The organism is Planctellipticum variicoloris (genome assembly GCF_030622045.1).
Lineage (GTDB): Bacteria > Planctomycetota > Planctomycetia > Planctomycetales > Planctomycetaceae > Planctellipticum > Planctellipticum variicoloris.
The window spans coordinates 3632386-3747369 of record NZ_CP130886.1 but is presented as its reverse complement, the minus strand read 5'-3'; the positions used below and the strand labels follow the sequence as shown (position 1 = coordinate 3747369).

101 protein-coding genes and 1 pseudogene (2 of these 102 cut by a window edge) are annotated in these 114984 nt (G+C 62.9%); 67 read left to right on the top strand and 35 right to left on the bottom strand.

What is annotated here, in order from left to right; translation table 11 throughout:
• From tkt to SH412_RS14505, 7 genes are all read left to right on the top strand, one after another.
• Nucleotides 1-1060: the 3' portion of a transketolase gene (gene tkt / locus SH412_RS14535; RefSeq protein WP_336518732.1), read on the top strand. 980 nt of this gene lie to the left of the window's left edge; only the last 1060 of its 2040 coding nucleotides appear in the window; the start codon falls outside the window, past its left edge; the stop codon is at nucleotides 1058-1060.
• Between the two features lie 698 nt (nucleotides 1061-1758).
• The gene (locus tag SH412_RS14530; RefSeq protein WP_336518731.1) at nucleotides 1759-3093 is read left to right on the top strand and encodes a tetratricopeptide repeat protein; all 1335 of its coding nucleotides are present in this window, start codon (nucleotides 1759-1761) and stop codon (nucleotides 3091-3093) included.
• 139 nt (nucleotides 3094-3232) lie between these two features.
• The gene (locus SH412_RS14525) at nucleotides 3233-4966 is read left to right on the top strand and encodes a CRTAC1 family protein (RefSeq protein ID WP_336518730.1); all 1734 of its coding nucleotides are present in this window, start codon (nucleotides 3233-3235) and stop codon (nucleotides 4964-4966) included.
• Nucleotides 4967-5595: 629 nt separating this feature from the next.
• Entirely contained in the window at nucleotides 5596-6630 is a 1035-nt protein-coding gene (locus SH412_RS14520) for a DUF1559 domain-containing protein (protein WP_336518729.1), read from the top strand.
• Between the two features lie 105 nt (nucleotides 6631-6735).
• Nucleotides 6736-8535, top strand: coding sequence for a CRTAC1 family protein (locus tag SH412_RS14515; protein WP_336518728.1), 1800 nt, complete (start codon nucleotides 6736-6738; stop codon nucleotides 8533-8535).
• A gap of 132 nt (nucleotides 8536-8667) precedes the next feature.
• Nucleotides 8668-9909, top strand: coding sequence for a tetratricopeptide repeat protein (locus tag SH412_RS14510; protein ID WP_336518727.1), 1242 nt, complete (start codon nucleotides 8668-8670; stop codon nucleotides 9907-9909).
• A gap of 106 nt (nucleotides 9910-10015) precedes the next feature.
• The gene (locus SH412_RS14505) at nucleotides 10016-10465 is read left to right on the top strand and encodes a hypothetical protein (protein WP_336518726.1); all 450 of its coding nucleotides are present in this window, start codon (nucleotides 10016-10018) and stop codon (nucleotides 10463-10465) included.
• A gap of 202 nt (nucleotides 10466-10667) precedes the next feature.
• Here the strand turns inward: SH412_RS14505 and SH412_RS14500 are convergent, their stop codons facing one another.
• Nucleotides 10668-11114, bottom strand: a complete 447-nt coding sequence (locus SH412_RS14500; protein WP_336518725.1) for a hypothetical protein — start codon at nucleotides 11112-11114, stop codon at nucleotides 10668-10670.
• Between the two features lie 202 nt (nucleotides 11115-11316).
• Nucleotides 11317-12465 carry a DUF1559 domain-containing protein gene (locus SH412_RS14495; protein WP_336518724.1) on the bottom strand — a complete coding sequence of 383 codons (1149 nt, stop codon included), beginning with the start codon at nucleotides 12463-12465 and terminating at the stop codon, nucleotides 11317-11319.
• A 561-nt stretch (nucleotides 12466-13026) separates the two neighbouring features.
• Here SH412_RS14495 and SH412_RS14490 point away from each other — a divergent pair.
• The 5 genes from SH412_RS14490 (at nucleotide 13027) to SH412_RS14470 (ending at nucleotide 17482) form a co-directional block, all read left to right on the top strand.
• On the top strand, nucleotides 13027-14073 hold the full coding sequence (locus SH412_RS14490) for a sulfate ABC transporter substrate-binding protein (RefSeq protein ID WP_336518723.1): 1047 nt from the start codon (nucleotides 13027-13029) through the stop codon (nucleotides 14071-14073).
• A 58-nt stretch (nucleotides 14074-14131) separates the two neighbouring features.
• Entirely contained in the window at nucleotides 14132-14950 is an 819-nt protein-coding gene (gene cysT / locus SH412_RS14485) for a sulfate ABC transporter permease subunit CysT (protein WP_336518722.1), read from the top strand.
• Nucleotides 14940-15857 (top strand): sulfate ABC transporter permease subunit CysW, encoded by a 918-nt coding sequence (gene cysW / locus SH412_RS14480; protein ID WP_336518721.1) that lies wholly within the window; start codon nucleotides 14940-14942, stop codon nucleotides 15855-15857. Before cysT ends, cysW begins: the two co-directional genes overlap by 11 nt.
• A complete protein-coding gene (locus tag SH412_RS14475) occupies nucleotides 15854-16915 on the top strand; it encodes a sulfate/molybdate ABC transporter ATP-binding protein (RefSeq protein ID WP_336518720.1) in 1062 nt (353 codons plus the stop codon). Before cysW ends, SH412_RS14475 begins: the two co-directional genes overlap by 4 nt.
• 102 nt (nucleotides 16916-17017) lie before the next feature.
• Complete coding sequence (locus SH412_RS14470; protein ID WP_336518719.1) at nucleotides 17018-17482, top strand: RrF2 family transcriptional regulator; 465 nt, start codon at nucleotides 17018-17020, stop codon at nucleotides 17480-17482.
• 107 nt (nucleotides 17483-17589) lie between these two features.
• On the opposite strand, the gene SH412_RS14465 is transcribed toward SH412_RS14470, so the two are convergent.
• Nucleotides 17590-18840: a hypothetical protein gene (locus SH412_RS14465; RefSeq protein WP_336518718.1), complete on the bottom strand. Its 1251-nt coding sequence runs from the start codon at nucleotides 18838-18840 to the stop codon at nucleotides 17590-17592.
• 88 nt (nucleotides 18841-18928) lie between these two features.
• Nucleotides 18929-19183 (bottom strand): hypothetical protein, encoded by a 255-nt coding sequence (locus SH412_RS14460; RefSeq protein WP_336518717.1) that lies wholly within the window; start codon nucleotides 19181-19183, stop codon nucleotides 18929-18931.
• 664 nt (nucleotides 19184-19847) lie between these two features.
• Here SH412_RS14460 and SH412_RS14455 point away from each other — a divergent pair.
• Nucleotides 19848-21149 (top strand): IS4 family transposase, encoded by a 1302-nt coding sequence (locus tag SH412_RS14455; protein WP_419555790.1) that lies wholly within the window; start codon nucleotides 19848-19850, stop codon nucleotides 21147-21149.
• A 288-nt stretch (nucleotides 21150-21437) separates the two neighbouring features.
• On the opposite strand, the gene SH412_RS14450 is transcribed toward SH412_RS14455, so the two are convergent.
• From SH412_RS14450 to SH412_RS14420, 7 genes are all read right to left on the bottom strand, one after another.
• Nucleotides 21438-22826, bottom strand: a complete 1389-nt coding sequence (locus tag SH412_RS14450; protein WP_336518715.1) for a DUF1501 domain-containing protein — start codon at nucleotides 22824-22826, stop codon at nucleotides 21438-21440.
• A 57-nt stretch (nucleotides 22827-22883) separates the two neighbouring features.
• Entirely contained in the window at nucleotides 22884-25532 is a 2649-nt protein-coding gene (locus tag SH412_RS14445; RefSeq protein WP_336518714.1) for a PSD1 and planctomycete cytochrome C domain-containing protein, read from the bottom strand.
• Between the two features lie 129 nt (nucleotides 25533-25661).
• The gene (locus SH412_RS14440) at nucleotides 25662-26105 is read right to left on the bottom strand and encodes a lipoprotein (RefSeq protein WP_336518713.1); all 444 of its coding nucleotides are present in this window, start codon (nucleotides 26103-26105) and stop codon (nucleotides 25662-25664) included.
• Nucleotides 26106-26199: 94 nt separating this feature from the next.
• Nucleotides 26200-27186 carry a DUF1559 domain-containing protein gene (locus tag SH412_RS14435; protein WP_336518712.1) on the bottom strand — a complete coding sequence of 329 codons (987 nt, stop codon included), beginning with the start codon at nucleotides 27184-27186 and terminating at the stop codon, nucleotides 26200-26202.
• A gap of 136 nt (nucleotides 27187-27322) precedes the next feature.
• Nucleotides 27323-27793, bottom strand: coding sequence for a hypothetical protein (locus tag SH412_RS14430; protein WP_336518711.1), 471 nt, complete (start codon nucleotides 27791-27793; stop codon nucleotides 27323-27325).
• 80 nt (nucleotides 27794-27873) lie between these two features.
• The gene (locus SH412_RS14425; protein WP_336518710.1) at nucleotides 27874-29229 is read right to left on the bottom strand and encodes a DUF1559 family PulG-like putative transporter; all 1356 of its coding nucleotides are present in this window, start codon (nucleotides 29227-29229) and stop codon (nucleotides 27874-27876) included.
• A gap of 628 nt (nucleotides 29230-29857) precedes the next feature.
• Nucleotides 29858-30316 carry a hypothetical protein gene (locus tag SH412_RS14420; RefSeq protein ID WP_336518709.1) on the bottom strand — a complete coding sequence of 153 codons (459 nt, stop codon included), beginning with the start codon at nucleotides 30314-30316 and terminating at the stop codon, nucleotides 29858-29860.
• Between the two features lie 420 nt (nucleotides 30317-30736).
• Here SH412_RS14420 and SH412_RS14415 point away from each other — a divergent pair, with 420 nt between their 5' ends.
• On the top strand, nucleotides 30737-30952 hold the full coding sequence (locus SH412_RS14415; protein WP_336518708.1) for a hypothetical protein: 216 nt from the start codon (nucleotides 30737-30739) through the stop codon (nucleotides 30950-30952).
• A gap of 137 nt (nucleotides 30953-31089) precedes the next feature.
• Here SH412_RS14415 and SH412_RS14410 read toward each other — a convergent pair whose 3' ends face one another.
• From SH412_RS14410 to SH412_RS14400, 3 genes are all read right to left on the bottom strand, one after another.
• A complete protein-coding gene (locus SH412_RS14410) occupies nucleotides 31090-31278 on the bottom strand; it encodes a YezD family protein (RefSeq protein WP_336518707.1) in 189 nt (62 codons plus the stop codon).
• A complete protein-coding gene (cysK, locus tag SH412_RS14405; RefSeq protein WP_336518706.1) occupies nucleotides 31278-32273 on the bottom strand; it encodes a cysteine synthase A in 996 nt (331 codons plus the stop codon). The genes SH412_RS14410 and cysK overlap by 1 nt, the downstream gene beginning before the upstream one ends.
• 64 nt (nucleotides 32274-32337) lie before the next feature.
• Entirely contained in the window at nucleotides 32338-32595 is a 258-nt protein-coding gene (locus tag SH412_RS14400) for a hypothetical protein (protein WP_336518705.1), read from the bottom strand.
• Nucleotides 32596-33935: 1340 nt separating this feature from the next.
• Between SH412_RS14400 and SH412_RS14395 the strand changes: the two genes are divergently transcribed.
• On the top strand, nucleotides 33936-38204 hold the full coding sequence (locus tag SH412_RS14395; RefSeq protein ID WP_336518704.1) for a DEAD/DEAH box helicase: 4269 nt from the start codon (nucleotides 33936-33938) through the stop codon (nucleotides 38202-38204).
• A gap of 151 nt (nucleotides 38205-38355) precedes the next feature.
• Here the strand turns inward: SH412_RS14395 and SH412_RS14390 are convergent, their stop codons facing one another.
• The 3 genes from SH412_RS14390 to SH412_RS14380 form a co-directional block, all read right to left on the bottom strand.
• Nucleotides 38356-38565, bottom strand: a complete 210-nt coding sequence (locus SH412_RS14390) for a hypothetical protein (RefSeq protein WP_336518703.1) — start codon at nucleotides 38563-38565, stop codon at nucleotides 38356-38358.
• A 100-nt stretch (nucleotides 38566-38665) separates the two neighbouring features.
• Nucleotides 38666-39106 (bottom strand): SRPBCC family protein, encoded by a 441-nt coding sequence (locus SH412_RS14385; RefSeq protein WP_336518702.1) that lies wholly within the window; start codon nucleotides 39104-39106, stop codon nucleotides 38666-38668.
• Nucleotides 39103-39435 (bottom strand): ArsR/SmtB family transcription factor, encoded by a 333-nt coding sequence (locus tag SH412_RS14380; protein ID WP_336524163.1) that lies wholly within the window; start codon nucleotides 39433-39435, stop codon nucleotides 39103-39105. Before SH412_RS14380 ends, SH412_RS14385 begins: the two co-directional genes overlap by 4 nt.
• 244 nt (nucleotides 39436-39679) lie before the next feature.
• Here SH412_RS14380 and SH412_RS14375 point away from each other — a divergent pair, with 244 nt between their 5' ends.
• The 5 genes from SH412_RS14375 to SH412_RS14355 all read left to right on the top strand — a co-directional run bounded on the left by SH412_RS14375 (nucleotide 39680) and on the right by SH412_RS14355 (nucleotide 42650).
• Entirely contained in the window at nucleotides 39680-40117 is a 438-nt protein-coding gene (locus SH412_RS14375) for a cupin domain-containing protein (RefSeq protein ID WP_336518701.1), read from the top strand.
• 80 nt (nucleotides 40118-40197) lie between these two features.
• The gene (locus SH412_RS14370; RefSeq protein WP_336518700.1) at nucleotides 40198-40383 is read left to right on the top strand and encodes a hypothetical protein; all 186 of its coding nucleotides are present in this window, start codon (nucleotides 40198-40200) and stop codon (nucleotides 40381-40383) included.
• 127 nt (nucleotides 40384-40510) lie between these two features.
• Entirely contained in the window at nucleotides 40511-40975 is a 465-nt protein-coding gene (locus SH412_RS14365) for a carboxymuconolactone decarboxylase family protein (protein ID WP_336518699.1), read from the top strand.
• Between the two features lie 113 nt (nucleotides 40976-41088).
• On the top strand, nucleotides 41089-41844 hold the full coding sequence (locus SH412_RS14360; protein ID WP_336518698.1) for an SDR family oxidoreductase: 756 nt from the start codon (nucleotides 41089-41091) through the stop codon (nucleotides 41842-41844).
• Nucleotides 41845-41909: 65 nt separating this feature from the next.
• Nucleotides 41910-42650 carry an SDR family NAD(P)-dependent oxidoreductase gene (locus SH412_RS14355; RefSeq protein WP_336518697.1) on the top strand — a complete coding sequence of 247 codons (741 nt, stop codon included), beginning with the start codon at nucleotides 41910-41912 and terminating at the stop codon, nucleotides 42648-42650.
• A gap of 237 nt (nucleotides 42651-42887) precedes the next feature.
• Here the strand turns inward: SH412_RS14355 and SH412_RS14350 are convergent, their stop codons facing one another.
• Both SH412_RS14350 and SH412_RS14345 read right to left on the bottom strand, forming a co-directional pair.
• Nucleotides 42888-43070, bottom strand: coding sequence for a hypothetical protein (locus SH412_RS14350; protein ID WP_336518696.1), 183 nt, complete (start codon nucleotides 43068-43070; stop codon nucleotides 42888-42890).
• A gap of 115 nt (nucleotides 43071-43185) precedes the next feature.
• Complete coding sequence (locus tag SH412_RS14345; protein ID WP_336518695.1) at nucleotides 43186-43572, bottom strand: hypothetical protein; 387 nt, start codon at nucleotides 43570-43572, stop codon at nucleotides 43186-43188.
• Here SH412_RS14345 and SH412_RS14340 point away from each other — a divergent pair.
• The 14 genes from SH412_RS14340 to SH412_RS14275 all read left to right on the top strand — a co-directional run bounded on the left by SH412_RS14340 (nucleotide 43559) and on the right by SH412_RS14275 (nucleotide 60624).
• Nucleotides 43559-45649, top strand: a complete 2091-nt coding sequence (locus SH412_RS14340; protein WP_336518694.1) for a protoglobin domain-containing protein — start codon at nucleotides 43559-43561, stop codon at nucleotides 45647-45649. The two genes, SH412_RS14345 and SH412_RS14340, sit on opposite strands and share 14 nt — an antisense overlap.
• Complete coding sequence (locus SH412_RS14335) at nucleotides 45618-45980, top strand: response regulator (protein WP_336518693.1); 363 nt, start codon at nucleotides 45618-45620, stop codon at nucleotides 45978-45980. The genes SH412_RS14340 and SH412_RS14335 overlap by 32 nt, the downstream gene beginning before the upstream one ends.
• Before the next feature lie 33 nt (nucleotides 45981-46013).
• On the top strand, nucleotides 46014-47366 hold the full coding sequence (locus SH412_RS14330) for a sigma-54-dependent transcriptional regulator (protein WP_336518692.1): 1353 nt from the start codon (nucleotides 46014-46016) through the stop codon (nucleotides 47364-47366).
• A gap of 302 nt (nucleotides 47367-47668) precedes the next feature.
• Nucleotides 47669-49963 carry a cytochrome-c oxidase, cbb3-type subunit I gene (gene ccoN / locus SH412_RS14325; RefSeq protein WP_336518691.1) on the top strand — a complete coding sequence of 765 codons (2295 nt, stop codon included), beginning with the start codon at nucleotides 47669-47671 and terminating at the stop codon, nucleotides 49961-49963.
• 30 nt (nucleotides 49964-49993) lie between these two features.
• Complete coding sequence (locus SH412_RS14320; RefSeq protein WP_336518690.1) at nucleotides 49994-50170, top strand: hypothetical protein; 177 nt, start codon at nucleotides 49994-49996, stop codon at nucleotides 50168-50170.
• Nucleotides 50167-50745, top strand: a complete 579-nt coding sequence (locus SH412_RS14315) for a cbb3-type cytochrome c oxidase N-terminal domain-containing protein (protein WP_336518689.1) — start codon at nucleotides 50167-50169, stop codon at nucleotides 50743-50745. The genes SH412_RS14320 and SH412_RS14315 overlap by 4 nt, the downstream gene beginning before the upstream one ends.
• A gap of 43 nt (nucleotides 50746-50788) precedes the next feature.
• Nucleotides 50789-52180 carry a cytochrome c oxidase accessory protein CcoG gene (gene ccoG, locus SH412_RS14310; protein WP_336518688.1) on the top strand — a complete coding sequence of 464 codons (1392 nt, stop codon included), beginning with the start codon at nucleotides 50789-50791 and terminating at the stop codon, nucleotides 52178-52180.
• Nucleotides 52159-52692 carry a FixH family protein gene (locus tag SH412_RS14305; RefSeq protein ID WP_336518687.1) on the top strand — a complete coding sequence of 178 codons (534 nt, stop codon included), beginning with the start codon at nucleotides 52159-52161 and terminating at the stop codon, nucleotides 52690-52692. The genes ccoG and SH412_RS14305 overlap by 22 nt, the downstream gene beginning before the upstream one ends.
• A gap of 42 nt (nucleotides 52693-52734) precedes the next feature.
• Nucleotides 52735-53502, top strand: a complete 768-nt coding sequence (locus tag SH412_RS14300) for a sulfite exporter TauE/SafE family protein (RefSeq protein WP_336518686.1) — start codon at nucleotides 52735-52737, stop codon at nucleotides 53500-53502.
• Nucleotides 53492-55975 carry a heavy metal translocating P-type ATPase gene (locus SH412_RS14295; protein ID WP_336518685.1) on the top strand — a complete coding sequence of 828 codons (2484 nt, stop codon included), beginning with the start codon at nucleotides 53492-53494 and terminating at the stop codon, nucleotides 55973-55975. The genes SH412_RS14300 and SH412_RS14295 overlap by 11 nt, the downstream gene beginning before the upstream one ends.
• Nucleotides 55972-56202, top strand: a complete 231-nt coding sequence (gene ccoS, locus SH412_RS14290) for a cbb3-type cytochrome oxidase assembly protein CcoS (RefSeq protein WP_336518684.1) — start codon at nucleotides 55972-55974, stop codon at nucleotides 56200-56202. The genes SH412_RS14295 and ccoS overlap by 4 nt, the downstream gene beginning before the upstream one ends.
• A 126-nt stretch (nucleotides 56203-56328) precedes the next feature.
• Complete coding sequence (locus SH412_RS14285; RefSeq protein WP_336518683.1) at nucleotides 56329-57390, top strand: linear amide C-N hydrolase; 1062 nt, start codon at nucleotides 56329-56331, stop codon at nucleotides 57388-57390.
• Between the two features lie 238 nt (nucleotides 57391-57628).
• Nucleotides 57629-58999, top strand: coding sequence for a Gfo/Idh/MocA family protein (locus SH412_RS14280; RefSeq protein ID WP_336518682.1), 1371 nt, complete (start codon nucleotides 57629-57631; stop codon nucleotides 58997-58999).
• 245 nt (nucleotides 59000-59244) lie between these two features.
• The gene (locus SH412_RS14275) at nucleotides 59245-60624 is read left to right on the top strand and encodes a DUF1501 domain-containing protein (protein WP_336518681.1); all 1380 of its coding nucleotides are present in this window, start codon (nucleotides 59245-59247) and stop codon (nucleotides 60622-60624) included.
• A gap of 145 nt (nucleotides 60625-60769) precedes the next feature.
• Here SH412_RS14275 and SH412_RS14270 read toward each other — a convergent pair whose 3' ends face one another.
• Nucleotides 60770-62995, bottom strand: a complete 2226-nt coding sequence (locus tag SH412_RS14270) for an RNA polymerase sigma factor (RefSeq protein ID WP_336518680.1) — start codon at nucleotides 62993-62995, stop codon at nucleotides 60770-60772.
• Nucleotides 62996-63634: 639 nt separating this feature from the next.
• On the bottom strand, nucleotides 63635-65335 hold the full coding sequence (locus SH412_RS14265; protein ID WP_336518679.1) for a hybrid sensor histidine kinase/response regulator: 1701 nt from the start codon (nucleotides 65333-65335) through the stop codon (nucleotides 63635-63637).
• An 830-nt stretch (nucleotides 65336-66165) separates the two neighbouring features.
• Between SH412_RS14265 and SH412_RS14260 the strand changes: the two genes are divergently transcribed.
• On the top strand, nucleotides 66166-67218 hold the full coding sequence (locus SH412_RS14260) for a helix-turn-helix transcriptional regulator (protein ID WP_336518678.1): 1053 nt from the start codon (nucleotides 66166-66168) through the stop codon (nucleotides 67216-67218).
• A 166-nt stretch (nucleotides 67219-67384) separates the two neighbouring features.
• On the opposite strand, the gene SH412_RS14255 is transcribed toward SH412_RS14260, so the two are convergent.
• Nucleotides 67385-67720, bottom strand: coding sequence for a hypothetical protein (locus SH412_RS14255; RefSeq protein ID WP_336518677.1), 336 nt, complete (start codon nucleotides 67718-67720; stop codon nucleotides 67385-67387).
• 48 nt (nucleotides 67721-67768) lie between these two features.
• Between SH412_RS14255 and SH412_RS14250 the strand changes: the two genes are divergently transcribed.
• The 9 genes and pseudogenes from SH412_RS14250 (at nucleotide 67769) to SH412_RS14210 (ending at nucleotide 77066) form a co-directional block, all read left to right on the top strand.
• Entirely contained in the window at nucleotides 67769-68188 is a 420-nt protein-coding gene (locus SH412_RS14250; RefSeq protein WP_336518676.1) for a hypothetical protein, read from the top strand.
• Nucleotides 68189-68311: 123 nt separating this feature from the next.
• Nucleotides 68312-70018, top strand: a pseudogene (locus tag SH412_RS14245) (chemotaxis protein CheA); the annotation flags it as partial.
• 218 nt (nucleotides 70019-70236) lie between these two features.
• Nucleotides 70237-70734 (top strand): chemotaxis protein CheW, encoded by a 498-nt coding sequence (locus SH412_RS14240; protein WP_336518674.1) that lies wholly within the window; start codon nucleotides 70237-70239, stop codon nucleotides 70732-70734.
• Nucleotides 70735-70837: 103 nt separating this feature from the next.
• Entirely contained in the window at nucleotides 70838-72631 is a 1794-nt protein-coding gene (locus SH412_RS14235) for a methyl-accepting chemotaxis protein (RefSeq protein WP_336518673.1), read from the top strand.
• A 104-nt stretch (nucleotides 72632-72735) separates the two neighbouring features.
• Complete coding sequence (locus SH412_RS14230; protein WP_336518672.1) at nucleotides 72736-74283, top strand: CheR family methyltransferase; 1548 nt, start codon at nucleotides 72736-72738, stop codon at nucleotides 74281-74283.
• A gap of 33 nt (nucleotides 74284-74316) precedes the next feature.
• Complete coding sequence (locus SH412_RS14225; RefSeq protein ID WP_336518671.1) at nucleotides 74317-75369, top strand: protein-glutamate methylesterase/protein-glutamine glutaminase; 1053 nt, start codon at nucleotides 74317-74319, stop codon at nucleotides 75367-75369.
• 93 nt (nucleotides 75370-75462) lie between these two features.
• Entirely contained in the window at nucleotides 75463-75954 is a 492-nt protein-coding gene (locus tag SH412_RS14220; RefSeq protein ID WP_336518670.1) for a chemotaxis protein CheX, read from the top strand.
• A gap of 54 nt (nucleotides 75955-76008) precedes the next feature.
• Nucleotides 76009-76371: a response regulator gene (locus SH412_RS14215; protein ID WP_336518669.1), complete on the top strand. Its 363-nt coding sequence runs from the start codon at nucleotides 76009-76011 to the stop codon at nucleotides 76369-76371.
• Nucleotides 76372-76661: 290 nt separating this feature from the next.
• The gene (locus SH412_RS14210) at nucleotides 76662-77066 is read left to right on the top strand and encodes a hypothetical protein (protein ID WP_336518668.1); all 405 of its coding nucleotides are present in this window, start codon (nucleotides 76662-76664) and stop codon (nucleotides 77064-77066) included.
• A 21-nt stretch (nucleotides 77067-77087) separates the two neighbouring features.
• On the opposite strand, the gene SH412_RS14205 is transcribed toward SH412_RS14210, so the two are convergent.
• Nucleotides 77088-77465, bottom strand: coding sequence for a recombinase family protein (locus tag SH412_RS14205; RefSeq protein WP_336518667.1), 378 nt, complete (start codon nucleotides 77463-77465; stop codon nucleotides 77088-77090).
• Between the two features lie 457 nt (nucleotides 77466-77922).
• Here SH412_RS14205 and SH412_RS14200 point away from each other — a divergent pair, with 457 nt between their 5' ends.
• From SH412_RS14200 to SH412_RS14180, 5 genes are all read left to right on the top strand, one after another.
• On the top strand, nucleotides 77923-78120 hold the full coding sequence (locus SH412_RS14200) for a hypothetical protein (RefSeq protein WP_336518666.1): 198 nt from the start codon (nucleotides 77923-77925) through the stop codon (nucleotides 78118-78120).
• Between the two features lie 487 nt (nucleotides 78121-78607).
• The gene (locus SH412_RS14195) at nucleotides 78608-79423 is read left to right on the top strand and encodes a hypothetical protein (RefSeq protein ID WP_336518665.1); all 816 of its coding nucleotides are present in this window, start codon (nucleotides 78608-78610) and stop codon (nucleotides 79421-79423) included.
• 114 nt (nucleotides 79424-79537) lie between these two features.
• Nucleotides 79538-79891: a hypothetical protein gene (locus tag SH412_RS14190; protein ID WP_336518664.1), complete on the top strand. Its 354-nt coding sequence runs from the start codon at nucleotides 79538-79540 to the stop codon at nucleotides 79889-79891.
• A gap of 912 nt (nucleotides 79892-80803) precedes the next feature.
• Nucleotides 80804-81037, top strand: a complete 234-nt coding sequence (locus SH412_RS14185) for a hypothetical protein (protein ID WP_336518663.1) — start codon at nucleotides 80804-80806, stop codon at nucleotides 81035-81037.
• 329 nt (nucleotides 81038-81366) lie between these two features.
• Nucleotides 81367-81570, top strand: coding sequence for a dodecin family protein (locus SH412_RS14180; RefSeq protein WP_336518662.1), 204 nt, complete (start codon nucleotides 81367-81369; stop codon nucleotides 81568-81570).
• A gap of 228 nt (nucleotides 81571-81798) precedes the next feature.
• Here the strand turns inward: SH412_RS14180 and SH412_RS14175 are convergent, their stop codons facing one another.
• Entirely contained in the window at nucleotides 81799-82248 is a 450-nt protein-coding gene (locus SH412_RS14175) for a Na-translocating system protein MpsC family protein (RefSeq protein WP_336518661.1), read from the bottom strand.
• 27 nt (nucleotides 82249-82275) lie between these two features.
• Nucleotides 82276-82692, bottom strand: coding sequence for a response regulator (locus SH412_RS14170; RefSeq protein ID WP_336518660.1), 417 nt, complete (start codon nucleotides 82690-82692; stop codon nucleotides 82276-82278).
• Nucleotides 82693-83486: 794 nt separating this feature from the next.
• Here SH412_RS14170 and SH412_RS14165 point away from each other — a divergent pair.
• From SH412_RS14165 to SH412_RS14105, 13 genes are all read left to right on the top strand, one after another.
• Nucleotides 83487-83750, top strand: coding sequence for a hypothetical protein (locus tag SH412_RS14165; protein WP_336518659.1), 264 nt, complete (start codon nucleotides 83487-83489; stop codon nucleotides 83748-83750).
• 742 nt (nucleotides 83751-84492) lie between these two features.
• The gene (locus tag SH412_RS14160) at nucleotides 84493-84648 is read left to right on the top strand and encodes a DUF3309 family protein (RefSeq protein WP_336518658.1); all 156 of its coding nucleotides are present in this window, start codon (nucleotides 84493-84495) and stop codon (nucleotides 84646-84648) included.
• A gap of 529 nt (nucleotides 84649-85177) precedes the next feature.
• Entirely contained in the window at nucleotides 85178-85366 is a 189-nt protein-coding gene (locus SH412_RS14155) for a hypothetical protein (RefSeq protein WP_336518657.1), read from the top strand.
• A 79-nt stretch (nucleotides 85367-85445) separates the two neighbouring features.
• Entirely contained in the window at nucleotides 85446-85871 is a 426-nt protein-coding gene (locus tag SH412_RS14150) for a hypothetical protein (protein WP_336518656.1), read from the top strand.
• A gap of 3 nt (nucleotides 85872-85874) precedes the next feature.
• Complete coding sequence (locus SH412_RS14145; RefSeq protein ID WP_336518655.1) at nucleotides 85875-86150, top strand: phage holin family protein; 276 nt, start codon at nucleotides 85875-85877, stop codon at nucleotides 86148-86150.
• Nucleotides 86151-86281: 131 nt separating this feature from the next.
• Entirely contained in the window at nucleotides 86282-86989 is a 708-nt protein-coding gene (locus SH412_RS14140) for a hypothetical protein (protein WP_336518654.1), read from the top strand.
• Between the two features lie 166 nt (nucleotides 86990-87155).
• A complete protein-coding gene (locus tag SH412_RS14135; protein WP_336518653.1) occupies nucleotides 87156-87548 on the top strand; it encodes a cupin domain-containing protein in 393 nt (130 codons plus the stop codon).
• A 38-nt stretch (nucleotides 87549-87586) separates the two neighbouring features.
• Nucleotides 87587-87970 carry a DUF302 domain-containing protein gene (locus SH412_RS14130; protein WP_336518652.1) on the top strand — a complete coding sequence of 128 codons (384 nt, stop codon included), beginning with the start codon at nucleotides 87587-87589 and terminating at the stop codon, nucleotides 87968-87970.
• A 130-nt stretch (nucleotides 87971-88100) separates the two neighbouring features.
• Entirely contained in the window at nucleotides 88101-89171 is a 1071-nt protein-coding gene (locus SH412_RS14125) for a catalase family protein (protein ID WP_336518651.1), read from the top strand.
• A 156-nt stretch (nucleotides 89172-89327) separates the two neighbouring features.
• Complete coding sequence (locus tag SH412_RS14120; protein ID WP_419555738.1) at nucleotides 89328-91877, top strand: cation-translocating P-type ATPase; 2550 nt, start codon at nucleotides 89328-89330, stop codon at nucleotides 91875-91877.
• A 271-nt stretch (nucleotides 91878-92148) separates the two neighbouring features.
• Entirely contained in the window at nucleotides 92149-93864 is a 1716-nt protein-coding gene (locus SH412_RS14115; RefSeq protein ID WP_336518649.1) for an ABC transporter ATP-binding protein/permease, read from the top strand.
• A 142-nt stretch (nucleotides 93865-94006) separates the two neighbouring features.
• On the top strand, nucleotides 94007-95038 hold the full coding sequence (locus SH412_RS14110; protein ID WP_336518647.1) for an IS630 family transposase: 1032 nt from the start codon (nucleotides 94007-94009) through the stop codon (nucleotides 95036-95038).
• A gap of 140 nt (nucleotides 95039-95178) precedes the next feature.
• Nucleotides 95179-96561 carry a transposase gene (locus SH412_RS14105; protein ID WP_336518648.1) on the top strand — a complete coding sequence of 461 codons (1383 nt, stop codon included), beginning with the start codon at nucleotides 95179-95181 and terminating at the stop codon, nucleotides 96559-96561.
• Nucleotides 96562-97328: 767 nt separating this feature from the next.
• Here SH412_RS14105 and SH412_RS14100 read toward each other — a convergent pair.
• Nucleotides 97329-98360 carry an IS630 family transposase gene (locus tag SH412_RS14100; RefSeq protein ID WP_336518647.1) on the bottom strand — a complete coding sequence of 344 codons (1032 nt, stop codon included), beginning with the start codon at nucleotides 98358-98360 and terminating at the stop codon, nucleotides 97329-97331.
• 583 nt (nucleotides 98361-98943) lie between these two features.
• Between SH412_RS14100 and SH412_RS14095 the strand changes: the two genes are divergently transcribed.
• From SH412_RS14095 to SH412_RS14080, 4 genes are all read left to right on the top strand, one after another.
• Nucleotides 98944-99219, top strand: coding sequence for a BON domain-containing protein (locus tag SH412_RS14095; RefSeq protein WP_336518646.1), 276 nt, complete (start codon nucleotides 98944-98946; stop codon nucleotides 99217-99219).
• A gap of 237 nt (nucleotides 99220-99456) precedes the next feature.
• Nucleotides 99457-99987 (top strand): hypothetical protein, encoded by a 531-nt coding sequence (locus tag SH412_RS14090; protein ID WP_336518645.1) that lies wholly within the window; start codon nucleotides 99457-99459, stop codon nucleotides 99985-99987.
• Nucleotides 99988-100130: 143 nt separating this feature from the next.
• Nucleotides 100131-100646, top strand: coding sequence for a ferritin-like domain-containing protein (locus SH412_RS14085; RefSeq protein ID WP_419555807.1), 516 nt, complete (start codon nucleotides 100131-100133; stop codon nucleotides 100644-100646).
• A 321-nt stretch (nucleotides 100647-100967) separates the two neighbouring features.
• Nucleotides 100968-101582, top strand: coding sequence for a YeeE/YedE thiosulfate transporter family protein (locus SH412_RS14080; protein WP_336518643.1), 615 nt, complete (start codon nucleotides 100968-100970; stop codon nucleotides 101580-101582).
• A 248-nt stretch (nucleotides 101583-101830) separates the two neighbouring features.
• On the opposite strand, the gene SH412_RS14075 is transcribed toward SH412_RS14080, so the two are convergent.
• On the bottom strand, nucleotides 101831-102040 hold the full coding sequence (locus SH412_RS14075) for a hypothetical protein (RefSeq protein ID WP_336518642.1): 210 nt from the start codon (nucleotides 102038-102040) through the stop codon (nucleotides 101831-101833).
• 235 nt (nucleotides 102041-102275) lie between these two features.
• Between SH412_RS14075 and SH412_RS14070 the strand changes: the two genes are divergently transcribed.
• Nucleotides 102276-103022, top strand: a complete 747-nt coding sequence (locus tag SH412_RS14070; RefSeq protein WP_336518641.1) for an SOS response-associated peptidase — start codon at nucleotides 102276-102278, stop codon at nucleotides 103020-103022.
• A 7-nt stretch (nucleotides 103023-103029) separates the two neighbouring features.
• Here SH412_RS14070 and SH412_RS14065 read toward each other — a convergent pair whose 3' ends face one another.
• The 8 genes from SH412_RS14065 to SH412_RS14030 all read right to left on the bottom strand — a co-directional run.
• Nucleotides 103030-106191, bottom strand: coding sequence for an error-prone DNA polymerase (locus SH412_RS14065; RefSeq protein ID WP_336518640.1), 3162 nt, complete (start codon nucleotides 106189-106191; stop codon nucleotides 103030-103032).
• 8 nt (nucleotides 106192-106199) lie between these two features.
• The gene (locus SH412_RS14060; RefSeq protein WP_336524162.1) at nucleotides 106200-107720 is read right to left on the bottom strand and encodes a DNA polymerase Y family protein; all 1521 of its coding nucleotides are present in this window, start codon (nucleotides 107718-107720) and stop codon (nucleotides 106200-106202) included.
• Entirely contained in the window at nucleotides 107659-108375 is a 717-nt protein-coding gene (locus tag SH412_RS14055) for an ImuA family protein (RefSeq protein ID WP_336518639.1), read from the bottom strand. Before SH412_RS14055 ends, SH412_RS14060 begins: the two co-directional genes overlap by 62 nt.
• A gap of 10 nt (nucleotides 108376-108385) precedes the next feature.
• Complete coding sequence (gene lexA, locus SH412_RS14050) at nucleotides 108386-109033, bottom strand: transcriptional repressor LexA (protein ID WP_336518638.1); 648 nt, start codon at nucleotides 109031-109033, stop codon at nucleotides 108386-108388.
• A 731-nt stretch (nucleotides 109034-109764) separates the two neighbouring features.
• A complete protein-coding gene (locus SH412_RS14045) occupies nucleotides 109765-111156 on the bottom strand; it encodes a neutral/alkaline non-lysosomal ceramidase N-terminal domain-containing protein (RefSeq protein ID WP_336524145.1) in 1392 nt (463 codons plus the stop codon).
• Between the two features lie 49 nt (nucleotides 111157-111205).
• Nucleotides 111206-112147 carry a sugar phosphate isomerase/epimerase family protein gene (locus tag SH412_RS14040; protein WP_336524144.1) on the bottom strand — a complete coding sequence of 314 codons (942 nt, stop codon included), beginning with the start codon at nucleotides 112145-112147 and terminating at the stop codon, nucleotides 111206-111208.
• A 191-nt stretch (nucleotides 112148-112338) separates the two neighbouring features.
• Complete coding sequence (locus tag SH412_RS14035) at nucleotides 112339-113880, bottom strand: family 16 glycoside hydrolase (protein WP_336524143.1); 1542 nt, start codon at nucleotides 113878-113880, stop codon at nucleotides 112339-112341.
• 595 nt (nucleotides 113881-114475) lie between these two features.
• A protein-coding gene (locus SH412_RS14030) for an IS4 family transposase (protein WP_419555790.1) crosses the window boundary here: on the bottom strand, nucleotides 114476-114984 show its 3' end. Its footprint extends 793 nt past the window's final position; only the last 509 of its 1302 coding nucleotides appear in the window; its start codon lies beyond the right edge, outside the window; the stop codon is at nucleotides 114476-114478.

The following is a 114984-nucleotide window of genomic DNA, read 5'->3' as shown; positions in this document are numbered from 1 at the left end:
CTACCCGGAACTGGCGGCGGAATTTGATCGTGTTATGAAGGGCGAGCGACCGGCCGACTGGGCCGCGGCTCTGCCGGTCTTCACGACCGATAAGGGGGCCTTGTCGACGCGCGCGGCTTCGGGGCGCTGCCTCAACGCTCTCGCGGGAAGCCTCCCCGAGCTCATCGGCGGATCGGCCGATCTGGCGCCCAGCACCTTCACGTTCATGGAGGGCGTGGGCAGCTTCCAGCCGGACACCCCGGCCGGCCGGAATATTCACTTCGGGATCCGCGAACATGCGATGGGGGCCGTTCTGAACGGGATGGTGCTGCACCGCGGACTTGTTTCGTTCGGTGCGACGTTCCTGGTCTTCAGCGATTACATGCGCCCGCCGATGCGTCTGGCGGCACTGAACAGCCTCCCCGCAATTTACGTCTTCACGCACGACAGCATTGCGATGGGCGAAGACGGTCCGACTCATCAGCCGGTCGAACAACTGATCGGCCTGCGGTCCGTCCCCGGCATGATGGTCCTCCGACCGGCCGACGCGAACGAGACCGCCGTCGCCTGGAAAATGGCGATCGAGCGCAAGTCCGGCCCGGTGGCGCTGGTGCTGACGCGACAGGGACTTCCGGTCCTCGACCTGGCGAGCTACCCGGGGCTTGCCGCGGGAACGCAGTGCGGCGGCTATGTGCTGCAGGACTCCCCGTCGAAGGAGCGGACCGATCTGCTGCTGATCGCCACCGGTTCCGAAGTTCATCTGGCAATGTCGGCGCGCGAGCGGCTGGCGTCGGAGGGGATCCAGGCCCGCGTCGTCAGCATGCCTTGCCGCGAGCTGTTTGCAGCGCAGCCGGAAGCCTACCGGCAGCAGGTCGTCACTCCCGGCGTTCCCCGGCTTGTGATCGAGGCCGGGATGCCGCTGGGCTGGCACTCCTGCCTCGGGGGGCAGGTCGCCGTGATCGGCATCGACCGCTTCGGGGCTTCGGCGCCGGGCAATCTCATGCTGGAAAACTACGGTTTCACCGTCGACAACGTCTGCGAACAGGCTCGCGCGCTGATCGGCCGGTCGAGCGGGCAATAGTCCCGGTTGCCGGCGGCTCCGGAGACCCAAGCTACGCCTGCGGACTCGCACGTTCTAAGAGTGCGAGTCCGCAGGTTGCGGTCTGTGCCGCATTCGCGGCGTCCCGGAGACGTGCGCTGCATTTCTGGCGGCCGAAGCCGTATCGAAGTCGCTTGTCCGCCGCGAGTGCGCCTCGCCAGCGTCTGACGCGACAGGACAGCCGAAAAATCGTCGTTGCGGCGCTGCTCAATGACTCCCTCCGAGGAGCATTTCCTGAGTGCTGCGGACCAGGAATTGTATTCACGCGCGCACTTGTCGATCTCGCCCCACGGTCTGCCTCTGAGACGACTGTCTGAACGGAAGAGCGGGTCAGTCCGGCGGTCGATCCACAAAGCAAAGATTTGCCTCTGGATCTGTCTCAAAAGTCGCGTAAGCTAGGCGTCTTCGACTTTCCTCGTTCCCAGGCTCCGCCTGAGAACGCCCTCTTGCGAGGCTCCGCCTCGTCTGGCATCTGACTGCCAACGAGGCGCCAGCCAGGAGGACGCTGAGCGTCCAAAGACGGCGTTCCCAGGCGGAGCCTGGGAACGAGGAGATGAATCCAGGAGCGCTGGCGGACGAGCCGCCAGTGGCGCCCAAATTCTTGGCGTTGACGCGGCGACTCGGACGTTTCTTAAAGGCTGAGACGCTGGGTGCTCGGGATTGTCCGGAAGGAATGCGGCGTGTTCGACTCGTGGCAGCTACGGACTGTTCTGAAGCGCTGGCGAGCGGCTGTCGCATTTGCTGCGGTTGCAGCCGCCCTGGCGGCGCTGGCCGGATGCTGGGGAGAGCTTTGCCTCGGGCGGGCCGAGGCGTGCCTGCTGCAGCGCAATTCCGGCGCGGCGGCGGACTGGATCGAGCGGAGTCTGTGGCTTGGCCGAAAAGCGGACGCCCGGACCTGTCTGCTGCAGATTCGAGTCGCGCGTCGGCTCGGCGACTTCGAGGACGTGGAACGCAAGCTGCAACAGGCCGCTCAACTGGGAGCGACCCCCGCGAAACTGGCGCGGGAACGACTGCTGGCCATGGCGCAGGCCAGTCAGTTTGCGGCGATGCAGTCCCAGTGGCCGGTGCTGTTGCGCGATCCCCGCGATGATGGGCCGGAAATCGCCCGCGCGTATTACACCTGGTCGATGCTGCGCCACAACCTGGACCAGGCTCGAAAGACTCTCGCCCTGTGGCATGCCGATTATCCCCGCGACCCGGAGCCGCTGATCCTGACGGGACGCCTGTTTCAGTCGCTGCTCAACTGGAAGGCCGCGGAGGACGCCTATCGTGAAGCACTGGCGCTGGCGCCCGATGACGATGACTGCCGTCTGGCGCTGGCGACGGCCCAGCTGGCGCGGCTGAAAACCGCCGAGGCGATTCCGCTCTACCAGGAGTACCTGCGCCGGCGCCCCGACGACCTCGCGGGAATTCAGGGACTGGCGCAATGTGCGGCGACGAACGGAGAGATGGACGAGGCGATCCGTCTGCTGCGGGAGACCTCGGATCGGAACCCCGATGATTTCGCCACGCAAATGGCCTATGGCGAAGTGCTGCTGTCGGCGGGAGACGCGACGGCGGCGGTGCCGATCCTCGAAAAAGCCCGGCGATCCGTCCCCGAGCATGCCAATCTCGCCAACTCGCTGGCCCGGGCGCTGAAAGCGTGCGGTCGCGCCGCCGAGGCTGAGCCGCTCTTCGCCTTCGTGGCGGAGTCGCGGCCGCAGCTCGATGAGCTGCTGAGCCTTGAGAAACAATTGCAGCTTCAGCCGGACAGTCTGGAACTGCGGATGAAGATCGCCGGAATCACGGCCAAATATGTTTCCCGCCGCGACGCCATCCGCTGGTATCAGCACCTGTTGCTCGTGGCGCCGGATTATCTTCCGGCGCACAGGGCACTGGCCGAATTGTACCGGCTGACAGGGGATGAAGTCCTGGCCGATCACCATGCGAATTGCGCGTCGGGGAATCCTCAGACTACGAAATCTTCCCCGGACCGATACCCAGGCACTTCTGTCACGACGACCGGCCCGCATTAGCATCCGATCGACAATTTCCGTTTCGGCGCACAACCCTCGTTTTGCCGCCTGTCCGAGACTCGCCCTTTTCCCATTTCATGACTTCGTTGAGCGACCGCCCCGTGCTGTCGCTGTCTCTCCCATTGTCTGGATGGTCGGCATGTTGAACATTTCTCCGAGCAGTCTGCGGAGCGGCTGGTGGGAGCTCGTCGCCGTTGTGGTGGTTGCAACCAGCGGTTGCTGGACGTCGCCCGCGGAGCCGGCCGCGGAGAAAGATGCACGCGCCCCTGCGGGTCCACGCGCCGGGGCTCCGACCGCGGATGCGAGAACGATTCATTTCGAGGATGTGGCTGAGTCGAGCGGAGTGGACTGGACCGGAAGAAACGGCGAGGAGGCGGGGCTGTTCGTCATCCTGGAAACATTCGGGACGGGCTGCGCAGTCGACGACTACGATCTCGACGACCAGCCGGATCTGTGGTTCGCGGGAGGGGGACATTTCGGTCCGGAGCGCCAGATACTGCCGCTGCCGATCGCCTTGTTTCGCCAGACCTCCGACTGGAGATTCGAGTCCGTCACCCACGCTGCAGGCCTGGCCCCGATCCGTCACTATCACCACGGAATGTGGACGGCCGACGCCGATGAAGACGGTTTTCCGGATCTGCTGATCACAGGCTGGGGAGGCCTGCAACTGTTCCGCAATCAGGGCGACGGCACGTTCATCGACTGGACGGTCGAGTCTGGTCTGGACGATTCGCTGTGGAGTCTGGCCGCCGGCTGGGCGGATCTGAACGGAGACCAGATTCTCGATCTGTTCGTGGGCCACTACGTCAACTGGTCCTTCCAGAACAATCCCGTCTGCGTCGACGCGAGAAGCCGGCAGCGACTGATCTGCGATCCCCACCGATTCCAGGGGTTGCCGTGCGCCGTTTACCTGAGCAACGGCGACGGAACATTTCGTGAAGCGGGCGCCGAACTTGGCTTTCGGGAAGTCGGCAAGACTCTGGGAGTCGTGATCGCCGACCTGAACTGCGATCGACGGCCTGAGATCTACGTCGCCAATGATACTCTTCCGAATCGTCTTTATGAGTCGCAGCCGACGGGACGATATCGCGAGGCCGCCATTGAGAACGGCGTGGCTCTGGGAGAGAAGGGGGAGTCGGACGGCAGCATGGGAGTCGCGATCGGCGACCTCGACGTCGATGGCAATCCCGATCTCTGGGTGGCCAATTTCGAGCACGAGAGCTTTGCCCTCTATCGCAATCTGGGAACCGGCATCTTCTCGCACTCCAGCCGCGCCTACGGCGTGACCGCGGTCGGTTCCGAGGCCGTCGGCTTCGGAACCGTCATTCAGGATCTGGACGGCGATGGCTACCCCGAAATCTTCTGCGCGAACGGGCATGTCCTTCCGCCGAATTCCGGCAAAGACCGTCAGCAACTCCCTTACCTCTTCTGGAATGATCGTGGACGGCGATTGCGAAACATCGCGTCGCAGGCGGGCGACTATTTCAGACGCCGGCATCTTGGCCGCGGCGTAGCCAGCGGCGATCTGGATGCCGATGGAGCAACGGATCTCGTCGTCACGCATACCAATGAGCCGGCGGCGCTGCTGCGAAACGAAACGGAACTTCCGAACTGGCTCTCGGTCCGTCTCGTCGGCCGCGACAGCCCGCGATCTGCCATCGGCGCCCGCGTGACCGTCGTCGCGGGACATCAGCGGCAAGTCAGAATTGTGACGGGAGGCGGCAGTTATCTCTCGACGAGCGATCGCACCTTGTCGTTCGGACTGGGGGCGGCCACGGTGGCGGAATCCGTGGAAGTTGCCTGGCCAACTGGTGCGACGACGTCCGTCGCGAACGTTCCGACCGGTCGAAAGCTGCTGCTGATCGAAGAATGAAATGCCATCGTGCGGAATCGGCGTCGTTTTTCACGCCTGAATTCCGGGGGGAACTCGAACTGCTCCTCGGGAGGCGCGTTTTGCCGCAAATTGGCGTCTCGGGACGGCCGCCGACACCGATTTGGCGGCGGAACCGAGGGCTCTGCGGCATTTTTCGACCCGCTTCACGGCTTGCTGGCGGAGTTTTTCGAAAAATTTGCTTTTGTCGCCAGACTTTGTGTTTGACCTGCTTGTCTGGAATCGATTAGTCTTCGTCGATTCGACGTCCAACTGCAATCTGCGAACGTCAGGTCGTCATCTCGACCGATCTCCACCAGCCTTCCTGAGTTGTAAGGCTGGAGGGGTTGGGTTTCTTTAAGATTCAGCGAATACTGGGTATCGTACGAGCTTATCAACGGCGATTTGCCGTGTTCAAAAATTCATTTTTGCTTTCCGGGTCGGGGCGAATCAAGCCTGTCGGTTTCAGGCATCCTAAGGTCGTGATCGACGGTTTCTGCATTCGGTTTCTCAGTCGAATTTTTCCGTTGGCGATTTTGCAAATCCTGCGGCAAGCCATCAGGCGGACTCTCGTCGGCGGCCCTTGCGGGGTGATCTTTCCTTCCATTTTTTGCTTTTGAGGATGCACCAAAATGACGAGATCGAAGTGGCGCGGCTTTACGTTGATTGAGCTGCTCGTCGTGATCGCCATCATCGCGATTCTGATCGCGCTGCTGCTGCCGGCTGTGCAGCAGGCCCGCGAAGCGGCTCGCCGGACTCAGTGCAAGAACAACCTGAAGCAGCTCGGCCTGGCCTGTCACAATTATCACGACACGTTCGGCCAGTTCCCTCAGAACTACGATGGCCGCCCTGTTTCGGAAATGACCGGCGGCAACTGGCAGCAGGGCTATGGCGCCTTCGGCTGGATCGTCATGGCCCTGCCATACCTCGATCAGGCCCCCCTTTACAACCAGTTCAATTTCAGCGATCGCTCGGGCAGTGGCGGGAGTTTTGGCTGGACGTCCCAGCAGAACACGACTGCGGCTTCCAACGTGATCACCGCCCTGATGTGTCCCAGCAATCCTCAGCCGAACAAGGTCAACGTCTCCGTAGCCGGGTGCAGCGGTGGCGGCGTTTACAACAACATGCAGGTCGGTCGGAGCGACTATAGCGGCAACTTGGGGTTCATCGCTGGTGACTGGCGATCCTGCCTGGTGCAGGATGGACGAGTTCCAGGCATTCCGCTGACGAAGACTGGGACGGAAACCATCGGGCAGCCGCTGGACGCCTGGGGAGAAGGCAACTCGCAGAACTACTTGCAGAGCATGAATGGCGTCTTCAGCTTCATGGGGACGGCGAAGATTCGGGACATCACCGATGGAACGTCCAATACGATCCTTGTCATGGAAGATCATCACTGGTCGGTTGGCAAACAGCAGCCTCAGAGTTACGCAGGGGACGTTGGCTGGGCCGGTTCGATGCAGGTCACAACCGCCGCAAACCTCGTGAACCAGAGTTACGGCTACGCCGATCCCAATCAGTGCCACGGGATCAGCAGCACGCATGTGGGCGGCGCTCACATTCTGATGGCGGACGGTGCCGTCCGGTTCCTCAGCGAGAACATCGGGATCAATACGCTGCAGGCCATCGCAACTCGCGGTGCTGGCGTCCCGGCCGGTGAGTTCTAAGAACTTCCGATCGCTGCGTCAGGATGCGTCTGAACGGGATCTCGCCGCCGACAGCCTTGTTGGCGGCGAGATCTTTGTCTTCATCTGCTGCAAACGCCAACGACAATGGTCGCAAAGTCCTCGGCATTCCGGGAAGTATTGCGTGGTGCGCTGCTGTTCGGCGTTCTGTCGGGGTGCGGGGCCGAGGACGCCTCGTCCATCGATGTCGTCGTAGCAGTTCCCCAGAAAGTCGTTGCTCCGGCTCCGCCCGTTGTTCTCCCGGTACGCTCCGTTAAGCCGGCCCCGGATCGCCTGACCACATTTCCCGAGTTTCAGGAAGTTGCGGCGGAGCTTGGGGTCGCGTTCACGTACGCCAACGGCGCTTCGGGACGCGTGCTGATGGTGGAAGCGACCGGGGGAGGCGCCGGCTGGCTGGACTACGATGGCGACGGCCTGCTCGATCTCTACCTGTGTCAGGGGGGGAATCCCGCGGCCGAGGACCGGAATGGCGAACCGCTGGACCAACTGTTTCGGCAGGTTCGCACCGGTCGCTTCGAACCGGTAGCCCTCTCGTCTGGAATCGTCGAAACCGGGTACGGTCAGGGAGTGTCGGTCGCCGACTTCGACGACGATGGCTTTGACGACATTTATGTGACCAACGTGGGACCCAATTCGCTGTTGCGGAATCAGGGAGACGGGACGTACCAGGACGTCAGCGTCGCAGCCGGTGTGGCCAACGCTCTGTGGAGCTCCAGTTCGGCCTGGGCCGACCTGGATGGAGACCGCGATCTCGATCTCTACGTCTGCAACTACGTGGACTACGATCCCTATCATCCGATTCCGTGCGGCACCGCCGACAAACCGGGAACGTGCCATCCGATGCATGTGGATGGGGTCCCGGACGAATGCTACTTCAACCAGGGAGACGGGACCTTCACTGCGGAGGCGCGTGCGCGCGGGCTGTTCGGGCCTGAGAACAAGGGCCTGGGGGTTGTGATCGCGGACTTGAACAACGACGGCTCTCCCGACGTCTATGTGGCCAACGACACCACGCCGAACTTTCTGTTCGTCAACGACGGGGCAGGGCGGTTTGCCGAGTCGGCCCATCTGCTGGGGTGCGCCGTGAGTCGAGACGGGCATGCACAGGCCAGTATGGGAGTCGCACTGGGGGATTACGACCGGAACGGGTGGCTCGATCTCTACTGCACGCATTTCACCAAAGAATCGAACACGCTTTACAAGAACCTCGGCCCAACGGGTTTCCAGGACATCACCGGGCTGGCGGGCCTCCATACGCCGACCCTGAAGAATCTGGGATTCGGGACGATCATGACTGACTTCAATCAGGACGGTCACGAAGACATTTTTGTCACGAACGGGCACGTCGACGACTGGCGGCAGAAGGGGGACGACTACGAAATGGCGCCGCAGCTCTTCAGCTTTGAAGGACCTCGCTTCGTCGAGTGTTCGTCCACGGCCGGCGCCTTCTTTGCGCAGAAACGAATCGGCCGCGGCGCGGCGCGAGGCGACTTCGATGGAGACGGGGACTGGGATCTGGCCGTAGTCCACCAGAACTCGCCGACGGCCATTCTCCGCAACGACTCGAAACGAGGAAACTGGCTGAAACTGCGTTGCATCGCGACCGGCAATCGCCGCGGAATCGGCGCCCGGGTCGTGCTGCGCCAGGGACAGGCGACGTTCACTCAGGAGCTGGCCGGAGGCGTCAGCTACTGCTCCGCGCACGAAGACTCGCTGATTTTCGGGTTGGGAGTCGATGCGTCGCCGGCGGACCTGGAAATTCGCTGGCCCGACGGTTCGCGGCAGACGCTCATGGCGCAGCCGGTCAATCGCGAACTGATACTGCGACAATCCCGCGGCGAGGAGGGACCGTTGCAGGGAGATCGACGGAGTGAGAGCGGAACGTAAGGATGGCGTCGTAGAATCGATCGAGCAGCGGTCTGATGGTGTTGTCCGTCTTCCGACCGTGCGACCCGCGTGGAAAGTCTTGAGGACGCCGGCAATCGTGTTCTGCAGCGGACGCGAGAACGAGTGATGTCGATGCAACAGTCCGTCGTAAAATCAGCTCGCGAGGAGGAGTTGCAGTCGCTTCGGCGACCGTGGCGGCGGGTTCGGCTGCGCTGGTTGTTGCTGCCATTGCTCGCGTTGATGGTCGGCGCGCCCGCCGGTCGATGGTTTTATTCGAGTTGGCGCGGCGTGTCCGTCGCTGACTTCAATCGCGAGTGCCGCGAGCTCAGCACCCGCCAGAAGTGGCGGGAGCTGTCGGAGCTGTCGGAAAAATGGTCGAACATTGAGCCGGCAAGGGCGGAACCGTGGTTGTATCGGGCCGGCGCGGCCGAAGGGCTCGAGGACTGGGCCGGCGTAGTGCAATATCTCGATCGCGTTCCGCGGGACGATCGCCGTGCGGTGGGTGCTCTGGTTCGCAAGGCTGTCGCGGAGTTCGAACAGTTGAATCGCCCTTGGGACGGCCTGCGGACCTGCGATGAAGTGCTGGAACTGGAGCCTCGCGTGCTGATCGCGCACAAACAGGTCATCTTCTTCGACGCGATGACCCTGCAGCGGGCGGAGATGGTTCGCCGGATCCGCCGGGCGATCGAGGTCCGTCGCGAGAGTCCGGAGTCCTACGTCTATCTGGTCAGTGCAAGCTGGTTCTACAGCGGTTCGCTCTATCGTCACAATACGCGCTGGCTCGAAGGCGATCCCGACGACGAGACTTTTCAGGTCGCGCAGGCGCTGCAGGTTTACACGTCGCAGGCCAAGTCGGACCTCGAACGGGCGGCGGATTTCGAGCACATTCCTCCGGCGGAAGAGCTGCTGCTGAAGTACCCGCACAATCTGGAACTGGTGGCGTATTTTCTGAATCGCAGCATCACCGACGGAGACCTGGAACGTGTGCAGATGCTGTTGCAGGCCGTTCCAAGCGACCGGGCCGATGCGGACGCGCGGTTCTGGAGGGCTCGCGCCTGGTGCGAAGATGCGCTTGGCGATCTGGAATCGGCCGAACGATCGTTGCGGCGGGCGTTTGCCCTCGATCCCTACTGGTGGCAGATACACTTTCAATTGCATGACCTGCTGCGACGGCTCGGCCGCCCCGACGAGTCCGCCAGATATCTGGAGATTTACAAAGTCTCCAAAGACCTGAGCACCGCCATCATGACCATGAATCGCTCGGAAGAGGGGTTCGACGACCCGGAATTCAGCCGGTCGCTGCTCAAACTGGCCGAACTGGTCGGCGACGACGAAGTCACCGTCGCGCTGCGGCAACGGGCGTCGCCGCGTTAGAATGAATCATAGAATGAAACCAATCCGAGGAGTCCGACCGCCGGCAGGACCTTTGGAAGAATCTGGCTCGACCATGTTCCACAACCCTGACATGAGGAGAAATCCAATGCGTCGTTCGATCGGTTTGCTGTTGCTGTGCGTGCTGGGGTGCTCGTCGCCGGGAATCGCCCCGCCGAAGCTGTATCCCGTCACCGGCAACCTGAAAGTCGATGGCAAGCCGCTCAAGGAAATCGTCGTGCAGCTCATGCCCGCCGATACGACTTCGAAGGCCCAGCCCTGCTCGGGCGTGACCGACGAGGAGGGCAATTTCAAGATCGCAACCAACGGCGACCGCGGCGCCACGGCGGGCAAGTTCAAGGTCGTGCTCGGCGGCGGCGCCATCAAGGAAGGTCCGATCTCGCTGGAGGAAGCCACCCGACTGTCGGGAGAAGGGAGGAAGTTTGGCGGGATGCCCCAGGTGAAGTATCCGTTCCCGAAGGAGTGGACCAGCCCGAAGACTTCTCCGAAGACGGTCGAAATCGTCGATCAGGGGATCACCGTGAATATCGACATCTAAGGCTTTGTTACACGCAAATGGAATCTGAATTGGGGTGGCTGGGGTCGGCCGCTTTGGGCCGCCCCCAGCGCGCTGGGCGAGATCGTTCAGAGTCCCGGGACTCGAAATCCGCCGCCCAGTCTCCCTGAATTCCGCCAGGCTGCAGTCAGCCGTTGGCTCGTCGTTCGGGGACGGAATTCTTCGTCGCGGGCGAACCCCGAATTCACTTCAACTCAAACGGCGGGAGCGTCGTTTCTCCCTCGGCGACGTCGATCACCAGGTCCGTGGAGTCTTTCGAGGCGTACTTCTTCGGGAGATCGTTCGGCTTCGAGCCCATCGATCCTCCGGAGATGACGATCTCATGGTGAATCACGGTCACTTTGTATCGCCCCGTCGGTGCGCCGTCGCCGTTGTTGTAGGTCGAAACGGCGAACTCGCCGTTCTCGCTCGTTTTGGCCCACGGACGAACCGACTCGGGAAAGCCTTCCTCCACAACCGGAAAAAAGGCCAGCTCCGCGTCTTTCACCGGCTTCCCCTTATAGGTCACCGCGCCTTTGACAGGGACGACTTTGTCCCAGGGCTTGCTCTTTCCGCAGCCGCAGACGAGCACGATCGACAGCAGGCCGCAAAGGGCCGACATTCCGCGGGATGAGAGACGTTCTGCAGACATGCTTCTGTGACCTTCCAGTCTCGAAATTCGTCACCCGGCCCGTCGGTCGCAGGCCATCGAGTCGGAGTTTTCCCCCGCGAATTTCCCTGTTCCGTACGAATCGGAGCCGAGCTGGCGCCCCGTTCGCCGGGGCGCCTCTCTGGCTTCGATGGAGAGCATTCCGGGAGAGTTGCGCTCCCGGAACGCGACGCGCGACGACTCTCTAGAACTCGCCCAGGACTTCTCCGCCGGAGGGGGTGCAGAGACCGACGAAGGTCCGGAAGTCCACGTTCTCGCTGACGAACCGGACGGCCCCGTCGCCCGTCGTGAAGTGGGCTCCGCCGGTGTGGAACGAGAATGGCGAGCCCGTACCGTGGGTGGCGATCGGCAGCCCGAGGATCGTTGAAGCGATTCCAGCGCTGCCGTAAGACTGCCCGCGGATGTTGTGACCGTTGGTCGCATTAATCGCGATCGCTCCCCCCAGCACGCCGGTCGCGGCGGGAGTCTCGCCAAAAATAATGATGTCGCTGGCGGGGCGCGACCAGCCCCCCGAGTTGAGCCGGTCGGTGCTGGACGACGCGGAATCCGTGTCGACCAGCGCGTTCCCCCCCGTCAATTTCTTGGGACCCCGCACATAGACGAAGGGGCGCCCGGCGGACTCCGCGATTGCGATGGTGTTGCTCAAACCGTCGGTGACGTCCCGGAATTTCCTGCCCTGTCGCGTTTTCAGGCCGGTGACGGGATCGATGGTCGCGTTCTTGGGGAAGAACCCCGCCACGTACGTGTAAGGAGCGGCCAGTCCCTGCGCCTGTTCGGCCGGGTCGACGAACGTGCCCGGGGCGGGAATCCCCAGGGTGATCGTGAAGACTCCGGGGGCGATTCCAAAGATCGGGGAGTAGCTGCTCGTCGACGCGATATTGGGAGTGAACGCACTTCCGGGCGGCGCCGTGTCGAGCACCCCCGCATCGACGTCGGACGGGCACTGAAAGGCCGCAATTCTCGTCTGCGAGATCGGAATGTTGGTCCCGACGCTCCAGTTAATCGTCTGGTTGTAATTGTTGAACAACGGGGCCTGTTCGATGTAGGGGAGCAATTCGGTGAGCAGGGCCAGTCGGACCGTGTTGGCGGTGGGCGGACGCAGGCTGGTCGGCAAGTAGGTGTAGGTGCTCTCGAAATTGTGGAAGGCCAGCCCGATCTGCTTGAGATTGTTACGGCATTGCGTGCGCCGCGCAGCTTCGCGGGCCTGCTGGACGGCGGGGAGGAGCAGCGCGATCAGGATCGCGATGATGGCGATCACGACGAGCAGCTCGATCAGGGTGAAGGCCGCCCGCAGCGGGCTCGGCTTCATCGGCGGGACAGACAGTTTCTTCACGGCGGATCTCCGAATCTTCTCGGTTGTGGTTGATGCACGAAAGCTGGCGGATGTCGAGGGGGAGGGAGGGGCTCAGCGACAACACAGCATGGTTTTCCCTTTCCGGCGATGGCCCTGATTTGACGGCCGGTGCGGCATTCCGAGTTTGCGGGTTGCAGGCGTCATTCCGATGGCAATGAAATCGACAATTCGATCACCAATTGAGTCGGGATTGTATTTGTGATCGCCGGATTGTCAAGAGTCCGCACTGAAGCAGTCGGAGATTTTTCCAGGCCAACCCAAACCGCCGCCACGCGAAATCCCATCTACGATTCATCCGGCTCAGTCCATTGCGCAATGTGCCTCAAATGTCTGTCACAAAACGATTAACGAAGAATTTCGTCAGGGATTCCTCCGTGCTTTGCGTTGTCGGGAGGCAGATTCCGCCGGTTATGGTTGCATCCGCCATTGCTCTCCGACAAACTACCACCAATAAAGTCATGGAATTATCGTGGGGTTGGCCGAACGGTCGATCTCTCTTCGCCGTGACATCTGTTTCCAGCCCGAAGTGATGGTGGCCCAATGCCCGCTCCCGAACGTTCGCTGACGCTGTTCTTCGCCCTGCTGCTGCTGCTGGCCGGTTGCAGTGGCCCAAGCCCGGAAAAGGCGGCCGGGGCGCCCGCCAGGCTCGAACTGCTCAACGTCTCTTACGATCCCACCCGGGAGCTCTGGCGGGATCTCAACGAGGCCTTCGTCCCGCTGTACAAAGCGGAGACCGGGGTGGACCTGGAGATCAAGCAGTCGCACGCCGCGTCGGGGAGTCAGGCCCGGGCCATTATCGACGGCCTGGAAGCCGATGTGGCGACGCTGTCGCTCTGGCCCGATACCGACGCCCTCCGCAAGCAGGGACTGCTCCGTGAAGGCTGGGACGACGGGCTGCCGAACCGCTCGCTCCCCTATACCTCCACCGTGGTGTTTGTGGTCCGCAAGGGAAACCCCAAGGCGATCAAGGACTGGGGCGACCTGGTTCGGCCCGGCACCGAGATCATCACCCCCAATCCCAAGACGTCCGGCAACGGCCGATTGAGCCTGCTGGCCGCCTGGGGTAGCGTCGTCCTGCGGGGCGGTTCCGAAGCGGATGCGCGGGAACTGCTCCGCAAACTCTACCTGCAGGTGCCGGTCCTCGACACCGGCGCCCGCGGGGCGACGACGACGTTCGCCCAGAAAGGGATCGGCGACGTCCATCTGGCGATGGAGAGCGAAGCCTACCTCGAAGTCCAGGAGTCGAAGGGCGCCGTCGAAATCGTTTATCCCTCGATCAGCATTCTGCACGAACCTCACATGACGGTCGTCGACAAGGTTGTCGATCAGAAGGGGACGCGGAACGCCGCCGAAGCCTATCTGAAGTTCCTCTACACGCCCGCCGGTCAGGAAATCATCGCGAAGCATTTCTTTCGGCCGACCGACCCGGACATCCTGGCGAAGCACGCCGGGCAGTTCCCGACGATCGAACTGTTTCCGCTGTCGAAGATCTCCGGAAGCTGGGACGAAGCGCAGAAGACGTTCTTCGCCGAAGGCGGAATCTTCGATCAGATTTACCACCCGGCCAGCCGCGGGGCCGACAAATAGCCCGCGGCCGTGAGCGACAACGCAGCGGCTGACGACGGTCTGACAAGGGGTGGAGAACATGGCGGCACGGCGGATTCTGCCGGGATTTCGACTGAGCGTGAGCTGGACGGTGCTGTATCTGGCGGCGCTGGTCCTCGTACCGCTCGCAGCGTGCGTTCTGAAGGCGAGTTCGCTGACGGCGGCGGAGTTCTTCCGGGCGGTCTGGACCGACCGGGCGCAGGCGGCCTACTGGCTGACGCTCCGCACGTCGCTGGCGGCCTCGGTCATCGACTGCTGGCTGGGGCTGCTGCTGGCCTGGGTGCTGGTGCGGTACGAGTTCCCGCTGAAGTCGGTCTTCGACGCCTTGGTCGATCTCCCCTTCGCCCTGCCGACGGCCGTGGCGGGGCTGGTCTACTCGAATCTGTACGTCGAAAAAGGTTGGCTGGGGCAGTTTCTGGTCCCGCTGGGGATCAAGGGGGCCTACTCCGAGCTGGCGATCGTGCTGGTGCTGTCGTTCATCGGCCTGCCGTTCGTCGTCCGGACGGTGCAACCGGTCCTCGAAAGCCTGGATGCCGAGGTCGAAGACGCCGCGGCGTGCCTCGGGGCTTCGCGCTGGTTCACCTTTCGCCGGGTGATTCTGCCGCCGCTCTATCCGGCTTTGTTGACGGGCTTCGCGCTGACGTTCGCGCGGGCGCTGGGGGAGTACGGGTCGGTGGTCTTCGTCTCGGGCAACATGCCCTTCAAGACCGAGATCGCTCCGGTGCTGATCGTCTCCCGGCTCGAAGAATTCGCCTACGCCGAAGCGACGGCGATCGCCGTGGTGCTGCTGGTGGCGTCGTTCGCGATGCTGGCCGTGATCAACTTGCTGGAACGGAGGGTGTCGCGCTATGGCGCTTAAACCGGGCGGGCTGGTCGCAGCGGCGGGGCACGCCACCGGCCGGCGGTCTCAGGAAGATCCGTGGTGGCTCCGCTGGACGCTGATCGCGCTGGCGATCGGCACGCTGGGGCTGCTGGTGGTGATCCCCGTGGCCAATGTGTTTTACGAGGCCTTCGCCGCGGGGGCCGGGACTTACTGGAAGAACCTGACCGCCGACAAAGACACGCGGCACGCCATCTGGTTGACGCTGCTGGTCGCTCCGGCCGCTGTGGTGATGAATGTGATCTTCGGCCTGGCGGCGGCCTGGGCGATCGCGCGGTTCCGCTTCGCGGGACGGACGCTGCTGACGACGCTGATCGATCTGCCGTTTGCGATTTCGCCGATCGTGGCGGGGCTGATGTTCATGCTGCTGTTCGGCCGCCAGGGCTATCTCGGTCCGTGGCTGAAGGATCACGGCATTCAGCTCATCTTCTCGCTGCCGGGGCTGATTCTTGTCACGGCTTTTGTGACGCTGCCCTTCGTGGCGCGGGAATTGATCCCCGTCATGGAGGCCCAGGGATCCGACGAAGAAGTCGCGGCGATCAGTCTGGGGGCCAACGGCTGGCAGATGTTCTGGCGAGTGACGCTCCCCAACATCAAGTGGGGCCTGTTCTACGGCATCATCCTCTGCAACGCGCGGGCGATGGGAGAATTCGGTGCGGTGTACGTAGTCTCCGGGCACATCGCCGGTCAGACCGACACCATGCCGCTGCGGGTCGAAAAACTGTTCCAGGAATACAACAACCCGGGATCGTACGCGGTCGCATCGCTGCTGACGTTGCTGGCGCTGGCCACGCTGACATTCAAACTCGTGCTGGAACGCCTGGCCCGCCAGGATCTGGCCAGCCGGGCCGACGAACAGGCCGCGGCCGAAGAGGAGTCCGTATGAGTATCGCCGTCCGAAATCTGAATAAGACCTACGGTTCCTTCACCGCGCTGAGCGACGTCAGCCTGGACGTTCCCGGCGGCGAACTGCTGGCGCTGCTGGGGCCTTCCGGATCGGGCAAGACGACGCTGCTGCGGATCATTGCCGGCCTGGAAACCGCCGACAGCGGCACGATCGGCTATGCCGACGAAGACGTGACGCATGCGGCGGCGCGCGATCGGCAGGTGGGGTTCGTGTTCCAGCACTACGCGCTGTTCCGGCACATGTCGGTTTTCGAGAACGTCGCGTTCGGGATGCGGGTCCGCAAGAAGCCCAAGGACGCGATCGGCAAGCGGGTGCGGGAACTGCTGCACCTGGTCCGCCTGGAAGGCCTCGAACAGCGATACCCGTCGCAGCTATCGGGGGGGCAGCGGCAGCGCGTGGCCCTGGCGCGGGCGCTGGCGGTCGAACCCCGTGTTCTGCTGCTGGACGAGCCGTTCGGCGCCCTCGACGCCAAGGTCCGCCAGGAGCTCCGGCAATGGCTGCGGCAGCTCCACGATGAGATCCATCTGACGACGGTGTTTGTGACTCACGATCAGGAGGAGGCGTTCGAAGTCGCCGACCGCGTGGTCGTGATGCGCGGCGGCCGGATTGAACAGGCCGGCACGCCGCAGGAAGTCTTCGACCATCCCGCCACGCCGTTCGTGATGGATTTTCTCGGAAACGTAAACGTGTTCCACGGTCGCGTCGAAAACGGCATGGCGCTGATGGGCCGGCTGCAGATCGCCTGCCCGGAATACCCGCAAGTGGGCAGCCGGAATGCGACGGCCTACGTCCGTCCGCACGAACTCGATCTCCACCGCCTGCCTGCCGGCACGAACTCGCTGGAGGTCAAGATTCAGCAGATCAACCCGGCCGGCTCAGTTGCCAAGCTGAGGGTCTGGTCGGAGGAGTTCGGCATCGCCCTCAACGTCGACCTCAATCAGGAGCGCTACAGCGATCTCCGACCGTCGATCGGCGAAACGGTGTATGTTTCGCCGCGGCGAATGCGGGTTTTCATGCCCGAGGACTTTGTGATCTGAGCTTCGAAAGCCCTGAACCGGCCGCGGGTTGCGTTCAATGCCGACGTTTCGTTACAACGCATGTTGAGAACGATCTCCAACCGGCTTGATGGGCAATCGGCGATGAAGCTGTCGCGAAAATCGGATTATGCACTGCGGGCTCTGTTTACGCTGGTCGAACGACGGGGGGAAGGGCCGATTTCCATTCGGGAGTTGGCCGAGCTGAACGATGTGCCGCGGCGGTTCCTCGAACAGATCATGCTCGAATTGAAGTCCGTCGGCATCGTCCGGAGCATTCCGGGACGGATCGGCGGGTTCGAACTCGGTCGCCCGCCCGAACAGATTACGATGGGGCAGGTGGTCCGGCACTTCGACGGCCAGCTCGCGCCGATTGCCTGTGTCTCCAGCACGCACTACGAAGCCTGTTCCCAGGAAGGGCACTGCCGCTTCCGCCGCGTGCTGCTCGACATCCGCAACTACACCGCCCGCCGGATGGACGAAGCCACGCTGGCGATCGTCTACGCCACGGCCCCGGTGACCCGCAAAGAAGTCTTCGACGTCGCGTTCACGGGCGGGGATGGGATCTGAAGCGCCGGCCTCGACGCCCCGCGCAAAAACCTGGAGCGTCCTGCCCCGCAACTCGAAACCCCACAGCACTCCTCGTTCCCAGGCTCCGCCTGGGCTGCGCGAAATCGTCAATTGTTGGCGGTCCCGGTTGATCCGGCTTTTGTTCCTGGAAGGACGGGGAGGGCCTGGCGGCGCTGGGCTGTCAGCGACTTGCCTAAGTGGTCGTCGATCCACGCGAGCAGGTCGCGATGCCGCACGGCGTTCAGGGCTTCGCAGATCTTTTCCTCGCTGATCCGCACGACCGACGCGGCCATCCCCAGAATCAGTTTCGTAAAGCCGCCGCGGCTGTGCTGGCCCTGCAAACGCTTGCCCTTGCCGATCAGCGATTCCAGCACTTCGCTGCTGGCCGGCAGACTCTGTCCGGGGAGCACGCCGCTCGACTGCTCGCTCACGAACTCCACCAGCCGCGCCGCCGCACGCTCACCGGCAGGCGTTCGGGCCACCGTCTCCAGTTGCCGGCGCAGCGTCTCGCCGGCGGCGGCGTGGTAGCCCGCCACGCGCAGGAACTCCAGCATGTGGTCCTTGACCGCCTGCAAGTCGTTCCAGTCCACGAGCGCCTCCCGGAAGTCGCGGATCCAGCCGAACTTCTCCTCGAGCCGCGTCAGGTCGAGACCCGCGGGACGTTCGGCCGCGGGCGTGTCGATCAGCCGCAGCATGCGGGCGCCCCAGCCGATCAGCGGCCCCAAGTTCAAGTAACGCCCTTTGACTTTCTGCGTGGGGGGAGCAAGGTGTCCGAGTTCCGTCTGCTTCACCCGTGGCTGCGTCTGCCCGCAGTGTTTGACGAACGCGATCCACCGCGGATCGGCGAGCAGTTCGTGCTTGAGCACGATCGCCGTCTTGTGGGCGATGTCGTGCAGCACCTGCGTCGTCGGGTGCTGTTCGCGGAAACGCTGAGCGCCGCCGAGAAGATCCGAACCCTCGTCGCTGAGGATGGCGGCCGGCACGCCGACCAGCCCGGCCGCAGCCGCGAGCTGCCGCTGGACGATCTCGCCGCTGGATTTTTCGACCGGCTGCAGCGCCAGCAGCGTCAGATCCTGGTGCGTCAGCGGCGCCGTCAGCGCTTTCCACGCCGACAATCGCAGCCCCGCGATGACCAGACACTTCCGCGACCCCAGTTGCAGCGTGTGGTCGACGAGGAACACCCAGTCGGCGGCGAATTCCTTGGGCCGCCGCAACTCGTGCAGTCCCAGCCGCAGCAGCCACGCTTCCGCAGTATTGGCCGCAGGAGCCCCCCGGAACTGGGGCAGGCTGTCCCGCAGCAGTTCGACCACCGCCCGGCAGCCGCGAAAGCTGACCGCTCCGGCCAGACAGAACTGCAACGTCAGGCCGATGGCCGCTGCCGAATACGCATGATGGGCCGGTCGGACGGCGTCCGGGAGGGGGCCAGGGGCTGCGTCGGCGACCCGGTCAGCGCCCGGATTTTAAGGCGGCGATCTCACGTTCCAGGTCCGCCGCGCGGCGTTCGGCCGCGGCGGCCCGCGTGCGCCACATCGCGCGGCTCTTCTCGACGGCGCGGGTCTGGTTCTGCAGGAGCTTGCAGGTTCGCTTCCACTGGCCGGACTTCGCCTTCCACCGATTGCGACTCCGCTCGAAGAACCGCACCAACTTGCCCGCCGGCGACGAATACCGGGCGACGGCTGTTTCGCTGGTTTCGCAGGTCATGACGTTCCTCCTTGAACAAAAAGCCCAGTGGAACAAAAACGCGACGATTCGCCGAGGCCAATTGCCCCTGAAAACGACGGATTTCGCGCAGCCCAGGCTCCGCCTGGGAACGCCTCTTCAGACGCTCCGCGTCCTCTTCGTCTTCCGGCTTCTCCACACGCACCACCTCTTCGCCCTCTCCTCCCCATCCACCATCCACGACCCACCAACCACTTCTTATGTGAATTCCGCGCAACAAACTCGCTATTTATGACGGGGACATAGGAGCATGCGCGTCGGCAGTCCGCTGCCGGCGTTCCGGACGATTCCCGTCAAACCGGGCCTGATCAGGGCCCAGCGACGGACCGTTCGCAAGAACGGTCCGAGGGGCGCACCCCGTGTGCGCACAGCCTCGACGTCGAGCTTTTCCCGTTCACCCGGCCGCAAAACCGGCGAACCTGATCAACGTGACTGAGCCGCCGGGACTTCCACCGGCGCAACATCACCGCCAGACGGACTCCGGCGGGACGGCCGTAAGAAAGCCGGCCCGCCGGAGCCGATCGCGGTACGTACGGCGGACGTCCTCGTCCGCCGCGTAGGGCAGGCTCCCGCCCAATCTCGTTCGGCACGCTTTTTGCGCAGGCCGATTGAGATTGTAGTCTTTCTCCCTGCGGAGGGAGTGGCGATGGCGGAGAAGGGGCTGACGGAGGAGGAGCGGCGGGAGCTGATTGGTCCTTTGGCCGGGACCGTCCTGCTGCGGCGCATCTTTCCGCTGCTGCAACGATTGGCTCCCTGCGGGACAGAACGCGACACCGCTCGCAACCGGCAGCTGTTCTACAGCCAGTATGCCGCGCTCCTCCTGATCGGCTTCTTCAACCCCGTTCTCAAGTCCGCCCGGGCGCTCGTCGCAGCCTCGGGACTGAAAAAGGTCCAACAGCTCGCCGGCGGGCAAAAGGTCTCGGCCGGGGCCTTCTCCGAGGCCTCGTCCGTCTTCGATCCCTCGCTCCTGGAAGGACTCGTTCACGAACTCCGCCGCCAGTTCGCCCGGCATCAGTTCCGCGTGAGCCGCAGCGGTCGGCTGGGACGCCTTCCCAACCCGATCGTCGAACGTCTCGTCGCCGTCGACGGGACCGTGCTGTCGGCCTTGCCGCAGATCGCCGCCCGGCTGGGACGCGGTTCTCAAGGCCAGTGGCGGCTGCACACCCAGCTTCGCATTCACGACCAGAGGGTCGTGGCCTCGACCCTCACCGAGGAGCCGGCCAAAGGGCCGCACTCCGAGCGCGCCGTCACGCTCCAGCAGATCCAGGCCCGCGAACCGCAACCCGCCGGTGCGCCGGGAGACCTTTATATTCTGGACCGGGGCTATCGCTCGGCCGTGGTGTTCAACGAACTGGTCGAAGCCCGCTGCGACTACGTCTGCCGGCTCAATCGCGGGGACGGTCGCGTGGTCGAGGGACCGGTCAACGACGCGAACGGTCATGCGGTTCAACTCCCCGCGCTCACCGAAGCCGATCGCGCCGCGGGGGTCGTGGCGGATGAACTGATCGCGCTGGGCGGCGGCAGCGGAGCCAGTCCCGCAAGAACCAATCACGTCGTGCGGCGGATCACCGTCGAGCCAGTGCCCGGTCGACCAAGTTCGGCAAGGCAGGGGCGGCTTCGCAGCGACCAGACCGGGCGGGAAGGCCTGATCCTGGCCACGACGCTGCTGGATCTCCCGGCCGAACAGGTGGTGCTAATCTATGAATGCCGGTGGCAGATCGAGCTGTTCTTCCGGTTTCTGAAGCAGGTGCTGGGCTGCCAGCAACTGCTCTCGGCGAAGACGCGGGGCGTGGAGATCCAGCTCTACTGTTCGCTGCTCGCCGGGCTGCTCCTGGCCCTGGCGACGGGAGGCAACCTGTCGCGTCGAGCGTATGAAATGGTCTGTCTCTACATGACCGGCTGGGCCGACGACGAAGAACTCCTCGCCGCCTTCCCCCAGCCGCCATAGATTATGCAAGCACCGTGCCGAACGAGATTGGGTGAATGCCTGCCGAATTGCGGCATCCACGGCAGCGTGACACTGCCTTCGCCAGAGTCTTCTCCCGATCCCCCCCCGCAGCCGGATCGACCCCAAGCTCCACCGGCATTCCCTCGTTCCCAGGCTCCGCCCGGGAATGCCTCTTCAGACGCTCCGCGTCCTCTTCTCCTCACTCGCCACGCACCACTCCTCACTCACCACCTCTCCAACTCCCCAAGTGGCCGTCCGAGGGCTCGGGCAAGTCGTGTGGCTGCCAAATTATGCAAAGATCTCCCGGACCACATGGCCGGCAACGTCCGTCAGGCGGAAGTCGCGGCCGGCATAGTTGTACGTGAGCTGCTCGTGGTCCAGGCCCATCAGCGCCAGCAGCGTGGCGTGCAGGTCGGTCGTGTGCATCCGGCCTTCCACCGCGTGCGTGCCGAATTCGTCCGTCGCTCCGTACGAGTAGCCCGGCTTGACACCCGCCCCTGCGAGCCACATCGGATAGCCGGTGATGTTGTGATCGCGGCCGTCCACTCCCTGTGCCGTCGGCAGCCGGCCGAACTCGCTGCCAAACAGGACCAGCGTCTCGTCCAGCAGACCGCGCTGTTCGAGGTCGGCCAGCAGGGCCGCCGTCGGCTGATCGGTCGCGGCTGAGTTCGCGATGAGCCCCTTGTGCAGATTGTTGTGGTGATCCCAGCCGGGCTGACGGATCTCGACGAAGCGGACCCCCGCCTCGCTCAGCCGGCGGGCCATCAGGCACTGCCGGGCAAAGCTCCCCGCCGGTCCCGGTTTGACGCCATAGGCCTCCAGGACTCCCTGCGGTTCCGTGGAGATATCGAGCAGCTCGGGGACTTTGTCCTGCATGCGGAAGGCAAGCTCGTACGACTGGATCACGCCGTCCAGCTCGGTCGGCGCCGCCGGGCTGGCCTGCAGGCCGCGATTGAGATCCTGCAGCAGATCGAGCTGCTTGCGCTGCAGCGAAGCGGCGGTGCTGGGGTTCAGATTCGGGAGCTGACCGAGATCGCTGATCTTCGTCCCCTGGTAGTGGGCCGGCAGGAACGCGCTGCCGTAGTTGATCGCCCCGCCGAAGTTGGGCGACGGGTTCACGGAGATGTAACCCGGCAGATCCTGATTCTCGGTCCCCAGCCCATACAGCAGCCACGCTCCGAGGGACGGCCGGACCAGCGAGGCGTTTGCCGCCCCGGTATGGAGCTGAATCACCGCCTGCGGATGGGCCGGCGTGTCGGTGTGCAGGCCGCGGATGAAGCAGAGCTTGTCGACCTGCTTAGCGACATGCGGATACAACTCCGAGACCCACGCGCCGGTCTCGCCATGCTGCTGGAACTGGAACTTCGAAGCGACCAGTTTTCCGCCGCCAGGACCGGTCTTGCCGTCGCTGGCCTGCAGCGTTGGCTTGTGTTCGAAGGTGTCGACGTGCGACATCGCTCCTTCCATGAACAGGAAGATGATCCGCTTGGCTTTGGCGGGAAACTGTTGCGGCCGGGGGGCCAGCGGGCCGGCGTTGGGACGCGCCCCGGCGCTGGCGGACTTCGCCTGCAGGCCCAGCAGTCCCGAGAGGGCGAGGAAGCCGAAGCCCGCGCTGGAGGTCTGCAGAGCCTGGCGACGCGAAACAAGGCGATCGAAAGCCGTCGGTGCAAATGACATGGTCAGACTCTTTCTGAGTGAAAGCCGGCGAGCGCGGCCGGCGGAATGGGGAGCGTTCTACTGGAGATAGCGGAACTCGGCGGAACCAAACAGGACCTGCACCAGACCGGCCCAGGCGGCCTGTCGAGCGTCGCGGGGGCGAGGTACGTCATCGGCAATCGCGGCCGACGTCTGTTCGACGTCGTCGGGATTCGCCACCGCGGCTGCGCCGCCGTTGGCCGCGGGCGCGGCCGCCAAAGCTTCGGGAGCCGAGGCGTCGGCGGGGGCGGACTCTGCGTTCGTTTCGACTGCGGCCAGAACTTCCCCCGCGGCCTCCTGATAGTCCCCCAGAAAGAAGCGGGCCCGACTCAGCTCGGATGCCGTCGCCGGTCGGCCGAGGATCGTCCGAAACGCCTGTTGCACCCGCCGGTCGTCGTCGAGCGACGCATCCGCCAGCAGCGTGTCCGCCAGCGAGAACGACTGCCGCAGCACGAACGGATCGTTGAGCAGATACAGGGCCTGCGGAGCCACCGTGGTCGTATCCCGCCGGCCCGTGACCATCCCCTGTTCGGCGAAGTCAAAGACTTCCAGCGAGCCCGGAACCAGCGTCCGCAGCAGCGGCAGGTAAATACTCCGCGAGCGGCTAGCCTTGGCGAACGACAGGATACCGGCGGCCTCGGGGCCGTTGTTCCGCAGTTCAATCACTTTCAACTCGCGAGATGGAGACTTCTCCGGGCGGGAGGGGTCGAGCTGGCCCGCCGCGGCGAGCATCCCGTCGCGAATTTCCTCGGCATCCAGCCGCCGGGGAGCATGTCGCCAGAGCAGGCGATTCTGCGGATCGACGGCCAGGTGCGCGTCGGTGGACTGAGCACTGAGCTGATAGGTGCGGGTCAGCAGCAGCCGCCGCACCAGACGCTTGGTCGACCAGCCGTCACGGACGAATTCCGCAGCGAGGTAATCGAGCAGTTCCGGATGGGACGGCGTATCGCCGGTGACGCCGAAGTTATCGACGGTGCTCACCAGACCGGCCCCGAACACGTGCTGCCAGATGCGGTTGACGATGACCCGCGAAGCCAGCGGGTTCTCCGGGCTGGCGATCCATTGAGCCAGCTCCAGCCGGCCGCTCTGGGCCGGGTTGATCGGCGCGGCATTCGGAACATGCACGGCCGTCAGAAAGCCGCGCGGCACGACCGGGCCCAGTTTCTCGGCCTCGCCGCGAACCCGGATCTCGGTATCGCCGACCGACTTGGCATCGCGTACGCCGTGGGCCACGTTCCCCCGGGCGGCCGGATCGGTGAGGGCATTCAGTTCGGCCTGCTTGCGGTTCATTTTCTGGCGGAGCTGCTGCTGCTTCGGCCGGCCGTTGGGTCCCGGGGCCAGGCCTTCCGGCGTCCCCTGGATTTTCTGAAAGTCCTTGCGGGCCGCTTCGAACTCGCCCTTGGCCTTGGCGATCTGGGCTTCCAGTTCGGGGCCGGCGGTCGTGGCTTCGCCGCCGAGCGTGACCAGCTGCGAGGTGTCATAGTAGTCGAGGCCGCCGCCCCCCATCTTGTTCCGCAGGCCCGAGCAGTTGTCGGTGCTGTGGAAGATGCCGGCGAGGGCGTAGTAGTCGGTCGCGGGGACCGGATCGAACTTGTGATCGTGGCAGCGGGCGCAGCTCACGGTCAGGCCCAGCGCGGCCCGCGTGACGGTATCGATCTGCTCATCGATGTTGTCCATGAGGAAGCGGACCTTGAATCGCTGATTGACGTCCTTGACCCCCAGCGCCAGGAAGCCGGTCGCGATCAGTTGCTCGTCCCGCTGCGCCGGTGCATCGGCGGGCAACAGGTCGCCGGCGATCTGCTCGCGGAGAAACTGGTCGTACGGCTTGTCCTTGTTGAATGCGTCGATGACGTAGTCGCGATACCGCCAGGCATGCGGGTAGGGGAGGTTGCGGGCCGAGCCGGTCGATTCGCCGAAGCGGGCCACGTCGAGCCAGTGCCGGCCCCAGCGTTCCCCGAAGGCAGGCGACGCCAGCAGGCGATCCACCACCGTTTCGAACGCCTGCGGGGAATCGTCCGCAACAAAGGCGTCGACCTCGGCGGGCGTCGGCAGCAGTCCGGTCAGATCGGCGGTCACCCGTCGCAACAGCGCCGCCTTGTCGGCATCGGAGACGGGCGACAGTTTTTCCCGTTCCAGTCGGGCCAGCACGAAACGGTCGAGGTCATCCCGCGGCCAGGCCGCATCGGCCACGGGCGGAACCGCAGCCTGCGTCAGCGGCTGGAAAGCCCAGTGCTCTTTGCGAAGCTTGTCGTAGTCGGCGTTCCAGCCCCCCTGGCCGTCGGAAAGCTTGACGGGCGGCCAGACGGCGCCTTCCACAATCCAGCGTTCGAGGTCGGCGATCTGCTCATCAGTCAGCCGGTTGTCCGGCGGCATCTTGAGCTTCTCGTCGGTGTGCCGGACGGCCTTGAGAATTACGCTCTTGTCCAGATCCCCCACGACAACGGCCGCCCCCCGATTGCCCCCCTGCAGCAATCCGTTGCGGTCATCGACCCGCAGCCCCCCGGCCGCCTTGTTGTCGGCTGAATGGCAGTTGTAGCAGTTTTCCGCCAGCAGCGGCCGGATCTTCTTCTCGAAGAACTCCAGCTTCGCCGGATCGGGAGCGGTAGCCTCGGCGGCGAGCAGCGACGACGAAGCAGCAATCGTGAGCGCCGCGAGGTACTGCGGCAGGAGTTGGCGTTTGAAAGACATGAGCGTGGCTTTCACATCGGGGACGGCAGGGGTCTGCCGGCGAAGTTCATGTTGAAATACGAAATCCAAAGTGTTCCAGGCGTTTCCGAGCGGCAATACCACACGAAGGACCTGGGATTCTTTGCACGGCTAACGCCGCCTGGTCGCCTTCTCGGCAATTTCCTGATCGAGGCGGATCTCGAAGTCGTGCGAGTTGGAACCGCTGGCGACTTCCACGCGGATCTCTGAGTTCCTGTTGTACTTGGCGGGAATCTTGAACGGCGGACGGGCATCGTCGGAGCCGGGGTCGTAGTCAAAGTCGAGTCGCACAACGTGCTTGCCGAGCATTGCGCCTCGGCGATCCCGCGAGAACTGCAGCGTGTACCGGCCGTCGCCGTCGGTGTAGCCGATCGACGGCGAACCGTTTTCTTCCGGCTGGAACTCGACCATCACGAAGGGCGTCGGCTCGCCATTCACCGTCACAACCCCGGAAACGGTCGCCAGTTTCGGCCCGGACTGGCCGCAACCGACGAGACTGCTGAGAACGAACAGAGCGACGAGCCTCGGTGCGGCGTAGCGAGAAAGTAATGGCATGAACGACACCTTACGTTGGTTCGCAACTGACGGATTCGGAAGGACGGATGATGTCGCGAACACTTGTCCGCGAGCCGCTGTGATCAGGCGTGGTTTAGTATTCACCGAGCACGCTCCCGTCATTCCGCATCCCCAGTCGCTGATAGGTCCCTTTCATCGTTCTCGGATCCCCAGCCGTCGCCAGGCTGTTGTCGAAGTGAATGCTGTCGCTGATGAACTGCACCCGGCCGTCGCCGAACAAGAAGTGCGCCCCACCGACGTGGTTGCTGTGGAAGGCCCGCGGGCTGTTGTTGCCCGGCAGGTTGATCTTCCAGTTCGTAATGCCGAGGTGCTGCCGCAGTCCGACATCGCCATTGCCCGTGTAGTTGCGGGTTCCGATCCAGATGGCGCTCAGGTTGTCCCAGTTCCGTTCTCCGACCAGAAACGTGTTGCTGGCGCCGTCTGTGATATCGCCAATCCGCACCTTGCTGCCTGGCCAGAAGACTCCAAACGGATCTTGCTGATTCAGGATCCACTCGTTGGCGTGAGTCCAGCGGGTGCCGTGCACGCCGACGTAATTCGAGGTGGCGACCGCCGTATCGCCAAAGATGGCATTGGTGAACCCTCGCTGATTGTTCAACTCGGGGGCGGTATCGGACGGGCAGACGTATGCCGTGATGCGCGTCTGCGCGAGCGGCCGCAACGGCGCCTGCTGCATCAGCCGGGCCAGTTCCAGGCCGTTGACGTTCAACTGGTTGAACAGCGGGGCCTGATCGATCTGCGGAAGAATAAACGTCGCCCAGCCGTAGCCGGCGGCTCGATTGGCCGTCGTCAGGTTCACTGCATACGGCGCCGTCGGCGACAGACTCGACAGCGCATTCCCCGGCGGCAGGACGTTGTAAACATCGTGATAGTTGTGCAACGCCAGGCCGATCTGCTTGAGATTGTTCCGGCACTGCGTTCGCCGAGCCGCCTCGCGAGCCTGCTGGACAGCGGGGAGCAGCAGTGCGATCAGAATCGCGATGATCGCGATCACGACCAGCAGTTCGATGAGGGTGAAGCCGCGGCTGCGATCGACGCGGAGCGACCATTTGCTATACATGTAAGCGTTCCTTCTCAAATTTCGGTATGCGAGCGGAGTGCTGCAGGGAATCCTCGGCAGGCGTCGTCACTCCCAGACGTGCAGTCCGCGGATTGACCTCGGCGGTCGAGAGGCGTTCTTCCTCAATCCAACGCCGCTAACGTCGTCGCAAACGGTTGTCGTCCTCGGCGACAAGTGCGGTGCCTGCTGCCAGTTCGAGGTCGATCTGATTGTCGCCGGACTTGACGACCTGCTCGAATTGAACTTGAACATTGGCCTTGTAGCCCTCCGGCAGTTTGGGAGTGACCATCAGGCCGGTGTTCTTATCCTCGACCTGGATCTCATCACGCTTTGCCGTTCGAACGAGAACATCGTGGCGGCCCACAGGAGCCCCATTGCGCGTCTGCGAAAACCGTAATGAGTAGTTCCCATTCTCGTCTGCGTATGCCGCGCCATAGGTTCCCGGTGGATCAACCGGCGTGAATTGCACATACGCAAACGGAATGGCAACGCCGTTCTGAATCACCTTGCCGTGCACGGTTCCCAGCTCAGGACCACGGCTGCAACCCGTTGACACGAGTGTCGCCAAAACAAAGCTGAGAGCCAGCGTGAACTTCATTGACCGCATAGTAGTGATTTCCTTTCAGACCAGTATCTGCTTCAACGGTTGGCTCTCTGCCCCATTCCAAGGCGCGGAGATCGCTCGACTTAGTACTCGCCAATCACGAGTCCGTCGTTGCGGCGTCCCAGTCGCTGAAAGATTCCCAGATTGTTGTTGGGCGACTGCTGAGCGGGCTGCACGTTGTTGAACTGGATGTTCTCGCTGAGGAACTGCACGCGACCGTCGCCAAACAGAAAATGCGCTCCGCCGGTGTGCCGACTGCTGAAAGCCCGCGAGACTGCAGGGTTGCCGTTCGGCTGTAGGAGCGGATCGTTAATCTTGACGTCCAGGATGGCGAGGTTCTGTCGCGACCCCCAGATGCCGGTCCCGACGTAGTTCCGCTGGCCCACCCAGTTGGCGGCCCAGCCGAGTTGCCAGTCCCGTTCGCCGATCACAAACGTGTTAGAAAGCCCGTCGGTGTAGTCGCGGAAGTTGATCTTGCTGTCGCCCCAGAACGAACCGAACGGGTCCTTACCTGCAACAACCCACTCCTCGGGGGTGGACCACCGGGAACCGGAGACAGCCACATAGTTGGAGGTCCCCAGATGCACCGGCAGACCATTGAAGAACGCGCTGTACGGGGCGTCCCACTCTCGCTTGGAATTCTGATCCGGCGCGGTATCAGACGGGCAGCGGTAAAACGGGAAACTCTTCTTAGGGAGCTCCTGCACTGCAGGATTCGCGGTATTGCGCAGCAGGGTGTCGAGGTCGACGCCGTTCGACTGCATCGCCTGAAACATCGTCGCCTGCTCCAGTTGCGGCAGTATAAAAGTCCCCCAGCCATACGACCCGAGTGCTGCAATGTTCTGATTGCCCGACTTGTGGACCACACCGGGCGGCAGTGTGTTGTACGTGTCGTGATAGTTATGAAGCGCCAGCCCGATCTGCTTCAAGTTGTTCCGGCACTGCGTTCGCCGGGCCGCTTCGCGGGCTTGCTGCACGGCCGGCAGAAGAAGCGAGATCAGAATGGCAATGATTGCAATCACTACGAGCAGCTCGATAAGGGTGAAGCCGCGGCTGCGAAGCGGCTTGTAGGAGGTAGGGGCGTTGATCGACGGAGACACTTGAGGCACGGGGGAAAGCTGATAAGCGGCAACTTGAGTCCGCGGTACAGGAGCATCGAGATAGACTGGGCCTAGCGGCCTGGACCGCAATGTCTGCGGCTCTTCGACCCGCAGGCCGTCGATGACCGTTTCGACGCCCGGAATATTGAGCGCCGCATGAAATCCGGCGGAGCGGGCGTCGGCCGACGCGACCGATCCCAGCAGCACCACGACGCCGCGGCGAGAACTGACCGAAACATGCCGGAAGCGAATCGGATCGGCAGACAGGAGACCGCTCAATACACGGCGTTCGAGCTGCTGATCTTCCGGAAGGTGACGCAAACTGCGAATGGCAACCATGATGCTAAAGCTCCAGCACAGGGCGCACGGCGACCGCGGCCGCAACGTGTGCGCAGGAATTTGAAGAAGCTGCACCGACCGCCAACGACAACGCGAGGATCAGATGACGATCCTCAGGCGGGCAGGCCGGGCAAGACGCGGATGAGGCAACCGACGCGGTCCGTCAACAACAACGGGCGACAGTGACGGCGGCACAGTTCCGCAGGCTGGCCGGACAACACAGAGTGTCCGCGGCAGTGCTGGAATGGATGCGGGGAGCGGGGCCGGGCTCAACGGCGAGAACCGGAGCGGCTTCAAGAGCGGCCAGAGCGAAACGTGTGACAGACATGGCGAGACCTTCCTGGGGTCTCTGCAGCCTCCGGACGACCAGTCAGCGTGCAGCGTTTCAGCAACAGACAGGCGGGGTCCAGTCCCCTCGCCATAACGATCACCAATTTGGTGATGGATTTATTATCGGAGCATCAGACAGAAATGTCAATCGATTTTATCGGATTTTCTGGCGCGACGAGTTCGTCTTGGCGCAACTCGCCGCACTGCAATCACTTGCAAAACAAAAAAGGGCTCCGCCAATCTGGCGGAGCCCCTGTCGATACCACTCTTTGCCGCAGCAACGCAGCCAATCAATCCCTTAGCAGCAACCACAGCAAACCGGAGTGCCACTGAAGCAGACGCAGCAATTGCACCCGGCCGCCAGGCACTGAGCCAGGCATTCGCAACACGCCTGAACCATCTGACAACAGGCCTCGTCGCCCGAGCAGCAGGTGATGCAGACGCCATCTGGCGTGCACTCGCACGTGCAATGGCACATCGCGAAATTGCACTGACAGACGCAGATTCCATTCATCAGGCAGTTCACGGAGCAGAGGCCGTCGCAGAGCGATTTGCAGAGATTCTGCAACGTGGCGCAAGCCAGCTCGTCATCGCAGACGCAGTGCAGCTTTGCGCCGCCGGCGCACTTTTCGACGCGAATCGTGCAGCGGGGCACCATCAGCGTATTGCCGGTCGTGGCTGCAGGGCTCGCCGCCGCTGACATTCCCGGCAGACACGCGGTTCCGACAGATCGCTCCAGCATCATCATTCCAGCCATCCCAGGACTCCTTTTCGGGGGCGGCGGCCCAGTCGGCGCGGACATTCCGCGTCGCGTGCCGCCGGTTGATCCGGACCTCCGCCGGGGAGGGGTCGGTACAGGATCGAATGCGAGAGAGGGCCGCCCGTGGACGGGTCGGAGCAAGAGAGTCGCCGAGCACTCTAAGCGAGTGCAAACCGCGGCTCAAGAGGGATTTGTGTGGAATTCGCGGATTGCGACGGCGTTTCGCGGATGGGCTGTGTCGGGACTCGGGAGTCCGTTTGTAACGGCGGGCGGTTTGCGTCGTCTGGGAAAATTTCGGATTCGTCTCGTCTGATTGGTTTGACAGTCTCCGGCTCGACGATAGAATATTCACGACTGGATTGGTGATGTATTTGGAGTGCCAGTCGAACCATTCTGTTTCCGTCTGAGGTGTTCAAGATGTCGCGCAACCGGATTTCGTCGATTCCAACCCGTCTTCGCGTTTCGAAGCCGCAGGTTGACTGTCGATGTCCGGCCGGCTTTACACTGGTGAACGTTGGCGGGCAGGGCGTCTCCGCGGCGTTTCAGACGGTCTACCAAGCCGCCTATGACGAGGCCCGGCGAGACCTTTCGCAGCGTGCACTGCTCGAAACCTGGAACTGGCGCAACAACTGATCTCCGCCGGCGGTGAGTTCAGGCACGAGAAAACGGTCCGGGAGAATGCTCTCCCGGACCGTTTTTGTTGTTTCTCCGCGACGAGTCACGACCAACGATCCCGGCGGGCCTGGCCGAGACCGCGTTTCCAATGCAAATTACTCTTGCTCCGCTTTCAGACGGCGACGATCGGTCCGGTCGATCTGCACCACGCGACCGTCCTGAACGACAACGGTGACTGTGCCGTAGCGCACGCCGCGGAGCGCTTCCGCGAGCGCTGCGAGTACGGTCTCAGTCAATGGGCCTGTGCGTAACTTCGACTGGTCCATGGAAGCAGGCTGATCCATCACACGTCTCCGACGTCATTCGGGTCGAAAGGAGTTGGCAGCGACGACGGAAACGTCGGCTCGGGGTCCCTGTAACCGTCGAACAACGCCGTCGACAGATATCGCTCCCCGGCATCGGGCAGAACGGTCACGACGGTTTTGCCAGCCAATTGCGGTCTGGCGGCCACGCGCAGCGCCACGGCCATCGCGGCGCCGCAACTGATGCCGCACGAAATCCCTTCGTACTGGGCGAGTCGACGGGCCGTGTCGAATGCCTCCTCGTCCGTGACCAGCAGGACTTCGTCGATGATGGAACGATCGAGAATGGCCGGGATGAATCCAGCGCCGATTCCCTGAATCTTATGCCGGCCAGGTTCGCCTCCCGACAGGACCGGGCTCGTGGCGGGCTCGACCGCGACGATATGCACGTCTGCGCCGCGATCCCGTTTGAGAAACTGTCCGACGCCGGTAATCGTTCCGCCGGTGCCCACTCCCGCGACGAACACGTCGAGCTTTCCTGCGGTTTCGGCCCAGAGCTCCGGCCCGGTTGTCCGGAAGTGGATCTGCGGATTGGCGGGGTTTTCGAACTGGCGGGGCATGAACCAGCCCGGCTGCATTGCGAGTTTTTCCGCCTTCTGAATTGCGCCGCGCATGCCGTCGGCGCCGGGCGTCAGGACGACGTGCGCTCCATACGAGCGAAGCATCGCCCGGCGTTCGATGGACATGGTTTCCGGCATGGTCAGCGTGAGGGAGTAACCACGGGCGGCGCAGGCGAAAGCCAGGGCGATTCCGGTGTTGCCGCTGGTCGCCTCGACAATGTGTCCGCCGGGTTGAAGGCTGCCGTCGGCCTCGGCCTGCCAGATCATGGCAGCGCCGATCCGGCATTTGACGCTGTAAGCGGGATTGCGGCCCTCGATTTTGGCGAGGACGGTCGCAGAGAGTTCAGCGGCGAGGCGATTGATGCGGACCAGCGGCGTGCGGCCGATGGAATGGAGATTGTCCTCGAAAATCCCCATGAGTTCAGGCTCCCGTGGAACGCCGGAGCCGCATGCTCCGGGATTTCTGCGATTGGCGAGGTCGTCATTCTTCCGCGAGGAATCGTATCGGAAGTCGGTCATCGTTCGCAATAGTATAAACGACAAAAAAGGTGATAGTTTGCGGTCGTCGGCACTTTCGCGTTGAAGCCGCGTGCAGAGCGGCCAGGTTGACGCAGCCCAGTCCGCCCGCAAACCGGAAACGCTCCGCATCCCGCTCGACACGAAGGCCAAGGTGAGGATCGGCGAGCTTTCGCGCGGTGGTCTGGCGCGCGGCGCTGCCGCCGTACAGGCCGCCGATCATGACGTGCCCCCCCGCCGACGCTGGCCTCGCTCCGGCCGGGATTCTGGAAGTGCCGGCGCAGCAGATGGACATCGCCTTCGGCACGTCCCGCGATACGAGTGACGTCAGCGCCGACGCGCTGGAGTGGCGGCGGACCAGCCGGCGCGACGGCCAAGGCCATGTGAGTCGCCTGCAAATCGATCTGGACAACGGTCTCGAAATCGCCAGTTTCTGCGCAATTTATGAAACGGCTGGTGGAATTTCCCGACCGTCACGACCTGACCGTCGAACTGGCGGACTCCCCGCCCTATCACAGCAAGTACAACACCCGTGGAGCGTTGCTGGGGAGTTCTGGAGAATCACTGGAACGGTACTCTGTTGAATACCGTGGAAGCCGCCGTGGCGTGAGCCAAAACCATGACCTGGCGCGGCGTGAAGCCGCTCGTGCATGGCCTCGGCCGGGTCTGCAACACCGGAGTGACCATCGGCAGAGCCGCCTTTCGGCCGATCGCCGACAGACTGCGACGCTCGCCAGCGCTGCCAAAATGGAGCCTCACCATCCACCTCCAGAGGAGGTAGAGTATTTCCCGCGGGCTGCCTCAGCGGCAAAGCGCTGACCACCTGCCGCAAGCTCGGCAAGGTCTACAGCTCGCCGATCGCCGTTGGCGACCGGATCTATCTCTTCGAGGACTCCGGCGCCTGCACGGTCATCGCCGCCGGCTCCGATTTCCAGGAACTCGCCCGTAACGAACTTGGCGAGATCGTTCAGACGACGCCGGCTGTGTCCGTCGGACAACTGTTCATCCGCGGCGATTCGCACCTGTTCTGCGTGGGCCAGCCGCCGGCGACGACAAAGAACATCCGGTGACGACGACACGTGCGGGACGGAGCGACGTGAAGAAAAGCGTCGGGACCGGCGGTCGATGGCGCGCCGCGATTCGTTTCTCCGCGGCGCTGAAATCCTCGTTGACCGGGGTCGGGCGTTCTGAGGCGGCAGTCTCCTGACGAACACGCCGATTTTGCGTTTGGAGAAATCCGTTGCCGGCGGGTGGCTGGGGGCGAGTCTTCGAGCCCCCAGAATTGAAGCCAGTTTGCATTCGCTGGAGGCGGTCGCAGACGCCCGACCCCAGCCACCCACTCTCCGCTGAGCCTGCGTTCCTTCCCGACGAGTGTCCCCGCGGGGGCGTGGCAACTTCCCTCTGTTGAATCTGTCGCCGAGCGAACACCTCCGCTCGCCCTACTTTTCTTACGGAACGACGAACGCCGTCCGTGTGCAGGCTGGATATAATGACAGGGTTGTCCTCGCCAGATGTCCGGGGACTGATCCGAGCATTCTTCCAGCAGGTCCACGGAAGCAGGCCTTGCCACTCGCGTCTTTTCATCCGCTGATCCAGAGCTGGTTTGCCAGTCGGTATGGCGAGCCCACCGTCACTCAACGGCAGGGCTGGCCCGAGATCCGCCTGCAGCGCGATACCCTCATTGCCGCCCCGACCGGGACCGGCAAGACGTTGACGGCGTTCCTGGCGAGTCTGGATCGGCTGCTGCGCCTGGCGTTGGCGGGGGAACTCGAAGACCGGACGTATGTCGTATACGTCTCGCCGTTGCGGGCGTTGTCCAATGATATTCAGCGAAATCTGCAGGAGCCGCTCGCTGAGATCCTGCGGCTGGCTCAGGAGACGTATCCGGAGTGTCCCGCCATTCGGGCGTTTGTGCGGACCGGGGATACGCCGCCCAGAGAACGTCAGCAGATGGTTCGCAAGCCGCCGCAGATTCTCGTTACGACGCCGGAATCGCTGTATTTGATTCTGACCGGCAACAAGAGCCGGGAGATGCTCCGGTCCGTGGAGACGGTCATCGTCGACGAGATCCACGCCGTCGCCCGGGACAAGCGGGGAAGCCATCTGGCTCTGTCGCTGGAACGACTGGAGGCATTGTGCGAGCGGCGACCAGTTCGGATCGGGCTGAGCGCTACTCAGAAACCGCTCGACGAGTTGGCTCAATACCTGTCCGGGAGCGGGCGACCGCGGACATCGGTCGTCGATATCGGCCACCTGCGGGATCTCGATCTGGGAGTGGAAACGCCCGCCAGCGATCTGCAGGCGGTCTGCAGCCACGAACAATGGGCGGAGGTCTACGAGCATCTGGTGCAGTTGATCGAGTCGCACCGCAGTACGCTGATCTTCGTCAATACCCGGAAGATGGCCGAGCGGGTCGCCCATCAACTGACCGAACGCCTGGGGGAAGATCACGTCCTTTCCCATCACGGCAGCCTGGCCCACAGCAGTCGGCAGCAGGTCGAGCAGCGGTTGAAGGACGGGAGCCTGAAGGCGGTTGTCGCGACGGCGTCGCTGGAACTGGGGATCGATGTGGGGCACATCGATCTGGTCTGCCAGGTGGGGAGCCCGCGGTCGATCGCCACGTTTCTGCAGCGGATCGGCCGGGCCGGGCACTCATTGCGGGCGGTTCCCAAAGGACGGCTGTTCGCGCTGACGCGGGATGAGCTCGTGGAATGCGCGGCCTTGATCCACGCGGTGCGGAACGGCCGGCTGGATCGTGTGGAGATTCCCGTCGCGCCGCTCGATATTCTCGCCCAGCAGATTGTGGCCGCTGTCGCGTGCGAAGACTGGGATGAAGAGGGCCTGTACCAGATGGTGCGGCAGGCGTATCCCTATCGGGACCTGCCGCGGACCGATTTTGACGCCGTCCTGGAGATGCTCGGCGAAGGGATCTCGCCGCAGCGGAGTCGCTGGGGAGCGTACCTGCATCGGGACCGCGTGAACGGTCGCTTGCGCGCCCGTAAGAGCGCCCGGTTGACGGCGATTACCTGCGGCGGAGCGATTCCGGAGATCGCCAGTTTCCGCGTGGTGACGGACGACGAAAACCGGACGACGGTCGGCACTCTCGACGAAGATTTTGCGATTGAAAGCAACGCCGGCGACATCTTTCTCCTGGGGAACAATTCCTGGCGGATTCGGTACGTGCGGGGCGGTGATGTCGTCGTCTCTGACGCTCATGGAGCGCCCCCCAGCATTCCGTTCTGGCTGGGAGAGGCCCCTGGGCGGACCTTTGAACTTTCCGCGGAAGTCGGCGTGCTCCGCGAGGAAATTCAGGCGCTGCTGGCAGACCGGACAGAGCGTGCAACGGCGTGCGATCGACTGATGACCGAATGCCGGCTGACGGAGCCCGCGGCTCAGCAGTTGCTGACGTACGTCGACGCCCAGCAGGCGGCGACGGGAATGGTTCCCACGCAACGAAAAATCCTGTTCGAGCGATTCTTCGATGAATCGGGCGGGATGCAACTGGTCCTGCACGCGCCGTTCGGGACGCGAATCAACCGGGCGTGGGGGCTGGCGATGCGCAAGCGGTTCTGCCGGTCGTTCGACTTCGAACTTCAGGCGGCCGCCGGAGACAACGGCATCGTCCTCTCACTGGGAGAACAGCACAGTTTTCCGCTCGAGCAGATGTTCAATCTGGTGCCTTCGCGCGTTGCCCGAGATGTCCTGGTGCAGGCGTTTCTGGCGGTGCCGTTCTTCAAGAACCGGTGGCGCTGGAACGTGACGCGGGCTTTGCAGCTCAAGCGGGCGATGCACGGAAAACGAGTGCCGCCCCACCTGCAACGGATGCGATCCGACGATCTGTTGTCCGCGGTGTTTCCCGCCCAGACCGCCTGCCAGGAACATGTCGTCGGGGACATCGAAGTGCCCGATCATCCTCTCGTCCGGCAGACGGTCGATGACTGCTTGCAGGAGGCCTCCGATCTGGCGGGGTTGATGACGGTTCTGCAGGATTTGGAAGCGGGGAGAATCGAAGTCGTCGGGCTCGATTCGCGCGAGCCGTCGCCGTTCTCGCACGAGCTCCTCAATGCGCAGCCCTACGCGTTCCTGGACGACGCCCCGCTGGAGGAACGTCGGGCCAGGGCCGTCGCAATGCGAAGAACGTTGCAGGTCGAAGCCCTCCGCGACCTGGCCCGACTCGATCCCGACGCCATTGCCCAGGTGAAGTCCGAAGCCTGGCCGCTGGTCCGGGACGCGGATGAGCTCCACGATGTCCTGCTGTCGCAAGGGGGGATCTTCGATCCGGATCGGTCCGAATGGCGGAAGTGGTTCAACGAGTTGCGTGACGCCGGTCGCGCGACGGTCGTGACCAGCGCCGCCCGATCCCAGCACGAACCGCGCAGCCGGACCCTCTGGGCGGCGACCGAGCGGATGCCGCTCATCCGGACGGTCTGGCCCGATGCCGAAACTCGCCCGGACGTCAACGTCCCTCCAGGAGTCCGCATCGACTGGTCGCGGGAAGAGGCGATCGTCAATCTCGTCCGGGGGCAGATGGAGTCCCTGGGACCGACGACGATCACCGCGTTGCGCCATCTTGTCGGGCTGTCTCCCGCCGAAATCGAAATCGCCCTGATCACGCTGGAAACGCAGGGGGCGGTGTTGCGAGGACGGTTCTGTGGAGCCGGCGAGCTGGAGTGGTGCGACCGCCGGTTGCTGTCGCGCATTCACCGGTTTACGCTCGAAGGGCTGCGACGCCAGATCGCTCCGGTTCCACCGGAGCAGTTTCTGCAGTTTCTGTTGCGGCACCATTGCATCCATCCATCGCTGAAGCTCCGCGAACAGGGGGGCCTTCTGACGGCGCTGCGCCAGTTGGAAGGATTTGAAGCCCCCGCCGGCCACTGGGAAAGATTCCTGTTGCCGGCGCGGATGGAATCGTTCAGCACGAGCTGGCTCGACAACGTCACCTTTTTCGGCCAGGCCATGTGGGGTCGGTTGCGTCCGCTGCCAGTTCAGGGAGCGATGGAGGGATCGACGAGCGGTCGGCCGATGAAATCGCTGACTCGCTCGACTCCCATCACTCTGATGCTGCGCGAGGATCTGCCCTGGTTGCTTCCCCCTGCGCCGGAACAGACCACGCTTCAGCTTACGGGACTCGGGAGCAATGCCCAAGCCGCTTACGAAGCCTTCGTCCGCTACGGAGCCTTGTTCCCGGCACAACTGGGAACGTTTCTGCAACTGCTCCCCAGCCAGGTGGAAGATGTTCTCGGCGAACTGGCCGCGGCGGGACTGGTGACCAGCGACGGCTTCCCGGCGCTGCGATCGCTCCTCGCCACCGACAATGAGCGCAAGTTGAAACGATCGCGTCTGCGCAGCGCCCGCTATGCCCGAGCCGGGCTGTCCGATCCGTCCGCAGGGCGGTGGACGCTGCTGCGGTCTCCACTGCTTCCGCAAGTCGAAGAGACGGAACGGACGGAAAACTGGTGCCGGCTCCTGCTCCGTCGATACGGCGTCATGTTCCGCGATCTCCTGGCGAACGAATCGGCGGCTCCTTCATGGCCGGAACTGGTCCGCACGTATCGTCGACTGGAGGCTCGTGGCGAAATCCGCGGCGGCCGGTTCGTTTCCGGCGTCTCCGGAGAACAGTACGCGTTGCCGGAAGTGATTGCTCCTCTCCGATCCGCGGGAGATGACAGCGATCAGCCGATCGTCCTTTCCGCGACAGATCCGTTGAACCTGACCGGGCGGATTGGCGGCACGCCGCGGGTCCCGGCTTCGCCAGGGTATTCGGTGCGGATTGTCTCTGGACGGCTGGAACGAGAAGACTTGCCCGTCGAGGCGGAAATGATCGCGTCGTGATTGCGTCGCGTCGAAACCGCCTGCGATGACTTCGCGCCGGACTGAAATTCCTCGTCTGGCAGCGAGGGACCCCGGCCTTCGAGTTCGCCTGGCTCTCAACCATCTATCCGCTCATTTCCTGAGCGGTTTTCCGGTCGCAGTCAGCACCTTGTCAGGCGGTGCGCTTTGCCATCAGTCGTCGAACGACATGGCCTTTCCACATCCAGAGACCGGACAGGACGAGGACCGGCAGGAACACAAACCGCGTCGGCGCGGCGTACTTGGGGATTTCTTCAAACGGACTGTATACGTAACCGATGATCGGAATGCTGAAGACGATGTGAATCCAGCGAACAATCGACCGTTTGGCGCCTTCTCGCATGTTGATGTGACCTTCGTTCTTGAGATTGATCGATAGTGATGCGTCGAGACGGATAGAGGACCTTGGGCGACGGTCTATTGGCCGTCTTTACAATGCGTTCTTACTTGCGGTTGGCTGTCTGGCCTGCGGCCACGACGACAAGCTGCTTGAGCATCTTCGCCCAGCCAAACTCTGCACCCCGAAAAGCCTGCTCGCCAAATTGGCGGGAAAGGTCGAAGCCCGCATGCTCGAAAAGAACGAGCGTTCCTTCGCCCTCCGACTCGAGCCGGAAACTCACCCGAGTATCGACCAGTTCTGCCGCCGACCACGAGAACACGAGCGTGGTCGGCGGTTCGCACTCCAGCACCTCGCAGCGCACGACCAGCCCCTCGAAACCGACCTTGGGGTTTGGCGGGACCTGGAACGTGAAGTGGTGTCCGACACGCGGTTCGAAGTCGTTGGGAAACATCCACTCGGCGAGGGTGGCGCGGTCTGTAATGGCCCGCCAGACCTGTTCCCGTGGTTGCGGAATCGCGATCTGTCTTTGTATCGATCTGGTCATTTCTGGCTCGATCTGGAGAGGAGCGACTGGAGACGCTGGAGGTGGTCGTCCCAGAACTGCTCGTAGTGCGCGATCCACTCCCGCACCGGGCCGAGCCCGGCGGGGACGAGGCGATAACGTCGCTCCCGGCCATGCCGCTGCTCCGTCACGAGCCCTGCCTCCAGCAGGATGCGGAGGTGCTGGGAAACCGCGGGGCGGCTCATCGGGAACTCGCTCGCAATTCCGTTCACGGAGCGGTCGGACTCGACAAGGAGATCCAGCATCCGGCGACGTGCGGGATGACTGATCGCCCCAAAGACATCCGGTTCTCGCGGGGAAGTCGCTTTCATGCCGCCAATATACGTAAGGAAAAGATTACGCGTCAAGGGGGGCGAACCTCGCCTGCTGGTGCAACGCGACTTCTTACGGTCCTGTGGCCTTGGCGACTCCGCGGGCAGATCACGGAATTCGAGAAAAACGGCTCGCGGTCTGTCACAGAAGCCGGAGGTCCATCGTCCTTGTTGCAGGATGGGAGAACTGAGCTGCGACGACATCCGCCGCAGCGGCCGCAAAATCGAACAGGAGTGGATCGTCATGAACCGTGGATTACAATGGGTTGCGACCGGGGCGATGTTCGCGGTCGGTGCGATGGCATTTGCTGACCACCATGAAGAGGGAGAGTCGGTCAAGGTCATTTCCTCTCAGGACATCCAGGAGAAGCTGGACGGCAAAGACGCGAAAGTCACGGTGGTCGAGGTGACTTTAGAGCCAGGGCAATCGGGCCTGCCTCACCGGCACCCGGGGCCGGGGTTCGTCTATGTGCTGGAAGGCAAGTATGAGCTCGGCATTGACGCCCAGCCGACGAAAGTGTTCAAGGCCGGCGAGTCGTTCTATGAGCCGACCGGATGTCTGCACCGGGTGTCGAAGAACCCCGCTGCGGAGGGGCGCACCCGCCTGATTGCCGTGGTGCTGCATCCTCGTGACGCCAAGGAAATCGCAATCCCGGAGGATGTGAAGGGGCGTCGCCATTGAGGAGACCACCCTCGCGCATGGCCGCCGGACGCCATGCCGGAAACGCGAATGTTGCCCGACTTTCGAAGGAGTCGGTCGGTATGAGCGAGAGCATCAGCGAATTGCGGCTGCGGATGATGTCTGTGGCCTACCGCATGCCGGGCGGCGTGGCCGTTGCCGAGGACGCCGTGCAGGACGCATTCCTGCGTCTCCAGGGGGCCAGCAAGGTGATTTCGCCCGAAGGTTGTCTGGTGAAGACGACCGCCCGGCGCTGCGGAGCTGCCTGAATTCGGAATCCCGAAGGTTTTTCACGCAGGGCGCGCTGCGACTCAAATTTCCGGCTTGTCATTCGGCCTATCGAATGCCAACCGCCGGCGAGCACCGGTCTTCGCACTTGAAACGGAGAACAGAACCATGGAAAGCCGCGTTAAAGTTGATAAGTCGAGCATGGACGCTTACCGCGCCCTGCTCGGCGTCGAAAAGTATCTGGCGCAGTGCAGCATCGAGAAGTCGTTGCGCGAGCTGATCAAGCTCCGCGTCTCCCAGATCAACGGCTGCGCCTATTGCATCGATATGCACTGGAAAGACGCCCGCGCTTCCGGAGAGACCGAACAGCGGCTCTATGGCCTCCCGGCCTGGCGGGAATCGCCCTATTACACCGAGCGGGAACGTGCGGGGCTGCTTCTCGCGGAAGAGTTGACCCGCATCGCAGATCGCCCGGTTCCGGACGTCGTCCACGAGCGGGTTCGCGAGCAGTTTCAGGACCGCGAGATTGCGGATCTGACCTGGGCGATCGCCGCAATCAATGCCTGGAATCGGGTCAATATCGGACTGGGGACTGTTCCAGGAGACTATCAGGCCCCCGGAGCGGCTCACTGAGCGATGTTGAGTTGTGTTTGCAGCACCTCGAATAACCATGCCGGAATTCCTGCGCCTTCCATGTCACCTGTCAAAGACCATTGTCTGACATCGCTTGAGAAAGGGACCAAACCATGAAGATCGTCGTCATTGGCGGCAGCGGACTGATCGGGTCAAAAGTCGTGAACAACCTTCGCCAGCGCGGCCACGAAGTCGTCGCCGCGTCCCCATCCTCGGGAGTCAACGCCGTCACCGGCGAGGGATTGAAGGAGGCCCTGGCAGGCGCTCAGGTCGTCGTCGACGTGGCGAATTCGCCCTCGTTCGAGGACAAAGTCGCGATGGAGTTCTTCGAGGCGTCGGGGCGGAATCTCCTGGCCGCGGAAACGGTCTCCGGCGTGCGGCATCACGTGGCGCTGTCGGTGGTCGGGACGGAACGACTGCTGGCGATGGGCTACTTTCGCGCCAAGCTGGTTCAGGAGAACCTGATCAAGGCTTCGGGCAGGCCGTTCACGATTGTTCGCGCGACGCAGTTCTTCGAATTCACGGGGGCCATCGCCCAGTCAGCGACGGTCGGGCAAACGGTTCGGCTGCCGGCGGCCATGATGCAGCCGATCGCATCGGACGACGTCGCCGCCGGGCTGGCCGATGTCGCCATTGCGCAGCCGTTGAATGAAACCATCGACCTTGCCGGTCCTGAACCCATTCGCATGGACGAACTCATACGACGCTTTCTGATCGCCAGTCACGACGCTCGGGAGGTCGTTACAGATCCCGCGGCCGGCTACTTCGGCATTTCCGTCGACGATCAAAGTCTCACGCCCGGCGATCGCCCGCGCATCGGTCCGACACGTTTCGCGGATTGGCTCGCGCGTTCCGTTCCGCAGAAATGAGCCGATTGCAGGCCGGAACCTGATCGGCGGAGGGGCCGATCCGAGTCGAATTGGAGGAACTGGAAATGCACGAACGCGTCGTCATCATCACGGGGGGAGGGACTGGCATCGGGCGTGCCACTGCGATCCAGTTTGCCGGGGCAGGGGCCAGGGTGGTGATTGCGGGACGGCGGGCCGCTCCTCTTGAAGAGACTGCCAGCGTTTCCGATCGGATCGTCCCGGTTCCCGCCGATCTCCTCCTTGAGGCCGACCTGGAACGCGTGATTCAGACGGCAATCCAGCGCTGGGGGCGTATTGACGTCCTGGTCAATAACGCCGGAAGCTTCGTTCAACGACCTCTGGCGGAGATCGACCAGCAGACGGTGACGGCTCTGTTCGCTACCAACGTGCTGGCTCCCAGTCTGCTGAGCCGGGCGGCTCTGCCCGCTCTGAAAGCGTCTCAAGGCTCCATCGTCAACATTTCCAGCACATTCGGGCACAAGGCCGCGCCGACGATTTCCCACTATGCGGCATCAAAAGCCGCCCTGGAACATCTTACTCGCTGCTGGGCGCTGGAGCTGGCGCCTTACCGAATTCGGGTCAATGCCGTCGCACCGGGGCCAACGGAGACGGAGATACTCACTTCCTCGGGTCTCCCTGCCGCCGTCATCGAACAGATCAAGCGGGAGGAGTCGGAGCGAATCCCCTTGGGACGTCGAGGGACATGCGAAGATGTCGCCGCGTGGATCGTGAGCCTGTCGAATCCTGCGGCCGCCTGGGTCACCGGTCAAATCGTGGCCGTCGATGGAGGACTGGGGGTGACCTGAACGCTGCAATGGCGATTCGATCTCTTCGGGAATGACGGCCTCCGCTCGACTTCGCGGAATTCCGAACTTGCCGCGATCGCCGATCTGGCGGAGAATCGACCTTCGTCGGCACGGCATTTTGAGTGGGACGGGCCCTCGGGAGTCGCCGATATCGACCATCCAACGAAAAGTCCCCTGCGCGGAGGGTTGAGGACCCTGCCGCGCGAGGGATCTCAAACACGAGGGGGATCGCAGCTCTCAGAAGCGGATGATGAGGTCGAGTGACAGCCGGTCCTGGAGAATGTCCCGCCGCTGGTTCCAGGGAATCTCGTAGGCCAGGCCGACTTCGAGGTGATCGCCCGGCTTGTACTTCAGCTCCCACGCCCCGGTGACAACGTCGTTCCCGGCAATTCCCGGCGCCCCGAAGTCGAACAGATCCATCCCCCCCCACGGCCAGCGGAAACTCGTCCGCAGACGACATGTCGTGGCGCCAGTTCGCTTCGGTGAAGAGATCGAACGGCGAGCAGCCCGGCCTATTGTCGATGTGGTTCGACCATTACGACATCGGATTTCGGCCGGATCGGTTGACCGGCAGCCGGAAGCCGCTTCCCGTGCCATCGTGCCGGCCGGGGAGGAATTCGGTCCCGCCGGTGGCGAACAGGTGGAATTCGTCGTCGCCGTTCCCCTGGATGGCCCGGTGACTGCCGACCGCACGTTCGTACGTCAGACCGGCGCTCAAGAGCGTCTGAGTCTCGGCGTTCTTGTAGAGGTTATACTTCAAGCCGGCGTTGACGTCGGCGAAGCCGTCGTCGAGAACCGCACTCTGCGACACGATGAAACCGTCTTTGGCGGCGATCATCGACAGCTTGTCGGTGATCGCCCGCCGAACGACTGCGTGCAGCCAGGACTCAGGAAGGAACTCGACACGCGTGTCATCCCCCATCCCCGAAACCGTGCTATCGCCGCAACGCTTCCTGGAGCTGCAGCAGTACTTAGGCTGGTCTGCAATCGACGATGCGAACGTCCCGGCCCTGCGAGCATGCCTGGCGCCCGAGGCTGCCGCCTTCGTCACTGACTTTTATGCCGAATTGGTGCGACACCCCGCCGCCAGCCGGGTCATGACCGGCGGCCAGCGCCAGATCGAACGCTTGAAAGCGAGCCTCGGAGTCTGGCTCGACGAGCTTCTGAGCGGCGACTACGACGAAGCCTACGTCCGCAAACGCTGGCAGGTCGGGTATCGCCATGTCCTCATCGGCCTGGACCAGATCTATGTCAGCGCCGCCCTGAGCCGCTTGCGGATGCAGATGCTGGCCGTGTTGCAACGCCAGCCGGGGAGCGAATCGGCTCGACTGCTGTCGCTGAGCGCCACTCTCAATCGGCTGCTCGATCTGGATCAGATCGTGATTCACGCGGCCTACGACGCCGAATTCCACGCCCGGCAGACTCCCATTCACTCGGCGCGCCTGCTGCAGCAGCGCTGGTTGACCCGGATCAGCGAGCGGGCACTGGGAGGGACCACGCTGGAAGAGCTTCTCGATGCCGGGCTGCTGGCGGTGGTTGAAAGCCTCAAACCGGAAGCCGCCGCCGTCCTGGTACCGGTCCCCGGGCTGGACTGCTGGCGCGTCGTCTCCGAGTCCGGGTGGCCCGCGGCGGCGCGGCAGCTCTGTGCGGAGCCGCAGGACTGGTTCGCCGCCGCCCTGCGCAGCACCGATCCGCTGATCAGCGAAGATCTCCGGGCCGATCCGCGCTTCACGCTCCCTCCCGTCCTGGTCGACGCTGGACTGATCAGCGGTCTCGTTGCCACGATTGGCGACGACGAAGAACCTTTTGGCGTGCTGACCGTCGGTTTCACGACCCGCATTCGACTGACAGACGCCGACGGAGATTTCATCAAGTCGTTAACGAACCTCCTCGCGGCCGCCCTGCAAAGAATGCGGCAGACGAGCCGCTGGCAGGCCAGCGAACGGCGCCTCAAGCGCCTCGTCGATCGCCTGCCTGCCGGCGCCGTCTACGTCGTCGACGAAGAATTGTTCATCAATGCGGCGGTCGAGGCCATCACGGGATTCAGCCGGACGGAGCTGACGCATCTGGGGCAATGGAAGTCCATGGTCCGCGACGTTGACGCGGTGCAGCTCCTTCCCGATCCAGGACTTCCGCTCTCATCCGAGGGGGCGGTGACTCGTCATCGAGAACTGCTCAAACGCCAGGACGGCGCCGAACGATTGATCGAAGTGGTGGCCTTCCGGTCGGCGACCGATGAAGTCTGGCTGGTCCACGACATTACTGATGCCGAGTCCCGTCGACAGCAGGCGCTGCAGGCCGAACGGCTCGCCGTCATCGGCCAGATGATCACCGGCCTGGCCCACGAAGCGCGGAACGCGCTGCAGCGCATGCGAGCCTCCACCGAGACGCTGGAACTGGACCTGGAAGATCGACCCGATGTGCTGCCGGTGCTCGAGCGTCTGGGAGCCGCCCAGGACGATCTTAAGACCCTCTTCGACGAAGTCCGCAACTATGCCGCCCCGATCGTCCTCGCCCGCGAAGCCGTGGACCTCCGCCGGCTCGTCGAAGCCGCCTGGGACAGCCTCTTTGAGATCCACCGGCGCCGGCGCGCGCATCTGCAGGTGGACATTTCGGACGAGCTGGCGATCGGCGACCTTGATCCCTTCCGGATCGAACAGGTCCTCCGCAATCTGTTTGAAAATTCGCTCGCGGCCTGTCCCGACCCGGTTGAAGTGGGAGTCGCGGCGATTACTGCGACGGTGGACGGAGAGCCCGCCGTCGAACTGATCGTCGCGGACAATGGTCCGGGGATGGCCGACGAGATCAGGCGGCGGGTTTTCGAGCCGTTCTTCACCACGAAAGCGAAAGGAACCGGTCTGGGCATGGCAATTGCGGAACGAATTCTCCTTGCTCACGGCGGCCGCATCGAGATCGGCGCCCCAGCGCAAGGCGCCGAGTTCCGCATCCTGCTTCCCCGAGTGCACCATGTCTCACCCGCTGAGGATCGCCATCGCTGACGACGAGGCCGAAATCCGCGATTATTTTCAGAAAGTGCTCGAACGCCTCGGCCACGACGTCGTCGCCGCCGTCGACAATGGTGCCGATCTCGTGACCGCCTGCAATTCGCTCCTGCCGGACCTGATCATCACGGACGTCCGGATGCCGCAACTCGATGGCGATCAAGCGGTTCGAGAAATCTGGAAGTGCCATCGCATTCCCGCAATCCTCATTTCGGCCTATAATCCGCCCGTCGATCCCGCCGGCGATGCTCCGACGTGGTCGTACCTGAACAAGCCGGTCCGGCGGACCGATCTCGAAGCGGCCATTCTGGCCGCCGTGCCGGACTGATCGGGCGGAACTCCGGGTGAGGCACTGCGGCGGATGACAGCAGCCGGGCAACGACGAGTCTGCGAGCTGCTGCTCGTTGACGACGATCGCGAACTGCGGACGCAGATGGCCCGCAACCTCTGTCGCCTCGGCTATCAGACCGTCGAAGCCGACAGCCTCCGTGCCGCCGTCGAAATCCTCCAGTCACACGAAATCCCCCTGGCGATCGTCGACCTCGTGCTGCCGGACGGTTCCGGCGTCGATCTGATCGATCAGTTGCGCGCCGCCGGGCAGGACGAATGCGCCGTCGTGATGCTGTCGGGGCAGGGGACGATCACCACCGCGGTTGAAGCCATGAAGCGCGGGGCGTCGGATTTTCTCACCAAGCCGGTCCGACTGCAGGAACTCGACGCCACTTTGCAGCGAGTCCTCGAAAATCAGCGACTCAAACGCGAGAATCAGCAGCTCAAAGAACTGCTGCGCCAGCAGCGTCCAGACCATCGGATCGTCGGCGAATCGGCTCCGATGCTGGAGGTCTTCCGACTGATCGGCAAAGTCGGGCCCACGGACAAGCCAGTGTTGATCCAGGGGGAGAGCGGCACCGGCAAAGAACTGGTGGCCCAGGCGCTCGCGGAAACCAGCCCGCTGCGCGACCATCCCTTCGTCACCATCAACTGCGCGGCGCTTCCCGAATCGCTGCTCGAGAGCGAACTGTTCGGTCATGAAAAAGGCGCGTTCACCGGGGCGCAGTCCGCGAAGCAGGGGCTGTTTGAAGTGGCCGACGGCGGGACGCTGTTCATCGACGAAATCGGGGAACTCGCTCCGGGCTTGCAGGCGAAACTGTTGCGAGTGCTTGAAGATGGATCGTTCCGGCGGGTCGGCTCTACCAAAGAACGCAAAGTCCGGGTCCGTCTGCTGGCGGCGACGAACCGCGATCTGGCGACCGAAGTGCGTGCCGGGCGATTCCGCGAGGACCTGTTCTACCGGATCAATGTTCTGACACTCACTCTGCCGCCGTTGCGGGAGCGGGGCGGAGATCTCCCGCGGTTGATCGAACACTTTGCCGGGCCGGACTGGGAGAGTGAAGCCGGGCTCCCCGACCAACTGGCCCGCTACAGTTGGCCTGGTAACGTGCGACAACTGCGAAACGCCATCGAGCGGGCGAAAATCCTGGCCACCGGCAACCTGATCGAACTGGCCAACTTTCCGCCCGAGGTTGTCGCGGGTTGTCAGTCCAGCGAAACCGCTCCGGAAGCGACGGCTGGCGAGGACCTCGAAGCCGCCAACCGCCGTCACATTCTGCACGCTTACCAGCAGGCGGGCGGAAATAAGGTTCGCGCCGCCCAGGCCCTCGGCGTGACTCGGCGAACGCTCTACCGGCTGCTTGAAAAGTACGGCATCGAGTAGCGACTTGTCCTGCTCGGCAGCAGTCTCGCGGTGTGCGGATTCGCTCGCCGATGTGCGGCATCGCACACTCGCGGCAGCACACGGTTCGTGAAAGCGTCACGGGAAACTGCGATCACTTCCCGCCGACTGGCAGATTTCCTGTCTTTGGAGGCGGGAATCTTCCCGACACCGGGAATCAGCGGCACATTCCGCAGCGAATTCTGCGACCTGCCTCCGGCGGTACGCCACTTGCGATTCTGCGTCGCCGACGAGGTCGCGAAGGTTTCGCGTCCCGACCAGTCCGGAGCAGGATCCCGCACGACATGACTGCCAACGGTCCTTCTGAAGAGCAGCCCGCCGGCCAGTGGCTTGAAGAGTTTCGCTACGACGACGCCATCGTTCGGGCTTTCGCCCTGGCGACGCTGGTCTGGGGCCTCGTCGCCATGCTGGTCGGACTGATCATCGCCCACCAGCTCACGGTCCCCGCCCTGAACTTCGGAATGGGCCTGACCTCCTTCGGTCGGCTCCGTCCGCTCCATACGAACGCGGCGATCTTCGCGTTCGCCGGCAACGCCATCTTCGCGGCGGTCTACTACTCGACGCAGCGGTTGTGCAAGGCCCGGATGTGGAGCGACCGGCTGAGCTGGGCTCACTTCTGGGGCTGGCAGGCGATCATCGTCTCGGCGGCCATCACGCTGCCGCTCGGCATTACGCAGAGCAAGGAATACGCCGAACTCGAATGGCCGATCGATCTGGCGATCGCGGTCGTGTGGGCCGGGTTCTTCGGCGTCAATTTCTTCATGACGCTCCTCAACCGCCGCGAGCGTCACCTGTACGTCGCCCTCTGGTTCTACATCGCCACCATCGTGACGGTCACCGTCCTGCACCTCTTTAACAATCTGGTCGTCCCCGTCGGCCTCTTCAAGAGCTACTCCGTCTACGCCGGCGTGCAGGACGCCTTCATGCAGTGGTGGTACGGTCACAATGCCGTGGCCTTCTTCCTGACCACGCCGTTCCTGGGCCTCATGTACTACTTCCTGCCCAAGGCGGCCGAGCGACCGGTTTTCTCCTACAAGCTGAGCATTCTCCACTTCTGGTCGCTCGTTTTTCTCTACATCTGGGCCGGCCCGCACCACCTGCACTATTCCCCGACGCCGGAATGGGCGTCGACGCTGGGCATGCTGTTTTCGATCATGCTCTGGATGCCCTCCTGGGGCGGCATGATCAATGGCCTGCTGACGCTGCGGGGCGCCTGGCGCAAGGTGACGGTCGATCCCGTGCTGAAGTTCTACGTCGTCGGCATCACGTTCTACGGCATGTCGACGTTCGAAGGCCCGCTCCTCTCGGTCAAAGCCGTCAACGCCCTGTCGCACTACACCGACTGGACCATCGCCCACGTCCACAGCGGCGCCCTCGGCTGGAACGGCATGATGACCTTCGGCATGCTCTACTGGCTCCTGCCGAGAATCTTCCAGACCAAACTCTGGAGCACTCGGCTGGCCGAATGGCACTTCTGGCTGGGAACCGTCGGCATCCTGCTCTACATCGTTCCGATCTACGTCGCCGGCCTCACCCAGGGGCTGATGTGGCGGGCGATTAACGAGCAGGGGCAGCTCATGTACCCCGACTTCGTCGAGACGGTCCGCGTCCTGATCCCGCTGTACTGGCTACGCATTCTTGGCGGATTCGCCTTTTTCTCCGGCGTCGTCCTGCTGGGCGTCAACTTCCTGATGACCTGGCGTTCGCGGCCTGCCGTCTACGACGACCCGGTCTATACCGCCTCCCCGCTGCGGAAAGAGTATGTCGATCCTCCGATCGCACCATCGAAACTGGGGGCCGTGCTCGACACAGCCAAGTCGCTCGATGTCTGGTCGCGGCTGGAATGGCACCGCCGCTGGGAACGTCTGCCGGTCCGGTTCACGGTCTGGGTGGTGATCGCAGTCGTCGTGGCCTCGCTGTTCGAAATCATTCCGACCTTCCTGATCCGGTCCAACGTCCCGACGATCGCCTCGGTCAAACCCTACACGCCGCTCGAACTGGCCGGTCGCGACCTCTACGTCGGCTACGGCTGCTACAACTGCCACTCGCAGATGATCCGACCGATGCTCGCCGAGACCAAGCGGTACGGCGAATACTCCAAGCCGGGCGAGTTCATCTACGACCGCCCGTTCCAGTGGGGCTCCCGCCGGATCGGGCCGGACTTGGCTCGCGAAGGAGGCCGGCAGTCGCATCTGTGGCATCTCATCCACTTCCGCAATCCCAAGCAGCTCATTCCCGGTTCGATCATGCCGGCCTTTCCGGAGTTAGAGAAGGACAAGTTGAACTTCCGAACGATCCAGGAACGCGTGCAGGCGGTCGCCTGGCTCGGAGCGCCCTACACGCGGGAGCTGACCGAAGCCGAAGCCATGGCCCATGAGCAGGCCGAATTGATCGCCGCGGAAATCGCGAAGCAGCAGGGGCCGGAAGGTCTGGCCGACAAGAAAGTGGTTGCGTTGATTGCCTACCTCCAGCGAATGGGCACGGACCTGACTACTCCCGCAGCAACCCCGGCGGGCGAACCCGCAAAATCCGGCGAGCAGCCTGCTGCAGCGCCGTCTGAAACGCCCGCAGCACCGTAGCCGCTGACCGCACGCCACAAGGAGCAGGTCATGATCAAAGACGTACTGCAGACTCTGAACTACGAAATCTGCGCGGAAGTCGCTCTGGTGCTGTTCGTCGGGAGTTTTCTCGTCGTCCTGCTGCAGACCTGGCTCACGCGTCCGGAAGAAGCTCGCCAGCAGGCTGATATTCCCCTGACGGACGGCACGAAGAAAGCGTTTCGATGAGCAACACTCCCGAAGAACTGACGAATCACTCCTACGACGGCATTCAGGAGTACGACAACCCGCTCCCGGGCTGGTGGGTCTGGCTCTTCGTCGGCTCGATCGCCTTCTGCCCGTTCTACTGGGCCTACTTCCATGCGGGCATCCCCGGACGCTCGATCCACGATCAGTACAACGACGCCGTCGCCCAGAACCTGCGGCAGCAATTCGCAGAGCTGGGAGAACTGCAGCCCGATCGCGCGACGCTCCTCAAGTATCTCGACGACAAACGCTGGCTCGCCGTCGGCGAGTCGGTCTTCAAAACCAACTGCGTCTCGTGCCACGGACCGAGTGCCGAGGGCAAGGTCGGACCGAATCTCTGCGACGACTCCTGGAAGAACGTCAAAACCATTGAAGACGTCGCGAAAGTGATTGCTCAGGGGGCCGGCGGACGGGCCATGCCCGCCTGGGGACAGCGGCTGCACCCCAACGAACTGGTTCTCGTCGCCTGTTATGTCGCTTCGCTCCGCGGCTCCAATCCCCCCAACGCCAAGGCCCCGGAACCGGAAGCCAAAGTCATTCCTCCCTGGCGCGGCTAGTCGCCGTCGGCCCGCCACCTGCGCGGGCTGAAGGAAGTGTCCCATGTCTGCCATGCTCGAACCCGAGGAACTTGTTCTCTCCACGCTGGAGAGCGACGGCTCCCGGCGCTGGCTGCTCCCGCGTCTGTCGAAGGGACGCTACTGGCATGCCCGCCGGTTGGTCGGCATCTGCCTGATCGTCGTGTTCGTCCTGCTTCCCCACCTCCGAATCGGCGGAAAGCCGGCCATCTTTCTGGACGTCATCACCCGCCACTTCACGTTCTTCGGGCTGACCTTCCTGCCGACCGACACGCTGCTGCTGGCGCTGTTCATGGTCAGCCTGTTCCTCACGATCTTCCTGCTCACCGCCATCTTCGGCCGGGTCTGGTGCGGCTGGGCCTGCCCGCAGACTGTCTACCTCGAATTTGTCTATCGGCCTATCGAGCGTCTGTTCGATGGCACCCTCGGCAAAGGCGGTCGCCCCGTGCGTCCTCCAGCCGCCTGGAAGCGGATTGCCAAGCTCGCAGTCTATCTCGTGATTTCGACGATCCTGGCCCACACGTTCCTGGCCTACTTCGTCGGCGTTGACCGCCTGTCTCACTGGTTCCGCCGCTCCCCGGTCGAACATATGGTCCCCTTTCTGGTCATGGCGGTGACGACCGGCCTGATGATGTTCGACTTCGCATACTTCCGCGAACAGCTCTGCCTGGTCGCCTGTCCCTACGGACGCTTCCAGTCGGTCCTGCTCGATCGCCGGTCGCTGATCGTGGCCTACGACCGACTCCGCGGCGAACCGCGCGGCAAACCGATCAAGGAACTCCCGGTCCTGCAGGACGCTCCGAAAGTCGGCGACTGCGTCGACTGCGGCCTTTGCGTGCGAACTTGCCCCACCGGCATCGACATCCGCAATGGCCTGCAGATGGAGTGCGTCCACTGCACACAATGCATCGACGCCTGCGACGAGATCATGGACCGTCTGCACCGTCCGCGCGGCCTGATCCGCTACGCCTGCCAGGACACCATCGACGGGGCCCCGACAAAGAAGTTCCGCATCCGCATGGTCCTCTATCCGCTGCTGCTCCTCGGGAGTTTCGGCGCATTTCTCACCGTGCTCGCAAACCGGCAGCCGGTCGACGTCACCGTCCTCCGCAACCTGGGCATGCCATTTGTCGTGACCGCCGACGGCGGCGTGCAGAACTCGCTCCGCATCAAGCTCGTCAATCGAACCGAAACGCCATTGACGCTTTCGATCACTCTCGGCGAGGAGGATCGCGATGTCACCCTCGACGCAGGGGAGGGCACACTGACGCTGCAGCCCGATCAGACCGTGACTCAGCCCCTGCTGCTCACAGCCCCCCGTCAGTCGTTCACCGTCGGCGCCCGCGACATTCAACTGATCCTCCGCGACGACAAACATCAGCCAAGGACCATTCCATGTCGGTTGCTGGGACCATAACCCGCACTCCCGAAGAGCTGGAGACCGTTGCCCGCTGGAAGTGGGCCGGACTGGTCGTCGGGCTCCTCGTGCTCCAGGTGCTGATGGGGGGCTTCGCAGCCCTGCTGGCCGTCAGCGATCCGGCTTTTGCCGTCATTCCCAATTACCACGAGCGCGCCATGCACTGGGACGACGTCGTCGCCGCCCGTCAGGCCAGCGCCGCTCTCGGCTGGAAGTCGCGGGTCGTCGCCGCCGACTCCGCGGATCTGTTCGGCAAGCGTCGCCTGACGATCAGCCTCCAGGATGATACGGGACAGCCGCTCGCCGACGCACAGGTGCGACTGCAGCTCTACCACCACGCCCGACCGCTCGAAATCCAGGAAGTCCCCCTTCTGCCCGACGCTGCTGCGCCGGGACAGTATGTCGGCGATGCCATCGTCCGCCGCCAGGGGCTCTGGGAAGTCGAACTGACCGCCGACCGCGACGGCCAGCACTACCTGGCGACGACCCGCGAAGAGTGGAAATTCCGCTGAGCCTCGCATCCGTCTCCGGTCGACCCACACGTTGAAGTCATCATGAATTTCCCTCTCGCCGCCACCGTGTTTGCCGCCAGCCTGCTGGGGAGCGCTCATTGCGCCGGCATGTGCGGCCCGTTTGTGATGCTGGCGACCGGGACCGATCGCAGCCGGTCGAACTTTCTGGGCGCATTGAGCGCTTACCATCTCGGGCGGTTGACCACTTACCTGGTCCTTGGACTCTTCGCCGGCCTGGCCGGTCTCGCGCTCAACCGCACCGGACAGCTCTGGGGACTGCAGCAGGTCGGCGCTTACGTCGCCGGCGCCGCCATGCTGCTGATGGGTGGCGTTTCGCTGCTCCGACTGCTGGGGGTGCCCTGGAGGCAGTTCCCGATGCCGCGCGGCTGGGTCCAGACGATTCACGCCGGCTTTCGCCGCGCCGCCCAATGGTCTCCCATCCCAAGGGCCTGGTGGATCGGCGCCCTGACGACCTGGCTCCCCTGCGGCTGGCTGTATGCGTTCCTGCTGATAGCCGCCGGCGCCGGTTCGCTGGCCAGTGCACTGACGCTGATGACCGCCTTCTGGCTCGGCAGCCTCCCCGTGCTGAGCCTGCTCGGCTGGGGCGCTGCCGCCCTGGCCCCCCGCTGGCGGACCGCCATGCCCTGGATCTCCGCCACCGTCATGCTGCTCGTCGGAACCTGGACCCTCGCCGCCCGCGCCAGCGCCGATCCGGCCCGACTCACGGCCGAAGTCTCCGCCTGTCCGACCGTCGTCGAACAGGTCCAGGCAGCGTCTCAAGCGAAACTCCCGTGCTGCCATGTCGACTGACACCCTGATGCCCCCCGTGGAATCTCGACGCGAACCGGCCGCAGAGCCGGTCCGGGTGGCCTGTACCCATTGCCGCCTGCCCGTTCCCGCCGGGCTGATCGATCGTTCGCGCGAGGAACAGTTCTGCTGCCACGGTTGCGCAGGAGCCTGGCAGATCATCCACGGGCATGGCCTCGACGGCTTCTACGACATCTGCGACCAGCTCGACACCCGCCCGCAGCCGGCCGGGCCGCGCGACGAACAGTTCGCCGAGTTCGACCACGAGGCCTTTCAACGGCAGTACGTCCGCCCCCTGGCCGGCAATCTTCGCGAAGTCACTCTGCTCATTGAGGGCCTGCATTGCGCCGCCTGCGTCTGGCTCCTCGAAAAACTCCCGCAACTGGTTCCGGGCCTGCTCGAAACCCGCATCAATCTGGCCCGCCGCTCCGCGTCCGTCCGCTGGAATCCGCAAACCGTCACGCTCTCGGAAATCGCTCGCCGCTTCGCTGACCTCGGGTATCTGGTCCACCCGGGCACCCTTGAAGCTCAGGCCGAACTCCGCATTCGAGAAAACCGCCGGCAGCTTCTGCGGCTGGCCGTTGCCGGTGTGTGCGCGGGAAACGCAATGCTTGTCGCCATTGCCCTCTACGCGGGCTGGTTTTCCGGCATCGCCGCTGAGCACGCCACCTTTTTCCGCTGGGTCAGCGCCGGCCTGGGCCTGGTTTCGCTCGCCTGGCCAGGCGCCACATTCTACCGCGGCGCCTGGCAGGCCCTCCGCAGCCGATCTCCGCACATGGACGTCTCGCTCGCCATCGGCCTGACGGCCGGCGGCGTGATGGGGCTCATCAACACCATCCGCGGGACCGGCGAGATCTACTTCGACTCCCTCTGCATGCTGATCTTCGTGCTGCTCGTCGGACGCTACTTTCAGTTCCGCCAGCAGCAGCGGGCCGCCGACAGCGTGGCGCTGCTGCGCAGCCTCACCCCTCGCACCGCCCGACGATTCGATTCGCTCGGCGTGCCGCAGACTGTGCCGGTCGAAGCCCTGCAGACCGGCGACGTCGTTGAAATCCGCGCTGGTGATCTCGTCCCCGCGGACGGCGTCGTCGAATCCGGTCGCTCCACCCTCGACCAGTCCCTCCTCACCGGCGAATCGGCGGGCATCCCGATCGCCGTCGGAGATGCCGTCACCGCCGGGGCGACCAACCTGACATCGCTGCTCCGGGTCCGCGTGACCGCAGTCGGTCGCGACAGTCGGATCGGGCGGATTTCCGAACTGGTGGAATCCGCTTCGCTCAGCCACGCCCCGATCGTCGAGCTGGCGAATCGAGTGTCGGGCGTTTTTCTGTTCGTCGTCCTCGGACTGGCGGTCGTCACGCTGACTCTCTGGCGGTCGGCGGGGATCGACATCGCCCTCGAACATACCATCGCCCTGCTGATCGTCGCCTGCCCGTGCGCGCTGGGGCTGGCGACGCCCCTGACGATCGCCGTGGCCCTCGGACGGGCCGCTCGCAGTTCCATCCTCATCCGCGGCGGCGAAGTCTTCGAACGATTAACGCGTCCGGGCATCCTCTGGCTCGACAAAACCGGTACGCTGACCACCGGTCGCATGACCCTCCGCAACTGGCTCGGCGATCAATCTTTGCAGCCCCACGTCCGCGCGCTGGAGCAGGGGGTTGTCCATCCGCTCGCCGAATGCCTCGTCCGGGATCTCCCACCCGCAGCCGAATCGCAGGACGTCTCGGTCGTTGATTCCGTCTACGAACCAGGTCGCGGCGTCAGAGGGATCGTCGGTGGTCGCCACCTGCTCGTTGGATCGCGGCGGTTCCTCACGGACCACAACGTCGATCTCGCCGCAGAAGCGCGATGGAAGACGCTGTTGCCGACCATCGGCGCCTCGCCGCTCTATGTGGCGGAGGGGGGGCGGCTCGTCGCACTGGCAGCCATCGGCGACGGCCTCCGCCCCGACTCGGCGGCGGCCGTGGGGCAACTTCAGAGGATGGGCTGGCAGGTCGGAATTCTATCGGGTGACCAGCCGGAAATCGTCCAGGCCGTGGCGAGCCAGCTCGGCATTCCGCCGGAACGGGCCATCGGCGGAGCGATCCCCGAGGACAAGCTCGCCATCGTGCAGCGGGATGCGCTGTCACACACGGTGGTCATGGTCGGCGACGGCGTGAATGACGCCGCCGCCCTGGCCGCGGCTGACGTCGGCGTGGCCGTCCACGGCGGCGCCGAGGCCAGTCTGCAGGCGGCTCCGGTCTACCTCGGACAGCCCGGCCTGAGATCGCTGATTGGGCTGCTCGAAGGGAGCCGGAAAACCGTGGCCGCCATCCGCTACGGTCTGCTCCTCTCGCTGGCGTATAATCTGACGGCGATCGGGCTGGCCGTGGCGGGCTGCATCACGCCGCTGCTGGCCGCCGTTCTGATGCCCTTGAGTTCCCTCTCCGTCACCACCCTGGCTCTGCTGCAGCGCACATTTCCGAGGCAACCATGAGCGTCCTCTATATCGCGGTGCCGGTCGCCATCGCTTTGGGAGCAGCCGCCCTGGCGGCGTTTGCCTGGACTTTGCGATCCGGGCAACTCGACGATCTGGAAACGCCGCCGTTCCGAGCCGTGTTCGACGATCCCCCGACCGTCCCGCGTTCGCGGTCCAAGGGGAGCGATCCCAAGGCCGCTGCGGACGGCAGAAACCCTTCAGCCGGCAGGCCGCAGCCGACTTGACGGTCAACGATGCCGAAAGGCAACACTTCTGCTTGCAGGCCGGGAGTCGCGCGGTAACCTGCGGGCTGACGTTTCCCGAGGGCTCGCCGATCAGCCCTTATCGATCTCTCGAAAAGGCGTCCCAGCATGCGCATGCTCCCGTCCGTGTCGCTCGTTCTCGCGTCTGTCTCCGTCGTTGCGCTGGCGGCCAGTCTGCCAGCGGCGAGCGCCTGTACTCGCGCCGTCTATCTCGGCAAGGACGGCATGGTCGTCACCGGACGATCGATGGACTGGAAGGAAGACCTGCACAGCAATCTCTGGATCTTCCCCCGCGGCATGCCGCGCGACGGCGGCCTGGGCGCTGCCTCACTCAAGTGGACCAGCCGCTACGGCAGCGTCGTCGCCTCGCTCTACGAGGGCGGGTCGGCGGACGGAATGAACGAGCAAGGGCTGGTCGCAAACCTGCTGTATCTCGCTGAATCCGAGTACCCTCCGGCCTCCGATACCCGCCCCGCCGTCGTGATCACCGCGTGGATGCAATATGTTCTCGACAACTTCAAAACGGTCGCCGAAACGGTCGCCGAACTGAAAAAGGAATCGTTCCGGGTCGTGCCGGTGGTCGCTCCCAACGGAGCCGCCGGGACCGTGCACCTCGCCATCTCCGACCCGTCGGGCGATTCGGCGATCTTCGAGTACGTCGGCGGAAAGCTCGTGATTCACCACGGTCGTCAGTTCCAGGTCATGACCAATTCCCCGGTCTTCGACGAGCAGATCGCCCTCGACAAATACTGGCAGCAGATCGGCGGAACGGTCATGCTGCCTGGCACGAATCGGGCCGCCGACCGGTTCGCGCGCGCGTCCTTCTACATCAACGCCTGCACCCAGACCTCGGAGCCGCGCGAAGCCGTCGCCAGCGTCTTCAGCGTGATGCGCAACGTCAGCGTTCCCCGCGGCATCAGCACGAAGGATCAACCGAATATTGCGTCGACCCTCTGGCGGACGGTTGCCGACCAGAGAAGCCGTGTCTATTACTTCGAGAACACCGCCAGTCCCAGCCTGATCTGGGTCAAGCTCCGTGAGATTGACTTTGCCGCGGGGACCGGCACCCGCAAGCTGACCCTGGTCGGCAATCCGGATCTCGGCGGCGACCAGACGAAGAGCTTCCTGCCGGCGGAGCCGTTCAAGTTCCTGGCCCCTGAAATCAAGTAGCGGACTGAGCAGTCGCTCCTCTTCCTCCTCCCGGAGTTCTGCAGGCCCGAATCCGCGTCGGCCCCTCTCCGACGATCGCCCTGCCGCTCGACGGACCGCTGAACCGACCGCTCTGCAGGTCCGTCATTCGCCGCGGACTCCGGCCGGAACTTTCAAGCGGCCGGCAATTTCCGGTATTGTGGCGGGAGCAAGCTCCCTGCGGACGCTTACGCTCGTTTTCTCCGGAAGGACACCACAGATGCCAGCATCGCACCAGATTTCCCGTCGCCAGTTTCTTCAAGGGGCTGCGGCCGCGGGAGCCGCCAGCGTTCTGCTCCCGTCGGCGAATCGTGCCTTCGGGAGGGAATCCTCCAACGCCCGCCCGGTTTTCGCGACAATCGGCCTGCGCAATCAAGGGTGGGCGATCACCAGCAAGTCGTTCAAGTTTGCCGATTTCGCGGCTCTGGCCGACGTCGATGCCAACGTGCTGGGCGACTACGTGGAAAAGGTGGAGAAAGCCCAGGGTAAGAAGCCCGACGCCTACAAGGACTACCGGAAGATCCTCGACCGGAAAGACATTGATGCGGTCATGATCGCGACGCCGGACCACTGGCACACCAAGATCGCCGTCGAAGCCATGTACGCCGGCAAAGACGTCTACTGCGAAAAGCCGCTGACGCTGACCATTGATGAGGGGAAGCTCATCGAAAAGGTCGTCAAGGAGACCGGCCGGGTGTTTCAGGTCGGCACGATGCAGCGGACCGAAATCGATCAGCGGTTCCTGCAGGCCATCGCCCTGATCCGGGACGGCCGCATCGGCACGGTGAAGAAGGTGACCTGCGGCATCAACGGCATGGAAGCTTCGCCGGTCATTCCGGAGGCACCGGTTCCCGAAGGACTGGACTGGGACTTCTGGCTCGGACCGGCCCAGCAGGTGGCCTATCGGGCGCTCCCGGAGCTGCGCGAAGGTTACGGCGGCGGCGTGCCGCTCTACAGCAATTGCCATTACTCATTCCGGAACTGGCACGAATACTCCGGCGGAAAGCTCACCGACTGGGGCGCCCACCACGTGGACATCGCCTGCTGGGCGCTCGGCGCCAGCGAAACGGGGCCGAGCAAAGTCACCCCCGTCGATTACACGTTGCCGGTCGAGTACAAGGACGGCAATCCCGTCGTCCACGATCAGTACAACGCGGCGACGAAGTTCAACATCCGCGTCGACATGCCGAACGACGTCGAAATGATCATCACCAGCGAAGGCGACAACGGAATTCTGTTCGAGGGGACGGAGGGCCGGTTCTTCGTCAACCGCGGCAAGATCGCCGGCAAACCGGTCGAGGATCTGAAGGACAAGCCTTTGCCGGAAGGGGCGATCGAAGCGGTTTACGGCGGCAAGGTGAGCGAGAACCATACGGCGAACTTCATTGAAGCGATGCATTCGCGGAAGCAGCCGATCTCCGACGTCTGGTCGCACAACCGGATGCTCGAGATCTGCCACCTCTCGAACATTGCGATGCGTCTGGGCCGGGAGCTGAAGTGGGATCCCGTCCAGCGGGAGATCATCGGCGACGCGCAAGCGAATTCCTTCCTGGCGCGCGAAAGCCGCAAGGGATTCGAAATCAACATGTAACGCTCCGTTCGACGTGAGCCCGGGGGCCGGGAGCGATTGGCAGCCAGCCCTTCCGCCCCCGGCGTTTCACTCAGTTCAGCGAAAAGCGCCTCGCAATCAGGCCACTTGCTCGGGCGATTCGCAATTCGCGACTCCCGATTCCCTTCCGGAATCTGATTGACCGCCCGTCTCAAACCCGATAGATTCATATCGGTTGATATGTTGATCCCGCCAAGTACCCCCGCCTGCCTCGTCGGAGTCCTGCCATGTTCCGCATTGAAGCTGGAACGTCCGGTCGCTATTGCGATGGCCTGAATCGCCGCAGTTTCGTCCAGCTTGGCATGGCCGGGATGGGCGCCCTTGGCCTGCCGCAACTCCTTCAGGCCAAAGAAGAATCGGCCAATCAGGGGCTTTCCCGCAAAGACACCTCCGTCATCCTCATCTGGCTGGACGGCGGCCCCGGGCACATGGATCTCTACGACCTCAAGCCCGAAGCCCCCGCCGAGTACCGCGGGATCTGGAACCCCATCCGCACGAACGTCGAGGGCATGGAGATCTCGGAACTGTTCCCGCTGCAGGCCCGCTGCGCGGATAAGTTTTCGATCGTCCGATCCCTGCACCACGACAACGGCGACCACTTCACCGCCGGGCACTTCATGCTCACCGGCCGGGGCGGCGCCAGCGGGGCAGATACCCCCGGCAAAGCCCCGTTCGTCGGCTCCGTCGCGACCAAAATGACCGGCCCCCGCCAGCCCGGCATGCCGCCGTATGTCGCCGTCCCCTACGGGATGAGCATCGGCCTCCGCCCAGGCTACTTCGGGGCGAACTACCTGGGCGTCGCCAACAACCCCTTCGAAACCGACGGGGATCCGAACAATGCCAGCTTCAAGGTCCAGAACATCGAAATGCCCGGCGGCATGTCGCTCGACCGCCTGGAAAACCGGACGGCTCTTGCCCGGCAGTTCGACCGGCTCCGCCGCGACGTCGACGCCCGCGGCACGCTCGAAGCCATGGACCGCTTCGATCAGCAGGCCTTCGAGCTGGTCGCCGGCGCGTCCGCCCGCAAGGCGTTCGATATCAGCCAGGAAGATCCCCGCATGCGGGATCGATACGGACGACACTCGTGGGGTCAGAGTACGCTCCTCGCCCGCCGGCTCGTCGAAGCGGGAACGACCTTCGTCACCGTTCATCTCGGCGGCTGGGATCACCATTGGGATCTCAAGTCGGGCATGGAACGCTACCTGCCGATGGTCGACAGCCTTGTATCAGCGTTGTTCGAAGACCTCGAACAGCGCGGCCTGTCCGAAAAGGTCATGGTCATGCTCTGCGGCGAGTTCAGCCGGACCCCCCGCATGAACAACGGCGGCAACGGCGGACCTCCCCTCAGCATGGGCACCCCCGGCCGCGACCACTGGGGGAACGCCATGTTCTGCCTGATGGGTGGCGGCGGCATCAGGGGCGGCCAGATCGTCGGTTCGACCAACCGCCTCGGCGAAGTCCCCCAGGACCGCCCGGTCACTCCCCCGGACATCCATCACACCATGTTCCGCGTCCTGGGAATCGACCCGCACGTGAACTTCCTGAATCACTCCGGCCGCCCCGTCCCGGCCCTGGAGCCGGGAACGGTGCTTGAGGAACTGCTGTAGACGGCGGAAAACTCGAAATCCGAAGCAATCGCCAAATCTTAAACACCAGACTCCAAACAGGACGATGCGACTGGGGTGGCTGGCTTCGGAGTCTTCGACGACCCAGTCCGCAGCGTGGGCTGTGCCCACCTTCTTCTTCGCCTCTTCACTCGACCTGTTTTGTAGCGTCCGTACGTCCCCGGCCTGCCGGCGGAACGGCCGCCTCGGCCGCGGGATTCATCGCTTCGAGGACCTCATCGGCCAGCCGTTCAAATTCTCGCAGGGTGCGAGGGTTTCCAACCACGACCACGACCCTCTCCTCGCTCCGCGTTCCGGTGACCTCCTTGATTTCGACGCTGGCGGTCTCGGCCAGCATCTTGATGGTCAGCCCATCCAGGCGGGAGCGAAACACGCGATTGATCGACCGCTCTTGGACCACTTCACCCGTCGTGATCTTCAGAACTTCGTCTTCGATCATGTAGTCCAGCCCCTGCGGCAGGAGCAGCAGATTCAGCAGACTGTGCAGCGCGACCCCGTGAATCTGGAGCGTGACCGGCGTATCGATTCCGATCCCGGCATCCTGCAGCTTGACCTCATCGGCCCAGATCTGAATGTCGTGGTGCTGCTTCAGGAAGTCGAGCGCTTCCTTCAGAGGCATATCGACGAAATCAACCTCTGAGGGCTCGCGCAAGGCTTTCTCGATTCTCCGTTCCAGATCGGTAGCACCCGCCCGCTGCAAGGCCGGCCCGGACGGACTGCCGCCCGCGATACCCGCCGGCATCGTGCCAGCGTCGAGGAGTATCATCCCGGATCCTCCCGCGCGTCCCATCACGAAGCCGGAGGCCCCTCCCATACCGGCCATCATCCCGGCTCCGCCAGGCATCCCCGGCATTGCTCCGACTCCTGGTCCGCCTCCCATCCCACCCATCACTGAGTCCGACCGCACGATCTTCAGATTGCCGTCAATTAGTTGCGTTTCCAGGCCATGCGGCTTCAGCAGCAGTCGCAGGGCCGTCTTTGTCGAAACTTTGCCGATGTTGAGATCCACCTTCTCCAGCGGATTCACGCCGAGTCGTGGCAGCTCCTTGACCAGGTCCAGTTCGATTGGCAGGCCGTTGAGCTGCAGCGTCGTCAGCATGGCGATCCAGTCGACCTGCTGGTAGGCGAGTTCGATTGGCCGTGCCAGCAGTTCGTCGAGCGTTTCCTGGTCGAGCGGCATCGAAAGCTTCGCGCCCGGAGACCCTCCACCTCCCAGGCCGCCGCCGGCGCCCGGGAATCCGCCGCCCGAGAATCCGGAAAGTCCTCCCGGGGCATCTCCGCCGCCAGTCCCGGCTCCAGCATTGAACGGTCCACCGCCCAGCGCACCACCGCCAAACGCTCCCGAAGCCCCTTCCGGGAATGCCCCGGCGGGCATCGGCGCACTTCCTGCCCCGCCACCTGCCGCGGGTGCTTCCACGGCGACCGGCGGCGGCTCTTCCGCCGCCGCCAGCACGATTTCACTCCTGACCGGCGTCAGTCCCGACGGCCCCTCCGCCGCGCCGACCGTCAGACCGTTCCCCAGCAGCGTCCAGCCCAGCAGCGTCACGGCCAGCGTACCGCCGGCGGCAATCGCCCCGCCCAATGTCAGTTTCTGCAGCCACATGATTTTCAGCTCCTGTTGAAAGAGTGTCTCCGCCCGCGGGGCGTTCGAGGCGTTTTCCCACACCTGTGGCGATTGCATCGTCGCCGCCTGAATCGTCGCTTCCACCAGCGGCGACCAGTCCGCCGCATAGACGGCCGTCTCCTGCACGGCGACCGCCGCCAGCGTCGTCGTCAGCACAACGCCCCGCCGGGCCAGCCGCGCCCGCAATTCCGTCCGGCCGCGCTTGAGCAACCCGTCCACGGCCGATTCCGTCGCCCCCATGACGCCGGCGATTTCCCGCTGCGTCAGGCCTTCGAGGTAATGCAGCACCAGCGGTTCGCGGTAGCGGTCCGGCAGCCGTGCCAGCTCGGCGTCGAAGACTTCCAGGTCGTGCCGGGCCGCGACTTGTTCGAAAGGGTTTTCAGTCTCATGTGGTTCCATGCCGGCCTCCATCGACTGCTGCCGGGCCAGCTTCGATCGCAAGCGGACAGCGATCCGCCACGCGGTGCCATACAACCAGGCCGACAGCGACCGGGGTTGCCGGAGGCGCAGTCCTCCCCGCAGCAGGACCAGAAACGTCGCCTGAAAGGCATCGTCGGCGTCGGCCGCCCGGCCCAGAATTCGCCGGCAGACACCCATGACCAGCCGGCCATGCCGACGAATCAGCTCCTCCGCAGCCTGACGGTCGTGCCCCTCGGTGAAACGCAGGAGCAGCTCGGCGTCAGTCCGGGAATCGGAGGCGGGATTCAATGGCAGCGGGGTGGCGGACATGAGCGACCAGTCGCGATGAGACAGGGATGTTCATCACTATAGTGCCGCGAGTCGCGGCGCGCGGGCGCAGAATTTCGAAAGAATTTCAGAATCGGTCGGGCAGCGAAAAGCGGCCCGGCAGACAGGGTGTCTGTCGGGGCTGGGAGTGATGTTGCTGATTGTCGGCGGGTGTTGTTGGAAGTTGTCGCTCCAACATCGGGGGCGTCTCCAACCAGTCCCACCAGATTGTTTTCGGCTCATCGCGACATGTCCGTCAACAGGCGAACGATCGCGTGCTGGGTGCAGTCGTCCCAACCCTGACGCAGAATACTGGCTCGACTCCAACTGACCGAACAATAGCCATCGATGGACTGAATCGTCGCGGCGTCGACAGCACGGTCGGTTATCGCTGCTCCAGCACAAGCCGTGATCACCAGGGTACAGGCAGCCAGAGGAATTCCAAGTGCGCTCATTGTGAATTCCTGCGAGCGTTCCTCAGCTCCAGTCGGATGAGCCGGAATGAGTCAGGGAAGTCGAGCGAATCTGTGATTCATTCCGTACAGCGATCTCAAATCGCCTCGGCAATTTCTGCTGCCAGCCATCAGTGGCGGCAGTCGTTGACGTGACCGAGAAAGGTTTGCGCGTGTTCGAAAACTGAAGTCATTCCCACATCAATTCCTGGTCAATGACGGCCCTGCGATGCTGCTTGAGGAGCAGGAACTGTTGCAGGAGATTGACGAGTTCGTGACGTTGAATCGGCTTGAACAGGCAGGCGTCGCAGCCGGCGGCGATGGTGTTGGCGCGAGCGCGATCCGTATTGTCCGCCGTGACGGCGATGATTGGCCCGGTATAACCGAGCTGGCGGATCTGCCGGGCCGCCGTGTAGCCGTCCATGACGGGCATCTGCATGTCGAGCAGGATGGCGTCGATCGGTTCGCGGCAGTTGATCGCAGCGTTCACAAGTTCGACGCCGGCCTGTCCGTTTGATGCATCTCGGACAGTTGCCCCGGCTTTGGTGACAATTCGAGAAAACAGGGCAAAATTCTCGGGACTGTCTTCCACGATCAGAATGAGGCGTCCCAGCAGGTCACCGGCAATCAGGGGCGTCGCGTCGGGAGTCGGCTGCTGAGCGGGAGCCATGTCGGCTGATTCGAGCGCGATCCAGAACGACGCGGTGGTCCCCCGGCCGACGATGCTGGCGAATTCGATGCGTCCTCCCAGCAGTTCGGCGTAATGCTTGCAGAGTGGGAGGCCGAGGCCGGCGCCGCCGTAAGTCCGCGAGGAGGAGGAGTCGGCCTGCATGAACGGCTCGTAGATTTCTTCGAGTCTCTCGATAGGGATGCCAATGCCGGAATCGACGACGTCGACGCGAAGTTGGGGAGGCTTTGGTGAGGGATCCACCATCATTCGCACGAGGATGCCGCCGGACTGCGTGAACTTGAGCGCATTCGAAACGAGATTGACGGCGATTTGTCGGAACTTGTCGGCGTCGGATTCGATCAGTTTCGGGATACCATGACCGATCTGCGTCTCCAGCAGGAGACCTCGGATGGCGGACTGGGAACGAAACTGTTGCACTACGTCGTTCAGGACGGTGATGGGCGAGAAAGTGTCGATGACGAGCGTTGCCGTTCCGGCTTCGGCTCGCGCCAGGCTGAGCAGGTCATCCAACAGGAGGAGCAGTTGGCGGCCGTTGGTGCGAATGCGGTCGGCGAACTCGGCCGTCTCGTCGGCCCCCGGGGCATCGCAGATCAGCTCTGCAAAACCCAGGATAGCGGTCAGGGGCGTGCGGAGTTCGTGACTCATGTTGGAAAGGAATTCAGACTTGGAGCGTCTGAGGCCGGCGACCTCGTCAGCGAGGAGCCGGCTCACGTTCTCAAGCCTCTTCCGTTCGAAAGCCCAGTCGTCCGCGCGACGGCTCTGAAGGTCGACCTCTGCTTCGAGTGCTTCGATTCGCTGCCGAGCGGCATTCTGTCCGTCGCAATTGGGGAGGAGCGTGATCGACCGACAGCCGCCCGTCGACGATGGTTCCCCGGCCACGAGCAGCCCTGTCAGAAGGGAACCGTCGCCACAACGCAGCGTGGTCGGGATGGTGTCGCGCGAAGAAATGCCGTCGGCGTCATCGAGGATCGCGCGGAGGGCGGCCTCGGCGAAGTCGTCGCTGCGCGGCTCCAGCAGGGCGGTCAGCGGGCGACCAACCAGGTCAGAGGCCGAATACCGAAGCAGATGCTCTGCAGCTCGATTGAGAGACAGGATCTTTCCGCAGGCAGTGATCTGGGCGACTGCCGACGACGACGCGGCGGAAAAACAATTCTCGTCGCACGGAGCGGTCGACTTCGGCAGAAGCATGGCAGTGGTCACGGGCAGGAGTTGCAGGAAGGTGCAGGCGCCGACGCTCTCGCACGACGTATACTGCCGGACGCAGTCAGTTCGACGCGTCTTGCGAATGTAATCTCGGGCACGTTGACGGCGACTAAGAAGAAATCGGCATTTGTGTCGGCGGTTTGCGCAAAATGTCGATCTGATCAAACGGGAGCCTGATGAGCCGACGTCCCGTGGGACATGCCTTTGATGACTTGGATTCCGCCCACGCAACTTCTGTGAATGTTTCCCGCTTCTGACGATCTGGGATCCATTGCCCATGACGTGCTCAAGAAACGCCCCGAAGTACCTTTGCCGGCGATGCCTGGGAGAGTTCGCCGAGCCAGCGCCACGCCTGCTGTCGTGGGACCGCCGCTGTTAGTGAATCATCCCGGCATTTGGATGAGGTTTATTGCCGTGCGAGCGTCACTTTCGCCTGGCATGCGAAAAAATTGGCCGCGAGCGATGGTGCAGTGTACGGATCCGGCTCCCCAAGACATCGGATGAGACCGGAAACGATCGAAAACGATGCCTTTTCTTGTAACCCTTGCAAGCTGAAGGGATAGTGGACAATCTAGTCGTCGGCAGCGTCGCGTCGGCATTGAGGAATCGCCGTTGAGACGGGACGGACCGCAGAACGGCGGCGGGTTTCCGCTAAGCGATATTCACTTTCAGTGGGACGCTTGCAGCACCAGGAATTCGAAAGTTAAAGTTCCGAATGCTTTCTGGCCGTTACTTCGCCGATAGATGTCACAATTGCGACCGTCAATTGTGTGATTGTCGCCGGGTCTTCTAAATTGCAGAAAGCACTCCTGCCAGATTTGCCCGCCATGACTTCGATTGCTGCTGCATATTCCATCCGTCTGCGACCTCTGATTGAGCACCTTCGGAAACTGGGGCATCCGGTCGAGCCCGAATTACGCCGCGTCGGGCTGCCGGAAGCTGTGCTGGAATCCGACTACCTGCCGATCTCTTCCTATCGGCTGTGGGAGTTCAAACAGTCGTTGAGTCTCCGTATGGGAAACTTTGCGCTGGTTGCGCAAGCGTTGGAAGAAACCAGTCTCGATAACCTGCTGATCGTCAGCGAACTTCTGCAGTCGCCGAATCTAGGCACGCTGCTGGAAAACCTGCGCCGGCTCCTGGCTTACGATGCCCCGAACGGGGAATTCTGGATCGAATCGCTGGGTGACGAACTGCAATTGCGAACTCGCTTCAAGCCACACTTGCTGCCGCACACCAACGTGTTCTGCGATCTGACCAAGCTGGTCTGGTTGCGGCGCATGGTTCGACTCGCCGATCCTGCGTTTACGCCTCACGAAGCTCTGATATGCGGCTCGTCGATCGGGACGCTCCCGCAGCAACTCGAACCTCTGGGGTGGCACAACCTGCGCTTTAACCAAGGGGTCAACGGCTTCTCGATTCCCCGAAGCATGCTTTCGCTGCCGATCCTGGCGGCGGAAGGCGGCGGGAATCGGGGTCTCGGACCGACGCGAGTTCATAATTTGATTTCGCTGCAGCGCCCGGAATCGTTCTCCGGGATCGTCCGCTGGGTGATCGACGCCTATCAACCGAAGCAATGGCTGACCTGTGCACAGGCGGCCGAGGCCATTTCCGTCAGTCCGCGCACGTTGCAACTGCGTCTGGAGGATGAACGGCTCTCCTATCGGCAGCTCATCGACGATTGCCGCATCCGACAGGCAAAGACGCGGTTGCTGTCGACCAGCATGACGATGGAAGAAATCAGCGACGAACTGGGTTATTCCTGCAAGTCGGCCTTCCTCCGTGCGTTCCGACGCTGGACCGGAGTCAATCCGACGGAGTATCGGCGAGAGCAGTTGCATCGAATCGCCGCAGCCAGGTCATCCAGCTTGCGATTGAATTGAGCCCTTTGCGCTGCGCCGTCGCTCTTCCGTGGCTGGCGCTCTCTCGGCGTGATCTACGCCGGCGCTGCAAACCGGCCTTTAACAGACGTCGTGCCTGTATCGCTCCGCGTACATGGCTTCGCACGGAGTGCACCAGAAGTTTCAACTCGAAACTGATGACGTAGCCTCACGTGTCGGCTGATTCCGAGATCTCGAAGCGGCACGCAGCACCGTCAACTGCCTGCACCTGCTCGGCGAGCTGATCCTTATGAGCGGCGTCGTCGTCATCGCCTGAGCCGGCAGCCTCCAGGGGATCGTGAAATGGGCGAAGGCGCACGAAGGGTGGTTGAAGCCGTCCCTCGAACTCCCTGGAAGCGTCCAACCGCAAGAGACCTTTGGCCGGCTGCTGGCGACGATCAAACCCGCCACGATTCAGCAATGATCTCAACAGCGGATCGCCGCTCAAGGCAAAGCGCTGCAACGCTCGCACGACCGCCAGCGGAAGCTCGGCCCGCTGTTCCACATGAGTGACTGGTCGGTGCGGAGCTGGACCAGCCTGGGACACCTTGCAATGGCCGAGGGACCCAATGAAATCGCGGCGATCCCCGAACCCCTCGAACGACTCGACGTGCGAGGATCGTTCGCTACGGTCGAAGCCGCCGGCCGCCTGAATGAGATCGCGGTGCAGATCGTTGCTGGCGAAGCGGCCGACTCGCCGGCGCTGAAGAGGAAATCAGGAGACGCTGCATCGGGAGGTGCAGGCACAGTCTTCGAGCACCTGGAGAAAGACTTTGCGGACGCGCCCGTCCGCCGTCACGTGGAACGGACTCAGGCTCACGGACGCACTACCAGTTGGCGCCAGCAGAGCCGAGCGGGTCTTTGCCGGGCCGACCATGGCATGAGTGACAATTCGCGCAATGACCTTGGGGGCGTTAGCGCGAGGTTCGCATGCCTGCGCGCCGTGGAGGATACAAAAGGCGCAAAGCGGTGACTGTTTCCCGAAAGCGACACGCGTTGAAAAAACGTGCCATACGGTTGCCTGCATAACACGACAGGCAAGTCAATGACGTGCGGGGTCAATCCAATGAATTGCGATATGTCCGAGTTTATGGAGGCATTCTTCGAAGATGCCCGCGAGCATCTGGCCATGATGGAGCAGGGCCTGCTCGGCCTCGAAGCGGACCCGCAGAACATTGAACTTGTGGACGGGATCTTTCGCGGCGCCCACACGATCAAGGGCAACAGTCTGATGTTGTCGCTCAACGAGATCGCCAACCTGACCCATGTTCTGGAAAGCCTGCTGGATCGCATGCGGGCGAAGACGATTGCCGTGCTCCCCGAGTATGTGAGCGTACTGCTGCACGCGACCGACGTTCTTGGTTCGCTGCTGCGGGCGGCCAAAGGGGAAGGAGAGCCGTCGACGGAGCTGGCAACTGTTACCGAACAGCTCCATCAGGTTCTCGAGGCCAATGGAGCCGATGCGGCTCCAGAGACTTTCGATGCCGCGGGATACTGCGCCGAGGCAACGGCAAAGTCTGGCAAATCGGTCGTGGAAGTTCCGGCGGACCGGGACGAAGTGCATGACGCTTCCGCCACAGTTTGCGAGCAGACGCCCGAGCCACCCAGGCCCACCGCCAGCGAATCCGCTCAGAAGAAGTCTGCCGCGAAGAGCGGGGGAGCCGCCCACACGGAGGCTTCGTCGATTCGCGTCTCAATCGACAAGGTCGACGAATTGATCAATCTGGTCGGCGAGCTGGCGATTGCTCAGTCGATGGTCAACCAGGCCATTCGCGACCTGCCGATCGAGATCGCGCCGATGCTGGAGGAAGCAATGGCGGCGATGGAGCGCAGTACGCGGGAGGTGCAGGAACGGGTGATGTCGGTGCGGATGCTTCCAGTCGGCACGATCTTCCGTCGCTTTCCCCGCGTGGTCCGGGACCTGTCTTCGAGCCTGGGAAAGAAGGTGGAGCTGGAGATCGTCGGCGAAGAGACTGAGCTGGACAAGCAGGTCATCGAACAGATCAGCGATCCTCTGACGCACCTGATCCGCAACGCGATCGACCACGGTATTGAGAGCCCCGAAGAACGTCTCGCGAGCGGTAAGCCGGAAGAAGGGACCCTGCGGCTCGTGGCGTTTCACGAAGGAGGCAACGTCATTATCGACGTGGCGGAGAACGGGAGGGGACTCGATGCAATCAAAATCCGCAACAAAGCGCTCTCGCTCGGGCTGATCGGACCCAATGAGACGCTGACCGAAGAAGAGTCGCAGTCGCTGATCTTCCGGCCGGGCTTCTCGACCGCATCCGCCGTCAGCGACGTCTCAGGCCGCGGCGTCGGCATGGATGTGGTCAAGCGCAATATCGAATCGCTCAACGGCTCGGTCAGCATCAAGAGCGAAGCCGGCCGCGGCACGCGGTTCCGCATCAAGCTGCCGTTGACCATGGCCATTCTGGATGGCCTGTCCGTCAGCATCGACGGCGAAGTCTACATTCTGCCCCTCCTGTCGGTCGTCGAATCCTTCCGGCCGAAACTCGGTGAACTCAGGAGCGTGCTCGGCGGAGGTGAGCTGCTCGTCGTACGTGGCGAAAGCGTCCCTCTGCTGCGACTGAATCAAACCTTCGGAATCAACGGCGGCGTCACCAACCCGTCCGAAGGCCTGGTGGTCATTGTCGAGAATCAGGGCCGCAAGGTCGGTCTGCTGGTGGACGAGTTGCTGGGGCAGTTGCAGGTCGTGATGAAGAGCGTCGAGGAACACTACGAAAAAGTCGACGGAATCTGCGGCGCCACAATCCTGGGGGATGGACGCGTCGCTCTGATCATCGATATCGGCGGCGTCGATCGACTGTCGCGCCTGACCTTCAACTCGACTGCGACATTCCGCGACGCCGACGACTGTCCGTCGGACCTCGCCCATATCGAAGCGCAGACGTCCCTGGCGACGGCCGACGGCGTTCTCTCCTGAATTTGAACTCTGCCGGTGCAGCTCCGGCCCGAACGAGCTGATGTCCTGTTTCACTTTCGTTCAGTGAGGTGTCATCTGTGAGTAACGATTCGCCGAGTCCCACGACGTCGGGGCAGGACGGAGAGCCCCGTCAGTTTCTGACGTTCACATTGCACGAGGAAGAGTACGCCATCGACATCCTGAAGGTCCAGGAAATCAAGGGGATGTCCAAGATCACGCCGATCCCCAACGCCCCGGCTCACGTCAAGGGCGTGATGAATCTGCGGGGAACGGTCGTCCCGGTGATCGATCTCCGTCGGCGGTTCTCCATGGCATCGGTGGAGGCCGACAACTTAACCGTCATCATCGTGGTCAACGTCGGCAAGCAGGTCGCCGGCCTGGTCGTCGACACGGTTTCGGACGTCCTGAATTTCTCCATGCAGGACGTCGAACCGACGCCCGAACTGGCCGGCGGGCTGGATACGTCTTTCATCACCGGGCTGGCCAAGGTGGAAGAACGCCTGGTGACGCTGCTCAACATCGACAAGCTGCTCACGAAAGCCGAACTGCCGGCAGCCGAGACGCTGGCAGCCTGATTCGCCAATCAATTCCGGACGTTCCTCAGGTGAGCTTCGCACGCACGCTTCGCCTTCAGCATGTTTGTCCTTCCTTGAGAAATCCACAACAAAGGGCCGCGCAATGAACTGGTTCCGCAATCTGAAAACGCAGAGCAAGCTGATGGTCAGCTTCGCCATCGTATGTGTCATCACCGGAACGATGGGCAGTCTGGGTATTCATTCTCTCAGCTCGCTCAGGGAGAATCTGCGAATCGTCTATGCGGACTACACGGTCGCCGCAACAGACGTCGCTAAAGCCGGCGCCGCGCTGGCCCAGTACCGCAATCTCGGCGTCATCGCCAGCGGGGCCAAGGACGAAGCGGAACATGATCGTGCGCTTCGCGAACAGATGGAATGTGCCAAAACTTTGTCCGAAAGCATGGAAGCTTACGCCGCGACAACTCTCCGAGTGTCCCGCGCCGGCCGCAACGAATCGAAGGATCTGGATGCGTTCCGAGCTGCCCTCAAGGAGTATTTCGCGGCGGCGGGCGAAGTCGGCAACACCAGCCGCCAGGCGTGGGGCGCCAATACTGACGAAGAACGCGTCACTTTGCAGAATCGCGCCAGAGAACTGTCGCTGACGAAGTCCGGCCCCGCGCTTGACAAGGCGCTGGCGGCACTCCGCGAGCTGGTGGCGACCATTACCGACGTCGCCGGTGATATGAACAACGACGGACAGGCGACCGCGACCGCGGGCTTCTGGACGCTCTCAGCCGGAACCGTAACTGCAATCGCACTGAGCCTGTTGCTTGGCGTGATGATTGCCCGCATCATCTCCCGCCCGCTCATCGCCACTGTGGAGATCCTCAACGCTGTCGCCGCCGGCGACTTCACGAAGTCGCTGGATGTGGGCACGAAGGACGAAATCGGCCAGATGGCCGCGGCGCTCAACAGCGCCGTCGGCGGCATGCGGAACGCTCTGACCGATGTTCGCCGGGTCGCCGATGCCCTGGCCACCGCGGCTCCGCAGTTGTCGGCCGCTTCGGAAGAAATCAGCTCGGGGGCTCAGGAGCAGGCCTCCAGCCTCGAGGAAACCGCTTCGAGCCTCGAAGAGATTACTTCGACCGTCAAGCAGAACGCCGACAACGCGCAGCAGGCCAACCAACTCGCCTGTCGTAGCCGCGAAGTCGCCGAAAAGGGGGGCCAGGTCGTCCACAACGCCGTCGAAGGCATGAACGAAATCAACAAAGCTTCCAAGAAGATCGCAGACATCATTACCGCCATCGACGAAATCGCCTTCCAGACCAACCTCCTGGCCCTCAACGCCGCGGTGGAAGCCGCCCGGGCCGGCGAACAGGGACGCGGCTTCGCCGTCGTCGCCGGGGAAGTCCGCAATCTCGCTCAACGCAGTGCGGCTGCGGCCAAGGAAATCAAGGGGCTGATTCAGGACTCGGTCCGCAAGGTCGAGACAGGAACGGAGCTTGTGAATCAGTCCGGCCAGACTCTCCAGGAAATCGTGACCTCGGTCAAGCGAGTCACCGACATCGTCGCCGAGATCGCCGCCGCCTCCCGCGAGCAGTCCACGGGCATCGACCAGGTCAGCCGGGCCGTCGCCCAGATGGACCAGGTGACCCAGGGCAACGCCTCACAGACCGAAGAACTTTCCGGGACGGCCGAATCGCTGGCCGGCCAGGCCCAGGAGCTTCAGCAGTTGGTCGCCCGGTTCGTGCTCGGCAACGAGCCGGCCGCGAAGGCGCCGGTGACCTTTGCCGCTCGTCCAGCCGCTCGCAAGCCTGCGGCTGCACCGAAGCGCGCCTCGGCTGCGAAAGCCTTCCGTCCGGAGCCGTCGGAATTCCGGAAGGTGACCGACGAACAACTGACGCACGAACTCGACCTGGTCGGGGCCTCCGTGAACAGTGCTTTCGAAGAGTTCTAACGAAGTGAGCAGTCCTTCTGCCGGGGTCGGCAATACCGGCCCCGGCGGCGGACGATGGTCGGCTATCTCGTTAACTTGTTTCATGGCAGGCCTGGGAAGTCACTATGTCGATCGCTGATGAGTACACAACACAGAGCAGCGTACCGACGGACATTTCCGATCGAGAGTTTCAAGCCTTCCGGGATCTGATCTACGAACTGACCGGAATCAATCTGAGCTCCGCCAAGAAAGCGCTGGTCTGCTCGCGACTCGCCAAACGACTGCGCGAACTGAAGATCCCGACGTTCGCGGAATACTATGCCTTTCTGTTGAGCGAAGGGACCGGCAGCGCAGAGTGCCAGTCGATGATCAACTGCATCACCACCAACAAAACCAACTTCTTCCGCGAGTCGCATCATTTCGATTATCTGAACAACCATGTCCTGCCGCAGGCGGAGCAGCGGTCTCTGGCAGGACAACCGCGGCGGCTGAGGATCTGGAGCGCCGGTTGTTCGACCGGAGAAGAACCCTACACGATTTCCATGTCGCTCCTGCAGCATTTCGGCGCCAAAGCGAGTTCCTGGGATCTGAGGATCCTGGCGTCCGATATCGATACCGAGGTCCTGGCGAAGGCCAAAGCCGGCGAGTACGCCTCCAGCCAACTGGTCGACATTCCCCTGGAGCTCCGTCGAAAGTACTTCGAGTCCAGCAGCGACGGCTCTCATGACCGTTTCCAGGCCCGGCCTGAACTTGGGCGGTTGATTGCCTTCCGCCAGATCAACCTTATCGCGGACGCGTGGCCCATTCACGCAAAGTTCGACCTGATCTTCTGCCGCAATGTTCTGATCTACTTCGACCGCGAGACGCAGATCCGTATCGTCAGCAAGATGGCCGATCTGCTGCCTCCCGACGGCGTACTGTTTCTCGGTCACTCCGAGAACGTCGATTGGGCAGCAAACCTGCTGACCTCGCTCGGCCACACAATGTTCTCCCGGAAGGCAGCGGGACTGTCCGCTCCCGTGACAACGCCTCACACTCCCGCCGCTCGACTGCAGTCGCCGCGAACGAATCCATCGCCAATACGTTCCGCCTTACGTTCCGGGCAGGCGCTTCAGTCGCGGCGAACGTCCGCACCGTTGAGAGCCGCCGGCCTCGGGCTGCAGCGAATTATCATCGGAGAGATTGCTGCCTCTGCAAAACCGGTGGAACTGGGGACGCTCCTGGGATCCTGCGTCGCCGTCTGTCTGTTCGATCCCGAAGCCGGCGTCGGCGGCATGAATCATTACATGCTGCCACGCGACGCGAACCAGTCAGAGAACTCCGCACGCTACGGTGAGAAAGCCATCGAGAAACTGGTGACCGAGGTTCTGAAGGCGGGGGGACGACGCGACCGCCTGCACGCCAAGATCTTTGGCGGCGGGCATGTGATTCCGACGGCGAAGAACGTGGATATCGGGGATATGAATGTCGAATTCGCCCGTGCATGCCTCCACGGGCTGGGGATTCCCATCGTCTCGGAACGCGTGGGCGGCGAATCGCCGCTGGACGTCCGGTTCCTTCCACATACAGGCCAGGCGTTCGTCCGCACGCTGCAGAATGTCCCCTCTGCGGCGATCGTCGAAGAGGAAATTCAGTTCCTGTGCAAAGCGGGCGCTGCTGGATTCGCTCAATAAGGCCGATCGTCGGGCTACGTTCACGAGGCACCCATGTCGCGCATCAAAGTCCTGATCGTCGATGATTCTGCACTCGTCCGGCAGATCCTGCAGGAAGTCCTGCGGCGCGATCCCGAGATCGAAATTGTCGGAACCGCGTCCGATCCATACAGCGCATGGGAAAAGATCAAAGTTCTTTCCCCGGACGTCCTGACGCTCGACGTCGAAATGCCGCGGATGGACGGCCTGATGTTTCTTCAGAAGCTGATGATCGCACGGCCGACCCCGGTCGTGATGATTTCGTCGCTGACCGAGAATGGCTGCGAAACGACGCTCCGGGCGCTGGAGCTGGGGGCCATCGACTTTATTACGAAGCCCAAGGTGGATGTCGGCGCCGGAACGGTAGAACTGGCCGACGAAATCGTCGCGAAGGTAAAAACCGCCGCACGGGCGCGAGTCCGCACCCGTGCGACGGCGGCCAGACCGACGACCGCGAACTCGCAGGTCTCTCAAGCCCCCAGAGAGTCGCTGATCAAGAGCACGCAGAAAGTCATCGCCATCGGTGCTTCAACGGGAGGCACCGAGGCGATTTATGAAGTCTTGAAGGATCTGCCCGCAGACGCTCCGGGAACAGTCATTGTATTGCATATGCCGACCGGCTTTACCCGCAGCTTTGCCAAGCGGCTCGACGGCTCATGCCGGATTCGCGTCAGCGAAGCCAGTGACGGCGATCGTATTCTGGACGGTCACGCGCTGCTGGCGCCCGGCGGCCAGCATATGACGGTCTTCCGTAGCGGGGCCAGCTACTCGGTCAAAGTCGCCCCGGGGCCGCCGGTGTCCCGGCACTGCCCTTCCGTTGACGTTCTGTTTCAATCGTGCGCCCGAGTCCTGGGGGCGAATGCGTGCGGCGCCATACTGACCGGCATGGGCGCCGACGGGGCCAAAGGTTTGCTCGAAATGCGTCAGGCCGGAGCCCGAACGATTGCGCAGGACGAACTGACTTGCGTCGTCTTCGGGATGCCGCGCGAAGCGATTGCGCTGAATTCCGCCGAATTCATACTGCCTCTTCAGTCGATTCCCATGCGCCTTCTCCAATGCACCCGCTGAATCGGTGGTAGGTTTCTAATGCAGAAACGCAACTGCGTAACATAAGTATCGCGACTTTGTAAGTCTTTTTCAGGTGATCTCTCGAGTACCAACATGACCGACACATACATCTCCGAGAAGGCCAGCTTCACGATTGCTGTCGTCAATCCGCTGATCACTGCGGTTGTCGAAACCTTCAACAGCATGGCCGGTTACCGGGTAGTGAGGAAGGACCTCCAGCAGGTCCGGGAGCACCATCCGTATCATCAGGTCACGGCGCTGATTCAATTGTCCGGCCGGGCGCGCGGTTCGATCTGCCTGAGCGTTTCGCAGCGGACCGCGATCGCGCTCGTCTACAAAATGACAGAGATCCATGAAACCGAGGTGACCAGCCTGGTCTGCGATACCGTTGCGGAGTTCGCCAACGTGATCGGCGGTATGGCCAAGGATCGCCTGACGGAACTCGGCCTCCAGCTTGGACTCCCCAACGTCGTGCACGGGTCGAAGCTGGAAATCTGGTATCCCGAAGACTCGACGCCAATGTGCGTCAACTTTTCGTCTGAAATCGGCCCGCTGATGGTCACATTCGGATTCAGCAAGAGCTGAACGTCATCCGCGGCAAAGTCAACTCCGCCCCAATTCAGAAAGCGAGACCGTCCCATGAAGCGCGTCCTGGCCGTTGATGATTCCACCATGATCCGGGTTGTCGTGAAGAAGACTCTGTCCACGATGGGAGTGCAGGATGTTGTTGAAGCCGAGGATGGCCTCAAGGCCCTGGAACTCTTCCGGACGCAGCAGTTCGATCTGGTGTTCAGCGATTGGAACATGCCGAATATGACAGGACTGGAACTGGTGCGGGAGATCCGCAAACTCAATCGCGAGGTTCCGATTATCATGATCACGACCGAGGGGTCACGAGAGAAGGTCGTCTCGGCGATTCAAGAAGGCGTGAATGACTACCTCGTAAAGCCCTTCACGCCCGTTTCTCTGCGTTCGAAGCTGGAAAAATGGGTGACGGAGTAGTGCGAACGCTCCGCGATGTCCGTGACCGGCCTGCTCCGGGCGCAGGCCGCCTCCGTCGCACCGGATCTCTGGCAGTACGATCGCGCGGATGGCGCCCCGTTCCGCCGTAAGTTCATGTTGCGGGCCGCCGGCAACGGCGGAGTGACCGGCCCGGAGGCCGAGGCGTCGTCAGTGCGGCGCATCCGGGCATTCGGTGGGCGCCTGCTTGCGCCGGGATGCGAGCGATTGAGGCGGCTGCCTTGTCAGGTTCCGCGTCATCGGAGCGATTTCCCGTGTACAGGAGCCCGAAGATGGCGCGAGCTGAGACCCAGGAGCCCAATCCGAAAGACAGGGAGTCTGCGCGTGCCATTGATTCGTATCGTCGCAAGGCCTGCCTGCAACGGCTCGGTCGGTTTGCCCGTCTCAGCGTGATCGCTGCTGCGGTCCTCGGGTTTCCCATCACCGCGACGCTGACCTACGTGATCAATGAGCGGGAGTGGGAAGAGGCCGCCGAGGAAGATCTGACGCTGCTGCGCGTCGCATCCGCAAAACTGACCTCCACCATCCAGGCCGATTTTTACGCGACCTGGGAACGCAGCCCCGCCGGCAGAGCCGACGCAACCGGGCGAGAACTGTTGTCGCACGACCTTGCCAATCACCTGGCCGGTCTCGGGGGGGGCGCGGAACAGGTCAATGGTCCACGCGATTCCGTCTGATCTGTCCACTCTGGTCAAGCTCTACTGGCGGATCAGGCCGGCCAGATCGTTGAAGCGGATCTCGCTTCGCTGGAAGTTCGCCAGCTTGACGCTGGCATCCCGGAACAGTCGCCAGTGCATCATGGCGTCGAGGGCGTCCTCCCGCGAGAAGCGAGACTGCTCGTACATCAGCACTGCCCGGAACTTGCCAGCGGCCGCGTCCTTGAGCAGCCGCTGGAACTCGGGACGATTCAGCGACTCGGTTCCCGTCAGGCCGTGATCCTCGTACCAGCAGAGAATGAGATAGCCGCCCTTGGCGGCCATCCGTTCGATCTCGCCCCACTGCCGCGCGGGCGAATCCTCCTGCTTTTCGGTCGACATCCAGATATAGCGGACCGCTGGAATCCTCAAGTCTCTCATCAGCCAGGCTCCTGGAAAACTACGCCACCACGCCCCCGGCTGCACGAGCCGGATCGGCCAGACGAGTGTTCAGTGACCGATCCTACCGACTGGCCCGGGACCAGCAACTCGACAGGCGAGGGTTTCCGCAGTTACCGGCAGCACCGGGAGAGAATTGAGATCGGCAGCGGGGGAAATGCCGATTCTACGGGGGAGAGATCTGCCCCAGGCGCGATTCCAGACGTGTCGCCTGCGCCATCAAGAGGCCGGGGAACTCGCGCGAAAGAAAGTGTCTCGCATGGCATGACTGTTCCCGTAGGCGTCGACGCTCGGATCGCCAGGAAGGCCCCGCGCCCCCTCGGAACGCAACGACATGTCAACTGGCGGTAGGCCGGGACGGACGATGTCGTGATGTGACAATGCGACGCCCGGTCTCATTGCCAGATCAGCCGGCCGGGGCAGTCCGCGCGCCCTACGTGTGCCCCAGAAGCTGCGTGAGGTCCTCGTCGAGGCAAACCGCCTGGTGCTCCTCCTTCGGCAAATCGAGCTTGAGCAGTATCGCGAAGAAGTCGGCAGCGCTGCAGCCACCAGGCAGTCCTGGCTCGCTGGAGTCGTTCTCGGGCTTTTGCTGGTTGATGAATTGCCGCAGGAAATTTCAGCGTCGCGCGGAGCCTGATCATCGAGCATCCCGCCATGCTGATGGCCGGCGGAGTTGCTGAGCATGTACGAAGTCGGAATTCATTGCTCGCAATTGTCGGGCTCCGACGCACGTGGCGCTTCAATTCGGGCGGATGATACTGACACCCCAACAGACGACGGCAGCGGTACCCGACGAAGTCACTGAAAGTAATTCTGCCAATTGTGCTTCAATCTCGGCTCGCGTTCGAATTGCTCATTGTGTTCCCGGCCCCGCGCTCTACACTCTTCCATGTCGAGGGACGTGTTTGCACGGCTCGACAACTTCGGAAGACTGAATGCAGCGCAACCCGGCCCGTGCCGCGGGAGCGAGGCGAGGTAAACCGACGTGACGAAACGCCTGCGGGTGTTTCATCGCGTCGGTTTTTTTTTGGCTGGGCGCTGGCTGCCGCATGGCAGAGGCGCTGGAATTCCCGTGGATTGTCCGCGGGGATTCGTCGAGACCTTGGCGGAAGGAGTCGATTACGATGAGGCGTATCATGACAAGTTGGTCGAGTTTGAAGTCCGGCATCTGGAACTCTCGGCATCACCGCACAATCCGCGGAGTGTTGAGCGTGATGGCAGTCGGCGGCGTCGTGGCTCTGGCTCCGGCTTATGCGAAGGATCCGGTCGAGCCGGAAGGCAAGCCTGCCGGGAAAGCTCAGCCGGTTCGCGCTGAATCGCAGTCTCGGGTCCAGAACGAAGCTCCGGCTCTTCCGGAATGCCTGACAAAGCTTGAACTCTCTGCCCAGCAGAGTCAGCAGATCACGGCAATCATCCAGGACTACGATCAATCGCTGGGCACCGTGTGGAACCAGTTCGGTCAACGGTACATGCAGGCGATCGTGATGGAGACCTCGCTGCTGGCAGCCATCGAGGACAACTTGAGCGATGACCAGCGCAAACAGGTGCGCGATCAGCGGCACAAGACTGCTCAGCATGAACGGGCGATGGCGGCGACAAACGCCAAACCCAATCAGGCGAAAGCGGATCCGGACGAGGCGACCACCAAGCCCGCCAACGCAGCCGAGGAGAGCCTGGAAGTCGTCAGCGTGTCGCTGACTGACGAGCAGGAGGCTGCTGCGGACAGGATTCAGGAGAAATATCGGACGCAACTGCGGTCCTTGAATCGTGACATTCAGGGATTGCACACCCGACTGGTGTCGCTGGAAGCCGACAAACTGGTGGAGATTGAGAAGGTTCTTACCAAGGACCAGCTCAAGCAACTGCGAGCCAGTCGCCAGAACGCGCCGGACGCACCGAAGATCGTCGCCGAGAAGGCTGAGGCGACGAAGTCGGAGTAATGCGTTTCGTTTGTGCGGCACGGGGCTGCCCACCAGGCGCCCCGTGCCGACACGGGCGGGTTTTGTTGATCCGAGTTAGAATCCATTCAAAAGGCTCATGTCATGAAGCGACGCATGCTGTTTTTCATTATGGCCCTGGGAATATCGAGCTTATCGATCCCGGATAGTTCTACTCAGGCCCAGACGCTGGTCATCGGGCGGGGCGGTGTCCGTTACAACGGATACGGCCAGGGCTACTACGGCGGCAACAACGGCTACTACGCAGGGAATAACGGCTACTCCGGCTACGGGAACGGCCCGTATGCGTACGGTCCACGATACGCGCGGAGGGTGCCGACGAGCTACCGCAGAAACTACTACGGAAATGCGCCCGTCTACAACGGCTATCAATACGCCGCTCCTTCGGGCTACTACGCTCCGTCTTACGGTCCATTCGGATCTGGGCCGATCATTTCTTTCGGCTGGTAGTTGCGCGACGCCAGTAGCGGCCGCACCGTTCCGAAACTTTCGCCGTCCGTCGCACCGGACGCGATTGCCGTTGACTGCCTGTGGGGCCAGCAGCGGCAGTCGGTACTGTGCTGCTCGTGAACGTCGGAGTCCGGGCGGTTTCGGCGATTCTTTATCAGCCGGCAAATGGCGACTCAAGCGACCGCGTGACTTACGACCGGCGCTTTATCACCGGCCACGATTTTGAGGCGAGCTGCGGTTCACGGCCGACGGGAACTAAGGACCTTTCCCCGTCAGGACTTCCAACAGGAAGTCGTCGTTCCAGGCACACAGCCGCAGCATTCGCCGATGTCGAGGCTCACGTCGGGATGCAAGCAGTAGACCTGATGTTCCTGGTTAGCCGCATGCATCCGAGCGAGGAAGGGGTACGGCCGGCGAATCCTTGCAGGCTGTGGCGTTTGTCTTCGCCGGCAACGAACGAACCCCGGCCTGGAACTGCGGGGGATGATTGGGGATCGGGTCGCAGGAGCCCAGGCCAGGGGGGGGAGGTCCGCTCGACACCAGGAGCTCCGGCTTGGGTTACAATGTTCCAAGGCTTCATCTGTGGCACTCGCTCTCCGCCGACTGCGGCTCTCGGGATCGACTTGCTCGGCAGTTGCCAGCTTTCTCCGGCCCTTGGAACTCAGACTGATCAGCAGGCGAAACACTGCAGTTACAATGAGAACCCTCGTCGGTCGCCCCGGATCGCCCAGGCTCCAACGTGCCCCAGAAGCGTATTCCCTTCCGGCCTCACGGCAGCGGAACTGCGCCATCGAGCAAGGATCGTTGAAAAAGCTGACTTCGTCAGGAATATTCTCGTCGTCGTCGGATCTCTCTTGATGGCGGCACTTGCCGCCATCAAGAGAGATCTGTTCCTTGTTTGGAGAACCAACTGTGAAGCATTCATTCCATTGGGCTGCTGTTTGCGTCGTCGGCATTGCTGCCATCGGCTGCCAGCCGCAAGCGGCGATCGAGAAGAAGTCTGAGTCGACCGTTACCACGCCGGGCGGCGAGACTAAGACGACCGTCGAACAAAAAGTCGAGACGACCCCGGACAGCGCGACGAAGACGACTACGGAAAAGGTCGAATCGACCGGTGACAATCCCCCTCCGGCCTCAAAGCCGTAGTCAGGGATGCGTCAACTCCGATCGGTCCGCAAAGGCCGCCTATGGGCGGCCTTTGGCTTTTGACAGTCAGCCCAATGCGCTCATCAGTCCTCAATGTTCGTGGCAATCGCCGTTTCGTGCGCATCCGCAGTTCCGCAGGCGGCTTGGATCGCCAGTTCAATGAGCGAGATTGGGAGAAATGTCAGGTCGCGCTGAAAATCATGCGAACACTCGCGCCACTGGCGGGTACAATGCGAAGTCTGGGAACCGATTTCCGGCGAGTCCGTGGGCACTCTTCGGCGGACAGGTCGCTCGCTACCAAGCAAAGCCTTCTTTATCGGAGACGCAACATGTCTATCGCCAAGATTTCAGAAATCAGTGCGACGTCGACGAAAAGTTTCGAGGACGCGATCCAACAAGGGATTGCGCGTGCGACCAGGACGCTGCGGAATGTCAAAAGCGCTTGGATCAAGGAGCAGCATATCCGCATTGAGAACGGGCTTCCGTCCGAGTACCAGGTCAACATGATGGTGACGTTCGTACTCGACGAATAGACTGGATCACCTGAGCGCGGTGAATCGCTCTGGGATGACGAGCACGCCATTGGATGGAAGCGCATCCGCAGCGTGCTGATAGTTCGGGCTCCGGCCGCGGACCAGGCGCTCGCCGTATTCGCCCCGCCCTCGCAGGTTGCAGCAGAGGCCGCGGCCTCTGCGATGCGGTTGCCACCAGAACTGGAAAGGGCCAGTTGCGCGGAAGTCACAAGACGTCACGGCAGCCCATCAACGCTCGCCTGGATCATCGGAACTGCATGGGAATGGTTTCGCTCGACCGCATGCAGTCGTGGCGCGAGCGGTCTCCGCCGGCCCCGCGTTGTTGAGACGCTCGGCGAGCACGAACAGCACGATTTCGTCTCCGGATACGGTGTTGATGTCATACTGCAGGCTCACGACTTTGTTTCCCGTGATCCTTTCGACCAGAGATTCCAGTGCGGGTCTCGCGGCCTTGATACGCCGCGTCCTGATCTCCTTGAGCAGGTTGCATTCAGTGTCTGGCGGCGTGGATTTCGCGAGGTACTGTTCGACCGCAGTCAGGACGTCGTGCATTCGGCACAGCAGGCAGTCATCGATCAGGCGGATGTCGATTCGCTTGGGACCGCGGCCCATATAGTTCTGTTCGAACTGCGTGAGTGCAATTCCAATCGCGGCCTCAATGTCGTATTGGGACTTCATCGTAAACTCCCAGTCAAGTGACTGGCCTCACCGTTCGGACGTCACCCGCTCATGCCGAGCGACCTGACTCGCGGTGTCAATCGTCAGCGGCTCGGCGGAATCCAGCGCCGTCGCAACGGTCCGGAGCAGCGTCGCCGTCCGGAACGGTCGTTGGACATACTGGATGCCGTTGTTGTCGTTCCCGCCGTGTCGACTGCTGGTCATCATTACTACAGGGATGGGACGAAGCATTTCGTCGCGGAGCCAGGCGGCAACTCCAGCGCCGCCCCCCCAGGGGAGGTCCTCGTCGATGAGGATTGCATCGGGACCGTATGTCTGAATCTTTGCCAGGCAGTCGAGTCCGTCTGTCGCCACCTCGATCTCGAAGCCGCGTTCGATAAAGAGCATCCGCAGGTGTTCGGCGACGAGTCTCCAACGGTCGGCGATCAGCAGACGTTGTGTCATGAAGTGCTTTTCTGACGGAAGGGAATGGGGACGACATCGTGGAGCCAGGGCGATTGTTGTCGGGCGGCGAACAGGGCGACTGCGCAACCCGATGCCCGACCCGGCAGGAGGCTGGGGATTGCGTCCTGCCGGGTCGCCAATTGATCATCTCCCGACCCTGACGTTGGGAACCGTCCACCTCGTATTTGGCTTCAACACCCGTCGCCGATATCGTTCGCCAATGGTCCATTCACGTTGAACCTCAGCGCATGCTTCGCGAATCTCGTCGAGGCTGGGTTCCCAGAGATGCACCGGTCCGAATCTCCACGGCAAACGATCATTCCCGTCGGATTCGTTGTCTTGCCGCATCACGGCAATTGGAAGCAAGTCTTCTGACGATCTCTGCGGCACGTCTGGAGGCAGTCCGACTTCTGGCTTGACTGCAAACATCATGTCCCCCTTTGGATTGGCCGACTCCGGCCGCTGAAAACGAAAAAAGCCGGCAGGGCCGGGCACCCCGTGGTGCTCAGCCAAGCCGGCTCACTCTTCGACAGACCTCCCGGAACGGCCGGGCTGTCCTTCGTTTAGTTTTCCGATTCGAAGTCAGGAGGTCACCAACGCAGTGAGCCGCCCGACAGACATCCTTATACGCCTCGGCCCGACACGCGGCAAGAGATCGTGACGTACAGCTCGTGATCTTCGGTGGAACGCCCCCGATACCGCGCAACCGCCTCAGTGGTCGACCGTTCTCCCGCTGAAACCCGGCAGGGGGTAGCGTCGGCCGTTCGCAGTCTATTCGCGAAGAATCGCAGCCTATGATCGTGGTGCTCGATTCGATGTGCTCTGCTCAGACAGTAGGGGTCACCATGAGTTGTACTGTCGGTGAGATCCGCGCGGACTCCAAGCTTCTGATCGAGAGGATTCGCGATGGGCAGACCAGCCCGACTGAAGCCTGCCAGATACTTACTGCCTCTATCGACGATATTTGCGGGCAGTTTGAAAGCCTCGCGGAAGAAGTCGCTCGGCTGAACGATCGAATGAGCCGCCCCGAACCGAGACCGGGATTCGGCCACCGGTAACTGTTTGAAGGCAGTCGCAAGGCAATGGCAGCTCTCGGTGCGCACCTCGCCGACAACCGTCGGACGCAGGGGGAGTTTCCGCTGGTGCCGCATCGCAGTGGCGGCCCTGGTTTCGCTTGGCGGAGACTAAAAACTGGTGTCGGTCGCTACCGCTTGCCGTCGGACACATGGTACGATGGGCTTTGTCGAGGCGGCGTTCCGTTGCGGAATTGCTGCTCGACCCAAGACGTATCGGATTTGCCGGAAGACTAGGTAAAGAGCAAGCTGGCGGCGCCAGCGGGCTCGTTAAACAGTAAGCCGACGTGACGGAGTGCTCAAATGGGCTCCGCCACGTCGGCTTTTTTTATGCGCGTGGAGAACTGCCGCTCGATCGTGTTCCTGATGAAGGAATTCAGAGGGGCTCGGCTCGCGGCGACTGCAGAGAAGTCTTATGCCTCAATCACTTCCAGTCGTCTACCTGAAGCCGGGAAGATTTGCGGCGAGCGGCTACATAGAGAGATTTCGCCGCCGATTCATGCCCAACAGCGCTGGTTCTCACGGTTGGAGCGTGAAGCTGGCGACTGTGGGCGGTACGTCCGCCGAGGTTTACGGCGTTGATGATTACGTCCGCACCGATCTGCGGAACTGCTTTCTGGTGAAGAAGAAAACGCAATGCTGGCTCCGGTCATCGCGCAAAGCTCTCTTGTCGTGATTCAGACGCCATCGCCGCTTGTTCCTCCATGCTCGCCAAGGGAGATCTGAAATGCTCGGCACGATTCTACTCGTCGTTTTAATTCTACTGCTGCTGGGAGCCCTCCCTGCGTGGCCTCACAGCCGAAGCTGGGGTTTTGCCCCGAGCGGCGGAATCGGCTTGATCGTGCTGATTCTGATCATACTTCTGCTTCTGGGCCGCATCTGATCGACAGGGATGCGACGCGACGATCCGTCGTATCGAAAGATACACGTATCAGATTTGAAGGAGTCAAGACCCCGGACTGCGTTCAGTTCCGAGGTGGCTGAAAACACTTCAGCGGCAATGCCCAGGAGGATCGGGGCCAGCTTCCGGGCGACAATGTGACAACCATCGCCGGGAGGCGAAATCGGCTCGCTGGCATTCTTCAACAGCGGGCCGATTATGCGGAGGACCAGGTTGAACGGGCCCTTGACGAATTCCTGAATGGATGGAGACCGCATGCATCCTCCGTTGGAACATCGCTTCCCCCGCAAGTCGCAACGTCGAATCGTGAGTTCGCCATTCGACTGACGCGGGTCTCGGAACGAAAGACGCGGCCACCTTCCGGCAGAACTGCGAGCTCATGTGATGCTGCGGGAAACGCCAAGTGCCCGTCGCAGACACGTCAACCGTTGCGAAGTGATCGCGGTTTAGAACCGGTTTCTTGTAGAAGCCGGTGAGACGGACCGCAGAATGTTCTCGAAAAGGTTTGAAAATGAAACGCGTGATTGCCCCCGCTCTGATTGCGAGTCTGGTTTCGATTGGCGCGGTCGGTTGTACTGAGACGACCAAGTCGTCGACCAAGCAGGAGACCGAGATCAAGACGCCTGGAGGAACGACGACCATCACCACGGAAAAGGAAATCAAGGAGACCGGCGACAAACCGCCGGCTTCCACACCCTGAAGTACGGCGAAGGGCGGACTGAAGCAGATTGCGCCACGTGGAGCGCCGGCACGAAACATTCATTGCGAGGAGTTCAGCGATGTCAAATCCAGCCATGACGCCAAGCGTCACGGAGAAAGAGTGGACACAGGCGGCCGGCAAGGCCCGGGATGCAGCAGCCAGTGCGGGCGAGGTGGCCAGTCACGCGGCCTCCGCCGTCGGCGCGATGGCAAGTCAGGCGGTCGGCGATGTCGGCAGACGTGCTGACAATCTGACGGCCAGGGCGGGCGTCGGCATCCAGGAACTGGGTGACGAACTCGGCAGAAATACGCCCCACACGGGTCTGTTGGGCAGCGCGTCCCAGGCCGTGGCCAGAACCGTCAGAGAAAGAGGCGAGTATGTCGAGAGCGCCAAGCTGAGCGGCATGACCGATGATGTGGCCCACGTAATTCGTCGGAACCCGATTCCCGCCGTATTGATCGCGCTCGGCGTGGGCTGGTTCGTGGGGCGCAGCTTGAGGAAATGAGCAATGTCCAGCGACATTGAGGATCCGCCCGAGCCGACGGCCGCGTCGCTGGTGAGTGGCATCCTCGGTGATCTGCAGCACCTCGTGGAACAGCAGTTCCGGTTGACGAGGCAGGAAATCGAGGACGAACTCCGCCAGCGCGCGGCAGCCGCGGCGATCTTCGCCGTCAGCATCGGAATTTGCCTGGTCGATGCCATCGTCCTCTGCCTCAGTCTGGCTCATCGATTGCATTGGGCGACGTCGCCGCCGGCTACCGACCCAGCATGGCTTCCATTGTGAGCGTGCTACGCCGTGCTGGCGGCGATGCTTACCTTCGTCGGCGGGATTCTGGCGCAGCTTGGCCGGACCCGCTTTCACTCCATCACCCCGAGCCCGAATCCGGCCAGCGAGATGCTGCAGGAGCATGCCCCGTGGAAGATACCGCCGAAATGATCCGGCAACAGATGGATGAAACGAAGCTGCAGCTCTCGGACAAGCTGGAGTCTCTGGAGCATCAGGTCTCCGACACCGTGCAATCCACCGGCACTGCCGTAAATGCCACGGTGGCGGCGGTTCAGGAAACAGTCGAGACCGTTACAGGAGCGGTTCAGGACGCGGTCCAGTCGGTCAGCAACGCATTGGACGTTCGGCGTCAGTTCGACCGCCATCCGTGGCTGTTTCTCGGCGGCGCGGCTGTCGCAGGGTATCTGGCCTACGAGTTTCTGGCGCGGCCTGCGAAGAAGCCCGTCCCACTGACACCAGAGGCTTTGCCGCGACCGGCACTGCCAGCCGACAACGTGGCCGACGATAACCGGCCGCCCGCCGTCGAGTCCGCTGCGACCTCCTCCGCCATTGCAGCCGCCTACAAGTCGGGTCTGGAGCAATCGTCCTGGCGCGAATTGAGAAGCGTGGCCATTGGCGCGCTGATCGGGATCGCGCAAGACGCGGCTGCACATGCCGTCCCCCAAGTGCTGGACTACCTCGCCGCCAGGCAAACAGGCCAACCGCCTCGCGGCGCTGAAGGGCTCGGCGACCGGCGGAGTACTCTCCCGACGAAAGAGCCCGCGGACATGGCACAACGATATCCGAGTCCGCCGGCGGAGAACCTCCGGCCATTCAGGCAGCCACGGCCAAAATAGACGGGAGTCACTTCCAGGGCGGCGGGATAGCGAGAAATGGCTCCCGGCGGCCAATGGCGGTGGCGGACGACAGCACTTTGACGGGAGAGTCGAGGACTCCTTGTTGACCAAAGCGACTTTCAGACAGGGGTTCTCTGAACGGCCACTTTTCTGAGGAGGTTTCGTAATGCATGGGTTTGTCAAGAACATCGAAGATCTGGCCATCGCGAATGACGACTTCCGGCGCGTGCTCTATACCGCAGAGCACTGCCAGCTCGTGGTTATGTCGCTGCGGCCGAACGAAGACATCGGCGCCGAAGTTCACCAGCTCGACCAGTTCTTTCGCGTGGAAGAAGGGACCGGCGAAGCGGTGCTCGACGGCGTTCGGACCGCGATCCGAGCTGGCTTTGCGATCGTCGTCCCGGCCGGGACGAACCACAACATCGTCAACACCGGCGCCGGAGCGATGAAGCTCTATACGCTGTATGCACCGCCGAACCATCGGGATGGGGTCGTCCATCGCACGCGCGAAGACGCGGTCGCAGACAGCGAGCAGTTCGACGGGAAGACAACCGAATAGAACGACTTCTTGCCGACGGCGGCATTGAGGGGGAGGCCATGTACTATATTGTTGAAACGCGGAAGTCCGTTGCGCAGGCATCCGCAGACCTGGAGTCGGCGGTTCAGCGCCATGGTTTCGGAATCCTGCATGTCCACGATCTCGGCGGTTCGCTGCGCAGCAAGGGGATCGCATTTGGCGAGGAATGCAGAATCTTTGAGATCTGCAATCCCGGGCAAGCTGCAGGGGTACTCGGAGTCGACATGCGTCTGAACATGGCGTTGCCGTGTCGCATCTCTGTATTTACAGAGAAGGGCAAAACGAAGGTTGGCATGATTCGTCCGGTGCAGATGCTTGCGGCGCTGTCGCAGGAGGCAGCGTTGCGTTTCTTTGCCGAAGAGGTCGAGGAGCAGGCCGTTCAGATGATCGACGAGGCCGTATGACGGCCGCGAAGGCGTTTGCCCGACTCGTTAGACGGTTCAAGCGGAGTCCGGCGTCGCAGCGGGCATGAGGATCCCGCGCGTTGAACGCGCGTAACGGCACAAGCATGAGCACTCATTTAGAAAGCCTGCGATGACCATCGCGAACCAGCCCCTTCCTTACGCGGCCGACACGGAAACGATTCCTGCGGATGAGGCGGCGGATATTCAGCGCGTCATTGAAGCGATCGAAACGATCCTGACCCGCAGCGCAGCGAAAAGCGGGCAGTTGCGCGCGGACGTGCATGTCAAGAGTCATGGCTACGCCCGGGGAGAACTCCGAATCCTGCCGAATCTGCCGAGCGAACTTGCGCAGGGCCTGTTCAAGCATGACGGAGTGTTTCCGGTCATCGCGCGCTTCTCGAATTCGGCAAGCCGGGTGCAAACCGATGCGATTCCGGACGGTCGCGGGATGGCGTTCAAAGTTCTGGGGGGTGATGGCGACTGGGAGCCGACCGACGAGCCAGGCGCCCGGTCGCAGGATTTTGTGATGATCAATCACCCGGTGTTTTTCGCACGGAATGTGAAGGATTATCTGCGATTGGAGCAAGTACTCGTCCAGGCCGATGACGACGCGCTCGCAACGCTTCAGGGGGCGCTGACTGGAGGCGATTGGAACCCGCTGCATTGGCACTGGCGGGAGATGCTGGCTCTTGCTCGAATCGCCGGGCAGATCCCGGCGCATCCGGCAAGCAATACCTACTACAGCATGGCCCCGATCCGGTTCGGAAGGTTTGTGGCCAAGTACAGAGCGAAACCTGCCGGGGATCGCCTCGATTCGTACCTGGATCTCATCACACGCCTGGGGTCGCAGGCGGATGCCATGCGATTGGCGCTTGAAGAGACGTTACGTACGCAGGAGGTGCTGTTCGAACTTCAGGTCCAACTGCGCACCTCCGAGCGAACGATGCCGATCGAAGATGCCACCGTCGAATGGCCGGAGTGCGACTCCCCGTATCGAACCGTCGCTCATCTGTTGCTCCCGCGACAGGAGATCGCAGAACTGCGGCAGGCGGCTGCATACACGTCGCTCTCATTCAGCGTCTGGCATGCGCTGGTGGCGCATCGGCCGCTGGGGGGAATCAACCGCGTTCGCCGCCGCGCCTACTCGCTCTCCGCCGCATGGCGTCGTCGGCAGCCGGAGAAGATCATTCCGGTTCTGTAGGGGGCCTGATTCGCGAGAAGGCCGCTCGACCGCCGCAGCAGCGGCGAGTTGGCGGGCGTCGCGACGATGCCGGCGCGACGCATCGGGAGTGCGAACGGGCGATAACAGCGAAATGGCGGCGTCTCTGCGGCCTGAATCGTGACGCGGGATGGAATGATGGAAAGCGTGTCCCCTGTCGACGCTTTGACGGGACTTTCTGATGCCGAAGTCGCCTTGCGCCGGCGGCAACATGGCTACAACGAGCTCCCCTCATCGGAGGGCCGTAGCGTTCTGGCGACCGCGTGGGATGTCGTCCGCGAGCCGATGTTTCTGCTGCTGCTGGCCTGCGGCACGATCTACCTGATTCTGGGCGACGTTCAAGAAGCCGCGATGCTTCTCGGATTCGTCTTCGTGGTGCTCGGTATCACGCTTTACCAGGAACGCAAAACGGAGCGGGCGCTGGAAGCGCTGCGCGACCTCTCCAGCCCCCGAGCCCTGGTTATTCGCGGCGGAAAGAGAATTCGCATTGCCGGCCGGGAGGTCGTACCCGATGACCTCCTGATCCTGGCCGAGGGCGACCGGGTCCCGGCCGATGCCGTGGTGCTTTCGTGCAACAGCCTTTCAACCGACGAGTCTCTGCTCACTGGCGAATCCGTTCCGGTTCGAAAGGTCGCCTGGGACGGGGAACGCGAGATGACACGGCCGGGAGGCGAAGACCTGCCCTTCGTTTTCTCGGGAACGTTGATTGTTCAGGGCCAGGGAATCGCTCAGGTGCGAACGACTGGCATCCACACTGAAATGGGCAGCATCGGCAAGGCACTGCAGACGCTGCCGACGGAAAAAACCCGGCTTCAGCAGGAAGTCGGGGTTCTCGTGAGGCGGGTGGCGATTCTGGGATTGGGCTTGTGCCTCATCGTGGTCGTGCTTTACGGCGTTACTCGCGGTAACTGGCTGCAAGGATTCCTGGCCGGGATCACACTGGCGATGGCAATGTTGCCCGAAGAGTTCCCCGTCGTCCTGACGATCTTCCTCGCCTTGGGAGCCTGGCGGCTGTCGAAGATGAACGTGCTGGCTCGTCGAGTGCCGGTGATCGAAACTCTCGGCTCGGCGACAGTCCTCTGCGTCGACAAGACCGGCACGCTCACCGAGAATCGCATGTCGATCCGCAAGCTGGCTGTCGAAGGGACGGTGCTTGATATCGAGCAACGGCCCGCTCGCAAATTGCCCGAGGAGTTCCACGAGATCGTCGAGTTCGGCATCCTGGCAAGCCAGCGCGACCCGTTCGATCCGATGGAAAGGGCCTTTCACGATCTCGGGAATGCCAGTCTTGCCCAGACCGAACACCTCCACGCGGATTGGACGCTGGAACGCGGATATGCCTTATCTCCCAGCCTGCTGGCGATGTCGCACGCTTGGAAGTCGCCAACTGGCCGAGATTTCGTCCTGGCGACGAAAGGTGCGCCGGAAGCCGTCGCTGACCTGTGCCATCTGAACACCGAACGCACCCAGGCCATCGATGAACAAGTTAAGGCGATGGCCCTGGAGGGGCTTCGAGTGCTGGGGGTCGCCAGGGGCGTGTTCGGGCCGCTGGCTCTGCCGGGCCAGCAGCACGACTTCAATTTCGAGTTCCTCGGGCTCGTGGGACTGGCCGACCCGGTACGTCCGACCGTCCCCGCTGCCGTCCAGGAATGTTACACGGCGGGGATCCGTGTCGTCATGATTACCGGCGATCATCCGACGACGGCTGGTTGCATTGCACGCCAGGCGGGAATCCGGCCCGTGGATGAGATTATCACCGGCCCCGAACTGGACCAGTTGGACGAAGCAGCACTGCAGCGGCGCATCGGGACCGTCAATGTGTTTGCCCGCATGGTCCCGGAGCAGAAGCTGCGGCTGGTCAATGCGCTCAAGGCGAATGGCGAGGTCGTCGCGATGACGGGCGACGGAGTGAACGACGCTCCTGCGCTCAAGGCGGCGCACATCGGCATTGCGATGGGGGGACGCGGTACGGACGTGGCCCGCGAAGCGGCTTCGCTGGTCCTGCTGGATGATGATTTCGCCTCGATCGTGCAGTCGGTGCGTATGGGCCGGCGGATTTTCGACCACTTGCAAAAGGCGATGACCTACATCGTGGCCGTGCATGTGCCGATTGCCGGAATGTCCCTCGTCCCGGTGCTGCTGGGCGGACCGCTGGCCCTTCTGCCCGTGCATATCCTGTTTCTCGAACTGATCATCGATCCGGCCTGTTCCATCGTCTTTGAAGCCGAACCGGAAGAATCTGACGTGATGTCCCGACCGCCCCGCGACTCGACGGCGCCCTTGTTCGGCGGACGCATTCTGGGACTCGGCCTGCTGCAGGGTGCGAGCGCCTTGCTGATCGTGCTGGCGGTCTATCTTTCGGCATTGAACGGGTGGCTCAACGCCTCCGACGCGATTGCATTGAGCTTCACGACGCTCGTCATCGCCAACCTGGGACTGATCTTCGCCAACCGTTCCTGGACGAGGACCATCTGGTCCACCCTGCGGACCCCCAATGCGGCCCTCTGGTGGATCATCGGTGGCACACTTGCGTTCCTCGGCCTGGCGCTCTACGTGCCGTTCTTAGGCGACCTGTTTCACTTTTCAACGCTTCATGTCGATGACCTGGCGTTCTGCCTGGCGGCAGGCACGGCCAGCGTACTCTGGTTCGAGACTCTGAAATTCTTCAAGCAAACGTGGTGGGCATGAACGGAATTCGTTCCGTTGTCCCTCGAAGCTGCGCCGTCACTCCCGATGAGCTGGAAATACCTGCGACCGAGGCTTACTCTACGCCGCACGCAGAGGTTGACCGCATATATCTGCTGGCTCCACGCCGAGATCCGTAGAGTCCATATGCATCGAGCACCGGTCGATCCGACGGACGCCTTGCGGCAAGAAGCGAAGACGGTCACCGGAAGAGCGGACCTGCCGGAGTCCGCAATGTCCAACAGCACCTGTTGCCAGCGATGAAAGTTCCTTCGTGTTCAAGCTGAAGCGGCTTGTGCTGCCGAGATTCGTCGTCCTCGCCAGACCCTACTGGTTCTCCGACGACAAATGGATCGCCCGCGGTCTGCTGGCGCTGCTGATCGTCCTGCTGCTGGGGAGCACCGCCTTCAGCGTGCTGTTGAATGAGCAGTCGGGGGAACTCACTTCGGGACTCGCTGCCCAGGACCCCGCCCGTTACTGGAAGTCGATTTACACGACCTTGCTGATCATCGCGGGGGCCGCCCCGGTCTACGTGTTTTACTACTACGTCCGCGATAGACTCGTCAACTACTGGCGGCGATGGCTGACACACAACTTTCTGGATACGTACTTCCGGAACAAGGCTTTCTATAAACTGGCCTTTAACGCGGAAATCGACAATCCAGATCAGCGGATCGCCGAAGACATCAACACCTTCACGCTCAGGGCGGTGTTCTACTTTCTGCTCGCCGTTGAAACGATCCTGCAGCTCGTCGCCTTCTGCGGCGTCTTGTGGTCGATCTCCCGGACGCTGGTGCTGTTTCTCGTCGCGTATGCGACCGTCGGCACGCTGGTCGCAACATTCGTCTTCGGACGGACGCTGGTCACGCTCAATCTGTTTCAACTCCGACGCGAAGCGGATTTTCGCTTCAGTCTGGTGCGCGTGCGTGAGAATGCCGAATCGATCGCGTTCTACCGCGGCGAACAGCCGGAAGCGCAGAACATCAAGCGACACTTCCATGACGCCTTCGCAAACTACAATCAGATTATCACGTGGCAGTGGCGGCTGAATCTGTTCCAGTACGTCTACAGTTCGATCACGCTCATCATGCCGGCGCTGATTCTCGCGCCGCAGGTCCTCGCCGGCACCCTGGAAGTCGGCCGGGTGGTTCAGGCTGCGGGCGCTTTCGCGGCCATTTTTGCGGCGCTGACGGTGATCGTAAACAACTTCGATACCCTGAGCCGGTTTGCGGCCGGAATCAGCCGGCTCGACAAGTTCGCACGGTCGCTCGAATCGTCGGCGCAGGTGGAGCTGCGGGGCCGTGATGTCATCAGAACCTTGGAAGAGAATCGCCTGGCGATCGACCGGCTGACTCTGCTGACTCCCGATTACCGGCGGACACTGATTCGAGACTTGTCGCTCGACGTGAAGGCCGGCGAGGGGCTGCTGATCGTCGGCGCCAGCGGCGGCGGCAAGAGCTCGCTGCTGCGGGCGGTCGCCGGGTTGTGGAACGCCGGCACAGGCGTCATCGTGCGGCCGGCACTCGAGCACGTGTTCTTTCTGCCGCAGCGACCTTACATGGTGATCGGCACACTGCGCGCCCAACTGCTCTATCCGGGTCACCGGGAAGACGTACCCGACGAAGAGCTTCGCGGCATTCTGAAACACGTCAATCTCGCCGATCTGCCGGAGCGCTTTGGCGGATTCGAGGTCGAAGCGGATTGGGGGAAGATCTTGTCACTGGGGGAACAGCAGCGAGTGGCCTTCGCACGGGTGCTGCTGTCGAAGCCAAGTTACGTGATTCTGGATGAGGCCACCAGCGCGCTGGACGCCCTGAATGAAGAGCGATTGTACCAGCATATTGTGGACACCGGGGCGACGCTGATCAGCGTCAGCCATCGGCTCAACCTTCTGAAATACCACCGGCACGTCCTGGAACTCGGCGGCGACGGAACCTGGCGGGTTGTCGCGGCTGCCGACTCAGAAGTCGGGAATGCGGGGAACTCGTAGGTCCGTCCCCTCACCGCTGACGGCCTAAATCACCGGCCACGAATGTGAGGCGCGCGGCAGAGCGGAGGGATTGCAGTGGAAACGAGATGGGGAACCCTTACCTTGGAGGTATCACAACTCCAAACCAAGGAAGGAGTTCCCCATGGAAGGCATTCTTTCACCCCGGGCGGAGCGCGCCAAGCAGCGGTTGTCCGAGCAGTTGAAGTTTCTGAAGGACGCCGGGCTGAGAACGCGGTATCTGATCGTGATCCATCGACTGGAAGGACGTTCTCCCACCTGGATTGCCCGCTCGCTCAAGGTCGGTCGCAGCACCGTGTATCGGACCGAGCAGCGTTACGGGAAGGACGGCGAGATCGGTTTGTTCGACCGGCGGGGCGGCAACGGGCCACGGAAACTGACCGAGGAGTACCTGACGCAGTTGCGGGAGGTCGTGGCCGGCGATCCGCTGCAGGACGGCTGGAAGCGGCCGACCTGGACGCGGGAGATGCTGATCACAACGCTCCGTCGACGGACGAGTGTGAAGATCAGCCTGTCGACGATGAGCCGGGCCTTGCGGCTGATCGGGGCGCGGCGCGGACGACCGAAGCCAACGGTCGAGTGTCCGTGGCCGGAGGCCGAAAAACAGCAGTGTCTGGAGCAGATCGAGGAACTGGTGGCGCATCTGCCGACGGGCGAAGTGGCGGTCTGGGAGGACGAGATCGACATCCATCTCAATCCGAAGATCGGCGAGGACTGGATGCTCCGCGGGCAGCAGAAACAGGTTCTCACGCCGGGGAAGAACGAGAAGCGTTACCTGGCGGGGGCTCAGGATGCGCGGACGAAGGAGTTGATCGCGATCGAAGGCGACCGGAAGGACACGGCGTTGTTCGTACTGCTGCTGTGGGAGCTGACGCAGCGCTATCCGCAGGCGAAGAAGATCCATGTCGTCCTGGACAACTACGCGATCCATACGACCCGACTGGTGCGGGAGAGTCTGGCGACGCCGCTGGGGCGCAGGCTGCGCCTGCACTTCCTGCCGCCGTACTGTCCGGATCACAACCGGATCGAACGAACGTGGGAGGACTTACACGCCAACGTGACACGGAACCACAAATGCTCGACGATGCCGCAACTGATGCGAAACGTCCGCTCCTACATCCGCCGACACAACCACCGGCGACCGGCGGCGCTGTAGGAACGACCATCGAAGTGTTTCAGAATCGTGGCCGGTGATTTAGCAGCGTGTTGAAGTATTCCCCCTGACGCTGCCACGATCGAACGCGGTTTGTTATCTTCTCGCGGTCGGTCAGGCGCGGCGGTCACGGAGGGTTCCCGATGGCGATGGGACGGCGGAAGGAATCGCGGCAGGAGCCGCTGTTTGTCACGGCGGAGCAGCTGCCCCGCTCGCAGGGACATCCCTTCTACAAAGCGCTCAACGCGCTGCTCGCCGAAGCCGGTTTCGACCGCTGGATCGAGAAGCGGTGCCAGGCGTTCTACGAGCAGGTCGAGACTCGCGGCCAACGCTCGATCCCGCCGGGCGTCTATTTCCGCATGCTGCTGGTGGGCTATTTCGAAGGGATCGACAGTCAGCGGGGGATCGCCTGGCGGTGCTCCGACAGCCTGTCGCTGCGGGAGTTCCTGGGGCTGACCCTGAACGAATCGAGTCCCGAGCACTCGACGCTGTCGCTGACCCGCCGGCGGCTGCCGGTGGAAGTGTTCGAGGAAGTCTTTCAGTTCGTGCTGAAGATCGCGTCCGAGAAGAAGCTGCTCTCAGGCAAGACGGTGGGGGTCGACTCGACGACGCTGGAAGCGGATGCGGCGATGAAGTCGATCGTCCGCCGCGACACGGGCGAAGGCTGGAAGGCGTACGTCGTCCGGCTGATGCGGGAAGAAGGCGTGATCGCTCCTGGCGAAGAGCCGAGTGACGAAGACGTCCGCCGGTTCGACAAGAACCGCAAGAACAAGAAAGTCTCGAACGAGGAGTGGGTCAGCGAGACCGATCCCGAGGCGAAGATCGCCCGCATGAAAGACGGGACAACGCATCTGGCGTACAAGGCCGAGCACGTGGTGGACCTGGAGAGCGACCTGATTCTGGCCGCCGAGATTCGCTCGGCCGATCATGCCGACCCGCACACGCTGGTCGACAGCGTGCTGAAAGCGGAAGAGAACCTGCAGGCCATTGGCTGTGCACAGAGCATCGAAGAAGTGGCGGCGGACAAGGGGTATCACTCGGTCGCCACGCTGGAGCAGTGCCAGTCGCTGGGCTTTCGGACATACATTCCGGAGCCGACACGCAAGAACGACTGGACGTGGACAGACAAGACGCCGGACGACCAGCGGGCGGTGATGGGGAACCGTCAGCGGGTCCGGCGGGCGAAGGGGAAGCAGTTGCAGAAACGGCGGAGCGAAGTCTGCGAACGGACCTTCGCTCACGTCTGCGAGACGGGCGGCATGCGTCGGAGCTGGCTCGAAGGGCTGACGGAGGTGACGAAGCGCTACCTGCTGGCGACGGCGGCGCACAATCTCGGGCGAGTGATGTGGAAGCTGCTGGGAGTTGGCAAGCCACGGAGACTGCAGGGGCGGAATGTGGCGGTTTGGGCGGCCTTCGCGGCGGTTTGGGCCGCGCTCGATTGGCTCCTGCGGAGCCAGACCGACCGAGCCGAGCAACCCGCCGGACTCGTCGCCCCCGCCCCAATCGTCGCCCGCCTGGCCGGGTGACGGAAAAGTGCTTTGTTCAACACGCTGCTAGCAGTCCACCGCGCTTGTTCGCGCTCGCGTCGACGGACGGCCGCGAGCCGGGTCGCCAAGGCTGACGATCTCGGGGTTGAGCACTCCTTGGTTTGTTGCCACCTCGCTGTATCGTGATTCCGCGGAGCGTCACGTTCAGCCGGCGCTCTGAGAACATGGCCGCGGGCGTTGAGAGGCTTCTTGAAGTCACCGCCGAGTTCTTTGGCTGTGGAGTTGGCGTTCTGAACGATGAGGGGCGTGACCCGCTCAGAATGAGCGGCGGTGAGCCCGTAGCCGATCGCCGGGCCGTAGCCCCGGACGTGGATTGCGAAACGCGGCAACGCCACTTTCCACAGCCTCATCCGACGCTTCTCGCGAGCATGCCGAAGTGTCAGCACACCTTTGGCGGGAGAGCATCGAGCTGTGGCCATAGCCGGCCTGATTCGAAGCAACGACGCAACCCTTGTCGCCCGCGTCGGCGATTGGGCTGCGACGCTCCCGAGACCTGGTCGGCCCCCGCCGCGTCGTCACACCCGCCTTAGCCGACTGATTCGAACACCGCGTCGATGACGCTGAATGATGCCACAGCGACCCGACAGTCGCCCGCCTTCATAAGTGACGCGTCTCGCGACAGACCCTCATCACTCAGCGGGCCGCCGAAGCTGTTCTGCAATTGGACAATCTCTCGAAAGTGTTCGGGATCCCGAGTTCGCTGCTAAATCACCGGCCACGATTCTGAAACACTTCGATGGTCGTTCCTACAGCGCCGCCGGTCGCCGGTGGTTGTGTCGGCGGATGTAGGAGCGGACGTTTCGCATCAGTTGCGGCATCGTCGAGCATTTGTGGTTCCGTGTCACGTTGGCGTGTAAGTCCTCCCACGTTCGTTCGATCCGGTTGTGATCCGGACAGTACGGCGGCAGGAAGTGCAGGCGCAGCCTGCGCCCCAGCGGCGTCGCCAGACTCTCCCGCACCAGTCGGGTCGTATGGATCGCGTAGTTGTCCAGGACGACATGGATCTTCTTCGCCTGCGGATAGCGCTGCGTCAGCTCCCACAGCAGCAGTACGAACAACGCCGTGTCCTTCCGGTCGCCTTCGATCGCGATCAACTCCTTCGTCCGCGCATCCTGAGCCCCCGCCAGGTAACGCTTCTCGTTCTTCCCCGGCGTGAGAACCTGTTTCTGCTGCCCGCGGAGCATCCAGTCCTCGCCGATCTTCGGATTGAGATGGATGTCGATCTCGTCCTCCCAGACCGCCACTTCGCCCGTCGGCAGATGCGCCACCAGTTCCTCGATCTGCTCCAGACACTGCTGTTTTTCGGCCTCCGGCCACGGACACTCGACCGTTGGCTTCGGTCGTCCGCGCCGCGCCCCGATCAGCCGCAAGGCCCGGCTCATCGTCGACAGGCTGATCTTCACACTCGTCCGTCGACGGAGCGTTGTGATCAGCATCTCCCGCGTCCAGGTCGGCCGCTTCCAGCCGTCCTGCAGCGGATCGCCGGCCACGACCTCCCGCAACTGCGTCAGGTACTCCTCGGTCAGTTTCCGTGGCCCGTTGCCGCCCCGCCGGTCGAACAAACCGATCTCGCCGTCCTTCCCGTAACGCTGCTCGGTCCGATACACGGTGCTGCGACCGACCTTGAGCGAGCGGGCAATCCAGGTGGGAGAACGTCCTTCCAGTCGATGGATCACGATCAGATACCGCGTTCTCAGCCCGGCGTCCTTCAGAAACTTCAACTGCTCGGACAACCGCTGCTTGGCGCGCTCCGCCCGGGGTGAAAGAATGCCTTCCATGGGGAACTCCTTCCTTGGTTTGGAGTTGTGATACCTCCAAGGTAAGGGTTCCCCATCTCGTTTCCACTGCAATCCCTCCGCTCTGCCGCGCGCCTCACATTCGTGGCCGGTGATTTAGCTATTCCGATTATCGCTGCTACCATCCTGTTGTCGAGCGGGAGAAGTGAGTCGCCCGTCTCGACCAACCATCGGAAGACATGACAAAGTGCGGTCCGGCAAGTTCCGGAAAGCAAGTTTCTCTGTAAGCCGACGTGATGGAATCACTCTTTCCGAGAGTGTTTCGCACGTCGGCTTTTTTCGTTGGTTCTCTGGAAGACTGCGGGGAGCCGCGGATGCGCTGTGCCTCCGCTGAGTTCCGTCGTGCTGTTGAACTAAGCGACTCCTCTCTCGAAAGGACTGTTTCATGAAAGTGCACGTATTTGGATTGTGTTGGTGCCTCGCTGCGGGATGCAGTACTGGCAGTTCACCGGTTTCCACGGCGAAGCCGTCTGCAGCGCCGCCTGTCACGGTCACGGCAAATCGGCCGGTACTCGTCGAACAACAACACACAGCGAACCAATCGCCCGCTCCGACGAATACTGGAGTGAATGTTCGTGATCGTGACAGTTCGGCGAAGACCTCGTTCGACCAGAATGAGAACCAGGCCGACATCAATGTCACGGCAAACATCCGCAAGCGTCTCGTCGACACGAAGATGTCCGTGAATGCCCAGAACGTGAAGATCGTCACACAGAACGGGAAAGTCACCTTGCGCGGCCCGGTCGAGACGGACGACGAGAAGCAGCGGATTGAGGAGCTCGCAACGGCAGTCGCCGGTCGCGGAAACGTCGAGAATCAACTCGAAGTCAATAACCCGTAACGCCTGGCCGTCATTTCGGGAGATCAGTCATGGAGATGACAGTACTCACTTTTGTTCCACTCCTTGCCGCTGCCGGGTACTCCCTGGTGTACTTGCTGGCCGGCGGAGGAGTGTTTGGGGCCATCGTCATTTTCGTCATCGCGAAGATGATTGGAAGATAGTCTGCTCTGGAAGCGCCATGAGCGTGATTCCGAGCAGGCTCCGCAAATCTCGTAACCGTATGTCAAGGAACGCAACATGTCCAATTCAGTGTTTTGTATCGCGACGCCCTCGCAGACAGAGATCATCATCCGCAATCTGAAGGCGGCCGGATTCTCGGCGAATGACATTTCCGTCTTGATGGCGGACAAGGGCGGAACGCGGGACCTCGCAGTCGAGCACAACACCAAGATGCCGGAAGGGGCGGCAACCGGAGTCGGATCCGGCGCCGTGCTGGGCGGTACTCTCGGCTGGCTGGCCGGTATCGGAGCGTTGGCCATTCCAGGTCTCGGCCCATTCATTGCCGCGGGTCCCATCATGGCCGCACTGGGCGGAGCAGCAGTCGGTGGTGCGCTTGGCGGAGTGTCCGGAGCCCTCATTGGCATGGGGATTCCAGAGTACGAGGCCAGGCAGTACGAAGGCAAGGTGAAAGCCGGCAGCACGCTGATCTCGGTTCACTCCGATGACGATCAGGAGACGGAGAGGGCGAAGGAGATCTTTGCCGACGCCGGAGCGACGGACATCAGTTGCGCTGGTGAAACGGCCGTCGCCGATAGCGCCCGTTCTTAAGCTCTGAAGCGTCTCGACGCATCCGTTCGGCAATCGGCAGCGATAAGCGTTGCGAGTGTCGACCATGAGATGCTTTGCCGTCAGGCGCGACGACGGTCGTTGCGCCTGACGGATCGTACTTAATGCAAACCGAGGAGAACGCTATGAAACTGGCCACCCTGAACGATCTGTATATCGACGAACTCAAGGATCTGTACAGTGCCGAGCATCAACTGCTCAAGGCGCTGCCCAAGATGGCGAAGGCCGCCGCGGCTCCCGAGCTGGCACAGGCATTCACCGACCATCTTGCAGAGACGAAGGGTCAGGTCGATCGGCTCGACAAAATCTTCAAGAAGCTCGACGTCAGCCCAAAGGGAAAGACCTGCAAGGCGATGGAAGGGTTGCTGGCAGAAGGTAAAGAGACAATGGCCGAAGACGCGGATCCGTCGGTCATGGACGCCGCCTTGATTGCAGCGGCGCAGCGGGTCGAGCACTACGAAATGGCCGGGTACGGCTGCGTGCGGACCTTTGCGCGGCTGCTCGGCGACAAGCAGGCAGCCGACCTGCTGCAGGCGACGTTGGATGAGGAAGGAGCCGCCGACAAAGCCCTGACGAAATTGGCGGAGACGATCATCAACATCGCGGCCGTGGCCCCCGACGGCCAGCAACTGACGGCTTGAGAGTCTCCCGAGATGACGGGCTCTGTCAAACAGGCCGTCGACCGCTGCGGCGCGGCGGTCGACGGCAATGGAATCAACGGCCCGGGCGGAATGTCGTCGTCGGATCAATCCCATCAGGCTCCAGATGATCCTCAACGCCGTCCAGACGTCCCTCGCCCCTTGCAGGCTTCGCTGTTTTCCGACTCCCGGCAGTTTGCACATCCCTCGGCCCCAGATCGGGCGCTAAGTCGTGACGTCGGCGCCGGCCGGGAATGCAAGCGTTTAGATTCAACAGTCGAGCGAGATTGATGTTTATCGGTATTCCCATTTTGGAGGGCAACCGTGACCAATCCGTTGACCATGAAGTCGTGGTCGCCCTGCGTCGTTGGTACTGGTATCGGCGTGCTGTGTTGGTTCGCGTTCGGCGTCGCTGACCACCCGCTGGGCATCTCGACGGCGTTCGAGCATACCGCCGCCCTGATCGAGCAAGCCGTGAAGCCACAGGCGGCGCAGACCAACGAGTATTTTGCGATGAAGGCCAAAGCGGGGAAGTCGCCGACGATTGGCCTCGGGGGGATGCTCGTCGTCGGCGTTTTCGTCGGGTCGCTGCTCAGTTCCTGGCTCTCGGGCGACCGCAGCAGTGAAATTATCCCTGCGATGTGGAGGGAACGGTTTGGCGGAAATGTTCCGCTTCGGCTCGCCGCCGCCTTCTTCGCGGGCGCGCTCATGCTGTTCGGGGCGAGGCTGGCCGACGGTTGTACCAGCGGCCACGGTATCAGCGGAAGTCTGCAACTGGCGGTGTCGAGTTGGGTGTTCACCGCCGTTGTTTTGGCTCATCCGACTAGGCCACACCCAAGCACAGTCGAGTTGCATTTGGGTCCAAAGGCCACGAGAACGCCCTGTTTCCCCGTGTCAAAGCTTCCTGGCACGAAAACGGGACATTCGCCTGAAACTTGATTGTCAAAACGCTTGTCGCGAGCGAAAACCCCGTAAAATGCCGTGTGAAATGAAACGGGCCAGGAAACATACGCTTGTTTAAGGCCTAGTCGCCGCTCATCACGCAAACGCATCGCAACAGGCGGCCTTCAGGTCGCCTGTTTTTGTTGACGGACGATCGCCAGAGGACGACAGATTAACGCCACTTCAGTCGATACCCATCTTTGTGCCAACGGACCAGTTCCTCGCCGTCAGTCAGAGCGACGCGATCACTCCCCCGCCATCCAAGCCGCCGCAGACGTGACCACCCGGTCGTTCTGGTCAGCCGGAAATACTCGATAGAGAGTCACCGCCTTGATGGTCTCCAGCTCGCCGCGGAGCCAGACCACGTCACCGGCCTGCGCCGTGAGCCAGGTCTTGTTCCGGTTCAGAACGCGGGCCGTATGGGGGGAGGGCTGTCTGAACTCGCTCGCATTCACGTCGTTCGCAGGATCGAAGGAGACCCACGTCAGAACGACGACTGTGCGGACCTGCGCATTAGCGAAGCGTCTTCACCGGCAGGAATCGCGTTGCTCGCTGTCAGAATGGTCGTCATTTCACTGGCGAAGTAGGGTCGAGGGCGATGTGACCTCCGTCTGATCAATGGTAACTGAGAGTGAGCGGCATATCGCAGTTCCGAGCAGTTGGACGTGCAAGGTATCATGGCTCGACATCGTGCCAGTGATCGCGGCCTCGATCTTCCATCCTCAACTCGGCATTCAGAGCCACGCGATGTGCGGACGAATCAACTTGCGGATGTCACCCGCCGAGCTGCAACAGGCGTTCGACCTGTTTCGCGAGCCGGAATGGTTGCCGCGTTACAATCTGGGGCCGATGCAGAGGGTGCTGGCGGTGCGATGGCGGCCGGGCGGGGTACGTGCGGCGGATCCGTTGCAGTGGGGGCTGGTGCCGAGTTGGGCGAAAGACCCCAAGGCCGGCCCTCCGCTGGTCAATGCGCGGGGAGAGACGGTCGCGTCAAAGACTGCGTTTCGGAGTGCGTTCAAGAGCCGGCGGTGTCTGATTCCGGCCAGCGGCTACTACGAATGGCAGGTGATCAACAGTAAGACGAAGCAGCCGTGGCACATTTTCCCCGCCGATGGCGGAGTGCTCGCCTGCGCCGGGTTGTGGGAGAGCTGGCAGTCTCCGGACGGTTCCGCGCTCGAATCGTGTGCGATCATCACCACGACGCCGAACCACTGTCTTTCCGAGATTCACGACCGGATGCCGGTGATCCTTGCCGAAGAACACTGGAGTCTTTGGCTCGATCCTGAGATGGAGGAGGTTTCGGCCCTGACCGAATTGCTTGTGCCGTGTCCGGAGGACGTACTGGAGAAGACGCCGGTCAGTTCGCTGGTCAACAGCGTGCGGAACGATTCGCCGGAGTGTCTGACACCGATCAAGCTGCCGCGCAATCTGTTCTGAGGCACGATCACCGGAAGTCGCGGGAACGGGTCGTGACTGCCCCCAGTACATCGGTCAGGTCGTCGAGGCGATCCACCAACAGATGACAGATCCCGTGCTGTCGCTGCAGGAGGCCGCGGGCCATGAGGGCAGAGGCGCCTCGGGCGACCGGACGAAACCGCTCCCAGGTATTCACGTGCACGATCAGGTTCGCGGTGCCCGTCTCATCTTCAATCGTCATAAAGGTAATCCCCTTGGCCGTCGCCGGTCGTTGCCGCAGCAGGACGACGCCCGCGATGCGGTAACGGCGATCGGATTCGACATGGGCGAGACGATTGTTCGGCGTCACGCCGCAGCGGTCAAGTTCGGCGCGGAGGAACTGGAACGGATGCCCCTGCAGCGACAGGCCGGTCGTCTGGTAGTCGGCCACCACTTCCTGGACGGCCGTCATTGCGGGAAGGGGGACTGATGGCTCGTCTCCGCTCAGCGGAGCGAACAGGGGCGAGTGATCGGGGGCGGGAAGAGCGTTCCACAATGCCGTGCGTCGGCCGGTGCGGAGCGAGCGAAAGACATCGCCCCTGGCGAGCAGCGCCAGTTCGCTCTGACCGAGTTCCGTCCGTTGCTCGAACTCAGCCTGCGAGGTGAACGGCGACATGGACCTGGCCGCAACAATACAATCTACGGTCGATCGCTGCAGGCCGGAGAGCATCCGAAAACCGAGCCGCAGGGCAGGGACCGTCCCTTCCCCGGCTTCGAGGGTGCAGTCCCAGTCGCTCGCATTGATATCGACCGGCCGCACTTCCACGCCTTGCCGGCGGGCCTCGGCCACGAGTTGCGCGGGGGCATAGAATCCGAGCGGTTGGCTGTTAAGAAGTCCCGCCGTGAACTCCGCCGGGTAGTGCCATTTGAGCCATGCGGACGCATAGACCAGCAGGGCAAAACTTGCCGCATGGCTCTCGGGGAAACCGTACTCGCCGAAGCCCTGGATCTGATCATAGACGCGATTGGCAAAGTCTTTGTCGTAACCGCGGGCCTGCATCCCGGCGAGCAGCTTTTCGCGGAAGGGTTGCATGATACCCCTTCGCCGCCAGGCTCCCATCGCCCGGCGAAGCTGATCGGCCTCCCCTGGCGTGAAGCCCCCGGCGACTACAGCCAATCGCATCGCCTGCTCCTGAAAGATCGGTACGCCGAGCGTTTTCTGCAGCACTTCTCGCACGGCTTCGCTGGGGAATGTCACCGGCTCTTCGCGATTGCGACGCCGCAGATACGGGTGCACCATTCCCCCCTGGATCGGCCCCGGTCTCACAATCGCGACCTCGATCACCAGATCGTAGAAGCCGCGCGGCCTGAGCCGGGGGAGCATCGACATCTGCGCCCGTGACTCGACCTGGAAAACGCCGATCGACTCGGCCCGGCAGAGCATGCTGTAGACGTTCCAGTCGTCGGCGGGGATCGTGGCCAGCGTCAGTGTGCGTCCCGCCCGGAGTCGGATCAGCTCGAACGATTTCCGGATCGCCGTCAGCATACCCAGCGCGAGGCAGTCCACCTTGAGGATGCCCAGCACGTCGAGATCGTCCTTATCCCATTCCAGGACAGTCCGCCCAGGCATGGCGGCATTTTCCAGCGGGGCGAGTTCATCGAGCCGCCCACGGGTGATAACCATGCCGCCAACATGCTGGCTGAGGTGACGCGGGAACCCGAGCAGCTCCTGCACCAGATGAATCAACTGCCGACCGAGTCGCGACGTGGGATCGAATCCCGTCTCGCGGAACCGGGCGGCGAGCGCATCGTCGTCGCGCCGCGAGTGCTCCACGGACTTGGCAAGCGCGTCGACGCGGTCCAGGGACAGACCGAGCGCTTTTCCGACATCTCTTACGGCCGACTTGGGGCGGTACGTAATCACTTCGGCCGTCATCGCAGCACGATCTCGCCCATACTTGGAGTAAAGGTACTGGAGGACTTCCTCTCGACGCTCATGCTCGAAATCGACGTCAATATCGGGAGCCTCGCCCCGCTCCCTGGAAATGAACCGCTCGAACAACACGTCGATCCGGTCGGGGTCGACCGACGTAACGCCCAGGCAGAAGCAGACGGCCGAATTCGCCGCGCTGCCCCGTCCCTGGCAGAGAATCCCCTGGCTGCGGGCGAACCGCACCAGATCCCACACGGTCAGGAAGTAGGCTTCGTAGTGCAGGTCGGCAATCAGGTTCAGTTCGTACTCGATAATCTGCCGGACCTTGTCGGGCAGGCCGTGCGGATAGCGTTCGCGCCCGCCGGCCCACGTCAGGTGCGTCAACCATCCCAGCGGAGTTTCGCCGGGCGGGCAAAGTTCCTCGGGATACTCGTATTTCAACTCGTCGAGACTGAACGAGCAGCGGTTCGCGACTTCCACCGTGCGTTCGACGGCCGCGGGACAGGCGGCGAACAGTCTTCGCATGGCGTCTGCCGACTTGAGATGCCGTTCGCCGTTCGTCAGTTGATGCTCGCCGAGGTCCGCCACAGTGACGCCCAGCCGCGTCGCCGTGAGGACATCGTGGAGATAACGCCGTTTGGCGATGTGGTAGCGAACGCCGTTGCTCGCGACGAGCGGGATGCGGGCTTGCTGTGCGATGTTCAGGTAGCGCTGCAGCAGCCAGTCGTCGTGCGGTCCACGGTGCAGCGAGGCCAGCGCGTAACAATGGTCGCCGAACGTCTCCCGCCAGCCGGCGAGTGCGTCTGCCTGGTCTTCCGGCTGATGCGCGTCGAGTAGCACGCAGGCCAGCAGGTCCGCGCTGAAATCCGCCACGTCGCCGAACGTCAGTTGACACTCTCCCTTCGGAGACCTCCGTTTACCGAGCGTCAGCAATCGTGACAGTCGGCCATATCCCGCTCGATTGGTGGCCAGCAACACCGCACGTTGTCCGCCAGCCAGCGTCACCTCGGCCCCGATCAGGAGTTTGAATCCCAGGGGCTTCGCGGCGGCATGGGCACGCACGACGCCCGCGAGGCTGTTCCGGTCGGTGATGGCCAGCGCCGCGTACTGCAGGTCGTTCGCCCGCTGCACGAGTTCGTCCGGATGCGAGGCGGCCCGCAGAAATGAGTAGTTCGTCTGACAGTGCAGTTCGGCATAGCCGGCATTCGGCATGATCCCCGAGGCGTCCACCTCGGGGATCACTCGCGGGCGAATTTTCGGGGAGGCGATTTCGGGCATGCGTCACCTCAGTCAAACAGGCCGTGCAGACACCAGCGGTCGCCGTTGAGGTCATAGAACACCCACAGGGAGGCGCCGTGGGCGAGGGTGAGCCGGTAATAGTCGCGCTCCGCGTCTACGCCGCGCCACCAGCCCGCTGCGATTCGCTCGGGGCCGCTGACGCGCACGACGGGCGAACGGTCCACCTGAGCCGGCCAACCGTCCGGTGAGAACCGGTCGATGCTCAGCGGCCGCGGCGCACGGAGCAGTCGCAGCGGGCGACACCGCAATTGTGACGGAATTGCGGTCGTGTCAGGGGTGGGCGGCCGCTGCTCCAGCCACGGCAGAGTCGCACACGAGAATTCGGGAAGCGGGTCAGGGTGGAGATGCGAACGCAGCACGGCCTCCCGTCCGAGCCGGCTGCTGAGTCGGTCGACCAGTTCGGCCAGCGCCCGCTGATGCTTCTCGCCTGTCTCATCTTCAAACAGCGTCGCCTGTCGAACGGGGGGTAGCCCCAGTTCGACGGCCTCCATCCGGACTCCCGTCACGCCGGCCGTAAAGGCGGCCCGCTCGCACCGCAACCGCAGCAATTCCAGCAGATGCCGACGCTCCGTGGTCGGCCGAAGCAATCGCAGCGAGAGCGGTTCGGCGTCGGTGCCGAGCCAGTGGCAGGTGAGATCCCGCAGGCCGGCCTGTCGCGCCTCCAGCATCACCAGCAGACGTTCGAGCAACACTGCACAGACATGATCGAGCGATTGGCGATCCGTCACCGGATCTTCGAACAGCCATTCCGCGGCAATGGGTTCGACCAACCGCTCCGACGTCAGCATTTCCGGCGCACGCCCCATCGCCTGATCAAGCCGCCGCCCCAGTTCTTTCCCGAACCGGGACGGCAGGCTCTCACGCGGCAGTCTCATTAACCGGCCGATCGTGGTGATATCCAGTCCCCGCAGTGAATCTGCGACGGAGCCGGGAACCCGCAGTGCTGCCACCGGGAGCGGCGCAAGGGCGGCGGTCTGTCCGGCGGCAGGGACAAGGGACACCACGGGTTCGGCATAGTGGCTGACCGCCCATGCGGCCCCCCACGTGTCGGCGATGGCGACGCGGACCTGAAGCCCCTGCTGAGCCAGATCGTCCCGCAGAGCCTTGGCCAGTCCCTCCTCGCCGCCGAACAGTACCTCGCTGCCGGTAATATCGATCCAGAGCGATTCGGGTTCCGCCCCGTCTTCGAGGCCGACGAGCGGACTGTAGCACTGGCAGTGAATCGCGAGGGCCTGCAACTGCGTGCGATCGCCGAGAGGATCGGCACGCTGACAGACCGGCTTTGAACCATCTTGCCGCCGACGGCGCGAAGTGGCGTTCGGCAGCAGGGATCGAGCTTCGCCGAGCGGCATCCCCACGTGGATGCCGAATCGCACGGCCTCGGGAGAACACGCCGATACGGACAAACCGCGGCGGCCTTCCGCAAAGAGGATCAGCGGGCGTCCGTTAAGCTCCGGCTGCCCAGACAGCCGTCGTTGCACCGGCCACAGCGGAACCCAGACGCACATCACCCGTCGCATCATTCACGTCCAGATCGACAGAGCCACCCGCGAACGCACCCCGACACGACACCAGTTCCACCCGCAGCGTCCGGCCAGAGGTCTTCACGGTCGTCCGCGGCTGCACCCGCCACCGCACATCCGCCCCTGGGGCGCGCCGGACTGCATCGGGACGGAACAACACGCCAATGCCGCCCCCGATTTCCGCCGCCAGCTTCCAGCGGCGGGCCACCTGGTCGGGCAGATGAGCGGCCCAGCACCAGGTGATGCCGACCGCCGGACACCGCAGGCATTGTTCGACCGTCCACACGGCGTCCGCGGCCAACGGTCGGAGCAGCAGCAGGGACTCCAGCGGAATGCCCCAGCCGCAAGCGGCGGGCGGATGGAACTCGGCCGTGGCATCGACGACCGCCCAGACCAGGTGCTGTGCGAGGGCGCATCGCACCCCCTGCAGCGCCAGCGTCGCAGCCCCGCACCCCTCCACCGGTGCGAGCCATTCCACCAGCGAACCCCGCTCCAGTCCCCGACCGGGCAGCAGGGCATCCAGCGCCGGGATACCGAGCGACAGGCGGGGCTCCTGCTCTGCCTCAGGGGAGCGGGCGACTTTCCCGCAGAGTCGGCGCAGCGCGTGCAGGGTCTCGGCACGATGTTCGTCTCTCACCATGACGTGTAGCCTATGTCCCGGCCGAACGCCGGATGGCGACAACTTTCCCCAGGATCCGCAGGTCGTCGTCGGGACCGACCACAACCGGCTTGAAACGGGAATTCTCCGGGCGTAGTTCGATCACCCCGTCGCCGTAATGCAGGCGTTTGAGCGTCGCCTCATCGTTAAGCAGGGCGACCACGATATCCCGGTTCTCGGCAAGCTGCTGCTGCCGCACGATCACAATGTCGCCCGGCTGAATCCCTGCGTCGATCATGCTCCGGCCGCTGGCCTGCAGAGCGAAATAGCTCCCCGCCCGCACGACCGACTCCTCGACCAGCACTTCCCCGCAGATGTTCTCGCTCGCAAGCACGGGGTAGCCAGCCGCCACCGTGCCCACAATCGGCACGGCCACGAGCCGGGATACGCTCTCACGCGGGGGCTCCGCAGATCGCAGCACAATCAGACTGCGGACTTTTCGCGGCTGCCGCTGGATGTACCCATTCCGTTCCATTCGCTGAAGCTGCTCGCTCACACTCTGTGCCGCCATCCCCAGCCGTTCCGCCAGCTCCCCCGTCGTCGGCGAATAGGAATGCTCCCGAATGAACGCTTCGACCTCGCGCAGAATGCGAGCCTGCGAGTCGGTGAGCGTGCTGACGGGGGGACGGCCGGGAGGCATGACCAGTTCCAATGCGCGGACTCTCTCCAGGCAACCGAGCTGAAGGGCTGCCCGCAATGTGCCTGACCGGCAATTATTATGCCTGCTGTGTCGCAGGTCAAATCATCGGCCGGGAATTGGGGGAACTTGAGCGGCGAGAGGAGAATCGCCTCAAGAGCTGCCATTCGGTCGATCTTGCCGGTCGGCGAAGCGACTACGGGCGTCCTTTCCAGCGCCGGAACGGGAATGATCGGGCGGCTCTACAGATTCGCTGCTCTCGGCGGAGTATCGATCCAGACTGTGCCGTGCAGAATGCTGATCGGCCCGGCTCGGAACAACGGCGGAGTACCGGCGGGAAATTGCCACCGGATTGAGGAAGCATCAATCCGCGATAATAGACAGTCGGCATGCGATTAGTTTCGGACCATGTCAGCTTCACCTCCCGCAGTCGAAGCTGGCCCGCGGGTCGGCTGCGGCCTTGGTTGCCGCTGCCCCGCTGATCGGTTCCGCGTCCCGTCAACCAGGAACGACGCGTTGCCGCCTTCGTGCAACTTCTCTTCTCCCTGTTTCTTCGCAACTTCCAGTCAATAGGACACAAAGAGGACGAATCGGCGGGACTGCTGCCGCGACTCGTCCTCTTCGTCACAGGGCGGCAGATCTCTCGCCGACTTTGGCTGGTCCGCGACCGACGGAATCCGGACAGGCTCTACGAACGTGGCGTGAAGAACTGCACCTGCACGCCCACCGTGCATCTAATCTTTCACCCGCTTCACCTGCCGCTCCACGGCCGCCGCAATCCGATCCTCGATATCCCCCGCCCATCGAAACGCCGGGCGGCCGTATTCGTACAAATTCGAGCCCCCCTCGTAGCCCCCTTCGTCCCACACTCGACGGGAGGGAATGTACGAAATCATGTCGTCGGCATATCCGCAGACCCAGGTCCCCGGTCCGTACTCCGACTTGAAGCGAAGGGCATAGTCCACCACCGTTTCCGCCCCCATCCCGATCACCAGCATCTCGCCGCCGAGTTGCCAGGCGTGGATTGGATAGGGGTAGGCCGCCTCGAACGTTGCTCCACCGTCCAGTTTCTTCAGCAGCCGGCCCGCCCAGCGTGCGCGAATCGCGTTCGTGTCGGTGCGCAGCCCTTCCAGCTCCTCCCGGCTGACCACCTTCAGATACGGCAAATCAACCAGTTCGAACGCCAGCTTCAGTCCCGGCGTAACAGGCGCGAGCGGCTGTTGCAGCGTCTCCTCCACCGCGGTGGCGAGCTGATGACCGTACCTCTCGCACAGCTCAACCTTCCGGCGGGGCAGGGGGTTCTGGTCCCCCCCGCATGTATTGACGAACATCGCCGTCGCCCCGGGATGGGCCTGCTCCAGCTCCTGCTGTGCAAAACCGGGATAGTCGCCGCACCAGGTCTGAAAGCTCAGCGTCGTCGGATGGCAGGCATATCCGAACAGGATCGCCGACAGCCGGCCGTCCGGACGGGTCACCGTCAGCACCGGCACGCTGTGGTCCACCGGCCCGGCGAGCGGCTTCCCCGCAGCAATCAGATCGGCCACCTCGGCCTCGCGATTGTTCCGACGGTTCACGGCGAATGTCGCCCGCCCGACGCCCTGCTGAAGGTTCGCCGGCGCCAGATCGGCAAGGGCGTTGCCAACCAATTCGACGCAACGGATCACCATCCGATCCGTGTAATCCGCAACGAGCTGTTCCTGCCCCGCTTCGACCGGGTAGTAGTCGATCAGGTCATCGCCCAGACGCGGACCGCAATGATTGTGCGAGAACGTGAACATCACCTGCGCACGATCGAGCTGATAGCGTTCCTTCAGTCGCGCGAAGACGCGGTCGCTCATGCTCCGCGGCACTCCCTGAAAATCGCTCGTGATCAGGACCGCTCGCTGACCTCGCTGATCCTCCAGGGCGAGGGCCTTCATCCACAGTTCATGCAGCTTGCCGTCTGGCGGACGCTTCGTCCCGTACCCCGCCAGCCATACGTCGGTCTCCGGCGTGATGACGGCGCGCGAGATTCCAGCTTTCCATCCCGATTCCGCCGCGCATCCTTCCCGGCACGGTACAATCCAAGCTGCAGCGACGGTCGCCGTCAGCAGCCAGCCTCGCAATGTCCGGTCAGTCAACGTCATACCGGGATCTCCTGGTCGGGATGTGAGAACTGGGAAAGGCCGCGATGACTTACTGGAATTCAGAATCCGACGCTGCTGCGGCATAGCCTTGCAGGTGCATCCATTCCAGATACTTTCGGGCGCAGCGGTCGAGGTTTTCAATCCCCCCTCCGCCCCGGACCGGGGAGCAGATTTCGTACGTCGCCAGACCACGAAATCCTCCGTCGGTCAGACCGCTGAAAAACGCCGCGTAATCGATGAAGCCCTCTCCAAAGGGGACTGCTCGCACCATCGGCGGCGACCGGCGTTCGTAATTCACCAGTTCGGGGCGGTACGCAAAACGTTCAAAGCGGACATAGTCGGCGTTCGTTGTAATGACCGCATGCGGGGCCGCAACACGGGCGGCTTCATACAGACTCTCGCCCCGCAGCGCCGGCGACCACGCATCGAACCCCAGCCCGCAGTTGGGACGATCGACGTCAGACAGCAGTTCCAGCAGCGCATCCGTTCCCAGGGCAATGTCGTGGTGATTCTGCACGGCGAGAGTCTGTTTCAGCGGCGCCAGCCGATCGCACATTTCCTGCAGCATCCGTACGGTGACGTTCCACAACGCCGCCGCCTGGCCGTCGACTCGCTCGTAACTGGTGAATACTCGCACGATCCGGCCGCCCAACTGCGCCCCCAGTCGGGCCAGTTGTTCCACGTAGCCGATCTGCATTTCCAGGTAAGGGACTTCAGCGGCCGAGCCTCCTGCCGCATCGACATACGCGCCGATCACCGTTGCGGCAACGTTCGCCTCCTGCAAAGCCTTTCGGAATTCCCCGAGTCGTTCCTCGGTCGTGTCGAGAATCGACAGATGCGGCCGCTTGCCGGCGAGCATGACATGCCGATAGCCGAGCCGCCCGGCATGTCGGATGAACTCCGGAACGTCGAGCGCAGCCTGCCCCCAGAACCCGGCATAGCTGACGGAGAACAGGCAGGTCGGCAGTGGGGGGCGAGACGATTCGGTCATTGGCGACTCAGGCTATGTTTGACGTCTGGGGGAGAGCTGCAGAACAAGTGGGGGGCGGCCTGCCGCGCCCTTCCGCCACCAGCCAGTCTGCCTGATGGTTGTTGATGATGGAGTTTCTCACGTCGAATCGTTTGCAACGAAGCCCGCCGCGGTTCTGGAAACCTCCCGTGCCATCGACAGTTGGCGTCCGTCTATCTCAGCTCGCCCACGCCTTGCTTCAATTCGTACAGGTACTGCACTTCACGGTCGGAGAGCGCTCGGTTGAACACGGCGAGGTCGTCGAGGTAACCGACATAAGCGGCGCCCAGGACCAGTCGCACGCTCTCCGGATCCCAGCCAAACGCGAGATCCCAGTTTTCGATCGTTCCCTGCAGCTTGCCATTCAGGTACAGACGCCCGCGCTGCGGCTGGCTCTTGTCGTTAATGTTGTCCAGCGTGAAGACCGCGTGCGTCCACGCATCACGCGAGAAGGGCGCCCGTTCGACCTGCACCATCGGCCGCTTGTCGAATGGAATCTGGTCCCACTGGACGTTGTCCGGGTTCCAGATGTGAAACAGCGGTCGGATGGCGTAGCGGAAGTACCGCGGCGTCTCATCCTTCGACCATTCCAGGAAGACAAAGCCCTTCTTGCCATCATCCCCCACGATCTGCACGGGGTCGCAGTAGCCCGGCTCCAGATCTTCGTCCGGGGTCAGGCGGAGCCAGACGGAAACGGATGCATTCCATCTCTCGGAGCTGTATCCCAGTGCGCCCGCGTCCTTGAACAACGGACGGAAGCTGTTCTTCTTCGCGAAGTGCAACGCGCCGCCAAAGCGGCCCGCGCCCGGCGACAGACGGACGTCTTCCGTCAACGCGGCCGGGGCGAGTTCTTTGCCCTGCGCGACGTAACACTTCTGGTCGCCGCGGGCAAAGTCCGCGTCCAGCCCCTGGTCGAAGGACGCATGCAGGGTCAGCGCCTGCGCGAGGACCGCTTTCGTGGCCGCCTCATGCTCGCTGAGAAGTTTCGCCGCTTCATCAGCACCGATCTCGCGGACGAAGACGTTGCGCCAGCGAATTTCGCCGCCGTGGGTCTGCAGCATGATCGGCCCCTGATCCGGCAGCCGCTGCCCGCGGTCGACGTAGTTCTCCATGACGGCGCCGTCGACGACGAGTTTGTCATTCAGCCAGACCCAGGTGCGGTCGCGGACCTGGCGGATGCGAAAGTGGTTCCATTCGCCGAAGGGGCGGTCGGCCAGCACCAGCGGATCGCGCCCGGGAGCCCCCGGCGTGTTGTTGAACAGGCCGCCTGAACCCAGATGCGGTCTGCGCGTGGGGACTTTGGGATCGAAGACCTGATTCCAGTCCCAGATCTGCACTTGGGGCATGCCCCGCAGATAGATGCCGCTGTCGGCTCCGGGGACGGTCTTGTAGTCGATCAGCAGCTCAATGTCGCCCAGCATGGCGTCGGTGGTCGCATAAGGACCGTGGCCGTCGTTAACGAGCTCGCCGTTTTCGACGGACCAGTGCTTCGGGAAGTCGGCTCGCTGCTGCGCGAGGCTCGCCTCCTTCTTCTCGCCCGTCAAATTCGCCACGCTGTGCGGATTCAGGCCATACCAGCCGGTGAGATCCCGTCCGTTGAAAATCGCGCGAAAGCCGGAGGGCGGATTCGTCTCCTCAGCACGCCCGGCGACCTGCATGGCAGTCATGAATATGGCTGCGGCGGAAAACAGGACTTGCCGGTTGATGCTGTTCATGGCTTGGCTCCAATGCATCTTTGCAATGTTCGCCGCGAAGGCACTGACGCTCGCGGCCCAATGGACAAGTATCCTAACGAGCCGGCGCCGGTTGTGGCATCGCACTGGATGCTCCTCGCGGCATCCGCGGCGGACGAGTGTGCACGTCGAACCGGCTTTCGTCAGGACGTCAGAGTTTTCGAGTCACTGATGGCGGCCCGTTCGGACGCGGCTCCTCATTGAATGGGAACCCGGTCTCGCGAATCCAGACCTGAACGTCGACTCAACCGGGATGACATCGGTAAATCATCCCCGGAAGGGACGGCAAGCTGGATGGCATCATCGTCGAAACGGATGGCCCGTGGCCTTGTGGCTCGTAGGGCGAGTTGGTTGCAAAAGGGGCAGGGAAGCGGCATACCAATGACGACACGGGCGACTGCATGTGTTGTCTCGCCCGAGATCGCCGGGCGGTCGGGTGTGGGGATGCGGGTTGTTGGTGAGCGGACGGCGACTCTGGGGGGCAGCCGCAGTCACAATCTGTCGCTCATCGGCACGCAGCCCAAGCGGGAGGGGGCGACGCAACCCCCAATCTCGTTCGGCACGGTGCTTGCATAATCTATGGCGGCTGGGGGAAGGCGGCGAGGAGTTCTTCGTCGTCGGCCCAGCCGGTCATGTAGAGACAGACCATTTCATACGCTCGACGCGACAGGTTGCCTCCCGTCGCCAGGGCCAGGAGCAGCCCGGCGAGCAGCGAACAGTAGAGCTGGATCTCCACGCCCCGCGTCTTCGCCGAGAGCAGTTGCTGGCAGCCCAGCACCTGCTTCAGAAACCGGAAGAACAGCTCGATCTGCCACCGGCATTCATAGATTAGCACCACCTGTTCGGCCGGGAGATCCAGCAGCGTCGTGGCCAGGATCAGGCCTTCCCGCCCGGTCTGGTCGCTGCGAAGCCGCCCCTGCCTTGCCGAACTCGGTCGACCGGGCACTGGCTCGACGGTGATCCGCCGCACGACGTGATTGGTTCTTGCGGGACTGGCTCCGCTGCCGCCGCCCAGCGCGATCAGTTCATCCGCCACGACCCCCGCGGCGCGATCGGCTTCGGTGAGCGCGGGGAGTTGAACCGCAT

What these genes read in the sequence shown, in the direction of transcription:
- SH412_RS14110 (WP_336518647.1), top strand. Translation starts at nt 94,007, where the DNA reads ATGGAAGGCATTCTTTCACCCCGGGCGGAGCGCGCCAAGCAGCGGTTG.
- cysW (WP_336518721.1), top strand. Translation starts at nt 14,940, where the DNA reads ATGGCGCTTAAACCGGGCGGGCTGGTCGCAGCGGCGGGGCACGCCACC.
- SH412_RS14280 (WP_336518682.1), top strand. Translation starts at nt 57,629, where the DNA reads ATGCCAGCATCGCACCAGATTTCCCGTCGCCAGTTTCTTCAAGGGGCT.
- SH412_RS14475 (WP_336518720.1), top strand. Translation starts at nt 15,854, where the DNA reads ATGAGTATCGCCGTCCGAAATCTGAATAAGACCTACGGTTCCTTCACC.
- SH412_RS14370 (WP_336518700.1), top strand. Translation starts at nt 40,198, where the DNA reads ATGAGCGAGAGCATCAGCGAATTGCGGCTGCGGATGATGTCTGTGGCC.
- SH412_RS14085 (WP_419555807.1), top strand. Translation starts at nt 100,131, where the DNA reads ATGAAACTGGCCACCCTGAACGATCTGTATATCGACGAACTCAAGGAT.
- SH412_RS14460 (WP_336518717.1), bottom strand. Translation starts at nt 19,183, where the DNA reads ATGACCTGCGAAACCAGCGAAACAGCCGTCGCCCGGTATTCGTCGCCG.
- SH412_RS14390 (WP_336518703.1), bottom strand. Translation starts at nt 38,565, where the DNA reads ATGCGAGAAGGCGCCAAACGGTCGATTGTTCGCTGGATTCACATCGTC.
- SH412_RS14215 (WP_336518669.1), top strand. Translation starts at nt 76,009, where the DNA reads ATGAAGCGCGTCCTGGCCGTTGATGATTCCACCATGATCCGGGTTGTC.
- SH412_RS14055 (WP_336518639.1), bottom strand. Translation starts at nt 108,375, where the DNA reads ATGGTGAGAGACGAACATCGTGCCGAGACCCTGCACGCGCTGCGCCGA.
- SH412_RS14490 (WP_336518723.1), top strand. Translation starts at nt 13,027, where the DNA reads ATGCCCGCTCCCGAACGTTCGCTGACGCTGTTCTTCGCCCTGCTGCTG.
- SH412_RS14060 (WP_336524162.1), bottom strand. Translation starts at nt 107,720, where the DNA reads ATGTGCGTCTGGGTTCCGCTGTGGCCGGTGCAACGACGGCTGTCTGGG.
- SH412_RS14285 (WP_336518683.1), top strand. Translation starts at nt 56,329, where the DNA reads ATGCGCATGCTCCCGTCCGTGTCGCTCGTTCTCGCGTCTGTCTCCGTC.
- SH412_RS14375 (WP_336518701.1), top strand. Translation starts at nt 39,680, where the DNA reads ATGAACCGTGGATTACAATGGGTTGCGACCGGGGCGATGTTCGCGGTC.
- SH412_RS14090 (WP_336518645.1), top strand. Translation starts at nt 99,457, where the DNA reads ATGTCCAATTCAGTGTTTTGTATCGCGACGCCCTCGCAGACAGAGATC.
- SH412_RS14150 (WP_336518656.1), top strand. Translation starts at nt 85,446, where the DNA reads ATGTCAAATCCAGCCATGACGCCAAGCGTCACGGAGAAAGAGTGGACA.
- SH412_RS14045 (WP_336524145.1), bottom strand. Translation starts at nt 111,156, where the DNA reads ATGACGTTGACTGACCGGACATTGCGAGGCTGGCTGCTGACGGCGACC.
- SH412_RS14155 (WP_336518657.1), top strand. Translation starts at nt 85,178, where the DNA reads ATGAAACGCGTGATTGCCCCCGCTCTGATTGCGAGTCTGGTTTCGATT.
- SH412_RS14500 (WP_336518725.1), bottom strand. Translation starts at nt 11,114, where the DNA reads ATGTCTGCAGAACGTCTCTCATCCCGCGGAATGTCGGCCCTTTGCGGC.
- SH412_RS14190 (WP_336518664.1), top strand. Translation starts at nt 79,538, where the DNA reads ATGCTGTTTTTCATTATGGCCCTGGGAATATCGAGCTTATCGATCCCG.
- SH412_RS14400 (WP_336518705.1), bottom strand. Translation starts at nt 32,595, where the DNA reads ATGATCGGCGGCCTGTACGGCGGCAGCGCCGCGCGCCAGACCACCGCG.
- SH412_RS14125 (WP_336518651.1), top strand. Translation starts at nt 88,101, where the DNA reads ATGACCATCGCGAACCAGCCCCTTCCTTACGCGGCCGACACGGAAACG.
- SH412_RS14345 (WP_336518695.1), bottom strand. Translation starts at nt 43,572, where the DNA reads ATGGGGGATGACACGCGTGTCGAGTTCCTTCCTGAGTCCTGGCTGCAC.
- SH412_RS14295 (WP_336518685.1), top strand. Translation starts at nt 53,492, where the DNA reads ATGTCGACTGACACCCTGATGCCCCCCGTGGAATCTCGACGCGAACCG.
- SH412_RS14275 (WP_336518681.1), top strand. Translation starts at nt 59,245, where the DNA reads ATGTTCCGCATTGAAGCTGGAACGTCCGGTCGCTATTGCGATGGCCTG.
- SH412_RS14260 (WP_336518678.1), top strand. Translation starts at nt 66,166, where the DNA reads ATGACTTCGATTGCTGCTGCATATTCCATCCGTCTGCGACCTCTGATT.
- SH412_RS14510 (WP_336518727.1), top strand. Translation starts at nt 8,668, where the DNA reads ATGCAACAGTCCGTCGTAAAATCAGCTCGCGAGGAGGAGTTGCAGTCG.
- SH412_RS14445 (WP_336518714.1), bottom strand. Translation starts at nt 25,532, where the DNA reads ATGTCTTTCAAACGCCAACTCCTGCCGCAGTACCTCGCGGCGCTCACG.
- SH412_RS14160 (WP_336518658.1), top strand. Translation starts at nt 84,493, where the DNA reads ATGCTCGGCACGATTCTACTCGTCGTTTTAATTCTACTGCTGCTGGGA.
- SH412_RS14165 (WP_336518659.1), top strand. Translation starts at nt 83,487, where the DNA reads ATGATCGTGGTGCTCGATTCGATGTGCTCTGCTCAGACAGTAGGGGTC.
- SH412_RS14435 (WP_336518712.1), bottom strand. Translation starts at nt 27,186, where the DNA reads ATGTATAGCAAATGGTCGCTCCGCGTCGATCGCAGCCGCGGCTTCACC.
- SH412_RS14210 (WP_336518668.1), top strand. Translation starts at nt 76,662, where the DNA reads ATGGCGCGAGCTGAGACCCAGGAGCCCAATCCGAAAGACAGGGAGTCT.
- SH412_RS14220 (WP_336518670.1), top strand. Translation starts at nt 75,463, where the DNA reads ATGACCGACACATACATCTCCGAGAAGGCCAGCTTCACGATTGCTGTC.
- SH412_RS14100 (WP_336518647.1), bottom strand. Translation starts at nt 98,360, where the DNA reads ATGGAAGGCATTCTTTCACCCCGGGCGGAGCGCGCCAAGCAGCGGTTG.
- SH412_RS14330 (WP_336518692.1), top strand. Translation starts at nt 46,014, where the DNA reads ATGACAGCAGCCGGGCAACGACGAGTCTGCGAGCTGCTGCTCGTTGAC.
- SH412_RS14355 (WP_336518697.1), top strand. Translation starts at nt 41,910, where the DNA reads ATGCACGAACGCGTCGTCATCATCACGGGGGGAGGGACTGGCATCGGG.
- SH412_RS14410 (WP_336518707.1), bottom strand. Translation starts at nt 31,278, where the DNA reads ATGGATCAGCCTGCTTCCATGGACCAGTCGAAGTTACGCACAGGCCCA.
- SH412_RS14270 (WP_336518680.1), bottom strand. Translation starts at nt 62,995, where the DNA reads ATGTCCGCCACCCCGCTGCCATTGAATCCCGCCTCCGATTCCCGGACT.
- SH412_RS14135 (WP_336518653.1), top strand. Translation starts at nt 87,156, where the DNA reads ATGCATGGGTTTGTCAAGAACATCGAAGATCTGGCCATCGCGAATGAC.
- SH412_RS14515 (WP_336518728.1), top strand. Translation starts at nt 6,736, where the DNA reads ATGGTCGCAAAGTCCTCGGCATTCCGGGAAGTATTGCGTGGTGCGCTG.
- SH412_RS14385 (WP_336518702.1), bottom strand. Translation starts at nt 39,106, where the DNA reads ATGACCAGATCGATACAAAGACAGATCGCGATTCCGCAACCACGGGAA.
- ccoS (WP_336518684.1), top strand. Translation starts at nt 55,972, where the DNA reads ATGAGCGTCCTCTATATCGCGGTGCCGGTCGCCATCGCTTTGGGAGCA.
- lexA (WP_336518638.1), bottom strand. Translation starts at nt 109,033, where the DNA reads ATGCCTCCCGGCCGTCCCCCCGTCAGCACGCTCACCGACTCGCAGGCT.
- SH412_RS14420 (WP_336518709.1), bottom strand. Translation starts at nt 30,316, where the DNA reads ATGGCTGGAATGATGATGCTGGAGCGATCTGTCGGAACCGCGTGTCTG.
- SH412_RS14520 (WP_336518729.1), top strand. Translation starts at nt 5,596, where the DNA reads ATGACGAGATCGAAGTGGCGCGGCTTTACGTTGATTGAGCTGCTCGTC.
- SH412_RS14130 (WP_336518652.1), top strand. Translation starts at nt 87,587, where the DNA reads ATGTACTATATTGTTGAAACGCGGAAGTCCGTTGCGCAGGCATCCGCA.
- SH412_RS14305 (WP_336518687.1), top strand. Translation starts at nt 52,159, where the DNA reads ATGTCGGTTGCTGGGACCATAACCCGCACTCCCGAAGAGCTGGAGACC.
- SH412_RS14180 (WP_336518662.1), top strand. Translation starts at nt 81,367, where the DNA reads ATGTCTATCGCCAAGATTTCAGAAATCAGTGCGACGTCGACGAAAAGT.
- cysK (WP_336518706.1), bottom strand. Translation starts at nt 32,273, where the DNA reads ATGGGGATTTTCGAGGACAATCTCCATTCCATCGGCCGCACGCCGCTG.
- SH412_RS14425 (WP_336518710.1), bottom strand. Translation starts at nt 29,229, where the DNA reads ATGGTTGCCATTCGCAGTTTGCGTCACCTTCCGGAAGATCAGCAGCTC.
- SH412_RS14065 (WP_336518640.1), bottom strand. Translation starts at nt 106,191, where the DNA reads ATGCCCGAAATCGCCTCCCCGAAAATTCGCCCGCGAGTGATCCCCGAG.
- ccoG (WP_336518688.1), top strand. Translation starts at nt 50,789, where the DNA reads ATGTCTGCCATGCTCGAACCCGAGGAACTTGTTCTCTCCACGCTGGAG.
- SH412_RS14120 (WP_419555738.1), top strand. Translation starts at nt 89,328, where the DNA reads ATGGAAAGCGTGTCCCCTGTCGACGCTTTGACGGGACTTTCTGATGCC.
- SH412_RS14230 (WP_336518672.1), top strand. Translation starts at nt 72,736, where the DNA reads ATGTCGATCGCTGATGAGTACACAACACAGAGCAGCGTACCGACGGAC.
- SH412_RS14335 (WP_336518693.1), top strand. Translation starts at nt 45,618, where the DNA reads ATGTCTCACCCGCTGAGGATCGCCATCGCTGACGACGAGGCCGAAATC.
- SH412_RS14525 (WP_336518730.1), top strand. Translation starts at nt 3,233, where the DNA reads ATGTTGAACATTTCTCCGAGCAGTCTGCGGAGCGGCTGGTGGGAGCTC.
- SH412_RS14225 (WP_336518671.1), top strand. Translation starts at nt 74,317, where the DNA reads ATGTCGCGCATCAAAGTCCTGATCGTCGATGATTCTGCACTCGTCCGG.
- SH412_RS14360 (WP_336518698.1), top strand. Translation starts at nt 41,089, where the DNA reads ATGAAGATCGTCGTCATTGGCGGCAGCGGACTGATCGGGTCAAAAGTC.
- SH412_RS14235 (WP_336518673.1), top strand. Translation starts at nt 70,838, where the DNA reads ATGAACTGGTTCCGCAATCTGAAAACGCAGAGCAAGCTGATGGTCAGC.
- SH412_RS14450 (WP_336518715.1), bottom strand. Translation starts at nt 22,826, where the DNA reads ATGTCATTTGCACCGACGGCTTTCGATCGCCTTGTTTCGCGTCGCCAG.
- SH412_RS14035 (WP_336524143.1), bottom strand. Translation starts at nt 113,880, where the DNA reads ATGAACAGCATCAACCGGCAAGTCCTGTTTTCCGCCGCAGCCATATTC.
- SH412_RS14505 (WP_336518726.1), top strand. Translation starts at nt 10,016, where the DNA reads ATGCGTCGTTCGATCGGTTTGCTGTTGCTGTGCGTGCTGGGGTGCTCG.
- SH412_RS14040 (WP_336524144.1), bottom strand. Translation starts at nt 112,147, where the DNA reads ATGACCGAATCGTCTCGCCCCCCACTGCCGACCTGCCTGTTCTCCGTC.
- SH412_RS14250 (WP_336518676.1), top strand. Translation starts at nt 67,769, where the DNA reads ATGGCCGAGGGACCCAATGAAATCGCGGCGATCCCCGAACCCCTCGAA.
- SH412_RS14455 (WP_419555790.1), top strand. Translation starts at nt 19,848, where the DNA reads ATGGCGGAGAAGGGGCTGACGGAGGAGGAGCGGCGGGAGCTGATTGGT.
- cysT (WP_336518722.1), top strand. Translation starts at nt 14,132, where the DNA reads ATGGCGGCACGGCGGATTCTGCCGGGATTTCGACTGAGCGTGAGCTGG.
- SH412_RS14315 (WP_336518689.1), top strand. Translation starts at nt 50,167, where the DNA reads ATGAGCAACACTCCCGAAGAACTGACGAATCACTCCTACGACGGCATT.
- SH412_RS14170 (WP_336518660.1), bottom strand. Translation starts at nt 82,692, where the DNA reads ATGACACAACGTCTGCTGATCGCCGACCGTTGGAGACTCGTCGCCGAA.
- SH412_RS14105 (WP_336518648.1), top strand. Translation starts at nt 95,179, where the DNA reads ATGGCGATGGGACGGCGGAAGGAATCGCGGCAGGAGCCGCTGTTTGTC.
- SH412_RS14195 (WP_336518665.1), top strand. Translation starts at nt 78,608, where the DNA reads ATGAGGCGTATCATGACAAGTTGGTCGAGTTTGAAGTCCGGCATCTGG.
- SH412_RS14380 (WP_336524163.1), bottom strand. Translation starts at nt 39,435, where the DNA reads ATGAAAGCGACTTCCCCGCGAGAACCGGATGTCTTTGGGGCGATCAGT.
- SH412_RS14415 (WP_336518708.1), top strand. Translation starts at nt 30,737, where the DNA reads ATGTCGCGCAACCGGATTTCGTCGATTCCAACCCGTCTTCGCGTTTCG.
- SH412_RS14175 (WP_336518661.1), bottom strand. Translation starts at nt 82,248, where the DNA reads ATGAAGTCCCAATACGACATTGAGGCCGCGATTGGAATTGCACTCACG.
- SH412_RS14430 (WP_336518711.1), bottom strand. Translation starts at nt 27,793, where the DNA reads ATGCGGTCAATGAAGTTCACGCTGGCTCTCAGCTTTGTTTTGGCGACA.
- SH412_RS14440 (WP_336518713.1), bottom strand. Translation starts at nt 26,105, where the DNA reads ATGCCATTACTTTCTCGCTACGCCGCACCGAGGCTCGTCGCTCTGTTC.
- SH412_RS14350 (WP_336518696.1), bottom strand. Translation starts at nt 43,070, where the DNA reads ATGGATCTGTTCGACTTCGGGGCGCCGGGAATTGCCGGGAACGACGTT.
- SH412_RS14320 (WP_336518690.1), top strand. Translation starts at nt 49,994, where the DNA reads ATGATCAAAGACGTACTGCAGACTCTGAACTACGAAATCTGCGCGGAA.
- ccoN (WP_336518691.1), top strand. Translation starts at nt 47,669, where the DNA reads ATGACTGCCAACGGTCCTTCTGAAGAGCAGCCCGCCGGCCAGTGGCTT.
- SH412_RS14205 (WP_336518667.1), bottom strand. Translation starts at nt 77,465, where the DNA reads ATGAGAGACTTGAGGATTCCAGCGGTCCGCTATATCTGGATGTCGACC.
- SH412_RS14300 (WP_336518686.1), top strand. Translation starts at nt 52,735, where the DNA reads ATGAATTTCCCTCTCGCCGCCACCGTGTTTGCCGCCAGCCTGCTGGGG.
- SH412_RS14365 (WP_336518699.1), top strand. Translation starts at nt 40,511, where the DNA reads ATGGAAAGCCGCGTTAAAGTTGATAAGTCGAGCATGGACGCTTACCGC.
- SH412_RS14470 (WP_336518719.1), top strand. Translation starts at nt 17,018, where the DNA reads ATGAAGCTGTCGCGAAAATCGGATTATGCACTGCGGGCTCTGTTTACG.
- SH412_RS14145 (WP_336518655.1), top strand. Translation starts at nt 85,875, where the DNA reads ATGTCCAGCGACATTGAGGATCCGCCCGAGCCGACGGCCGCGTCGCTG.